The organism is Streptomyces sp. NPDC005438, from assembly GCF_040606315.1.
Taxonomy (GTDB): Bacteria; Actinomycetota; Actinomycetes; order Streptomycetales; family Streptomycetaceae; genus Streptomyces.
Genome location: NZ_JBEXEP010000002.1, coordinates 115,343 through 228,872 on the forward strand (window position 1 = coordinate 115,343; position 113,530 = coordinate 228,872).

Genomic DNA, 113,530 nt, shown 5'->3' on the forward strand with positions numbered 1-113,530 from the left:
CCGGGGCATCCGGCTGCCGCTGATGGCCACCGCGCAGAAGCTCTGGGACCCCGGCACCCCGAAACGGGACTGGGCCGACTTCCGCGCCCTCGCCGACAAGGTGGAGTGAGCCCGTAGGACCCACGGCGGGCCCCGGTCGGTCACGCCGTCACGCCGGTGAACCGGTACGCCGTGGTCCCGGCCTCCTGGTGCGAGGCCGGGACCACGGGCGGGTACGGACGGTGGGGCGGGCGCGCTCAGCAGTCGACGCCGCCCCGGCGCAGGGCGTGGCCGTCGTCGTTGGAGTCGTCGGACCAGTAGACCGGCTTGGAACCGTTCACACAGGCCTCGGCGCCGGAGAGGGCGAAGCCCTCGTTGTTGAGGTTGGGCATCCCGCCGGGGCGCTCGTAGGCGGCCGTGACGGCGAAGGTCCCGCTGTCGTCGACCTCCAGGGTGCGGTGCTGGCCGGCGCAGGTGTCGTCACAGACCGCCCACAGACGCTTCGCCTGCGGCTCCCACTGCACCTCCATCACCCCGGGCAGCCCGCTACCGAAGGAGGTGACCCGGGTGAAGTCGCCGGAGTCCTCCAGGACATAGCCGTAGACCATGCCGGTGCTCTCGGCGGCGACGAGGAACACCCCGCCGCTGTGGGCGCCGTAACGCCCCGGGTCGTAGGCCTCCCCGGTGGACGCGTCCTTCAGGCCGGCGTCGGTCAGGTGGCCGTCGGGGACCCAGGTGATGCCCTCCAGACCCAGGTTGGGGTCGGACTCGGGCAGGTCGGAGGTCAGGTCCCACTCCCGGGTGGCCGTCAACGAGGAACCGTCCGCGCCGGGTTCGTACCGCAGCACCGACGGACGGCTGGTGTCGGGGTCGTCGCCGTCCCGCTCGCTGGCCACGAACACCCCGCCGTCCGCCCCAGCGTCGGTGAGGGTCACGCCCTCGCTGTCGGGGGCGCCGGAACCACCGGGAAACCGCAGGGACTTGCCCGAGGACCAGCCCCCGGAGGAGTCCGGCTTCCAGCCGTCGGAGCCGTCAGGGACCAGACGCCACAGCTTCCCGCTGTTCTGCGCGCCCCACAGCACCTCGCCCTCCTGGTAGAGGCCGCTGAGGTCCTCGCCGAACACGTCCGCCGCGTCCGCCGTCGTCACCTCCTCGCTCCCGGGCCACGGCTTCGGGGCCGTGTCGTCGCAGCTGTTGGCGCCCCCCAGGGTCACGGCCGCCGCCTTCACCAACTCGCCGGTGCCGTCCGGGCAGCGCGACCAGGACGGGTCGGAGTGCTCGCCCCAGGAGACGCCGTCCACCAGGGTCTTCCCGTCCGGTCGGTAGAGGCGGGCCTCGTCCTCGGACCCCAGGCCGAACGCCTCGTGGACGTCGAACGCCTGGTACCCGCCCGGAGCCAGCGTGGTGCCGGAGGGGATCTCGAACGCCGAGTCGTCCCCGTCGTCCCTGAGGATCCAGCCCGACAGGTCGACCGCGTCCGTACCCCGGTTGTACAGCTCGATCGAGTCCTCGACCCCGCCGGTGGTCACCACCTCGTTGACGCTCACCTCCTCGGCGGCGGCCCGGGCCGCCGGCACACCGGTCAGCGCCCCCGAGGCCAGCAGCGGACCGGCGACGAGGAGGCCGGCGAGGACACGGCGCCAACGGCGGGTGAGCGATCTGGTCACAGAAGATCCGTTCCTACGTCGAGAGGGACAGTTCCTGTCATGGACAGGGCGGGCGGCCCGACGGTCGCGCCCCCGATCGAACAGCATCCCCACCCCGGAGGCAACGGCGGGTGAACGACCGGCGAACACCACCCCGAGCCCCCACCACCCCGAGGGGGAAGGGGCGTTGGACGGACCGGTACCCCCGTCCGGCAGCCAGCCCTCGGCCCGCCCGGGCACGGCAGGGCCCCCGCGACCCACCCGGAGCGGATCCCCGTCACGCCACCCCACCGGACGTGGCCAGCAGATCGACACCGCACAGGTCGGCGAGTTCCCGGGCGGCCGAGGTGAGCGGCTCCCGCAACTCGGCCAGATCCGCGCGCATGGCCGGGGCGAGCTTCCAACCCCTCTCGTGCTCCACCGGGCTGACGTCCGACGGCCGGTCGGTCTCATGCTCCTGGAGAGCCGGGTGCCAGGTCGTCAGGAACGGACGCAGATGGATGTTGATCAGCCGCGCGGCGACAGTGGGAAGCGTGAGAGGGGCGGCCGTCTCCGTAGCGACCCGGTGCAGCACCTCACGCGTCGTGGCGAACAACGAGTGCAGCGACGACAACGCCTCCCGCAACGAACCGTGTTCCCCGGGCAGAGGCTGCACGCCCACCCGGGTCACCAACTCGACCTGCAAGTCGAAAGCCGCGGCCCGTTCCAGCGGGTTGCCACGCGGAGACTCCGGCGCTGGCCCGGAAGCGGCCGAACCCGAACCGGTCGTACCGGCACCCGGAGACGGCCCGAGACTCCCCGGAACCAGCGTGTGCAGCAGCAGACGGCGCAGATCCTCCTGGCGCGCCACGTTGGTGTCGTAGCGGTGCACCGCACGGGCGAGAAGCGGATGGACGGTCCAGGACGGGGGACGCCGCGAGTCGTAGCGCAGCGCGCCCGAGCCACGAAGCACCTCCACGGCCTCCGAGATCAGCCCCTCCACCTCCCACGGGTCGTACGGGTCGACGGAGGACAACACGTCCTCCAAAGCCGCCTGGGACAACGGCGCCGGACAGGCGAGCGCCAGCAGACGCAGGACGTCCCCGGCCGCGTCCGTACCGGAAAGCGGCCTGGGCAACAGTGCCGTCGCCAGAGGACGGCGAGCCGGAACACCGTCACCGGACACGGCACGGACGGCCAACACGTCCGGGCTGCGGGCGTGCAGGCGGTTCCTCACCTCCACGAAATCCCCGGTGGCCGAAAGATCGGCGAGCAGGTCCAGCGCCTCTGGATGGCCCCCCAGATCACGGACTAGCGCCAGAGCCGCCGCCCGGTCCAGATCCCCCTGGGGCGCGCGGCGGGAGGTGAGGAGGCGGTAGCCGTCCGCATCCGACAACGGGGCGATGTCCACACACTCGGCGAAGGACGAGTACCGCAGGGACCGGGTGGTGATCAGCGTCGCCGTGAGCATGTGCGGGCCCCGCAGCAGGTCCAGCTGCTCCACGCTCAACCCGTCAGGAACCCCGTCCACCACCCACAGACACGGTGCGTCACGTTCCCCCAGCGTGACCGCGAGATGGCTGAGCAGCCCGGGCAACGACGACCTCGACGAGGAGCCCCGCAACGCCGCCAACACCGTGGAGACCTGCTCCGCGTAGGACTCCATCGCCTCCGAGGGCGCCCCCTCGTACCGGTGGAGATCGAACCAGAACACCCCACCGGGAAAGGCCGAACTGAAATGCAGGGCGTATTCCTGCGCCAGCAACGACTTGCCCAGCCCCGGCATACCCCGCAACTGCGCGCTACGCCCACCACTGGTCTGAGCGATCAACGGAGCACGATGCCGGTGGAGAGCCGTGTGAAGGCGCCACTGCTCGGCCAGGCGCCCGATGAAACGAATCGAACCCGTACGGGCCGGAGCCGGCAACCACGGTACGCACGGCGCGTCCGCCGCGTCGCCCATGAAGCCGGCCACGGTGTCCACGTACGCGGCCACACGCGCGGCGAGACGGTCCAGCTCCGCCGAGGCGGTGGGCCACGGCCAGTGCCGGGCGTCCCGCAACTCCACCGGATGGACGTGCTCGGAAGAGGACTCCGGGTTCAGCACCAGCGTCCGACGACGAGGATCCCCCTCGCGCTGCCCGGTCAGATACGCGTACGTCAACTCCCACTGGCACGCCCGACGTTGCGGATAGTCCGCCGAGTACACGGCGAGCAGCACCCGGGAGTTGGCCAGCGCCTCGGTGATGGTGGCGGTGATGGAAGCGAAATCGTCCACCGCCGTGTCGTCGACGAACACCCGCAGACCACACGACTGGAGCGCGGACGTCAGCGCGTGGACCCTGCCGGCGTCAGACCGGCTGTAACTGATGAAAACATCCCACTCCGGCGCGGAGCCGTACTCCGGTGCGGAGACGCCGGGCGTGATCATCTCCGCCTCCTCGTGGGAACCTCAGCCGACGGACAACAACCCCTCCACGCCGAGGCCGAGAAATCGACGGGGGGGGGGGTGAGCAGATGGCCTGGTCGTTCCGGGGCGGCCCATGACGCCCGCTCGGTGAAGATCGTCACCCCGTCATCATGCGACACCACGCTCACCGCCCGACGAGGTCGGGCGAGGTGTCACACCCGAGGCGTACGGCCCGACCCAGAACCCGACCCAGGGCCCGATCCGGCGTCCGCCCCATCCTGCCGGGGCACTCTGGAGCCGCTCCACACCGAACGGTCCGACGGGCGCAGGTGCCGCTCTGGATCACGGATACCCGCGATCTCCCCCAGCCCCACCACATACGGCCGCAACCGGGCCTGCAACTGACGCAGCTCCTCGCGGAACGCGGCGTTCTCCGGCCACTCCGACTCGTCCCGCTCAGGATGGTGCTCCTCGAACTCCCTCAGCCTCGGATGCCACCTGGACAGAAACGGAGCCAACTCGAAGTTGAGCATGTCCAGGGCCAGTTCGTACACCGAGTCACCCCTGGCGGGAGGCGGAGGAGTCGCGTGCCCCTCCAACGGCTCCCGATAGAGGTCGAACAGGATCTTCAACGACGTCAGGGCCTCCCGCAGGTTCCCGCTCCCGTCGTCCAACGGACGCGTGGCCACCCGGGTGGCGGCCTGGAAGAACATCCGCTGCGCCGCCTGACGCATGTCCGTCTTGGTGGTGAACGACATCTCGTTGCCCAGGAGGACCAGACGAACTTCCGTCAGCTGGGCGGACCTTCGGTACAGCTCCAGACCGAGAGCCACCGCCACACCGATGAGACACCCCACGATGATCGACAACCGCTGCCCACCAGTCTGGCTGATCGCGTACGCGGCGATGCCGATCACACTGCCCGTGACACCGGCTAACACCGCGCGCAGGGCCACCCGCACCACGTCGGTGCCCTCACGCCCACTCCGCCTGGCCACTGGCCCCCCTCGTCACTGACGCGATGTCACTCTTCCCTGCCCGGCGACCCACCGCCTCAACGGCGAGCCACCTCCCGCCCCGGCCGGAGTTTCGACAACCCGCCCCGGTGAACGTGGTCATGCCACCTTAAAGGGGCTGTCGACAGGGCGTGTTCCGGCCCACGGGGACGAACGCGTCCGGTGCGCCCCTCCCGGCCGACCCACAGCTGAGGAGGAGCCCCGGGAAGTCGGGCGGCGACCACGCCCCCTCACGGCACCCGGCCCGAAACGGCCACCGGAAGCCGCCGTGACCGGTGCCCCTTGTCGGTCCCGGCGCCCCGCCGACGGGACCGACAAAGGGGACCGAACCGTCACCACCCCCGTACGGTGCGGCCCTCCACGCCCTACGGCCACCACCCCAGGACGACGCCGACTCGTACCCGGACAGAAGCCCACATCCCTGCCGCTCCCCGACGACCGGCGTTCGCGCCCTACCTCTGACGGCTCCTCTGGCGGCTTCCCTGAGGCGCACCGCGAGAACGTGACCGGAGAGCGGGCCGGGGAGGAAACCGTCACCGAACTCGGCGCCCGCCAAGGACGGACCCCGACATCCCGGGGGACCCGGGGGAGCGGTCGAAGCCCCCGTCGGTGGCACACACCCAGAGCTGCCCGCGACCGGGCTGGCCGCCCGTGACGGTGGCTCCCCTCGGGCCGGGAAGCGCCGCTCGGTGACGGATCCATGACGGCCGACTCCACCCGGCCCACGCCGTGGCCGGGGAGCGGCTCCCTGAAAGCGCTCTCCACAAGGGTGCGCCAGAAAGCGAGACGACCGGGGTCGCCACCCCCCACAGGAGAGACCCCGGCCGTCGTCGAGTACGGACCGCCACGCCAGGACGGACCCGTACTCTCCTCAGCGCCACACCCGCGCAATGTGTTACCCGCCTTTCCCCCTCCAGGTGAAAAAAGTTCTCCGCGCCTCCCTCACACCCCCCTACGGCGACGGAACGTAGCGCCCCGGACACCCCACGGGACCCCATGGCGCCACCCCCGCACCACCCGCGCATACCGGGCCACGCCCGGTATGCGCGGGCCGGACTCCGATATTCGCGACGTTTCACCTGGCATGGACTAAGGCACATACTTGGCCGTAGCGTGCTGCAACGCACCGACACCCCCAAGGGGGTGCCGACCACGACCCAAACCGTGGCCAGCGCCCACCCGCCCGGGGTGCCGGGACGCACCCCCCACGGCGCGGCGTCGGACCCCCGACACACGCCCTACGGGGGCGCCGCCGAACAACGAAGGAACGGTAGGAAAGGGCGCCCAGGCGGGCGTGGCCGGAACTGTCGCGGAATCGCGAAGTGGGGCGAGACACGGGCGTGCAGGGGGACGACGCGCAGCTAACCGCCGCGGTGCGCTCCGCACAGGCGGGGGACGAGCACGCCTTCCGTACCGTCTACCGCGCCGTACACCCCCGCCTCCTCGGCTACGTACGCACCCTCGTCGCCGACGCCGACGCCGAGGACGTCGCCTCCGAGGCGTGGCTCCAGATAGCCCGCGACCTCTCCGGCTTCCAGGGCGACGCCGACCGCTTCCGGGGCTGGACCGCCCGCATCGCCCGCAACCGCGCCCTGGACCACATACGGATGCGCGGACGCCGCCCCGCCGTCGGCGGCGACGAGAGCGAACTCGCCGGAATGCCCGCCCCCGCCGACACCGCCAACGAGGCCCTCGAAGCCCTCGGCACCGGCCACACCATGCGCCTGATCGCCCACCTCCCACGGGACCAGGCCGAAGCCGTCATGCTCCGCGTCGTCGTCGGACTCGACGCCAAGAGCGCCGCCGAGGTCCTCGGCAAACGACCCGGCGCCGTCCGCACCGCCGCCCACCGTGGCCTGCGTAAACTCGCCGAACTCCTGGACGGCGACGCCAACACCGAGACCCTGGAGCACAGTTCGTCCGAAGGAGCCGCCAGCCCCACCTCCAGCTCACGGGGCCGCCATGGCGGTGTGACGCCAAAGCCGTCCCACACGCTGAGGGAAACGTGATGCACGACCGGTACCCATGGCTCGACGAGGAGACCGCGGAGCGTTTGCTGCGCGGCCTGTCGGTCGAGGGGCCCCACGCGCCAAGCGAGGGCCTCAGACCCACCGCAGGCCCCACACACTCCACCGACCACAACCCCACCACCGGCCGACAACACCGCCACGATCCCAACCCGTCATCCCCGTCACCCTCGACGGCGCTGTCCGCGAGGCGCCTGGCCGCCGCACTCGACGACCTGGCCCACGCCCACCCGCCCGCCCCCGAGGACGGACCCGCCCTCCCCGGAGAGGAAGCCGCCCTCGCCGCCTTCCGCGAGAGCCACCCCCCAGTGGCCCGCACCCACGCCCCCCGACTCGCGGGCGCCCGCGACGCCGGCCGGCTCTCCCTCCGCCGCCGCACCCACCACCGGCTGCCCGGACTCCGCCGCCAACCGGTACGCGCCAGCCTCGCCCTGGCCCTCGCCAGTTGCGCCCTCGGCGGCGTGGCCGTCGCCGCCGGTACCGGCCTGCTGCCCACCCCCTTCGGTGGCGGCGGTACCCGGCCGGCCGCCTCGGTGGCCCCCGACCAGGAGGGCCGCGAGCTGGACCGAGGCCAGGAACAGGGCGACCCCGCCAGCCGCACACCCGGCCACGGCGACGGCAACGACAAGGGCGACAGCGGCGACTCCCACGACGGCAGTCACCCCGCCGACCCCCGCGAGGACCTGGCCGACTCCGGCCGGGACAGCCGAGACCGCCCCGGCGGCTCCGACTCCGCCACCCCCACCGAGTCCGGCGAACCGAGCGACGGGCCGGCCCGGCCCACCGCGCCCAACACCCCGCCCAAGGAACTCCCCGAGGAGGAGAAGCGGGCCATCGCCGTCGCCTTCTGCGACGCCTACGAGGGCGAACGGCTCACCCCCCTGGCCCGGCGCCAGTTGGAGCGCGCGGCCGGTGGCGAACGGGCCGTGGAGCAGTTCTGCGACGAGCACGGCGAGGACGGCGGCGACGAGGCGAGCAACGGCGGTACCGGTGACGGTGGCGCCGACACCGGCGGCGGCTCCGACTCGGGCGGGGAGAGCACCGACCCGACGAACGGCGGTGACTCCGGCACCGGCGACAAGCCCAGCAACGGCGGGGCCATCGGCGGCGACCAGGGCGACACCTCGGCCGGCGACACCGGAGGCACCCAGTCCGCCAGCCCCGAGCCCAGCGACTCATCGAACGGGGGTACCGGCTGAGGCCGCGCCACAGCACCCCCGGCTACGCCGTACACCCCGCCGCGCTACTACAGCTGTACGAGGGCAACTCCACACCACCGCACCGCTATTCGGACAGTCGGGGAGCCGTCCCGCCCGGGATCGGTTCCCAACTGTCCGTACCGCTGGGCCAGTTGGGCCCGCGTTGACCTGCGTGTCCCTCGCCCGCTCCGCCCCGAGCCCCGCTGGGATCACCCTTACCGGCGACCTCGAACGCAGGTCTGGGAAGCGACGTCCCACCAGCGGAGAAGGGCTCGATGTGAGAGACCTCTCAGCGCTAATTTTCCGAGCGGAGTGACAGTTTTTCGACGTCTGGCGCAGTATGGAGTGAGCCGACTGGTCATCGGCTGGCGCGGAAGACCCGAGGTTCCCCCCGTACCTCCGGGCTCGCGCATTGGCGCGGGTGGGGCACGTTCCCCCGGCCCCGCCCGCGCCCCTTACCTCCCACTCCTCTCCCGCCCCCTGCCGGCGCGAGATTCCTCCTGCCCGTCGTCCGCCCGCGTGGACGACGCCACGGTGCGCCCGTCGAGCGCGTCTCTTCTTCTCTCCCGCCCGGGCACCGGGTCGTCCAGGGTCACCGTCCGGCGCCGGTATCCGGTATCCGGGGGTGCCCGGTGGGCGTCCGGGTTGGAGGGGCGTGCGGCTGCGGGAGCGCTCGTCCGCCGCGTGGAGCGGTACCCCGTAGGACGCGCTCCGGCAGTGGCTCCTCGGGAGGGCCGGGACTTCGCCGTGTGGCTCGGTGGAGTGGCTCGTGAGGGGGAGCGCGGTACGGGTCCTGGCCACGGTCCGCTACGAGCGTCGCCCCCGAGGGGGATACCTCGGGGGCGACGGGGTGACTGTCGGGGGAGGGGCGGTGGCTCAGTTGTAGACGACGACGCGGTCGCCCGCGCGTACCTCGTTGAACACCTTCGCCAGCCGCTTGCGGTCCCGCACGTTCACACAGCCGTGGGAGGCGCCGCTGTATCCCCGGGCGGCGAAGTCCGCCGAGTAGTGCACCGCCTGGCCCCCGCTGAAGAACATCGCGTAGGGCATCGGGGTGTCGTAGATCGTCGAGTGGTGGTTGCGGCTCTTGAAGTCCACCTTGAACGCGCCCTCACGGGTGGGCGTGTACGCGGACCCGAAGCGCACGTCCATCGCCGACAGCACCTGGCCGTCCTTCATCCACAGCAGGGTGCGGCTCTTCTTGGACACGCACAGCACCCTTCCGGTCCGGCACCGTGAGTCCGGTTTGGCCGGTGGCAGGGTCGTCGTGGGGTACCGCTCCAACTGGGTCGGCTGGCGGGTCCGGGAGTTCAGAGCCGTACGGTCGGCCGCGCTGACCGAACCGGTCCGCGCCGTGCCCCGCTGCTTCTGGAAGGCGCTCACCGCGTCCCGGGTGACCGTGCCGTAGTACCCCGTGGGGTTCCGCTGGAACAGCCCCAACTGCAACAGCCGCGCCTGTACGTCCCGGACGGCCTCCCCCTCGTTCCCCACCGTCAACACCGGTGCGGGGGTGCTGGGTCGGGGCTTGGGAGTGCTGTAGGTCGGGGTGGGCGTGGGAGTGGGGGTGGACTTGGGCTGCTTGGGCTTCTCCGGCTTGGCGATCTCCGCCTTCTGGGGCTTCGCGGTGGAGCCCTTGGGCGCGGGGGAGAAGCTGACGGGCCTACCGCCGGTGGCCTCGGGATCGCATCCGGTGGTGACCGCGAGCACCAACGGTAAGGCGATCACCAGGAGCGCTTTGCCTGTCCTCCGGCCACGGCTGCGGTCGCCTTCGCGACGGGAACTGCGCACCATTCTCACTCCCCCAACTCCGGTCGTGCGGGCACATGTTACGCGCAGGAGCCTGCCCGCGTCTCTGGGTCATGAACCTCTGAGTCGACGCTGCCCACGGAGTGCCGAACGGCTGTGGCTGGTGTGAGTCCCGCGACCAGAGGGGTGTGCGGGAGGGGGGAGCGCGGGGGCGCCGAGAGGAGCGGGGGAAGGGGCAGGGCGCTACCGCTCCGTGCGGGCAGGGGCGAGGTCGGGCGTGAGGGGAGGTGGGTGCGGTGACCAGGGGCGACAGTGGGCCCGGGGAGAGGGGGCGTGGTGGGGGAGTCCTGGGGCGGTGGTCGTGCTGGGTGGGTGAGGGGTGGGGCTGCTGGACGGTGCCGGAGTGGGCCCGGACATGACGTGGGGGATATGAGCCGGGACGGGGACCTCGTGCAGGGGAGTTCGATTCCCGGTCGCTCTGTCCAGATGCCTGATCCAAGATGCGGGTGTTCTGCCCGGGTGTCCTGTGGGGCGGCTGCGCCCACGGTCTGGACGAGGACCTCGGCGTCCAGATGTCCTACCCGGGTGTCCTGTGGGGACTTGTGTGACTAGCCCGGGGCGCTGTGGATAACTTTGCGCACGTTTCCGGCTAGTTGTGCATGATGGGTTCTGCCGCGGTGATCTCCGGTTCAAGCACCGCACGGCCCTGGAACGGCGGCAGCCGAACCAGGGGGAACCGGGGATCGCCATCCAGGAGCAGCGCGCCTCCTGGATGGCCCTGGAGGTGGTGGCGGAGGGTGGGCGTGGGGGGAATGGGGGGCCCGGGGAACCCCCGCTTGGAATGGGAGCCGCCAGTCCCAGCCCCACATCAACCCCGTTGCCCGGGCCGCGCCCCCGGACCCACCCCGTGCCTTTGTCACGCCCCCCACCCGCCCCATGCCTGTCACGCCCACCCGCCCTGGCCCCTCGTCTGGGACCCCCCCACCCCCACGCTCACCTCGCCCCGTACCTCCGCCGGCCACCCACCAGCCCGCCCACCCTCGGGGTGACCAGGAACCCCCGGCCTCAACCTTCCGCCTCCTGCCCCCGCCACCTGCGCAAGGAGTCGCGACGAGTGCCGGCCAGTGCGGTGGAGGTCGGCCACTCGGCGGACGTGACGGTGGCGTCACGGTTGACGCGAGGTGTCATCGACCGCCCTGAGCGTGCGAGTTGAGGCGACGGTGGCGGCCGGGTGTACCGCCGACCGCCCTTTGTCGCAGGCCGTCGCTCTTTGAAACAGCGCGGTCGCAGCGCTGTCCGGGTACGGCACAGGGGCTTTGCTCCTGGGATATCCCGGCCAGGATCTTCCCTGTGCCACCGGACGAGCGGCTCGGGCGGGCGGCACATCGGACCGACCGACCCTCAACTGCCGGATGTCATCGCCCTCTTGGGCGTTGAGGTCAGGCGAGAGCGGAGCCCCGATGGTGGAGAGAACGCTGACCCCTGCCGCCGCCTCCCCGGCGGGCCACCTGGCCGCCGCCGCACGGAGAGGCGAGGGCGCGCACCGCCCACCACACCGAACCCCACTGCCTCAGCGGAGCCCGGCGGACCGGAGCGGGCGCCGCCCTCCACTCGCCCCCCTGACCTGGCGGGGCACGGCAAGCGCCGCGCGGTTCGCACCGAACCATGCCGGCGAGGTCGTCACCTGACACGTCAACCAGTACAGGTCTCCACATCGGTGCGCCCCATTCGGGGGGTGGGACGCCCCGACGGTGACCGTTGACCGAGGTCAGGTGACATGGGTACGGCCGGTACCCGGATGTTGACCACGTCCGGGGCCGGCCGTACCGCTGTTGCCGATCCCCGATCCCCGATCCCCGATCCCCGATCCCCGATCCCCGATCCCCGATCCCCGATCCCCGATCCCCGATCCCCGATCCCCGATCCCCGATCCCCGATCCCGGTGGCTCGGCCAGCTCGCCTGCCGCCCCCTCACGGCCGGCGTCGTCCACCTGCCGGCCCCCTCGGCCTGCCCCTCGCCGGTAAGCGCGCCCCCACTCCCACCACCCCCGGGTCAGGGCCCGACCCCAGGTCGCCCCGGACCCACCCCTGTCCACTTCCCCCCGCCCCCTCTGCTGAGGCCAACAGCCCCTGGGTGGGCCCCTGTTCGCCCTCCGTTCGCCCTCGGGGTCTCCGGTGGGAGGTCGGGTGGGTGGTGGTCCGGGGTGTGGTGGCCCCTCGGGCCTCCGAACGGCGCGTACTCACCGTTGCGCGGGGGACGGGCGAACCCGACAATGAGGGCTGGACTTACTCATCGGTAGCGTGTGCCGGCCGGACCTGTACACATCCGTACACGGCGGACGACGCACCGTAAGGGGGCGCCATGACCACCGAAGTCACGCCGAGCGGGCTTGTCGCGCAGGCCGAGGCGCTCGCGGAGGGGCGGGTGAGTTCCCGGACCCTGGTGGAACAGGCGTTGACGCGGATCGACGCCAGCCAACTGAGCCTGAACGCCTTCAGGATCGTGCGCCACGAGGCGGCCCTTGAGGAGGCGGAGCGGGCGGACCAGCGGTTGGAGGCCGGGGAGCGGGCGCCGCTGCTGGGGGTTCCGGTGGCCATCAAGGACGACACCGATCTGGCGGGCGAGCCCACCGCGTTCGGTCGGGCGGGCCACTTCCCGGCGTGTGACGAGGACGCGGAGGTGGTACGGCGGTTGCGCCGGGCCGGGGCGGTGATCGTGGGCAAGACCAACACCCCCGAGCTGGGCCAGTGGCCGTTCACCGAGGGGCCGGGGTTCGGGGAGACCCGTAACCCCTGGTCGATGGAGCACACTCCGGGGGGCTCCTCGGGGGGTTCGGCGGCGGCCGTGGCGGCGGGGTTGGTGCCGGCGGCCCTGGGGTCGGACGGGGCCGGGTCGATCCGTATCCCGGCGGCGTGGACCCACCTGGTGGGGATCAAGCCGCAGCGCGGCCGGGTGTCGACCTGGCCGTGGCCGGAGGCCTTCAACGGCATCACGGTGAACGGCCCCCTGGCCCGTACGGTGGCGGACGCGGCTCTGCTGCTGTCGGTGGCCAGCGGCAACCACGAGGGGGACCTGCACAAGCCGCCGGCGGTCGACCCGGTCGCGGCGGTGGGGCGGGACCCGGGGCGGCTCCGGGTGGCGGTGTCCACCGGGTGGGCGTTCACCGGTACCGGCAAGTCACTGGACCCGCTGGTGCGGGCGGCCCTGTACGCGTTCGCGGACCGGCTCAGCGCGCTGGGCCACGAGGTGGAGGAGGCGGAGCCGAACTACGGGCTGGTGGGCGGGAGTTTCCTGCCCCGGGCCCTGGCCGGTATCCGTACCTGGGCCGAACAGGTCCCCGATCCACGGCTGTTGGACCCCCGCACCCGGGGTGCGGCGCGGCAGGGCGCGCTTCTGCGGGGGCCGGCGTTGCGGGCGGCCAAGGCGGCCGAGGTGCCGTTGGGGCGTCGGGTGGGTGCGATCTTCGAGCGGTACGACGTGGTGCTGACCCCGACCACCGCGACCCCGCCGCCGAGGGTGGGGACCCTGGCGCGGATGTCGGCGGCGGCCACCGACCGGGCGATCATCGCGCACTGTCCCTACTGCTGGCCGTGGAACGTCCTGGGCTGGCCGGGGATTTCGGTGCCCTGTGGCCGTACGCCGGAGGGTCTGCCGTTGGGGGCGCAGTTGCTGGGCCCGGCCCACAGCGAGCCCCGGTTGATCGCCCTGGCCGCGCAGGTGGAGGAGGAGATGCGGTGGTACGAGCGGTGGCCGGCGGGGCGGGTGGAGTAGCCGGGGGTCAGTGGCGGGTGTCGATGACGCAGAACCGGTTGCCGCAGGGGTCGCTGAGCACGGTGAAGTCGCCGTCCTCGGGGTGGTGCGGCCAGTCGACCCGCTGGGCGCCGAGGTCCAGCAGGCGCCGTACCTCCTGGTCGCTGTCGCTTCCGGGGTCGGGGTAGAGGTCGAGATGGGTGTGGGGGAGGGCGGGTGGCGGGCTGGTGCTGAGGTTGAGGGAGAGGTTGGGTCCGTGACCGTGGGCGGGGGTGAGGACGACCCAGCCGTCCTCGGGGGGTTCGCGGGGTACGTAGTGCAGGGCGCGGGTCCAGAAGTCCATGGCGCGGGGCAGGTTGTCGACGTTGAGCACGACGGATCCGATACGCATGACTCCATTACCGGCATTGCTGGCTGGTGGCGTGCGGTTTCTCCGGGATTTCGCCGGATCGACGCCTCCGTTGTCGGTTCAGGGGGCGAGGAGGTCGAGTTCGGCCATGGCGCCGAGGGTGATCTGTCGGGTGAGTTCCTCGGCGCGGTCGGCGTCCCGGGTGCGTACGGCTTCGGCGACCTGGACGTGGAGGGTGACGGCGGCGGGGTCGGGGTCGGTGAACATCACCTGGTGCGTGGTGCGGCCGGTGAGTACGGCGGCGACCACGTCGCCGAGCCGGGCGAACATCTCGTTGCCGGAGGCGCGGAGCACCAGCCGGTGGAAGGCGATGTCGTGCACCAGGTAGCCGTCGAGTTGCTGGCCGCGTGAGGTGGCGACCATCCCCATGGCGTGTTCGGTGAGTTCGGCGCACTGCCGGGGGGTGGCGGCCTCGGCGGCGAGGCGGGCGGCGACGGGTTCGACGGCCGAGCGCAGCACGGTCAGGGAGCGCAGTTGCCGTGGCCGGTCGCTGCCGGCGAGGCGCCAGGTGATGACCTGGGGGTCGTAGACGTTCCACTCCTCGCCGGGCAGGACAGTGACGCCGACGCGGCGGCGGGAGCGGACCAGGCTCATGGACTCCAGGACCCGCACGGCTTCGCGGACGACGCTGCGGGAGACCTGGTGTTGTGTGACCAGTTCGTCGGTGCGGAGCACGGTGCCGGGCGGCAGTTCGCCGGAGGTGATGGCCGGGCCGAGGGTGTCCAGCAGTCGCGCGTGCAGGCCGTGGGCCCGGGGCCGGTCGGGGGGCGGGGGCTCCTCGCTGGGTCGTTCCGTCATGCGTGTCCCGTTCGTTCCCCGTGTGTCCTGCGGTCGGTGCGGTGGTCGCGCGGTGGCGGTGTGTCCGCCGTGTGGCCGTGGCGCGAAGGCGTCAGCCTACGTGCCGGGTGCCGGGTGGTGGCCAACTCCCTTGTGGGGGGCGGCCGGTGGGCTGGCCGGGGTCTCGCTGGTGGGCGGGTGTCCGGTGCGTGCGGGTGGCTCGGGAATCCCGTACGCCTCCACCAGTTTAAGTATGACTTTTTTGGTCCTCCTCCTTGAACGGGTCTGACCTTTCCGGTTGAGTGTGCCGCGGCCATACCGGCCCCACGGGGTGGGACGACCCCGAGGGCGCGGGTGGCCGCCCGGGCCCGGTGTGCCCGGACACAGGTGAGACCGCTGGGGAGGGCTGCGAGGTGGCCGTGATGACCGAGGGATTCCCCGACCGGGGGGTGGCCCCGACCGGGGAGCCGCCGTTGCTGGTGGTGATGGGTGTCTCCGGTACCGGGAAGTCGACGGTGGGCGCCCTGCTGGCCCGCGAACTGGCGGTGCCCTACGCGGAGGCGGACGACTTCCACCCCCCGGCCAACATCGCCAGGATGGCGGCCGGCACCCCCCTGACCGACGAGGACCGTGAACCGTGGCTGGCGGCGATCGGCGACTGGCTGCGCGGCCGTCGGGGGCGTGGCGGGGTGGTGAGCTGTTCCGCCCTGCGGCGCCGCTACCGGGACGTGCTGCGTACCGCCGCCCCCGGGGTGCGGTTCGTGCATCTGCGGGGTGAACGGGCGCTGATCGACCGGAGGTTGGCCGGCCGGCTGGACCACTTCATGCCGCGCGCCCTGCTGGACTCGCAGTTCGCGACCCTGGAGCCCCTGGAGCCGGACGAGGCGGGAACGGTGCTGGAGGTGTCGGCCGGGCCGGCGACCCTGACCCGTCGGGCGCTCCGGGCGCTGGGCCTGCCCGCTGACCCGGAGTCGCCGGGGCGCCGGCCCCCGGGTGACGCACCGGACCGCTGACCCTTCCCCCGGCGGCCCGTGTGGTCCCGGCCGACCCGGTGGCCGCCGTGGGTGTGGAACTTCCCCCGACCCCAAGGAATGAGCCGTGAGTGCCGTGAGTAGTGTGCCCGCGCGAATACTGGCCGCCGGTCCAGAACCGGCCAAGACCATCACCTCGGCGGGGAGCCCGCAGCTGGCCCTGGCCACCCTGGTGGGGATCGCGGTGATCGTGCTGCTGATCACCCGTTTCCGGTTGCACGCCTTCCTGGCGCTGACCCTGGGTTCGCTGGCCCTGGGCGCGGTCGCTTCCGCCCCTCTGGACAAGGCCATCGAGAGCTTCACCGCCGGGCTGGGGGAGACGGTCGCCGGGGTGGGGGTGCTGATCGCGCTGGGCGCCATCCTGGGGAAGCTGCTGGCCGACTCGGGTGGGGCCGACCAGATCGTGGACACCATCCTGGCGCGTACCAGTCCGGGACGGATGCCCTGGGCGATGGCGTTGATCGCCGGGGTCATCGGGCTTCCGCTGTTCTTCGAGGTGGGCATCGTGCTGCTCATCCCGGTGGTGCTGCTGGTCGCCCGGCGGGGGAACTTCTCACTGATGCGGATCGGCATCCCGGCCCTGGCCGGACTGTCGGTGATGCACGGGCTGGTGCCGCCCCATCCGGGTCCCCTGGCGGCGATCGACGCGGTGGACGCCAACCTGGGGGTCACCCTGGCGCTGGGGGTGCTGGTGGGGGTGCCGACGGTGGTGATCGCCGGTCCCCTGTTCGCCCGGTACGCGGGGCGCTGGGTGAAGGTGGCGCCCCCGGAGGGGCTGATGCCGAACCGGCCGTCGGAGGACCTGGAGCGGCGGCCGGGGTTCGCGGCGACGGTGGGCACGGTGCTGTTGCCGGTGGTGCTGATGCTGGGCAAGGCGCTGACCGACGTGGTGGTGGACGACCCCGAGGACACCGTGCAGCGGGTGATGGACGTGGTGGGTTCGCCCCTGGTGGCCCTGTTGGCGGCCGTCCTGGTGGGGATGTTCACGCTGGGGCGGGCGGCCGGCTTCTCCCGGGGGCGCGTGGCGACCACGGTGGACGGGTCCCTGGCGCCGATCGCGGGGATCCTGCTGATCGTCGGGGCGGGCGGCGGCTTCAAACAGACCCTGATCGATGTCGGGGTGGGGCAGATGATCCTGGACCTCTCCGAGGACTGGAACATCTCCGCGCTGCTGCTGGCCTGGCTGATCGCGGTGGGCATCCGGCTGGCGACGGGTTCGGCGACGGTGGCCACGATCTCGGCGGCCGGTCTGGTGGCTCCGCTGGCGGCGGACATGTCGACCACGCACACGGCGCTGCTGGTGCTGGCGGTCGGTGCCGGTTCGCTGTTCTTCAGTCACGTCAACGACGCGGGCTTCTGGCTGGTGAAGGAGTACTTCGGGATGAGCGTCGGCCAGACGATCCGTACCTGGTCGGTGATGGAGACGATCATCTCGGTGGTGGGCCTGCTGTGGGTGCTGCTGCTGTCGCTGGTGTTGTAGGGGGGCGGGAAGTCTCGCCGCAGCCCGGGGCTCACTCCCCGGGGCGTTGGCGGGGGTGGGGGAGCGCGCGGCGTAGGTACGGCGCGGTGGCCAGGACGAGTACGGCGAAGGCGGCGAGGCGTTGCTCCCCGGCCCCGGAGAGCGGTACGGCGTGCCGGACGTGGTGGGCCGCGTACCAGTGGGCGGCCAGGTCGGTGGTCACGATCGCGCAGGCCAGGTCCACCCCGAGGCGCCGGCGCCGGAGGAGGAGTACGGCGGCCAGGGTGTCGAACACGGTGAGGGAGGCCCAGTAGAGGTTCAGCCAGTGGGGCGCCCAGTCGTACGGGTGCAGGCCGTGCCGTAGCAGGTCGGAGAGGTGGGAGACGGTGCCCACCAGCAGCAGTACGGCGCTGAGGAGGCCGGCCGTCGCCACGGCCCAGGGCGGGGTGTGGCGCGTCTCCTCGGTCACGCGCGGCATCATCGCACCGGGCGCTCGGCCCCTGGTGGCCGGGCGTACCGGCTCGCGGCCCGGTCGCCCGGCCCGGTGGTCACATCAGGCCGAGGCGGGTCACCAGTACCGCCACCAGCACGGTCAGGCTCCAGCCGAGCAGGTGCTGGAACCACTCCTCCCGGTCGTCCTTGGGTCCGCCGGTGCCCAGGGCCGTCAGTCGTGCGGCCAGTGCGTCGCTCATCGCTGGTCCCGTCGCCTCTCGCTGCTGTCTCGGTAACCCCGTGCCCCCGTGGTTCCGGGAGACAGCGTGCGTGCGTCGGGCCCGGTTCATCCAGGCCGTACGGCGGTCTGTGAGGCTTCCCACGCCCCCAGTTCCCGTAGATACCCCTCCATATCGGACGGTTCGCCGCCCAGAACGCCCAGGTATCCGTCGGGGCGTACCAGGGCGAGCCCCTCTCCGTAGCGCTCCCACACGTGGGGGTCGGCGTCGGTCACGGTGACCGCGCGGACCTGGGCCCCGCCGGGGTCGGGGGCGGGAACGCCCAGGCCCAGCAGGGTCCAGTGCGGGCCCCGGTAGACGTCGAAGAGGCGTTGCCGCCCTTCGGGTCCGGTGAGGTGGCCGTCGGGGGCGCGGTCGCCGGCGCGGAGGGTGCCGGTGGGGTTGACGTCCCGCGACAGGGGGCCGCCCCGGTAGTGCAGGTCGAGTTGGCTGGTGTCGCGTCCCCGCTGGAGCCACCTGGGGTCGCGGGACATGGCCTGGCCGAACAGTCGGGAGCTGAGCCGCAGGATGTCGACGGCCACCGGTCGCCGTTCGGCCTGGTAGGTGGCCAGCAGTTCGGGGTCGGCGCCGTGGCGGAGGACCTGGCCGAGCTTCCAGCCGAGGTTGTAGGCGTCCTGTACCGAGGTGTTGAGGCCCTGCCCGCCGGTGGGGGTGTGCACGTGGGCGGCGTCGCCGGCCAGGAACACCCGCCCGTGCTGGAAGGTGTCGGCCAGGGCGGCGCCGGGCCGGTACAGCGAGGACCAGACGACCTCCCGCACGTCCTCCGGGCGCAGCGGGGTGCGGTCGGCGAGCAGTCGGCGCAGTCCGTCGGTGGTGAGGTCGGGTGGGCCGGCGGCCCGCCACTGGCCGGTGACCTGCCACAGGTCGGTGCCGGTGAGGGGGGCGACGGAGAGGCCGCCCTGTTCCCCGAAGGGCCAGGCGTGCCAGTGGGCGCGGTCGAGTCCGGTGAGTCGTACGTCCGCGACCACCACCGGGTGCTCGTCGAGGCTCTCGCCGGTCATGGGGATGCCGAGGGTGCGGCGTACGGTGCTGCGCCCACCGTCGGCGGCGACCAGGTGGCTGGCGGTGACGCGTTCCTCGCGGCCGTCGGGGTGGCGGATGTGGGCGGTGACCCGGTCCTGGTCCTGGGTGAGGTCGGTCAGTTCGGTGCCGAACTCCACCTCGCCGCCGAGCTGGCGCAGCCGCTGGTGGAGCAGGGCCTGTGTGCGGTGCTGGCGCAGCATCCAGGGAGAGGTGTACGGGGCGCCGGGGTCGGGTGGGCTGTCCTGGACCACGGTCTGGTCGCTGACGTGGGTCTCGCCCCGCCAGATCCGCATCGACTGGTAGGGGCCGCCCTCGGCGTGGACGGCCTCGATGACGCCGAGGTCGTCGAGGACCTCCTGGGTGCGGGGTTGCAGGCCGCGTCCCCGGGAGCCGGGGAACAGGGACTCGCCGCGCTCCAGCAGGCGGGCGGGTACGCCTCGGCGGGCGAGGTCGCAGGCGAGGGTGAGGCCGGTGGGCCCGGCTCCGACGATCAGCACGGACTGTTCCTTAACGGTGTTAAGTGCCATGGACGCGAGAGTCTCCTTAACGGTGTTAAGTTGTCAAGCGGCCCCCTTCCCCCGAGCCCACCGACCCGCCAACCCCCCGTGGCACTGCCGCGTCGGCCCTCCGGCCGGCCTTGCGACAATGCGGCCATGGCGACGACACCCCGGCTCGACCGCGACCAGGTGGTCCACACCGCCCTGGAACTCCTCAACGAGGTCGGCCTCGAAGGGCTCACCCTGCGCCGCATCGCCAAGGAGCTGAACGTCCAGGCCCCCGCCCTCTACTGGCACTTCAGGAACAAGCAGGCCCTGCTGGACGAGATGGCCACCACCATCTACCGGCGACTGCTCGACCAGGAGGGCACTCCCGGTCCCGAGGCCGACTGGAAGGAGTGGCTGGTACGGGTGCACCAGGCCCTGCGTCGCAGCCTGTTGAGCTACCGCGACGGCGCCAGGGTCTTCTCCGGCTCCCGCTTCACCGACCTCAGCCACGCGGCCGTGATGGAGGACCAGTTGGGCCGGATGACCCGGGCCGGCTTCACCCCCGCCACGGCCGCCCGCGCCGCCTTCGTGGTGTACGCCTTCACCGAGGGTTTCGTGATCGAGGAGCAGGGCGTCCACCCCATGCCGGGTGAGCGCACCCCCGGCTACGACACCGCCCAACGGGCGGCCCGCCTCGCCGGCTTCCCCCTGGCCGCCGCCACCAGCGAGGACCTGTTCGACGACTACGAGGCACGGTTCGAGGAGGGGCTGCGGGCCGTCATCGCCGGAGTCGAGTGGACCTACCTGGGCAGGTCCCCGCACCCGCACCGGAGTTGAGGCCCCCACTCCGTCCGACCGGAGGGGGCGCCCTCTCAGTGCTTGGGGTGGGGTAGTCGCCGGGCCCAGCGGCGTATTGTCCGGTGGTTGGCGAGGCGTGCCGTGAGGCCGAGGGCGCCTCCGCTGTTCAGGCCGAGGCGTACCCGTGGTCGGGGCAGGTCCCCGCACCCGCACCGGAGTTGAGGCCCCCACCCCGTCCGACCGGAGGGGGTGCCCTCTCAGTGCTTGGGGTGGGGTAGTCGCCGGGCCCAGCGGCGTATTGTCCGGTGGTTGGCGAGGCGTGCCGTGAGGCCGAGGGCGCCTCCGCTGTTCAGGCCGAGGCGTACCAGCCGGCGTGCGGGGACCAGTCGCCGCAGCTCGGCGGCCCGTGGTCCGCGCAGGAACTGTTCGGTGGCCGGCCGTAGTGGGGGCAGCATCACCGGGGCGTGGGGGTGCCGGCAGTAGGCCACCGCGTCCCGCAGGGGCGAGAGCCGGGCGGCCTCGGGCGCCCGCCAGGGGCTGGCCGTGCTCTCCGGGAGGGGTGGCAGACAATCACCCAGCAGGGCGGAGGTCACCGGGTCCGGGGCGCCGCCGGAACGGGCCACCGGGAACCCCCAGGCGGCGGCGGTCAACGTCGCCACCCCGGGCGGGCCCACCACCAGCGCGGGCGCGGCCCACAGCAGCAGCCGTTCCAGGGGCAGCGTCGGTTCGTACGGGACGAGGGCGCACCCCGCCTCGGTGGCCCGCCGCGCGAGCCGTTCCCCGGCCGGTGCCGGGACCAGTACCCGCGTGTGGCCCAGCCGGCCCAGGGCGGTGAGCGCCTCGGGGTCGGCGCCGTCCAGCAGCAGAGCCACGTCGGGCGGGGTGTCGGGCAGCTCGGACCTCCCGGCCAGCCGGCTCCACACCGCGCGGCAGTCGGCCACCGGCAGCGCCCGGGCCGGTACCGCGAACTCCCGCAGCAGCAGCGGCTCCAGCCCTGGCAGCAGGTCCGGCTGGTACAGCCCCCGTACGCGGGCGCCCAGCGCGGGCGGATGCCGTAGTCCGCTGGGGGCGTGACCGCGTAGCCCGTCGGCGCAGACCCACAGCGGGGCGTCGGGGAACACCCGGGCCAGGGCCCGTGACCCGGCCTCCTCCAGGGGGCCGGTCACCAGCTCCACCCGGTCCTCGCCCAGCCCCCACAGCAGCCTCAGGTACCGCTCCCACAGCGGCAGTTCCTCCTCCCTAGGCTCCCACCCGGCCGGGTGCAGGGGGTGCAGCGCCTCGTGCAGGGACAGAGCCCGCCCCCACTCCGCCTCCCACTCCCCGGGGGCGGGCCAGCCCGGTGGCCAGCCGACCTCGGGGGCGGGGGCGGAGGTGCTCAGCAGCAGCCGTCGGCGCGGCGCCTGCGGGAGTGCCCCGGTCTCCACGGCGGCCCGCAGTACCGCGAGGTGGCGTGGGTCGGTGGCGTACAGCAGCTGGACACGTTCCCGGCCGCCGTCCGGCCTGGACAACTGGTGGTAGGGGGCCTGGAGCCGCCCGGTCGGGGCGCTCACCGGGCCACCGCCGCCGACGGCCCGGTGGCGAGGTGCCCTCGACTCCGTCGGTGCCTCCCGCGCAGTCGCCGCAGCCGGTCCGCGCGGTCGGCGTCCATCCCCGACAGCGCCTCCTCCAGTGGCCCGGTCGGCAGCCGGCGCAGCGCCTCGCGGGCCAACTCCCTGTGGCGGCGGGCCAGTCGGCGGCCCAGCCGGTCCTGGTGCCGCAGGTGGTGGTGCAGGACGGCGCAGTAGGTGCGTACCGCCTTGGGCAGCAGCCGGTCCGCGTCCGGGTCCCGGGCGGTCTCGGCCACCACCTGGTCGAAGGCGCGCAGGTAGGCCAGCTGCCGTACGTCCCCGACCTGGGTCAGCGAGTCGGCCACGCCCCGCCGGTAGTGCACCCCCAGCAGGCCCACCACCGCGAACGAGTCCGCCCGCCGGTGCAGTCGCCAGATCCAGGGCCGGTCCTCGGCCGTACGTAGTTCCTCGGAGAAGTGCAGCAGCCCCTGGTCCAGCAGGCGCCGGTGGTAGACGCCGGCCCAGGCGGCCGGGTAGTCCACCGAGGTGCTCCGGTGGGCGGGCAGGATCGCCTCTCGGGGGTCGTCCAGCACCCCACGGCGGCCGTGCGGCACCCGTACCACCGTGCGGCGCGGGCCCTCGCAGCGCACGTGGTCGGTACGCAGGAAGGCGCACCCGATCTCCTCGGCCGAGGCCACCAGATGGGGGTAGTAGTCGGCGGCCAGCCAGTCGTCGCCGTCCAGGAAGGAAATCCACTCGCCGCGGGCCTCGTTCAGCCCGGTGTTTCTCGCCGCGGCCAGTCCCCGGTTTTCTGGATGTCGAATGTGTCGGGCGCCGGGAATTTCCCGCTCCGCCCGCGCCAGCAATTCCCCGGTGCCGTCCGAGGAGGAATCGTCCACCAACAGGAACTCGAAGTCGCCCCGGGCGTTGGCGCGCAGTGAGCGCAGCGCCTCGGCGGCGTAGGGGCGCACGTTGTAGAAGGGCACCACGACGGAGAGTTTCACCACCCCGGGGACCCTAGCGGGCGCCGGCCGGCGTTTTCCGGCCGCCCGGGAAAAGCACGGTGAACCCCACATGGACAGCGGATGAAGAGCAGCGCGGAAAAAGCCGGTTGGCCAAGCGTCGGCATGTTGTTAACCGTCTGTTGCGTTGGCGTTGGGCCGTCAATCGAAATGGATTCCTAACGTCCTTCACGTGTCATCACCTCTCACCTCCCTCTCCCGGGTGGCGGTACTCGCGGACTCCGACACCCGATGGAAATGGGGCGCGCTGACCGCCCGCCGGCTGGCCCCCGAGGCCACCGTCGACGGACTGCTGCTCCGTGGCCGCGCCACCCCCACCCCCCGGCAACTGGCCGAGGTCGGCGTCACCGTCGACGAACTGCGAGAGGTGACCGTGGCCGAGTTCCTCGCCGTGGCCGGCGACCGGAACCGCTACGAGATGGTGGTGCTGGCCTGCGTCGGCGGCGCCGTACAGGCCCTGCTGCACGGGGTCGCCCACCGGCAGCGGCACCTCGCCGGCACCGCCCGGCCGGTGCTGGTCACCGGCTACGTCGGGGTGGTCTACGAGAAGCTGGCCGACGGGCTGCTGCTGCGCCACGGCGCGGACGTGGTGCTGGCCAACTCCCGCCACGACGCCGAACGCTTCCGCGAGGTGTACGCGGGGGTGGGCGTCGACCCCGAACCGGTCACCGAGTGCGCCCTGCCCTTCCTGGACGGCACCCCCGCGGTGGCCGCCGGCCCGCACCGCACCGAACCGGCCCAGCCCGAACCAGCCGGGGAACAGCGACCGTTCACCCTCACCTTCGCCGTACAGCCCTCGGTACCGGCCCACCGCGCCGACCGCGCCTACCTGCTGCGCCGCGCCGCCGACCACGCCCGCGCCCACCCCGAGCGGGAGGTGCTGGTGAAGCTGCGCAGCCGACCGGGCGAGCACACCACCCACATCGAGGAGACCCCCTACCAGCGGCTGGCCGCCCGACTCCCGGGCGGACTGCCCCCCAACTGCCGCCTGGTGTACGGGAACATGGGCGAGGTCCTGGACCGCACCGACCTGCTGGTGACCGTGTCCTCCACGGCGGCCCTGGAGTCCCTGCACCGGGGCGTGCCCACCGCCGTCCTCACCGACCTCGGCATCCGCGAGGCCCTCGGCAACCACCACTTCCTGGGCTCGGGCTGCCTGGCCTCCTGGTCCGAACTCGACCAGGGCCACCTGCCCAAGGCCGACCCCGAGTGGACCGCCCGACAGGGCGTCTGCCCCCGCGCCGAGCAGCCCGACGCCTACGCCCACGCCTTCGACCGTGCCCGTGAACGCGTCGCCCGGCTCGCCGCCCGGCCCCAACTCCCGCCCCCCGCGCCGTACTACACGCCCACCACCGCGCCCGCCTACCTGCCGCCGCTGCTGGCCCGCTACCAACTCGCCCCCGACGGCGCCCCCCTGGCCCCCCGCGCCCCCGACGGCGCCCCCGGACTCAGCCGCGCCCTGCGCGGCGCGGTACGCGGCGCCGCCCGGGGCGCCTACCGGCACGGCGTCCAGCGCGTCGCCCCGGTGATCCGACGGATGGGCGAACTGTGACCGCCCGCCCCAGCACCCCGTACGCCGCACACCACCCCCAGCAAGGAGCCCAGATGTCCAGCCAGCCCCCGACCGTGGTGGCGGTGATCCCCGCCCGGGGCGGGTCCAAGGGCGTACCCGCGAAGAACCTCGCACCGGTCGGCGGGATACCCCTGGTCGCCCGCGCCGTCCGCGCCTGCCGCGCCGCCCGACGGGTCACCGACGTGCTGGTGTCCACCGACGACGAGGGCATCGCCGCCGTCGCCCGGGGAGCCGGCGCCGAGGTGGTGGTCCGCCCCGAGGCGCTGTCCGGCGACACCGCCACCAGCGAGTCCGCCGTACTCCACGCCCTGGACACCCTCGCCGAACGCGGCGGCACCCCGGCCCGGGTGGTGCTGTTCGTCCAGTGCACCAGCCCCTTCGTCACCGGCGAGGACGTCGACCGGGTGGCCGCCGCCCTCCTCGACGACGGCGCCGACACCGCCCTGACCGCCGCCCCCTTCCACGGCTTCCTGTGGCGGGAGGCCCCCGCGACCGGCCACGCGGACGGGGCGGCTGACCCCGACGCCGGAGGGGTGGGCGTCAACCACGACCGCTCCCACCGCCCCCGCCGCCAGGACCGCCCCGAGGACCTGCTGGAGACCGGAGCGGTCTACGGCATGACCGTCGACGGCTTCCGCGCCGCCGGGCACCGCTTCTTCGGCCGCACCCGACTGGTACGCGTCGACCCGGCGCGCACCCTGGAGATCGACGACCCGCACGACCTGGCCCGCGCCCGCGCCCTGGCACCCCTGCTGGACGCCCCGGGCGAACTCCCCGGCCGCGACGACGTCGACGCGGTGGTCCTCGACTTCGACGGCACCCAGACCGACGACCGGGTGTACGTCGACACCGACGGTCGGGAGACCGTCGCCGTACACCGGGGCGACGGACTGGGCGTGGCCGCCCTGCGCCGCGCCGGACTCCGGCTGCTGATCCTCTCCACCGAACAGAACCCGGTCGTCGCCGCACGGGCCCGCAAGCTCGACATCCCCGTGCTGCACGGCGTCGACCGCAAGGACCTCGCGCTCAAGCAGTGGTGCGAGGAACGGGGCGTCGCCCCCGAACGGGTCCTCTACCTCGGCAACGACGTCAACGACCTGCCCTGCTTCGGGCTCGTCGGCTGGCCCGTCGCCGTGGCCAGCGCCCACGACGTCGTACGCGGGGCCGCCCGCGCGATCACCTCCACACCCGGCGGGGCCGGAGCGGTACGCGAGATCGCCGCCTGGCTTCTCGGCCCCCGGCTGGACCCCGCCACCCCAACCGCACGGACAGCAAAGGACGACTGATCCCATGACCCTCGGCTCCGCCAACCCCCGCCTGCGCCAGCTCGGCGACCGCACCGCCGGCCCCGGCCAGCCGGTGTACGTCACCGGTGAGATCGGCATCAACCACAACGGCGACCTGGACAACGCCTTCGCCCTCATCGACGCCGCCGCCGACGCCGGCTGCGACGCGGTGAAGTTCCAGAAGCGCACCCCCGAGATCTGCACCCCCCGCGACCAGTGGGACATCGAACGGGACACCCCCTGGGGCCGGATGACCTACATCGACTACCGGCACCGGGTGGAGTTCGACGAGGACGACTACCGCGCCATCTCCGACCACTGCGCCCAGCGCGGCATCGACTGGTTCGCCTCCCCCTGGGACGTGGAGTCCGTCGCCTTCCTGGAGAAGTTCGACGTACCCGCCCACAAGGTGGCCTCCGCCTCCCTCACCGACGACGACCTGCTCAGGGCCCTGCGCGCCACCGGCCGCACCGTCATCCTGTCCACCGGAATGTCCACCCCCAAGCAGATCCGCCACGCGGTCGAGGTCCTCGGCAGCGAGAACATCCTGCTGTGCCACGCCACCTCCACCTACCCGGCCAAGGCCGAGGAACTGAACCTGCGGATGATCCACACCCTCCAGCGGGAGTTCCCCAACGTGCCCATCGGCTACAGCGGCCACGAGACCGGCCTCCAGACCACCCTCGCCGCCGTCGCCCTCGGCGCCACCTTCGTCGAACGGCACATCACCCTCGACCGCGCCATGTGGGGCTCCGACCAGGCCGCCTCGGTCGAACCCCAGGGCCTGACCCGGCTGGTGCGCGACATCCGCACCATCGAGGAGTCCCTCGGTGACGGGGTGAAGAAGGTGTACGAGTCCGAACTGGCCCCCATGCGGAAGCTGCGCCGGGTCCCCGGAGTGGTCGCCGAGTCCAAGCGGGACCGCGAGCCCGCCCACGCCTGACGGAGCACCTGTTGACACCGGTCGAAGGCACCACCAGCCCCGGGTCGGAGGACCACCTCCGCCCCGGGGGCCCCTCCGCGCGACCCGGCGTCTGGGGGGCGCGCCGCACCCGGGCCCGCCACAGCCCGGACACCCTCGCCTTCGTCGAGAGCCCCGTACAACTGCTCAACACCCTGGAGTGGGCCTACCACCACCAGGTCACCGACCTCACCACGGTGGTCCTCCCGCCCCACGACCCCATGACCCGGGGCCAACTGCGCAGGATGGCCGAACTCGCCCGCGACGAGGGCCACACCCTGCGCTGGGAGGAGGCCCGGGAGGGCGCCGTCGCCCCACTGCGCACCGTCGCCTCCCTCAGCGGGCCACTGCGCCGGGCCCACCGGATCGTGGTCGGCGACCCCTTCTCCCGCTACGTCCAGGCCCTGCTCACCCTGACCCGGGCGGACACCGTGGTGGTCGTCGACGACGGCACCGCCACCATGGAGTTCGTCAGCCAACTCGCCCGGGGGGAACAACTGGTGCGCTGGCACCGGGGCGGCACCCAGCCCGGGCTGGCCACCCGCCTGTTCGCCCCCGTCTCGGCCCGGGCCCGACGGCAGCTGACCGCCACCGCCGACCACCGGGTGGAGGTGTTCAGCTCCATGCCGGTCACCGCCCCCGAGGCGGTCACCGTCACCGCCAACGACTTCTCCTGGACCCGCAGCCGCTTCGGCCCGCCCCGACTGACCCGGGGCACCGACCTGGTCGGCACCTCCCTGGTGGAGACCGGGGTGGTGCGCCCCGACCGCTACCTGGAAGCCGTCGACGCGCTGGCCCGCCGCTACGGCGCCACCCGCTACTTCGCCCACCGCCGGGAGAGCACCGAGAAGCTGCACCGGGTCGCCGAGGTCACCGGACTGGAGGTGGTGCGCCCGGACCTGCCCCTGGAACTGGTCGCCCGCCGTGGCCCCATCGGCCGGACCATCCTCAGCTTCCCCTCCACCGTGGTCCACACCCTGCCGCTGGCCCTGACCGGCACCGAGGTGCGGGTGGCGGTCTGCGACATCGACCCGGCCTGGCTCACCCAGACCGCCTCCCCCCGGGCACAGGGGTTCCTCGCCGGAGTGACCGGAACGGCCCGGGGCGTACGCAAGGCGTGAGTGGCCACCGCCGCCCGGGAGGGCACCCTGCCGGGTCGAGCGGTCTGGCCGTGCCCCAACTCCCGGCGGGCTCAGGGGTGTTCGGGTTTCCTCATCAGTCCAGTACGGCGTAGAGAAGAGGCGCGGGTATACCCAACGTCGAAGAACGGTAATCCGGCTTGCCCGGATTTTCTTCGCCTGCACGACTGAAAGTTCCTTGATCCATTGCCCGTTGTGCCCTCCGGGCCCCTACCCTTCGGATATGAGCCACGTTCTGTCACCGCATACGGAGGCCCCCTCAGCAGCGTCGCCCGGAGTGCCCCAGACGGCACCCGGCGGAGAGCACGCCCGCGCCGAGGAGCTACCCCCCGGAACGGTGACGCCCGGTGCCCCGGGACTGCCCGGCACCCTGCCGCCCACCCTCCGTGACGAACTGGTCGCCTTCCGCCGGGACCTGCACATGCACCCCGAGCTGGGCAACCAGGAGTTCCGCACCACGGCCGCCCTCACCGCCAGACTCGAGCGGGCCGGCCTCAGGCCCCGGGTGCTCCCCGGCGGCACCGGCCTGATCTGCGACGTACACCCCGGCCTGGACGACAGCCGCCACGACGGCCGCCCCATGCTGGCGCTGCGCGCCGACATCGACGCGCTGCCCATCCCGGACACCAAGACCGTGCCCTACCGCTCCACGGTGCCCGACCGCGCCCACGCCTGCGGCCACGACGTGCACACCAGCTGTGTGCTGGGCGCCGGCCTGGTGCTGGCCGACCTGGCCCGGCAGGGCCAACTGCCCCACTCCGTACGGCTGTTGTTCCAGCCGGCCGAGGAGGTGCTGCCCGGCGGGGCGCCGGAGGCGATCGAGGCGGGCGTACTGAAGGGAGTGGGCCGCATCCTGGCGGTCCACTGCGACCCCCGGGTGGAGGTCGGCCGCATCGGGCTGCGCACCGGGCCGATCACCTCCGCCTGCGACCGGCTGGAGGTCGCCCTGGACGGCCCCGGCGGACACACCGCCCGCCCCCACCTGACCACCGACCTGGTCACTGCGGCGGCCAAGGTCGCCGCCGAGGTGCCGGCGCTGCTGGCCCGACGGGTGGACGCCCGCTCCGGGCTGTCCCTGACCTGGGGCCGGCTCCAGACCGGGCACGCCTGCAACGTCATCCCCCAGCGTGCCGAGCTGTCCGGCACGGTGCGCTGCCTGGACCTGCCGGCCTGGCGGGCCGCCCCGGACCTGGTGCACGCCGCCATCGCCGAGCTGTCCACGCTGTACGGGGCCAAGTCCACGGTGGAGTACATCCGGGGCGTGCCCCCGGTGGTCAACGAGGCCCGCACCAGTGAGCTGTTGCAGGACGCCATGACCGCCCGTCGGGGCAGCCACGCGGTGGAGCCCACCGAACAGAGCCTGGGCGGCGAGGACTACTCCTGGTACCTGGAGCACGTCCCCGGGGCCATGGCCCGCCTGGGGGTGCGCCCGCCCGGCGAGCAGCGGTCGCGCGACCTGCACCAGGGCGACTTCGACGTGGACGAGCGGGCGATCCAGGTGGGTGTCGAACTCTTCACCGCCGCCGCGTTGTTGGGCGACGGGGCCTGAGTCGGTCCGTTGGGTGACGCGACGGTACGACGGGGTGCGCGCACCTGGTCCACCGGAGCTGTCGGGGCCGTCGGTCGTTCGGGAAAACCGGACGTCGGCGGCCCTTTTCCGGCTCCGTGGGTCGCTGTCGTACGCATCCTTGGCACCGATCCGATAACGGCCAGCCCAGGTGTCTTTACCTGAAATCTACGCGCGTTAATGTGAGCCGCGAAATACAGCGCCCCGGAAGTGGCGCTTCCGAAAGAGTCGAAGGGGACCTGCTCGTGCGTCGGGTAACCAAGCTTGCCGCCACGGTGACCACAACCGTGGCCCTCGCACTGACCGCCACCGCGTGCGGGGAGTCTTCCAGCGAGTCCAACGAGGGCAAGAACAAGGGTGTGGGGCTCGCCTTCGATGTCGGCGGCCGTGACGACCACTCCTTCAACGAGGCGGCGGCCCGTGGCACGGACCGCGCCAAGAAGGAACTGGACGTCGACGTCAAGGAGATGACGGCGAAGAACGACGAGACCGAGGGCGACCGCGAGCAGCGGCTCACCTCCCTCGCCGAGGCCGGCTACAACCCGGTGATCGGGGTCGGCTTCGACTACGGCAAGTCGATCAACAAGGTGGCCAAGAAGTTCCCGGACACCACCTTCGGCGTCGTGGACTCCCCCTCCCAGAACAAGAACGTGGCGGGCATGGTCTTCGCCGAGGAGGAGGCCTCCTACCTCGCGGGCGTCGCGGCGGCCAAGAAGTCCAAGTCCAAGAAGGTCGGCTTCATCGGAGGCGTCAACAACGCGCTGATCCAGAAGTTCGAGGCCGGGTTCGCGCAGGGCGTCAAGGACACCGACTCCAAGGTCAAGGTGACCTCGCAGTACCTGTACCCGACCAACACCAAGGGCTTCAACGACCCCGCGGCGGCCAAGGACAAGGCCAGCGGCATGTTGGACGCCGGGATCGACGTGATCTACAGCGCCGCCGGCCAGTCCGGCGCCGGCTCCATCGAGCAGGTCAGCAAGAAGAAGGGCGCCTGGGCGATCGGCGTCGACTCCGACCAGTACAAGCAGCCCGGTCTGTCCAAGTACAAGGACGCCATCCTCACCTCCGCCGTGAAGAACGTGGACGTGGCGGTGTTCGAGCTGGTCAAGAGCGTCGAGGACGACAAGCCGCTGACCGGCACCAAGGCGTTCACCCTCAAGGAGAACGGCGTCTCGCTGGCCACCTCCGGCGGCTTCATCGACGACGTCATGGACGAGATCAACAAGGCCAAGAAGAAGATCGTCGACGGCGAGATCAAGGTGAAGAGCAAGCCCTGATCGTCACCGTTCGGCTCGGTGTCAGCGGGCTCGGAGGGGGAGAGGCCACTCTCCTTCCGGGCCCGTATCGCGGAACAGGGGCTACGCGCGTAGTTCCGGGGCTTCCGCGATAGCGTCACCTGGCGGAGGATCACCCCCACAGTTCCCCAAGCCCCACTCCTTATCGCTGAGGAGAGTGCGTCATCAACGCGTCCAGCAGCCCCCCGAAACGGCCGGTGGACACCGCCGAGCCAGCCGTCGAACTCCACGGCATCACCAAGCGGTTCCCCGGCGTCGTCGCCAACCACGACATCGACATCACGGTCCGCAGAGGCACGGTGCACGCGCTCGTGGGCGAGAACGGTGCCGGCAAGTCCACCCTGATGAAGATCCTCTACGGAATGCAGAAGCCGGACGAGGGCACCATCAGCGTCGACGGCGAGAAGGTGAACCTCGGCAGCCCCGCCGACGCCATCGCCCGAGGCATCGGCATGGTCCACCAGCACTTCATGCTCGCCGACAACCTGACCGTGCTGGAGAACACGGTGCTGGGCGCCGAGAAGCTGCACGGCATCGGCTCGCGGGCCCGCGCCCGCATCAAGGAGCTGTCGGACACCTACCACCTGGGCATCCGCCCCGACGTGCTGGTCGAGGACCTCGGGGTCGCCGACCGGCAGCGGGTGGAGATCCTCAAGGTCCTCTACCGGGGCGCCCGTACGCTCATCCTGGACGAGCCCACCGCCGTGCTGGTGCCCCAGGAGGTGGACGCCCTCTTCGACAACCTCCGGGAGCTGAAGGCCGAGGGGCTCACCGTCATCTTCATCTCGCACAAGCTGGGCGAGGTGCTGTCGGTGGCCGACGACATCACGGTGATCCGCCGGGGTACCACCGTCGCCTCCGTGCACCCCTCCGAGACCAACGCGAAGCAGCTGGCCGAACTGATGGTGGGCGCCGAACTGCCGTCCCCCGAGGCCCGGGAGTCCACGGTCACCGACGTGCCCATGCTCCAGGTCGACCAGCTGCACCTGTCGGCCACCGACACCGACGGGGTGGTGCGCACCGTCCTGGACGGGGTGGGCTTCACCATCCACAAGGGCGAGGTCCTGGGCCTGGCCGGGGTGGAGGGCAACGGCCAGGCCGAACTGGTCGAGGCCGTCATGGGGATGCGCGACCCGGACGGGGGCACCGTCCTGCTGGACGGTGAGGACATCTCCCACGCCTCCACCCGGCACCGCCGCGAGAGCGGTCTGGGGTACATCCCCGAGGACCGCCACCGGCACGGGCTGCTGCTGGAGGCCCCGCTGTGGGAGAACCGCATCCTGGGCCACGTGACCGAACGCCCCAACAGCAGGGGGCAGTTGCTGGACCTGTCCGGTGCCCGTGCGGACACCCGACGGATCGTCGAGGAGTACGACGTACGTACCCCCGGCATCGAGGTCACGGCCGCCTCCCTGTCCGGCGGCAACCAGCAGAAGCTGATCGTCGGCCGGGAGATGAGCCACCAGCCCAAGCTGCTGATCGCCGCCCACCCCACCCGTGGGGTGGACGTCGGGGCGCAGGCCCAGATCTGGGACCAGATCCGGCAGGCGCGTCGCGAGGGCATGGCGGTGCTGCTGATCTCCGCCGACCTGGACGAGCTGATCGGCCTGTCCGACACCCTGCGGGTGATGTACCGGGGCCGGCTGGTCGCCGACGCCGACCCGGCCACCATCACGCCCGAGGAGCTGGGTTCGGCGATGACCGGTGCCGCCAGCGGCCACCTGGAGTCCAGCGACGAAAGCCCCGGCCCGAAGGGCCCCCGTTCCCCATCGGAAGACGACCCCATGAGCCACCGCGAACAGCACCAGAACCCCGAAGCGCCGGGGGACGGGGGTGAGCGGTCGTGACCTCCTCCCAGAGCAAGCCGGCCGGCAAGCGGATGAAGAAGCTGGACCGGGAGAAGCTGGTCCTGGCCCTGGCCGCGCCCCTGCTGGCGATCGTGGCGGCGGTGCTGATCACCTCGCTGGTTATCATGGTCACCGGCAAGGACCCGTTCCACGCCTACTCGGTGATGCTGGAGTTCGGCAGCAAGAGCGACAGCCAGGTGTGGATCGTCAACAAGGCGATCCCGTACTACCTGTCGGCCGTCGCGGTGGCCATCGGCTTCCGCATGAACCTGTTCAACATCGGTGTCGACGGCCAGTACCGCATCGCCGCGTTCTTCGCCGCCGTGGTGGGCGGCGCCCTGACGATGCCGGGCTTCGTGCAGATCCCGCTGATCATCCTGGTCGCCATGGTGGTCGGCGCGATCTGGTCGGGCATCGCCGGTCTGCTGAAGACCACCCGGGGAGTCAGCGAGGTGATCACCACCATCATGCTGAACTCCATCGCCGCCTCCACCATCGGCTACTTCCTCCAGGAAGGGCGGCTCGCGGAGAAGGAGGGCAACCTCTTCCACACGCCCGACATCCCCGGTTCCAGCCACTTCTTCACCCTGCCCACCAACCCCGACCCCATCTGGGGCACGATCGTGATCGCCGCCGTGGTCGGCGTGGGCTACTGGTTCGTGCTGGGGCGCACCCGCTTCGGCTTCGACCTGCGCGCGGTGGGCAGCTCCGAGTCCGCAGCCGCCGCGAGCGGGGTGAGCGTCAAGCGCATGGTGGTCACCTCCATGGTGCTGTCCGGCGCGGTCGCCGGACTGGTGGGCATCCCCACCCTGCTCAACTCCTCGTACAACTACGGGTCCGACTTCCCCGCCGGCATCGGCTTCACCGGTATCGCCATCGCCCTGCTGGGCCGTAACCACCCGGTGGGTATGGCGCTGGGCGCGCTGCTGTGGGGCTTCCTCGAACGCACCGGCACCCAGCTGGAGTTCGAGGACTACCCGCAGGAGATCGTCGGCGTGATGCAGGGCGTGATCGTGCTGTGCGTGGTCATCGCCTACGAGGTCGTCCGGCGCTACGGACTGCGCCTCCAGCAGCGGAAGGTCGGCGAGGAGCTGGCCGCGCAGACCCGAACCAGCGACAAGGCGGAGGTCTCCGCGTGAGCAGCAACCTGATGACCGGCCTGACCCGTCTCACCGGCCGGGACGACAAGGGCGGGGGCAGGAGCAGGCCCCGCCTCAGCTTCCCGGTGATCCTGCTGATCATCGCCGGCGCCCTGGTGGTGCTGTCGGTGCTGCGGGTGGTCACCGGGGCGGACGAACTCACCGCCAGCGGCCAGTACCGCAGTGCCCTGGCCGCCGCCGTACCCATCGGCCTGGCCGGTCTGGGTGGGCTGTGGTCCGAGCGGGCCGGCGTGATCAACATCGGCCTTGAGGGCATGATGATGCTCGGCGCCTTCACCGCCGGCTGGGTCGGCTGGCAGCACGGGCCCTGGGCGGCGGCAGCCGCCGGACTGGTCGGCGGCGCCCTCGGCGGACTGCTGCACGCGGTCGCCACCGTCACCTTCGGGGTGGACCACATCGTCTCCGGTGTGGCCATCAACATCCTGGCCCTGGGCGCCGTACGGTTCCTGGCCAAGCTGTGGTTCGGCGCCGAGGGCAGCGAGGCGGCGGCCAAGGGCGGCAACGACAAGCAGTCCCCGCCGATGGAGGACATGCCGACGTTCACGGTGCCGGGCCTGTCCGACTGGCTGTTGACCCTGGAGCGCAAGCACTGGTTCCTGATCTCGGACACCGCCGGTGTGCTGGGCTCGTTCACCACCCGGGTGTCCTGGCTGATGCTGCCGATCATCGCCCTGTTCGTGGTCTCCTTCTTCGTCCTGTGGCGTTCCTCCTTCGGTCTGCGGCTGCGGGCCTGCGGTGAGGGCCCGGTGTCGGCCGAGACCCTGGGCGTCAACGTCTACAAGTACAAGTACGCGGCGGTCACCATCTCCGGCGCCATGGCCGGCCTCGGCGGGGCCTTCCTCGCCATCGGGGTGCACATCTACCAGGACCAGCAGACCGGTGGCCGTGGGTACATCGGTCTGGCCACCATGATCTTCGGCAACTGGCGCCCCGGCGGGGTGGCTATGGGCGCCGGACTGTTCGGCTTCATGGACGCCCTCCAGCTGCGCGCCGGCGGGCCCACCGTGCACGCGCTGCTGCTGCTGATCGCGGCGATCCTGGCCGCGGTGGCGGTGTGGAAGTTCCGCCGGGGTGGCCGACTCCAGGCCGGCATCAGCCTGGTGTCCGCGGTCGTGCTGCTGACCTGGTACCTCTCCTCCGACAGCGTGCCGCTGGAGATCGTGGAGATGAGCCCCTACCTGGCGACCCTGCTGGTGCTGTCGCTGGCCTCCCAACGACTACGGGCACCGAAAACCATCGGCAAGCCCTATCGACGGGGCCAGGGAGCATGACCGACGCCCCCGACCGGCCACCGGTCGACTGGGAGGCACTCCGTGGCGAGGCCCGGGCCGCGATGGCCCGGGCCTACGCCCCGTACTCCGGGTTCCCGGTGGGTGCCGCCGCGCTGGTCGACGACGGCCGTACGGTCAACGGCTGCAACGTGGAGAACGCCGCCTTCGGGGTCGCCCTGTGCGCCGAGTGCGGTCTGGTCTCCGCGCTGTTCGCCAGCGGCGGCGGCCGGCTGACCGCCTTCACCTGCTGTGACCGGGAGGGCGCGGTGCTGATGCCCTGTGGCCGCTGCCGGCAACTGCTGTGGGAGCACGGCGGCCCCGAACTGCTGATGGACACCCGCGCCGGGGTACGGCCGTTGGCGGAGCTGCTGCCCGACGCGTTCGGCCCGGCCGACCTGGAAGGGCGCTGAGCGCCCACCCGAGGAACCGCGCCGAGCCCCGTTGGCGGCTGGGCGCCCGCACCACCCCGAGGAGCCCTGGATGGACGTCATTTCGGTGATCCGCGCCAAGCGGGACCGGCAGCCCCTGACCGACGAGCAGATCGACTGGACGATCGACGCCTACACCCGGGGTGAGATCGCCGACGAGCAGATGTCGGCCCTGGCGATGGCGATCCTGCTGAACGGTATGAGCCGCGCGGAGGTGGCCCGCTGGACGGCGGCGATGATCGCCTCCGGGGAGCGGATGGACTTCTCCTCGCTGTCCCGGCCGACCACCGACAAGCACTCCACCGGGGGCGTCGGCGACAAGATCACCCTGCCCCTGGCGCCGCTGGTCGCGGCCTGCGGGGCGGCCGTACCGCAGCTGTCCGGCCGGGGCCTGGGCCACACCGGCGGCACCCTGGACAAGCTGGAGTCGATCCCCGGCTGGCGGGCGAGCCTGTCCAACCCCGAGATGCTCGGGGTGCTGGACGAGGTGGGCGCGGTGGTCTGCGCGGCGGGCGACGGGCTGGCCCCGGCCGACCGCAAGCTGTACGCGCTGCGGGACGTGACCGGGACCGTGGAGTCGATCCCGCTCATCGCCTCCTCGATCATGTCCAAGAAGATCGCCGAGGGCACCGGCTCGCTGGTGCTGGACGTCAAGGTCGGTTCCGGCGCCTTCATGAAGGACCTGCCCAGCGCCCGAGAACTGGCCTCCACCATGGTGGAGTTGGGCACCGACCACGGGGTGCGCACGGTGGCGCTGCTCACCGACATGTCCGTACCCCTGGGTCTGACCGCCGGCAACGCCCTGGAGGTACGGGAGTCGGTGGAGGTGCTGGCCGGCGGCGGCCCGGCGGACGTGGTGGAGCTGACCCTGGCGCTGGCCCGGGAGATGCTGGCCGGCGCGGGGCTGGAGGACGTCGACCCGGCGGAGGCCCTGGCGGACGGCCGGGCCATGGACCACTGGCGGCGGATGATCCGTGCCCAGGGCGGCGACCCGGACGCCCCGCTGCCCGAGGCCCGCGAGCGCCAGCAGGTCACCGCCCCCGCCGACGGGGTGCTGAGCAGGCTGGACGCGTACGCGGTGGGCGTGGCCGCCTGGCGCCTGGGCGCCGGACGGGCCCGCAAGGAGGACGCGGTACAGGCGGGCGCCGGCGTGGAGTGGCACGCCCGCCCCGGGGAGGCGGTACGCGAGGGACAGCCGCTGCTGACCCTGCACACCGACACCCCCGAACGCTTCGAGTACGCCCTGGGAGCCCTGGACGGCGCGGTCGAGGTCGACCCCTCGGCCGAGGCCCGCGAGGCCTCCACCTCGGTGGTACTGGAGCGGGTGTCGCCGTAGCCCGCCGGACCGGAGGCCCTCCGCTGGGCCGGTAGCTCTGGGCCGGGGTCCTTGAGCGGGGGCGCCCGCCTGGGGGTGCCCGTGGGTGTCCTGGTTTTCGGTCGTGCGGTACGTGGACGGGGGTGGGTGCCCGTCCTGGTGGTCGGCTCCTGGGGTGCCCCGTACGGTCGTGGTGCCGTCGGGGCCGGGGGCTCTGGGCCGGGGTCCTTGAGCGGGGGCGCCCGCCTGGGGGTGCCCGTGGGTGCCCTGGCTTTCGGTCGTGCGGTACGTGGACGGGGGTGGGTGCCCGTCCTGGTGGTCGGCTCCTGGGGCGCCTCGTCCGGTCGTGGTGCCGTCGGGGCCGGGGGCCCCGAGGTGTCGGGCCCCGGGTGGGCGACAGCGCTTCGCCCCGGGAGGGTTCCCGGGGCGAAGGGGCGAAGTGACCCAGCTCGCCGGTCAGTTGGCGGCGACCGCCGCCAGCCGGCGGGACACCACGGCCTTGCGGGTGGCGTAGACCGTCACCCCGGCCGCCAGCACCATCGCGGTCAGGGTCAGCGCCACCGTCGCGGGCCAGCCCCCGCCGGCGTACGCCAGGGCGCCCAGGGCGCCGCCCAGCGAACTGCCCAGGTAGTACGCCATCTGGTACAGCGCCGAGGCCTGCGCCCGACCCTCGGTGGCGGTGCGGCTGACCGCGCTGGAGGCGACCGCGTGCCCCGCGAAGAACCCGGCGGTGATCAGCACCAACCCGGCCACCACGGCCAGCAGTTGGTCGAAGAGGGTGAGCAGCAGCCCGGCCGAGGCGGTGCCGATGCCCAGGTACAGCGCCCCACGCCGGCCCAGCCGGGCCACCAGCCCACCGGCACCGGCCGAGGAGGCCGTACCGACCAGGTAGATCACGAACACCGAACCCACCACGCCCTGGGAGAGGCCGAAGGGTTCGGCGACCAGGCGGTAGCCGACCACGGTGTAGACCGCGCCGAACACGGTCATGAACAGCAGCCCCAGCGAGTACAGCCGCACCAGCAGCCCGTTCGACAGGTGACCGCGCACGGTGGCCAGCACTGGCGCCAACCGCAGCGAACCGGGCTGGAAGTGGCGGGCCCGGGGGACCAGCGCCTGGTACGCCAGCGCGCACACCAGCGAGGCCACGGCGACCGAGGCGAGACCGGCCCGCCAGCCCCAGGCCTCGGTGACCCAACCGGTGAGGATGCGCCCGCTCATCCCGCCGATGCTGTTGCCGGCGACGAACAGGCCGACCGCCCCGACCAGGTCCCGGGGGTTGACCTCGTCCGCGAGGAAGGCCATCGCCGAGGCCGGCACCCCGGCCACCGCGACACCCTGGGCCACCCGCAGCGCCACCAGGGCGGTGAGGTTGGGGGCGAAGGGCACCAGCAGGCCCAGCGCCACGGCGACCGCCAGCGAGCAGCCGATCATCCGGCGCCGTCCGAACCGCTCGGACAGCACGCTCAGCGGCAACACCGCCAGCGCCAGGCCGATGCTCGCCCCGGACACCGTCCAGCTGGCCTGGTCCGGGGTGACCCCCAGGTCGTGGGAGAGCGCGGGAAGTACCGCCTGCGTCGAGTACAGCAGCACGAAGGTGGCCAGCCCGGCCGCGAACAGGGACAGGCACATCCGGCGGTAACCGGGGCCGCCCGGGCGGAGCTTGGAGTGGTGGTCGGACGGGGAGGGACGGTCCACGACGGCGGCGTCCCCGACAGCGGGGGACGCCTTGGTATCGGCAGCAGGCATACCGCGAAAGTACGCCCGGACTTTTCTATGCGTCCAATGCACAGAGGCGTCAGAATTGATGCGCACACACATCAGTGAAGGTGAGGCGCGTTGATGTCACCCAGTCGTCATCAAGAAGACACCACTGTTACCTCGGCCACGCCCCCCGGGGCCGCCGGCCCACCCGCCGAGCTGGACCCCCACTCCTGGGCCGCCCGACTCACGCCCCGGCTCGCCCAGTTCGCCGCCGTCGCCCGCCACGAGCACATGACCCGCGCCGCCACCGAACTCGCCGTGCCCCAGTCCACCCTCAGCCGCGCCATGGCCCGACTGGAGGCCGACCTCGGGGTGGACCTGTTCGCCCGCAACGGCCGCCGCGTCTCCCTGACCACCGCCGGGCGGGGCTTCCTCACCTCCGTCGAACGCGCCCTGACCTCCGTGGAACGGGCCGCCGAGACCCTGCGCACCGACGCCGACCCCGCCTCCGGCAAGGTCGCCTTCGGCTTCCTGCACACCCTCGGTTCCGAGACCGTGCCCGGACTGCTGCGTGCCTTCCGCGCCGACCACCCCCGGATACGTTTCGCCCTGGTGCAGAACTACGGCGAGGCCATGCTGGAGCGGCTCCGCGCCGGCGAACTGGACCTGTGCCTCACCTCCCCGGTGCCCAACGAACCCGACCTGGTCGCCCGTCGACTCGACGAGCAACGGCTGCGCCTGGTCGTACCGGAGGACCACCGGCTGGGCACCCGCCGAAGGATCCGCCTCGCCGAGTGCGCCGAGGAGATGTTCGTGACCCTCGAACCGGGCTACGGGATGCGCCGGATCACCGACGACCTGTGCGCCGAGGCCGGGTTCCGCCCCCGCATCGCCTTCGAGGGGGAGGAGGCCGAGACGCTCCGGGGGCTGGTGGCGGCCGGCCTCGGGGTGGCCCTGCTGCCCCCACCGGCCGTACCGCGCCCGGGCGTACGGGAGTTGACGGTCACCGCACCTCGGGCGGTACGCGAGATCGGGCTCGCCTGGCGGGAGGGGCACCCCGACACCCCTCCGGTCGCCGCCTTCAAACGCTTCCTGCTCAGCCGGCGCGGCCAACTGCTGTCCGGATAGGGTGTGTCGTTTGGATCTGGGGAGATCAGGGAGCGCGTTCTGGTGTGGTGGGCCGTGGGGCACAGCAGGGCGGAGGAGGAGTCGATGCAGCGCATCGGCGGCAGCGGCCCACGGCGACCTACGGCGACAACGCGGCGGGGTGCGGCACGCTCGGTGACACCGCACGCGAGCCTCGCAGTGATCCGAACGACGCACCCTAGGGGCTAGGGGCGCCGTACGGAGCACCGCGCCCCCGGCCGCTGTCCCTGTCCCCGCCGCTGCCGCGAGGGCCGGCCCACCGCGCGTCGCACACGGCGGCCCCCTCCCGCACCGTGCTCCGGCCGCCCCGTTCCCGCACCGGTGCGCGCTCACCGCTCCTCTCCTGATCCCGGGGCAGCCCCGGACCCGCCCGCCCCGGCGGGGAGCCTCGGAGAAAACCGCTGGCACCACCCCCGGCCGCCGTCCTAGGCTCCCGCCCATGGGACTCCAAGCGATCTTCATCCGCCTGCGCAGCGACCAGGGCGTGTCGTTCGACTTCTGAGGGACGGGTGAACGCGTTCCGGCGCCGTACGCCGTAGAACGCTGTAGAACGCCGTGTACCGCCGTGCGATGCCGTGCGCCCACGACGCCGAGCCGGCGCCGGAGCAGGCGTACCCCGCACAGGCGATCCCCCCCAGCGACCCGAACAGCGCGCCCTCGCGGCGGGCTGACCTGACCACGTACCAGGATCTGCCGCCGCCGGTTCCCCAGCCGGTGCGGCGACTCGCGCTGCCCGGCTCCGTCCTCACCTCGCGGAGCTTCCCACCCATGTCCCGACAGCACTGGGGCTCACCCCAGGACCTCGGCCAGAACTTCCTGGTCGACCCCTCCGTCATCGTCCAGTTCGTCGACCTCCTGGCCCACACCAGCGGGCCCCTGGTCGAACTCGGCCCCGGCGACGGGGCGTTGACCCTGCCGCTGGCCCGCACCGGCCGCCCCCTGACCGCCGTGGAACTCGACCCCGGAAGGGTGAACCGGCTACGGCGCCGCGTACCCACCCACGTACGGGTGCTCCACCAGGACCTGCTGCGGTACCGCCACCCCACCCGACCCCATGTGGTGTACGGCAACGTGCCCTTCCACCTCACCACCGCCCTGCTGCGCCGGCTGCTGGACAACGGGCACTGGACCCGGGCGGTACTGCTGGTGCAGTGGGAGGTGGCCCGGCGTCGGGCCGGCGTCGGCGGGGCGAGCCTGCTGACCGCCAGCTGGTGGCCCTGGTACGAGTTCACCCTCCACCGACGGGTACCGGCCCGCGCCTTCCGCCCGGTCCCCTCGGTGGACGGCGGCCTGCTGGGCGTCGACCGCCGCCCCACCCCCCTGGTGGGGGACCGCGAGGGCTACCAGCACTTCGTACGGCGGGTGTTCACCGGCCGGGGCCGGGACCTGCCCCGCGTCCTCGCCGGCACCGGGCGGCTACCCCGGGCCGACCTGGGGCGCTGGCTCGCCGCGCAACGGCTCCCCGCCCGTGCCCTGCCCAAGGACCTCGGCCCCCGGCAGTGGGCCGAACTGTGGGAACTGGCCCAACGCGGATGAACCCACCGGTGGGGCGGCCCCGAACACACGGGGGCGCCCCACCGGCCAGGGTCCGGGGGCCGGCCCCTCAGTCGTCCATGCCCCGGCCGAAGCCCGAGGCCAGCGGCATCCGCAGCCCCAGCGGGGGAGGAGCCGCCAGGGCGTCCGCGATCGGCCGGGCGAAGTGCCGGCCACAGACCGTGCCCAGCACGAAGTCCGCCGCCAGCGCCACCACCTCGGCCCGGTGGTTGGCCAGCCCGTGCCCGTCGGTGTGCACCTCGAACCGGCACACCCGGGGGTTGACCTTCTTCAACCGGTCCGCCAACCGGTAGGTCAGCTCCGGCCGGGTACGCCGGTCGTCGGTGCCCTGCGCCAACAGCACCTGGGTGTCGACCAGTTGACGTATCGGCTCCGGCTCCCCGGCCTCCCCGGTCTCCCCGGACGTGTCGGGCAACCAGGGGGAGAGGGCCACCACCGAGGCCACCGCCGGATGCCCAGCGGCCCGCAACGCCGCCCGGGCCCCCATACCCGTACCCACCAGGGACACCGCCACGTCCCCGTACCGCCGCAGCACCTCCTCGACCGCCCACTCCACGTCCGCCACCGGGTGGGCGGCGGCACCGTTCCAGCCCCGGAACCGGTACCGCACCAGATGGGTCGCCAACGACTCCCGCTCCCCGAGCCGCGCCAGCCTCCTGCTCAGCGGCCAGGCGGCCATCACCGCCCGGGCGGAGGGACGCCGCACACTGACCGGCTCGCCCTCCGGCAGTAACAACGCCACCGCCTGTACCTCCCGCGCCGCCCCCGAAGGCCGGCCCAACCGCGCCGACCTGTGCGGCAATGTGTCCTGCGCCATACCCAGACGATCTCAGAACCCGGACGGCAGGTACATGCCCCGCACCCAACCTTCGCGAGTACCGCACCCACCCCGGGCGGAGCCGCCCCTTCCACCCGATGTCGGCCCGCCCGTCGCAGGTCGCGGCGGCTCTGAGTACCCTGCGGAGATGACGAGCGAGACACACAACAGCCAGCCCAGCCCGGACCAGATCAGACGCGCGCCCAAGGTGCTGCTCCACGACCACCTCGACGGCGGCCTCCGCCCCGGAACCATCGTCGACATCGCTCGTGAGATCGGCTACGACGACCTCCCCGAGACCGACCCCGACCTGCTGGAACGCTGGTTCCGCGAGTCCTGCGAGTCCGGCTCCCTGGAGCAGTACCTGGTCACCTTCCGCCACACCTGCGCGGTCATGCAGCGACGCGACGCCCTGGTACGCGTCGCCGCCGAGTGCGCCGAGGACCTCGCCGCCGACGGCGTCGTCTACGCCGAGATCCGGTACGCCCCCGAACAGCACCTGGAGGGCGGCCTCACCCTGGAGGAGGTCGTCGAGGCCGTCAACGAGGGCTTCCGCGAGGGCGAACGGCGGGCCCGCGCCAACGGCGACCGCATCCGGGTCGGCGCCCTCCTCACCGCGATGCGGCACGCCGCCCGCGCCCTGGAGATCGCCGAACTCGCCAACCGCTACCGCGACTCGGGAGTCGTCGGCTTCGACATCGCCGGCGCCGAGGCCGGCTACCCTCCCACCCGCCACCTGGACGCCTTCGAGTACCTCAAGCGGGAGAACAACCACTTCACCATCCACGCCGGGGAGGCCTTCGGACTGCCGTCCATCTGGCAGGCCCTCCAGTGGTGCGGCGCCGACCGGCTCGGCCACGGCGTCCGCATCATCGACGACATCGAGACCCTCGACGACGGCACCGTGAAGCTGGGCCGGCTGGCCTCCTACGTACGGGACAAGCGCATCCCCCTGGAGATGTGCCCCACCTCCAACCTCCAGACCGGAGCCGCCGGTTCGTACGCCGAGCACCCCATCGGCCTGCTGCGGCGACTGCACTTCCGCACCACCGTCAACACCGACAACCGGTTGATGAGCGCCACCAGCATGAGCCGCGAGTTCGAGGAGCTGGTGAAGGTCTTCGACTACACCCTGGACGACATGCAGTGGTTCACCGTCAACGCCATGAAGTCCGCGTTCATCCCTTTCGATGAACGACTGGCCATGATCAACGACGTGATCAAGCCCGGATACGCCACTCTCAAGTCCGAGTGGCTGTTCTCCAACAGCCCCGAGCGAGCCTGAGAAAACCCCGCTGACCAGCGAACTCGCCACTGATCGGGGAGTGCGCCCGCCGGCGGGCGCTCCCCGGCGGCGGGGTGGTTCCACGCCGACTCCCGGTGGTCTCCACGTGTTTGCGGCCCGGTTCGGCCCCTGGCTACCTTCGCCGGGCCGCTGTGAGACCCCACCGTCTAAGGACTGAGTCGTACATGAAGCAGGGAACCACCAAGACCCTCGGCGCCGTCGCACTGGGCGCCGCCTTCGCCGCCGTGGGCGCCGGCAGTGCCTCGGCCGCCGACCTCGGGGGGATCACCGACAAGGCCCCCGAACTGACCCGGGTGGCGCCGGACCAGGCCCTCTCCCCGGTGCAGGACGCGACCCGCCAACTGCCGGTGAACGCCCCCGACCTGACCGACCAGGGCCAGGAGACCCTGCGCGGCGGGCTGGACACCGCCCAGGGCGTCGTCGAGCAGACCCCGCTGGGCGAGAAGGACGTCACCGGACAGCTGCTGGGCGGACTGCCGGTCGCCAACGGCACCATGCCCCTCCAGGGACAGGCCCAGGGCCTCCCCCTGGGCTGAGCAGCGGGCTGAGCACGCCCGTCGAACGGCCCGGGGCCGACCGTCACCCTGCCGGTGCGGTCGGCCCCGGGCCGTTGTCGGTGCGGGTACGCCGACCCGTGCCGTCACCAGGCCGTGGAGCGGCCCTCCTCCGGCAGCAGGATCCACAGGACCAGGTAGGCGAGCACCTGGGGGCCGGGAAGCAGACAGGAGAGCACCGCGAGGATCCGCATGGTCTTGGTCTCGATGCCGAACCTCCGGGCGAGGCCGGCACACACCCCGCCGATCATGCGGTCCTCTTGGGGGCGGGACAGAGTGGCCATGAGGTGGGCTCCTTCGTGAGAGACGGCGGCGGGCCCCGGAAGGAGGACGCCTACCGCTGACTGACTCCTCCAGACTGCCAGCGTCCGCCCCACAGAACATCCCGCCAGGGAACCACTCGACCCTGGGAAAACCCGGACCGCGACCCCGAGACCACTCCGGGCCGCCAGCCCGTAACCTCCACGCCGGCCCCGTCACGGCTGGCCCACGACGACCAAACCATGTGGGCGCCATGGGCGCCGTCGACGGCATCGGGAACCCCGCACCCTCGACGCCACACCCGCGTCTGGACATGGCCCCCGTCACCCACCGACCCCACCGGAGCGGACCTCAGCGCGGACCTCAGCGCGGACCACGGCGCGGACCTCAGGGCGACAGCCCCACCTCCGGCGCCGCCGGGCCGGTCGAAGGGGAAGCGGCCCCGGGAGCCGGCAGCCCCGCCACCGAACCACCCACCGGCCCCCCGGCCCGTACGGCCCACCCCGCGCGGCGCGCCCCCGGCCGCGACCGGGCCCGGCACCACGCCCCACACAACCCCCGCACCAGGGGGAACAGCAGCAGATGCGCCAACGCCACCCCCACCACGTTCAGCATCAGCGTGTCCACGTTCACCACCCGGTCCGGCACCAGCGCCCGCACCACCTGCACTGCCACCGCCAACAGCACACCCACCCACACCGTGTGCGCCATCAACGGCAGCCGGGGACCGTCCCACCGGCCCAACGCCACCGGCAACAGCGCCCCCACCGGCGCGAGCAACAGCAACCCGCCCCCCAGCGCACGCGCCAACTCCCCGGCACCCAGGGCCAGATCAGCCCGCAGGGTGGCGAAGGGCGTGAGATTGGTGGGCGGAACCCAGGAGACCTCCAGCGGACGCAGGGTCCACCAGCCGATCAGCAACAGGTGTGCGGCAAGCAACACCGCGCTGACGATGCGAAGTCGGGAGGCTGGGGCCGGCGCCCCAAGACGGCCAAGTGGCTGCACACAGAGGGGGACGCCAGCCACCCCCCGACGGTTCCTGGCCAGTACGACAGGTTTGCCACCCCCCACCAGCCCCGCGTCCACCCACCTCGGCACCCGGCCCACCGAACGGGGCGGCACCCCACCACCGTTCAGCCCGAGGGCACCCGCTCACCCATCGACGGCGCGCCCCGGGGATCACGCTTCAGGGTGCCGCACTCGTAACGCCGTACCGGCTCCCGGTCACCGCCCACCGGCCCGCCCAGCACCACACCGTGGTCGCCGTCCGCCGCCGTCCCCTCCAGGGTGCAGGCCAACTGGGCCAGCGAGAAGGGCGGCAGCTCGTCCAACGGACGGTTCAGCCGGAGCGCCTCCTTCGGGTCACCCGGCGCCCGGGAGTTGACCCGCAGGTCGTGCGGTATCGCGGTGGAGAACCCCGCCGCCGACTCGTCCGCCGCCGGAGACCTGCGCAACTGCCGCAACAACGCCCGCGCCACCGGCAACCGCTCCGTCGCCCGCTCCCTCGACACCGACACCGTCCGCTCCACCGACACGATCCGCGCCCCGCACACCAGCGAGATACGGAAGTTGGTACCCGTCGGACGCGTCGGAGGCGGGGTCTGCCCGTTGTCCGGGAGCACACACGCCACCCGCGAGGGCGCCGGCCCCGCGTCCACCGGCACCGACGTCGAACGGATCCCACACCCCGTCAGCAGCGCCACGCCCGCCAACAGCAGCGCTCCACCCCGTGTTCCGTAACCTCCGCTCGCGGGGCCGGACCTCGGCCGCCGGGTCACCGCCGCTCCCTACCCTCGTCGCTCTCCTCGTCCTCCGGCAGCTCCCCGTACAGGGGCAGCCGTACCGTGAAGACGGCCCCGCCCCCGTCAGCGTTCCGCGCCGTCACCTCGCCACCGTGGACCCGCACGTTCTCCAGGGCGATCGACAACCCCAGCCCACTGCCCTCCGAACGCGGCCGGGAGGCGCTGGCCTTGTAGAAACGGTCGAAGACATGCGGCAGCACCTCCTCGGGAATACCCGGCCCCTGGTCACTGACGTCGATCACCAGGGTGTCGTCCTCGGTACGCACCGACACCCGCACCGGCGAACCCCCGTGCTTGAGCGCGTTGCCGATCAGGTTCGCCAGGATCACGTCCAACCGCCGAGGATCCAACCGCGCCGTGATCCCCCGGTCCGCGTCCAACTCCACCGCGTCCAACCAGGCCCGCGCGTCGATACAGGCCGTGATCTGGTCCGCCACGTCCACGTCGTCCAGCACCACCTTGGCCGTACCGGCGTCGAAACGGGTCACCTCCATCAGGTTCTCCACCAGGTCACCCAGCCTCCTCGTCTCCGAGATCACCAGCTGCACGGCCGGCGCGATCATCGGGTCGAGGTTCTCCTGCTCCTCCTCCAACACCTCGGTCACCGCCGAGATCGCCGTCAACGGAGTCCGCAGCTCGTGCGACATGTCCGCCACGAAACGTCGGGAGGACTCCTCCCGACTGCTGAGGTCCGCCACCCGCGTCTGCAACGACTCCGCCGCCTCGTTGAACGTCCGCGACAACTCGGCCAGCTCGTCCGTACCCGTCAACTCCAGACGGGTGTCCAACTTGCCCTCGCCCAACCGCTGCGAGGCCTCGCTCAACCGACGCACCGGACGCACCAGCGCCCGCGCCGCCACCTGCGCCAACAACGCCGCCGCCACCAGAGCCAGAGCCGTCGCGATCCCCAACGACCAGGCCAGCGAGGTCAGATCCTTCTGCTCCGGGTCCAGCGACTTGCGCATGTACCCCGACGGCGTCGGCTTCTCCCCGATCAGCTTCGCCCCACCCACCAGGTACGGGTGCCCACCCGACCCGGTCGTGCGCTGCCAGTACAGGTGGTACGGATGCCGGTTGGAACCCTCCACCTTCCGCTGCTCGTTGACCGCCCGGCGCAACGCCGCCGGCACGTCCGAGGCGGAGAACGCCTTGCGGTTCGAGGCCGCCACACACCGGGTGCCGTCCGACTCCTCACCGAGAAGCACCACCTCGTAGTTCTGGGTGGTGTGTGCCATCTTCTCGGCGGCGTCCTGGAGCTGACCGCACTCCATGCTGCGCGGCAGCTCGCCGGCGTTGTCCTCCATGGACTTGCGGAAGTCGTCCAGCGCCGCGTCCTGGGCCCGGGTCAGCACCGCGTCCCGCGTCAGCCAGTACGCGATCCCCGAGGCGGACACCGCGGCGGTCAGGGCGACCAGGGCGAACACCACCACCAGCCGGATGCGCAGCGTGGGAAGCAGCCCCGCCAGCCACCGCGCGAGCCGGCCCGGGGAGCGTTCACTCACTGGGCGCGTCCAGCCGGTACCCCACGCCCCGCACCGTACGGATCAGCGTCGGGGAGGACGGCACGTCCTCCACCTTGGCCCGCAGCCGCTGGACACAGGCGTCCACCAGACGGGAGTCGCCCAGGTAGTCGTGCTCCCACACCAGCCGCAGCAACTGCTGCCGGGACAGCGCTTGCCCGGGACGCCGACTCAGCTCCAGCAGCAGCCGCAACTCGGTGGGCGTCAGCTGGAGGTCCTCGCCGTTCTTCGTCACGGTCATCGCCGACCGGTCGATCACCAGGGAACCGAAGGTCGCCGAATCGTTCGCGTCCCGCTCCCCCCGGCGCATCACCGCGCGGATCCGGGCGTCCAGCACCCGCCCCTGCACCGGCTTGACCACGTAGTCGTCGGCGCCCGACTCCAGGCCCACCACCACGTCGATGTCGTCACTCCGGGCGGTCAGCAGGATGATCGGCAGCTGGTCGGTGCGACGGATACGACGGCACACCTCGAAGCCGTCGATGCCCGGCAGCATCACGTCCAGAACGATCAGGTCGGGCCGCTGTTCACGCAGCAGTTTCAGACCGTCCTCACCTGATGCGGCGGTCACCACACGGTGACCCTGCCGGGTGAGCCCCATCTCCAGGGCCGTACGGACGGCGTCGTCATCCTCGATCAGCAACAGGAAAGGCACCGCGCCATTGTGTCGTATGCCCCCCTCCGAGTTCGAGCCGCCGTTGGTCAGTACCTGTGACGAGTGGAGGAACAGCGCGGCTCGCGGGACCGTCCGCGCCTGTGACAGCGCTGTGACAGTCGGGGGACCCCGCTATGAAACTGGGTCGGCAATGTATTCCCCACAGCAAGCGACCGGACTGCTCCGAGGGGGCGCGAGATGAACTCACTGCACGGCACCACCACGAACGCAGTACTTCACACGCGCCTGCACCACGTTTCGGTTCCCCAGCTCACCAGGGGAATCCCCTCGGTCCGGTCCGCGGAGAAGTCCGGCGCCCCCAGCGGACGGGGGTGCGCACGGGGCGCCGGCCGTAAGCGTCCACCGCACATCAGCGCGGTGGACACGGGGGAAGCCCCCACGGGGGCACGGGGGAAGGGCCCGTACGGGGAGGACCAGGGGGAGCGGCGGCAACCGCACCAGGGGAACCGCACTTCGGGGGAAGTCGAGTTCACCGAGTACGTGCGTGAGCGCCGCGCCTCCCTGTACGCCACGGCCTACCACCTCACCGGAGACCGCTACGAGGCGGAGGACCTGCTCCAGAGCGCACTGTTCTCCACCTACCGCGCCTGGGACCGCATCAGCGACAAGGCCGCCCTCGGCGGCTACCTGCGGCGCACCATGACCAACCTGCACATCAGCGCCTGGCGCCGCCGCAAGCTCAACGAGTACCCCACCGAGGAACTCCCCGAGACCGTCGGCGACCACGACGCCATGCGCGGCACCGAACTGCGCACCGTGCTGTGGCAGGCACTGGCCCGACTGCCCGAACTCCAGCGCACCATGCTGGTGTTGCGGTACTACGAGGGCCGCACCGACCCCGAGATCGCCGACATCCTGGGCATCAGCGTGGGCACGGTCAAGAGCAGCATCTGGCGCTCGCTCCGCCGTCTCCGCGACGACGAGGCCCTCAGCTTCGGCCGCGACCAGGAGGAGTCCTTCGGCGAACTCGTCGCCTGAGCCCGAGGCTCGGCACCAGAACGGGAGGCACGGGGGTGCCTTCACGGGGGAAACGGGGGAGGACCGGGTCGCGGGCTGGGGAGCCCGAGGGGGGCCCGGAGACACGGGGGAAACCGAGGGAAAGGCCCGAGGGGGGACTTGGGCGACCCGAGGGGGGAGACAGCGGTGGGGCCGGCGCGCTTTGGGGAGCGCACCGGCCCCACCGCTCTGTCATGCCTGTCACGGGGCCCCGGCCCCCGGCGGCCGTGCCGCCACCGGTCGGACACCAGGGACGAGCCGTCAGCCACACAGCCACACAGCCACACAGCCACACAGCCTCGAACCCCGAGGGCGTGGCGTCTTGGATCAGGAAGAGGGGCGAGAGCGTTCTGGTGCCGTGGACCGCGAGGCGGCGGAAGCCCCGCCGCCTCGGCGACCCTGATCCACGGCGGTCTACGGCTACCCACGGCGATCCACGGCGACAATCCGGCGAGGCGCGGCGCGCGAGGTGACACCGCACGCGAGCCTCGCGGTGATCCGAACGGCACACCCGAGGGGCCTGCACACCCGACGCGGTCCACCCGTACGCGGGGCCCCACCCCACGAACCGGCCCGGCCCCCGTAACAGGCACCGCGACGAGCCGGCACCGCGCCGTGAGGGGGTACGCACCTGCCGGGGCGGAGCCGCGTCGGCACAGTGTCGGCTCAGGTACCGACCGCCGACCGCTGACGCAGCGCCGCTATCCGACCCAACGCCTCGTCCCGGGCACAGGGGTGGGCGCCCAGCCGACGGTGCCGCTCCACGATGCCGCCCTCCGCGCGCATCAACCCCCAGCCACGCCGCACCAACACCGGCACCGGCTTACGGGCCTCCCGCACGTCCCGCACCAGACGCCGACGGAACGTGGTCAGCGGCCGGCCCCGCAGACACAGCGCGTCCGCCAGCAGCCCCAACTCCCCGCAGCGCGCCACGATCTCCGCCGCGAAGATCCCCTCCGCCACGAACAACGAGGAACCCTCCAGACACAGCGAGGACTCACCCACCCGGGCACTGAGGGAGATGTCGTACCGAGGAATCCGCGCCGAGCCCAGCTCGCACAGCGTCCGCACCGCCCCCACCGCCGCCTCCTGGTCCCAGGAGGCCGGGGCGTCCCAGTCCACCGCCGAACCGTCCGCCACCCTCGGCAGGGTGGGGTCGTCACCGTTCTTGTAGAAGTCGTCGAGCCGCAACACCGGAAGCCCGGTACGCGCCGCCAGCCGGCTCTTGCCGGAACCCGAGGGGCCGGTCAACAGGATCACCCGCGCCTGAAGACGGGACGTGTTCACACTCACGAGAGGCCATTGTCCCGCATTCCCCGCGCGGGTGGACCGTCCCGGTACCGCAATTCCCCGCCGACCCCGCCCGCGCCACCCCAAATCCCCCCGAAACAGCGGGCGTTGGGCCACCAGGTAACGCCGGCCACATCCGCTCACCACGACCGGCCGACCCGGCGGAACCCCCCCGAGGCGGGGGCACCCACGAAGAAGGCCGCCCCCGCCTCGGGGGGAGAGGGGCGGGGGCGGCCGGCGTTCGCGACGTCCTCAGACGCCGATCGGATGCCAGACGGTCTTGGTCTCCAACCAGGCCAGCAACCGTGACGTACCCGGGTCGGCCGCCCAGTCCTCCACGGCGGGACGGCGCACCCGCTTGAGGTTCTCCGCAGCCTCCCGCTCCAACTCGGCCGCCAACTCCCCGTCCGCGCCCGCCAGATCGAGGGCGTTCACGTCTTGATGGGTGGCCAGGGTCCGCCCGACCTCGGCCGGCGACCCCGACAACAGGTTCACCACCCCACCGGGCAGGTCCGAGGTCGCCAACACCTCACCCAGCGACAACGCCGGCAACGGCGCCGCCTCACTGGGCACCGCCACCACCGTGTTACCGGTCACGATCGCCGGAGCCAGCACCGACACCAGCCCCAGCAGCGACGACTCCGACGGAGCCAACACCCCGACCACACCGGTCGGTTCGGGAGTGGACAGGTTGAAGAACGGGCCCGCCACCGGGTTGGCGCCACCAGCCACCTGCGTCACCTTGTCCGACCACCCCGCGTACCACACCAGGCGGTCCACAGCCGCGTCCACCTGCGCCTCGGCGGCCCGACGCGACAGCCCCTCACCCTGGGACACCTCGGTGACGAACTGCTCCCGGCGTCCCTCCAGCATCTCCGCGATCCGGTACACCACCTGGCCACGGTTGTACGCCGTCGCCCCCGACCAGCCGCCGAACGCCTTGCGGGCCGCGCCCACCGCGTCCCGGGCGTCCTTGCGGGAGGAACGCGGAACGTTCGCCAACCAACGCCCCTCGGAGTCCGTCACCCGATACACCCGTCCACTCTCGGAGCGGGGAAACTTCCCGCCGACGAACAGCTTGTAGGTCTTCAGCACCCCCAGCCGCGCGGGCACGGCCGACACCCCGCCCGACTTCGCCGCTCCCGCCGGCCTCGCCGACTTCGCGGCCCCGGCGGCCTTCTGGGAACCCCGGCTCTTCTGGGCTCCCTTGGTGCCCTTGGTGGAACGCTCAGACATCGAGGTACGCCTCCAGACCGTGACGGCCACCCTCGCGGCCGTAGCCCGACTCCTTGTAGCCGCCGAACGGCGAGGTCGGGTCGAACTTGTTGAACGTGTTGGCCCACACCACCCCGGCGCGCAGCTGGTTGGCCATCGACAGGATCCGGGAACCCTTCTCCGTCCAGATACCGGCCGACAACCCGTACGGGGTGTTGTTCGCCTTGGCCACCGCCTCGTCCGGCGTACGGAAGGTCAGCACCGACAGCACCGGCCCGAAGATCTCCTCCCGGGCGATCCGGTGCGCCTGGCTGACCCCGGTGAACAGGGTGGGCGCGAACCAGTAGCCCTCGGAGGGCAGTTCGCACTCCGGCGACCACCGCTCGGCGCCCTCGTCCTCGCCGGCGCGCGCCAACTCCGTGATGCGGGCCAGCTGTTCGGCCGAGTTGATCGCGCCGATGTCGGTGTTCTTGTCCAGCGGGTCACCGACCCGCAGTGTGGTCAGCCGCCGCTTCAGCGACTCCAGCAGCTCCTCGCGCACGGACTCCTGCACCAGCAGCCGGGAACCGGCGCAGCACACCTGGCCCTGGTTGAAGAAGATGCCGTTGACGATCCCCTCCACCGCCTGGTCGATGGGGGCGTCGTCGAACACGATGTTGGCACCCTTGCCGCCCAGCTCCAGGGTGACCTTCTTACGGGTCCCCGCCACCGTACGGGCGATCTGCCGGCCCACCGCCGTGGAACCGGTGAACGCCACCTTGTTCACGTCCTCGTGGCCCACCAGGGCCGCGCCGGCCGAACCGTCGCCGGTGAGGATGTTGACCACGCCCCGGGGCAGGCCCGCCTGCTGGCAGATCTCCGCGAAGAACAGCGCCGACAGCGGGGTGGTCTCCGCCGGCTTGAGCACCACGGTGTTGCCCGTGGCGAGGGCCGGGGCGATCTTCCACGCCAGCATCAGCAGGGGGAAGTTCCACGGGATGACCTGGCCGGCCACACCCAGCGGCCGGGGGGCGGGGCCGAAACCGGCGTGCTCCAACTTGTCGGCCCAGCCGGCGTAGTAGAAGAAGTGCGCGGCGATCAGCGGCAGGTCGGCGTCCCGGGTCTCACGGATCGGCTTGCCGTTGTCCAACGACTCCAGCACCGCCAGTTCGCGCGACCGCTCCTGGATGATCCGGGCGATACGGAACAGGTACTTGCCGCGCTCCACGCCCGGCAGCGCGGACCAGGGGCCGAAGGCACGGCGGGCGGCGGCCACCGCGTCGTCCACGTCAGCGCCGTCGGCCTGCGCGACCTCGGACAGCACCTCCTCGGAGGAGGGGGACAGCGTCTTGAAGACCCGTCCGTCCCGTGCCTCACGGAACTCTCCGTCCACGAACAGCCCGTAGGAGGAGGCGATGTCGACGTGTGAACGGGACTCCGGCGCGGGTGCGTACTCGAAGGGGGTTGGCATCGTGATCAGTCCACCGTCACATAGTCGGGCCCGGAGTACCGTCCGGTGCTGAGCTTCTGACGCTGCATCAGCAGGTCGTTCAACAGGCTGGAGGCGCCGAAGCGGAACCAGTCCGGGCTCAGCCAGTCCTCGCCCAGGGTCTCGTTCACCATCACCAGGTACTTGATCGCGTCCTTGGAGGTACGGATGCCTCCGGCCGGCTTCACCCCGATCTGGGTGCCGGTGGCGTCGCGGAAGTCGCGCACCGCCTCCAGCATCAACAGGGTGTTCGGCGGAGTGGCGTTGACGCCCACCTTGCCGGTGGAGGTCTTGATGAAGTCCGCGCCGGCCAGCATGGCCAGCCAGGAGGCGCGACGGATGTTGTCGTAGGTCGACAGCTCGCCGTTCTCGAAGATCACCTTGAGGTGGGCGTGCGTACCGTCCGGGCGGGCGCAGGCTTCCTTGACCGCGCGGATCTCCTCGAAGACCTTCATGTAACGGCCGGAGAGGAACGCCCCCCGGTCGATGACCATGTCGATCTCGTCCGCCCCGGCCGTCACGGCGTCCCTGGTGTCCGCCAGCTTCACCGACAGCGCGGCACGGCCGGAGGGGAACGCGGTGGCCACGGCGGCCACCTGGATGTCGGAGCCGGCCAGCGCCTCCTTGGCGACCTTGGCCATGTCGCCGTAGACGCAGATCGCCGCGACCCGGGGGGTGTCACGGTCGCTGGGGTCCGGGTTGAGTCCCTTGGCGCACAGCGACCGCACCTTGCCCGGGGTGTCGGCCCCTTCGAGGGTGGTCAGGTCGATCATGGAGATGGCGAGGTCGATGGCGTACGCCTTCGCCGTGGTCTTGATCGAGCGGGTTCCGAGTGTGGCCGCCCGGGCTTCGAGGCCCACGGCATCCACTCCGGGGAGGCCGTGCAGGAAGCGGCGAAGTGCGGTGTCAGACGCGGTCACATCCGCAAGCGCGGCGGTGCCCGGTCGAGGGGGTGCGGGCTTGTCAGGCATGGTCACCAGGGCAGCATATCTACACGCGTAGCGTCGCGGGAGGGGGCGGTGACTTCTTGGTGGGGGTTGGTTCGGGGGTGGGGGAAGTCGGTCCTGGTGGGTTCGTCGGGAGTTCGTCGGGAGTTCGTTGTGAGTTCGTTCCGGGTCGGGTTCTGGGGGGCTTTGGGGAGGGAGGGGGTCGGTCGAGGGCGGGGGTTCTTTGTGGCTGGCTTTGGATGGGGTGGGGGAGTTGGTTTTGGGTTGGGGTCGACTTTGGGTGGGTCGGTTGTGGGTGGGGTTGGTCTCGGGCTGCGGTGAGTTGTGGGTGGGGTTGGTCTTGAGCGGGTCGGTTCTTGTGGGGGCTCTCTGGGGGTGGGTGGGGGACGGCCTTGGTGGGTGCCCGTGGTGGCGACGTTCAGCTGGGTGGGTTCGTTGGCGGGTGGGCTGTGGAAGCCGGGGTGAGGAGGGTGGTTGGTATGACTACTTCAGTCGCTTGTGGATAACTTTCCGCACGCATCGGGGGAGTTGTGCATGATGAATCCAGCCGCGGCGAACTCCGGTCCGACCGCGTGGTCCATCGCACTGCCTGCGTGAGCAGCCGCCGCGATGGGTGGGCCGGTGTCGGCCGCCAGGGAGAGCGCGCCTCCCCGGCGGCCGTGGAGGTGGTGGCGGAGGGTGGGCACGGGGGGTAGGGGGGCAGGGGCCCCAACCCCATCGTTAACCGACCGAGCTGTCCGTCATCTGAGAGGCTCCGGCAGAATCGGCGACATGAGCAGCAAGGCGAAGGGGTCAGGGCGGTCGGACGTGCGTCGTAGTAACCCAGCACCACCAAGCGAGCCCGAGCAGGACCGCGACCGGCCCCACCAGCAGGAGGAGCCGCCTGGCAGCTCCGCCCCCTCCGCGCCGGCCGAGCCCGCCTCCGCCTCTACGGGCGAACCGTCGGAGGGCGAGGGCACCGCCCCCCACCTCGGTAACCCCTCGTCCGGCCCGGACAGTGCACCCGCGACGGACAGGGAAGGGGCGGACACCGTAGACGTGACAGAGCAGGTGACCCCCTCCAGGACTCCCGAGCCGGCGACGACCCACGAGCCCCCCAAAGCCCCCGAGCCCTCCGGCCCGGACCAGGCCTCTGACTCGGTGCGGGCCCCCGAGCCGACCGCGACCACCAAGCCGACCGCGACCCCCGACAGGCGCGCCTCCGTGGCCCCCCGGGCCGGGGACGGAACCGGGGGTGGGCCCCGGGAGGGAGCTGACGGAGCGGACAGCGGGTCTCGGGAGGCTGACGCCCGGGACAGCGAAGGGGGTCGGGACGGCAGTCCCGAGCGGACCCCGGCCGGCGCCGCCCCCACCCGCGAGTCGGCGACAGCCGATGAGCCGGCGACGAACGGGGCCGACCACCCCACCGGGGACGTGGCCGACGATCCGGCCGGTACCCCGGCGGGGAAGCCCTCTCGAAAGAAGTCCGGGAAACAGAAGAGTGGAACCGGCAGCGGCGTCGACCGGAGCGCTGCCGCCGGGGGTACCTCGGCGGGCGCCGTGCACGGGGCCGACGGCGCGGACTACGCGGACCACGTCTACCGCTCGACCAACGGCATGGTGGGCGGAGTGCTCCTGTTGCTCCTGGTGTGCTGGTTGGGGCTGGACACCCTGTTCCGTACCGGGGGGATGACCGGGCTCACGGCGGCGGCCGGGATGGTCTGCTTCGGTTCCCTGATCATCGCCTTCACCCTGCGTCCGGCGGTCTTCGCTGGCCGGGAGCGGCTGTTGGTGCGTAACCCCTTCCGTACGGTGCGGATTCCGTGGGGGACGGTGGAGGAGGTCCGGGCCGGTTACACCAACGAGGTGTACACCGACGATGGCAAGTACCAACTGTGGTCGGTGCCCGTCTCCCTCCGGGCCAGGCGCAAGGCCGCGCGGCGTAACGAGCGGAGTGTGGCGTCGGACGCGCGACCCAGTAGTGGTATCGGTCGGGGTACCGGACTGTTCGGGCTGGGCCCGCCCGGCAACCCGGACGACCACGGGCCCAGCCGTGCCCCCGGGGACCGGGCGGTAGACCGGATGCGGGAGCTGGCCGACACCTACGGCGAGGAGTCCACGGGGGAGGTCCACGTCCGCTGGGCCTACGAGGTCCTGGCGCCGTTCGTGGTGGGCGGACTTCTCCTGGTCGTACTGATGGCGACCTGATTCCCTGGGCGACACCGCCTCGGGCCCCGGGGTACGTGCTCCCCCGAGGGGACGGCGCGAGCGTACTCACCTTTCACGGCATCGGACCCCCCGCGACCAGCGTGGGGGGTCCGATGCCGTGGCCGTGGTGTGCCTCCTCAGCCGGTGGGGCTGAAGCGGAGCAGACCGGCGCTGCCCTGGGGGAGGCCGGTGGCCTCGGGTACCAGGGCGAGGCTGGCACCGGTGCGGGCGGCCTCCTTCAACAACTGGGCCTCCCGTCGGGCGGAGGCGCCCTCCTCCAGTAGCAGGGTGTCCAGGGCGCCGGTCTCGGCGGCCTGGAGGACCTTGTCGTCGCCCTGCACTCCGTCGCCGTGTTCGACGGCCTGCCGCAGTCGGGACAGGTTCTCCTCCAGCCGGCGTTCGGAGGCCTCGGCGACCAGGCGCAGCACCTCCTCCTCCAGCGCTTCCCTGGCGCCCTGGTCGGTGGCCCCGCCGCGTGCCGTCTCGACGACCTGTTCGCGCAGGTGGGAGGGGAGTTGGTCGAGCAGGGCGGTACGGCCCTGTACCTCGCCGGCGAGGATCACCAAGTCGGGTGGGAAGTCGCGCAGGGTGTCGACGACGGCGGAGGCGAAGTCCTTGGCGTTCTGCCGTACCGCCTCGTCGGCGCGCCGTTGGATGCGGCGGTGGGCGAGGGCGCCCTCCCGGGGGTGGTGGGGGCCTTCGACCGCGCTGCCGCGCAGTTCCTCTCGGGCCTCCTCGCGTGGGGCCTGTGCGGGGGAGACCAGGAGTTCGCTGAGCTGGGTCTCCTGCTGGCCGGCGACGATGAGCAGGACGCGCTCGGTCTGGGCCGCTTCCCGGACGTACGCGCCGAGTTGGGGCAGGGGCTTCCAGTGGGCGCTGTCGCCGCTGCCGAGGGCGGCGTCCCAGAGTTCGTCGAGGAGCGGTTGGCCCTGGTCGGAGACGACCAGCACCCGGCCGAGGGTCTGCTTCTCGCCGGGCCGGTGGTCGGTGAGGGCCTGGTCGACGGCGTCGAGTGTGGTCTGTGGCGCGCCTTCGGAGGCGAGTTGCTCGCGCAGGGTGTTCCAGCGCAGCCGTACCTGGTCGTCGGCGTCCTCCGCGGGGGAGCGGCCCTCCAGGTAGAGGGTGGCGAAGTGGTCTCCTTCCGTGTACAGCGGCTTCAGTGCGGTGAGTTCCACGACGTGCTCCTGTGGACGGGGTCTGTGGCCGGTGGCTCCGGTGTACTGGCTGGTCCGGGGCCGTGTAGCTGCGTGGGTTCCCGTGCGTCGGAGGGGCAAACACGTGGGATGACCCGCCTCGGAGGGTCGACGGCGGGTCGCCGTCCGGTCACCCGCTGTGCCGTGGGTGGTCCAGTTCGCCGGAGCGTTCGGCCCGGTGTACGGAGTGTTGGAGGACGTCGCAGGCGTGCTGGGCCTCGGCCATCAGCCGGGTGGCTTCGGCGAGCAGGATGCCGTACGGGCGGGAGGGGTCGCTGAGGGGGAGGCTGGTGTGGCGGCTGTGGTCGTCCAGGGCTTCGCGTTTCTCCTGGGCGGCTTCGGCGGCCTGGCACAGTTGTTTGGCCTGGGTGGTGAGGTGGTTCTCGTCGAGGGAGGCGAACAGTTCGGTGATCCGGGTCAGGGCCCGGAGCAGTGCGGCGTACTCGCGGAGGAAGGGCCGGAGGTTCGCGGTGTCCTCGTCGGCCTCGTCGGCCTTGTCGGTCTCGGTGTGCTCCTCGCGCGGCCACTGGTGCAGCGCCCGGGTCATGGAGGTGACCTGGTGGGTGACGCGTTCGAGGGCGTTGACGAGTTCCTCGTAGCCGGAGAAGTCCCGGTGGCGGTGGCGGGGGAGGAGCCGGCGGGGGTTGTAGTGGTGGCTCTCCTCGGCGGTGTGCAGCGCTGAGCGTGCCTGGGTGACGATGGGGACGAGTGCGGCGGCCTGTTGGCGCCAGCGTCGGCTGAGTTCCTCGTCGGGCGGGCCCTCGCGCAGGGTGCGTTGGATGTCGTCCAGTCGTGCGCCGAGGGCCTGGGCGAGGGTGTGGATGCTGCGTTCGGCGCCTCGGTAGCGCATGGGCGGGAGGAGGGTGATGTTGACCAGTACGCCGATGCCGCAGCCGATGACGACCAGGCCGATGATCTGGCCCAGTTGTTCCAGCCGGGGGAGGGTGCCGGTGGCGGAGACGTAGGTGGAGAAGGCGAAGAAGGCGGCGGTGGGGACCTGGCCGCCCTGGGTGCCGAGGGGTTGCCAGCGGCCGATGACCATGGCGATGAGGGTGACCAGGGCGAAGGTCAGCAGGTCGGGTCCGGCGAGGAGGCCGAGGGCGCCCTGGATGGCGACGCCGGCGCAGGCGGCGGCGACGTACCGCAGGGACTGGGCCAGCGACTGGTAGACGGTGACCTGCATCATCAGTACGGCGGAGAACGGGGCGAACGCGGGGGAACGGGCGGCGAGCAGGTCGTGGGCGACGAACCAGGAGGCGGTCGCGGCGAGGGTGCTCTTGCCGACGAGTTCCAGGGTGTACCGCTCGTGCCCGGCGGCGGTAACCGCGCGGTTCAGCCACTGTCGGGCTCGTGCGGTGCCGGGTGCGGCCTCGGACTGTCGTACCGCGCTGTCGGGCGGGGTGGGGCTCATCCCGCTGTCTCCCTTCGCCGTGCCGTGGGTCCTGGCGCGGCGGGATGGCCGGGGTGACCCGGGGGCACGGCCCGTCCTCCCCGCCGCGCCTGCCCGGGTGCCCGCCGGCGGGCGCTGGGGAACATCGAGGTCCCGCCGGGGGGCCACCGGACACCCCCCCCGCCGGGGTGGCGCCCGGCGGGGGGGAACTGGTCGGTGCCCTACCGGAGTTGCCCGCCCTACCGGAGGGCGGCGGCGCGCTGGTCGCGCAGGGCCTGGGCGACCCGGTACAGGAAGCGGGGTTTGCTGAGGGTGTTGGGGTGGGCGTGCATGTGGAGCACTTCCATGAAGCGGGCGTTGACCCAGGGGTCGGTGATGCTGGCCTGGGCGATGAGTTCGCCCGTCTTCTTCAACAGGGGGTAGCCGCGCGGGTAGGGGCCGTCGACGGTGGGTTGGGCGAGGTCGGGGACGGCGGAGGACCGCCAGGCGGCGTCGACGACGACGGCGGTGTGGTCGAAGTAGCGGCGGGCGGGGCGGTGTACGTCCCGGCCGCTGCGCAGGAAGCTGTTGAGGCAGGAGGCGTGCAGGGCGGCGCAGGTCATGCCCTGGCCGTAGACGGGGTTGAAGGAGGCCATGGCGTCACCGACCACGACGAGTCCTCCGGGGAAGCGGTCCAGCTTGGTGAAGTGCCGCCGCATGGAGTGGGTCATGGTGTAGGTGTCGACGTCGCTGAGGGGTTCGCAGTGGTCGGCGATCTCGGCGAAGGCCGGTACGGCGGAGTGGTGACAGCGCGCCCGGAACTCCTCCAGGGTGTTGCCGGGGCGGTCGGGGCCGTATGCGGCGAGGACCATCATCCACTGCTGGTCCTCCACGGCGGTGATGGCGCCGATGGCGGGGGTGGGCCGGCCGGGTTCGGGCGGTCCGGGCAGGGCGTGCACGGTCTTCGTGTCGGGGAGTTCGTCGCCCCGGCGGAAGGTGACGGTGGCGTATCCGAGGTCGATGCGCATCCGCTCCACCTCGGGGGCGGGCCAGCCCTGTTCCTCCAGCCAGCGGCCGAGGCGGCTGGAGCGGCCGGTGGCGTCGACGACCAGGTCGGCGGTGAGGGTTTCGCGGCTGTTGTCCTCGGTGCGGTAGCGCACGCCGGTGACGCGTCCGCCGTTCGTCAGCAGGCCGTCGGCCTTGCCGGTGACCATGGTGACGCCCCCCTCGCCCAGGACGCGTTCGCGGACGCGGGTCTCCAGGAGTCTGCGGGTGGTGCCGATGATCTCGAAGCCGGGGACGGTGACCTTGCGCACCGGGCCGGTGTAGGCCTGGGCCTCGTCGCCGGAGGCGATGACGGCTCCGTGCTCCTGGAGTTCCTTGGTGAGTCCGGGGAACCAGCGTTCGGCGAGGGTCTGGCCCATGCCGAGCAGTACGTGGACCTGGCCGGCCTGGGGCACTCCGGGGCGTGCCCCGCCGGTGGGGTGGGCCTCGGGTTCCACCACGGTGACCCGGGCGTGGTCCCGTAGGACACGGGCGGCGAAGAGCCCGGCGATACTGCCTCCGAGGACGATGGCGTGCTGCACGGTCGGCTGCCCCCTGTGGTCGTGAACGGCGTGGTTCGGGCTGAGCCTATGTGTCCAACGCCCGTCTGTCGGCGGGGGGTTGGGAGCTGGCGCAGGTTGGCTGGTATCCGTCCCCCGCCGACCACCCCAGGGGGTGCCGAACGGTGCGCCTACGCCTCGGCGGAGGTCTCCAGTTGTCGGGGGAGGGGGCTCAGGCCCAGCAGGGCGCTGACGCCGCCGGTGGCCAGGGCGTGCCAGTCGCGGGCGTACCGGAGCATGGTGTGGCCGCGTCCGGGGAGCAGCAGGAACCGGGCGTCGACGCCGTGGGCCACCGCCCGGTCGACGAGGGCGCGGGACAGGTCGGGGTCGGTGACCTTGTCGTGGTCGCCGTGCAGCACGATCACCCGTCGTCCGGCCAGTTGCTCCACCGGGTCGGTGGGTGGGCACCAGGGGGCGAGGGCGACGACGCCGGTCACTCTCGGGTGGGCGGCGGCGTGGAGGGCGGCCCGGCCGCCCAGGGAGTGGCCGAGGAGGACGACGGGGACGGGGCCGAGGCGTTCTCCGAGTTCCTCCAGGGCGTGGTGGGCGTCCAGGACGGGGTCGGCGCGGTCGCCGTTCCAGCCTCGGTGGCGGTAGGTGACGTGGCCGGTGGCGATGGGGTGGGGGGCGGTGGCGCGGCGTACCGCGCGGGCGAAGGGGGCCATGCGGATGCCGGGCCAGTTGGGGGTGGGTGGGGGTTCGAGGGCGTCGGCGCGGCCTCCGTGGAGTACCAGGACGGCGCCCTCGAACCGGCCGGCTTCCGGGTCGCCGTGGGGGTGGGTCAGTCGGAGTCGGCTCATCGGCGGTCCCGGGGGGTGGTGAGGAGTCCGGCGACGGACAGGGAGGCCCAGCCGACGGAGACGGCGACGACCTTGGCGCGGCGTCGCCGGTCGGGGAGGGTGCCGCCGAGGAGGGCGGCGTCGCCGAGGTCGGCGGCGATACGGACGGCGGTGGCCAGGCGGAGGGCGGGGCCTTCGGGGGCGAGGGCCATGGCGAGTCCGCTGGCGGCGTCGCGCCAGCCGAGGGGGCGTAGGGAGGCGGCGACGTCGGGGTGGGTGTCGCCGTGGCGGTCGGTGAGCCCGGAGGGGGAGGCGAGGAGGTGGGGGCGGGCGGCGACGGCCAGCCCGTAGAGGGCGGTGGCGGTGCCTACCGCGCGGAGCAGCCCGGTGCGCATCGGGTGACCTTTCTGTGGGTCGTGCCGTGGGGTGTGGTCGGGGTGGTCACGGTGGTCTCCGGCGGGCGGGCCGTTGTGGGGGCAACGGTCGTCGGGGTGGGCCTGTTCCCGGTTCCGGGTCCGTTCCCGGGTTTGGGGGTACGCCGGAGGGTCATCCCGGTTTCCGGGAACAGTTCTCGCACCCTGGCGCCTTGGGTACCTGTGAGAGCTGAGCAGAGAGATGAGGGGAGACCTGATGAGTGAGACGATCACCCTTGGCGGTGACCTGACGGTACGCCGCTCGGGCTTCGGGGCCATGCGTCTGACGGGCCCGGGGGCGTGGGGCGAGCCGGAGGACCGTGCCGGGGCGATCGCGGTGGCGCGGCGGGCGGTGGAGTTGGGCATCGACTTCGTCGACACCGCGGACGCCTACGGTCCGGGGAACAACGAGGAGCTGTTGGCGGAGGCGCTGCGCCCGTACCCGGAGGGTCTGGTGATCGCCACCAAGGTGGGCCAGGCGCGGCCGGGGCCGTGGGAGTGGGTGCCGTTGGCGCGCCCGGAGTACATCCGCCAGCAGGCCGAGTTGAGCCTGCGTCGGCTGGGGCTGGAGCGGATCGACCTGTACCAGCTGCACCGTATCGATCCGCAGGTCCCGTTGGCTGAACAGCTGGGCACCCTGGGGGAGTTGCGGGACGAGGGCAAGGTGCGGCATCTGGGGCTGTCGGAGGTGACGGTCGCGGAGATCGAGGAGGCGCGGCGGCACATCGAGGTGGTGAGCGTGCAGAACCGCTACAACCTGGTGGACCGTGACCACGACCCGGTCGTGGACTACTGCGAACGGGAGGGGATCGCGTTCATCCCGTGGCAGCCGGTGAAGCTGGCCGAGCTGGACTCCGGGGGTGAGGGGCTGGCCTCGGTGGCCGGGGAGTTGGGGGTGACCCTGGCGCAGGTGGCGCTGGCGTGGCTGTACCACCGTTCGCCGGCGATCCTGCCGATTCCGGGCACCTCCTCGGTGCGGCACCTGGAGGAGAACCACGCGGCCAGTGAACTGAGCCTGTCCAAGGAGCAGTTGGCGCGGCTGGGCTGAGCGGTTCGGGCGGCGGGGCGTGGGGCGTGACGGCCCCGCGCCCCGCCGCTGGCGTTGCCGCCCGGCCCCCCGTGTCCCTCTGCCGGTGGGTGGGGGGCCGTGGTGAACGTGGGCTGACCGGCGGGCGCGGGCGTGGAGCCGCCTCGGGGCGTCCCCCACCGTCGGGTGGTCCTGTGCCGGGGCGTGTCACCCGGGGGAGGGTTACGTTCGGGGTACCGAGGGACGAGGGGTGAGCGATGGAGCGGGTCGAGGTGCCGCGCGAGCGGGTGCTGGCGTACCGGGTGGCCGCCCAGGGGCTGGACCGCGCCCCCGCTGACGCCGCCCCCGTTGCTCCGGCCCCCACCAGCCCGAGCCCCGACCCCGCCGACCCGACGGCCACTGACGCCCTCACCGGCCCGACCTCCGGGGTGCTGGGGCTGGGGGTGCAGGACACGCCTCGGGGCTCGGCCCGGTTGGCGCTGGCCGCCCGGGGCGTGGACTCGGAGGGGCTGGTGCCGGTGTGGTCCTACCGTGGGGCGCCGTATCTGCATCCGGCCGCCGAACTGCCGTCGCTGGCCTCGGCGTTGTGGCCGTTGGACGGGCCGGACGCGGTGGCCCGGATGGTGAACCCGCCGTCGCCGGAGGCCGCCGCGATGGGGGTGGAGGCCTACCGTCGTACGGCTGAGGCGTTCCGCGAGGTGGTCACCGGGCCGATGCCCAAGGGCGAGGCCAGCGCGGCGGTGACCGCCCGGGTGCCGTCGTCGCTGGTGGTCTGGTGTGAGCGGTGCGGGGCGCGGCACGTGGCCCAGCCGCTGTTCCTCCAGTCGTCGCTGCCCGGCGGGGTGCGGCTGGACGGGGAGGTGCCGGCCACCCTGGTTCCGGTGGGGGCGCCGTTCCCGGTACCGGAGGCCGCGCGGGGTACGGCGGGGCTGGCCGAGCGGTATCTGCGGTTGCTGGGGCCGGCCCGTCCGGCCGAGGTCGCCGCGTACTGGGGCACCCGGCCCGGCGTCGTACGGGAGGTGTGGCCGGAGGGGCTGGTGGAGGTGACGGTGCGGGGGCGGCGTCGTTGGCTGCCGGGCGACCGGCTGGACGCCCTGCGGGGCGCGGAGCCTCCGGGGCCGGACCGGGTGCGGCTGCTGCCGCCGGGGGATCCGCTGCTCCAGGCCCGGGACCGTGACCTGGTGCTGCCTGACGCGACGGCCCGGAAGGCGCTGTGGCGTCCGGTGGGTGGCCCGGGGGCGTTGTTGTCGGGGGCGGAGGTGGCCGGGGTGTGGCGGGTGCGGGCGGTGGGGCGCGCTGGCGGGGGCGCCGTGGAGGTGACGGTCTCCCCCTTCGCGCGGTTGTCGGCCGCCGCGCGCCGTGGGGTGGAGGCCGAGGCCGAGCGGGTGGCCCGGGTCCGGGGCGCGGGGGAGGCCAGGGTGCGGTGGGAGGATCCGTCGGGGCCCTGAGCGGTCAGTCCGGGGGCGTGGTGGCCCGGTTCACCAGGATCTCCACACAGGCGCGTACCGCGGAACGGGCGGAGCCGGTGGTCGTCCAGGCGGCCTTGATCTCCCGTCGCAGCCGGGGCCGTATCGGCAGGAACCGTACTCCTTCGGGGGCGGGCCGCTGGCCCATCTCCGGCAGCAGCGCCACGGTCAGGTCGCGGGCCACCAGGGACAGCTGGGTGGCGAACTCGGTGACGGTGTACCGGATCTCGGGTTCGCCGCTGGCCGCCCGTACCGCCTGCACCAGCGCCTCGTACGGTTCCGTACCGGGCGGGCAGCTGGCCCACACCTGGTCGCCCAACTCCTCCAGGGCCACCACCTCGCGGTCCGCCAGCCGGTGGTGGACCGACACCGCGAGGTGGACCTCCTCTGTCGCCAGTGTGCGGGTGGCCAGCCCGGCCGGGAGGGCCAGGGGCCGGTTCACCCAGCTCTCCACCAGCAGCAGGTCGAGGTCGCCCCGGGTCAGCATCGGCACGATGTCCACGGCCTCGCCGTCCACCAGGGTGGGGGTGAGCCGGGGGTGTGCCTCGGTGAGCGCGGCCAGGGCGTCCGGCAGCAGGGCGCGCAGCGAGCTGCTCACCCCGCCCAGTCGGAGGGGGCCGAGGACCTCTTCCCCGAGGTCGGCGAGGTCCGCCTCGGCGGCGGTGGCCTCGGCGACGACCCGGGCGGCGTGGTCGGCGAGTACCCGGCCGGCGTGGGTGAGCCGTACGCTCCGCCCGTGCGGTTCCAGCAGCCGGTGCCCCGACTCCCGTTCCAGGCGGGCCAGTTGCTGGGAGACGCCGGAGGGGGTGATGTGCAGTACGGAGGCGGCCCGGGTCACCGAGCCGTGGACGGCGACGGCGTGCAGGGCCCGTAGGCGTTCGAGGTTGAGCACGGGGTCACGGTGGCATGGGGTGGGCCGGCTGTCCATGAAGCTGTGCTTACGGCTATCGCTGACGAATCGTCGCTGTACCTTCCGGGTCGGCCGGTGCACAGTGAGAGCCATGTCCACCACGCCTGACCGGGTCGCCCCGGGCGGTCGGGAGCGCTCCAGCCCATCTCGCCGCACTCCGCCCGGTCCCGCGCTGATGATCGTCGCCGGGGCCGCCAGTACCTCCTCCTCGGGGATGTTCATCAAGCTCGCGGAGGTCAACGCCGGTACCGCCGCGTTCCTCCGCTGCGCCCTGGCCCTGCTGGTCCTCGCCCCGTTGGCGCTGGTGGAGTACCGCCGGCTGGGACCCCGCCCGGCGCGGCTGCTGGGCTACGACCTGGCGGCCGGCGCGCTGCTGGGCATCGACTACGTGTGCTGGGTGCACAGCATCCACGCGTTGGGCGCCTCCATCGCCACCCTGCTGCTCAACGTCCAGCTGGTGGTCTTCCCCCTGCTGGTCCGCGCGATCACCGGCGTCCGGCTGGCCCCCCGCTTCTGGCTGACCGCCGCCGTACTGCTGACCGGGGTGGCCCTGGCCGGCGGCGCCCTGGGCAACCCCGAGCGGGGCAGCGACCCGGCCTCCGGGGTGTTCTACGGCGCCGTGGCCGGGGTGGCCTTCGCCGGGTACCTCCTCTTCGTACGGCTGGGCGGTGACAGTGGTACGGGTCCCGCCCGCCGGCCCCACACCGTGCTGCCGCTGTGTGTCGCGACCTTCGCCGCCGCCGTGTCCACCGCCGTACTGGGGGGCGCCTGGACCGGGATCGACCTCAACCCCGGCTGGCCGGCCTGGGGTTGGCTGATACCGATGGCCCTGCTGGGGCAGGTGCTGGCCTGGCTGCTGATCAACCCCGCGCTGGCCCGGCTGCCCGCCGACAAGGGCGCCGCCCTGCTGCTCCTGCAACCGATCCTCGCCCTCTTCTTCGGCGTCGGGTTCCTCGGCGAGCGGCCCAGCCTCACCCAGTACGCGGGGTGTGTGCTGGTCGTCCTCGCGGTCTGGCGCACCAGCCGGGGCACCACGGTCACCCCGACGCGAACGGTCACCACCTCCCGCTCCTGGTTCCGCCGCTCCTTCCAGGACGGTTCCCCCCGGTAGCTCGGGGGCCAGCGGCCGAACCGGCCCGGGCCGGGGGCTGGTTGTCAGTGGCGGCTTCTAGGGTCGCCGCATGACCGATCGCGAGACGTTCCAGCCGCTGGTGTTCTTCGAGTACGACCACAAGCCGGGCCACTACTGCCTGATGCTCACCGAGGACGCCATGTTCGCGGTCGCGGACGTCTTCGAGGAGCGGGGGTACGAGTGCAACGGCTACGCCTGGGCGGGCGTGGCCAGGTCGGCGGTCCGGGCGCGCGCCCCCGAGCTGGAGGACCGCTTCGGCTGCGACCCGGAGGCCGGCATGTTCGTGGCGTACGGGGAGGACGCCGAGGCCCTGCGCGCCCTGGGCACCCTGTTGCGGGAGGCCTTCGAGGACCGGGCCGTCCTCCGGGGGTTCGTGGAGGCGGGTGACCCGGACTGGTTCGACTAGCGGGTCCCCGCGCCCGGGGCCCGGTCTCGCCCTCGCCGCCGGTCGCCCGTCGTCCGCGCGGTCGGGTACGTGGTCAGGGGTGCCGCCCGGGGCCCGGTCTCGCCCGTGGTGGGGGTGCCCCGGGGGTGGTCCCGCCGGGTTGTCAGGGGGTCGGGTGGGGCACCGGCCGGCCGGCGGGGCGGGTGAGGATCGCCGCGAGGCGGTCGGTCATCTCCGGCCGCAGCCGGTAGTAGACCCAGGTGCCGCGTCGTTCGGCGTCGATCAGGCCGGCCTGCCGGAGCAGCTTGAGGTGGTGGGAGACCGTCGGCTGGGCGAGGTCGAAGGCCGGGGTCAGGTCGCAGACGCACACCTCGCCGCCGGCGCGCGAGGCGATCATGGACAGCAGTCGCAGCCGTACGGGGTCCCCCAGGGCTTTGAACACCTTGGCGAGCACCTCGGCCTGGTCCTCGTCCAGGGGCGCGGTCAGCAGTGCGGGGCAGCAGTCCGGCCCGTCGACCCCGACCAGCTCAGGCTTCTGTTTCGACATGCTTCTATGTTGACGTTTCTCGATCCAGGGCGCAAGGTTGTATCGACGGTTATCGATACAGCGCCGGGAGGCCAGTCATGCCCCGTGTCCAACTCGCCCTACGGGTCGCCGATCTCGAACAGTCGGTGACCTTCTACTCCAGGCTGTTCGGCGCCGAACCGGCCAAGCGCCGCCCCGGCTACGCCAACTTCGCCCTCACCGAACCCCCGCTCAAGCTCGTCCTCATCGAGGGCGAACCCGATCGGGAAACCCGCCTGGACCACCTCGGCGTGGAGGTCGAGAGCGCCGAACAGGTCGCGGCGGCCACCGACCGCCTGAAGCGGGAGGGGCTGGCCACCTTCGAGGAGAACGACACCTCCTGCTGCTACGCCCTCCAGGACAAGGTCTGGGTGCACGGCCCGGGCCGCGAACCCTGGGAGGTCTACGTCGTTAAGGGTGACGCCGACGCCATGGCGAAGACCTCCACCACGGGTGCCGCCGCCTGCTGCGCCGGCACCGAGGGGTGAGGGGGAGTCGGTTCCACGCGCCGAACTCCGTGCCGCCGGGCCGGAGTTCGGCACCCGCCCGCCGTCCCCTCTGAGGGTGGGTGACCCGGGTGGGCGACCGGCGCGAGAGTACACCGTCTCCTGAATTCAGAAATCGGTGTACTCTCGCGCCATGCTGACTCTCGCCTCCGACATCGAGGTACTGGCCCGTTTCGGCAGAGCGCTCGCCGATCCGATCCGCTGCCGAATCCTGCTCGCCCTGCGCGAGGGACCGGCCTACCCGGCCGACCTCGCCGACGCCCTCGACGTCTCCCGCACCAGGCTCTCCAACCACCTCGCCTGCCTGCGCGACTGCGGCCTCGTCCTGGGCTCGCCGGACGGACGCCGTACGCGGTACGAACTGGCCGACCAGCGCCTGAGCCACGCCCTCGGCGACCTCCTGTCGGCGGTACTCGCGGTCGAGACCGACCGGACCTGCCCGGACGCCGACACCCAGGGGTGTTGCTGACCATGCCGTCGGTCCCCCTGGAGCTGTCGTCCTCACGCAGGGACGTACTCACCCGAAGGGTGCGCCTGTTCGTCGCCGCCACCATCACCTACAACGTGATCGAGGCGGTCGTCGCCCTCACCGCCGGCGCCATGGCCTCCTCCACCGCCCTGATCGGCTTCGGCCTGGACTCGATCATCGAGGTCTCCTCGGCCGCTGCCGTCGCCTGGCAGTTCTCCGCCCGAGACCACGCCGTACGGGACTCCAGGGAACGTGTCGCGCTACGCGTCATCGCCTTCTCGTTCTTCGCGCTGGCCGCCTACGTGACCGTGGATGCCGGGCGCGCGCTCCTCGGCACCGGGGGGGCGGACCGTTCGACACCCGGCATCGTGCTGGCCGCGCTGTCCCTGGCCGTCATGCCCTTCCTCTCCGCGGCCCAACGCCGCGCGGGACGGGAACTCGGCTCCGCCTCCGCGGTGGCGGACTCCCGGCAGACCCTGCTGTGCACCTACCTGTCGGCGGTACTGCTGGCCGGCCTGGTCCTCAACGCCACTCTCGGCTGGTCCTGGGCCGACCCGATCGCCGCCCTGGTCATCGCCGCCGTGGCCGTCAAGGAGGGCCGCGACGCCTGGAAGGGCGACGGCTGCTGCGCCGTCCCGACCTCGACGGGAACCACCGCGCCCGGCAGCGCGGAACCGTCCGGCTGCCACTCCGGCTGCCCCTGCTGTACGTGAGCGGTGGCCCCCACCCTCGCCGCCGGGCCCGGCTGGCCGTTGGCGGGTGTCGCGGGAAGGCAGGGGTTGAGGCCGCGACCACTCGGGGAAGGGGATCCGGTACGACGACCGACTCAAAGAGTGGGGGAGTACGGGGCCATGGCGAGGAAGCGGCGGCTGACCCGGGCCCAACGTCGGGAGCGCCGTGCCGCCCGGCCCGTCGCCGGCCTCTACGGGGTCATGGCCAGGGACGCCGGGGCGGGCGGCTGGGTCGGGCTGTACCTCTGTTACGCCCACTCCCCCGAGGAGGCACGGAACCGCGAGGTCGCGGCGGGCTTCCACAAGCGGGGCGTCGAGGCACGGTGGACGCCCGGCCACCCACCACCCCACCAGCCGCCGGATGTCGGGCCGGACGACGACCACTGGTACCGCAGCCGTCTGGAGGACGCCGGCTGGACCCCGTGGGAGCGGCTGCCCTCCGACTACCGGCACCCACCCCAGGGGCTGGCGACCATCGACCCCTCGGCCCGCTGACAGTGGTGAGCCGGCTTGCCCTTCGGCGGGGCTCCAGAGAGGCCCTCGCCCCCTCCGTGTCACGACCCTGCACTACGTCACCAGGGGTACGGACCGCCATGACAGGCTGGAGTCGACGTTGTCCGGTCGCCCCGGCCGTTGAGGTCGGGCCACTGAAGGGGTGCGTGTGCGGGTCTTCCTGGGAGAACGCCAGGTCCACTGCCAGTTCTGTCAGCACGACAGCTTCGACCAGCGCGAGGTGAAGCTCAACACCACGGGGATGAGCCTGCTCAACCTCGACTGGGCCAACAAGTCCGCGGTTGGCCTGCTCTGCAAGGAGTGTGGCTACGTCCACATGTTCATGAACGACCGCCTACGGTTCATCCGCGAGTAGCGGACAGCGTCACCCCGACCCCAAACTCCCCGCCCCGTACGACAGTTGGCCTCCCGTAGGGGCTGGCGGCCCGCGTCCCGCTCCGTAGACTCCGCCGAGGGGACGCCGGGCCCCACCCGTACGCCCGGCCACGGGGAGGCGACGTGAGCGGGCGTAACCCGGAGGCGGCGGCCCGGAGCCGGGCCGGACGCCGGCAGATGCTGCTGGCCTGGAGCTTCCTGGCCCTACTCGTGGTGGGCGCCTTGCCCTACGCCTGGGCCCTCGGCGCACCGACCCTGGTCCTGGTCCTGATCGCGGTGTGGGTGCTCCCCGCCGGATGGATGGCCGTCGACCTGTTCGCCGTGGCCTGGCGCGGAACCCCCGACCCCCTCCCCGAGAAACAGCTGGTGACGGTCGTCGGGCACACCCGCTCCGCCCTGGAGCACCAGGCCGAACTGGTCCGGGTGGAGTGGGAGGTGGGCGGCGAACGTCTCACCTCCACCCTCGCCGACCTCGTCCACGAGGACCACCTCCCCCGGTTCCGGGTCGGTACCCAGTGGTGGGTGCACCCCTTCCCCGACAGCCAGGCCCGCGTCGTCCTGGCCGCCGACCACGACGACGTGCTCCGCGACGGGTACGACCTCTCCGGTGTACGCGCCGGAGCCGAAGGCGGCGGCACCCCCGGCTACGGCTCCGAACTCCGCCCACCCCACCCCGACTGAACCCCCAGTCCGCTCGGTACTTCCCCGTCTCCTCGCGGAGGAGCGAGCGTTCACCCGATCTGTAGCATCTGCTGTCGCCGTACGTGTCCGGGCGCTTGCGAGGGGTGGAACAGGTGAGTTGGGCGGGACCGTCGTGCCCTGGCAGTCCCGGCTCAACTGACCGCGTTCTGCCGGTGGTCGGGACGGTTCAGGGCAGCTCGTAGGGGATTTCAGCAGCCGATGGAGCGGTCGGAAACTTCTGGGTGGCTTTGTCGGCTGGCGTGGTGCTTCGACAGGAAGCGCTCGCTCCTCGCGAGGGCAGCGAAGTGAGTACCAAGGGGGGATCGTGACCAGATTTCAGACGGCCGTTGTCATGTCAGTGGCGTTTTCCATGCTGGGGATGGCGGGGTGCGGTCAGGGCGAGGCGAAAAGCTCTGGAAGGCGTACATGTGAACAGGCTCTCGGGGAGGAGGCCGTCGAGTGGGCCGAAAAGGAAAGAGGTATCGACACGTACGAGGCGCGTTCGGATTATTGGAACGTGAAGGATGCCGTAACGGGTCTGAAGAAAACACTGGCGAGCCGAGAGTTGGATCCGACCAAGAACATGCCCTTCCGTGCCAACGTGTGCAGAATGTGGCCCGAGGGTTATTCCTGGAGGGATACGCAGCTCCATTGGGAGGAAGTGCAGCACGATTTCGGGGACGCTGTAAAATCGGAAAAGAGGGAAATGGAGGACTACCGTGTCTCCTCGGATGGTAGAGCGTACCCGTATCGGTACAGGCGTCTGAACCCCGATGTCCTGGCGATATTCAGGCCGGTTGCCGGAGGGGGATTTCTGTACGCGGTGCAGGTGAGGTGTGAGGTGTCCGGTGCCCGCTCCCGTCAGAAGGAAGGCGCGTTCCGTGTGACCTCTACCGATTTGCGTTCCGTGAAACCCGACGGGTCCAATAATTTCCGCCTCGTCCTGAGTTCCACGCGTAAGCTGGTGAAGTCGGTCAACTGCCTGAACGGGCCCGATATTCCCGAGAAGGTTCCGGCTGCCATGCGCCATCCGAATCCCGCGCGCTGACTTCCCGGCCTTGTCGAAGGTGTCTTGGCCGGGCATCCGCGCACGTCGAAAGGCAGCCCGAAGGAAGCGGGTGAGGCCCAGATGGGCGCGTATGCCTTGCTCACTGTTTCTGATGGTTCTTGGCGAAGGTGATGGTGTTTTATGAGACGTGTGAGTGCGGCGGTCGTGTTGATGTCGTTGCTGATGGGGGCAACTTCGGGATGTGGAAAAGAGAAGGCCGAGGTTGACCCGGCGGAGGAGCGTTGCAGGGGAGCGCTGGGGGGCGACGCCGTTTCCTGGATGGATTCGATTGGCGCGAAGGATTATCGCGCTTCAAGATACGACGATCTGGATATCGTCGGGAACACGCTGAAAGGAATGCTCAGAACATGGACGGGGCGGGAGAACAGTGGTGATCTGAATTACTGGCGTGACGTGTGCGATATGAGTTCGGATACTACTGGGAAAGACGTCAGATTCACCTGGGGTGAGTCGAGATACGCCTTCAGCGAGACGGTCAAAAAGGAGAAAGAGGTCCTCTCCAGGCTCACCCGTCGCGATACCGACCCGAAATCGAAGCCTGATTACCGTAGTTCACGAGTGAACTCTGACGTACTGCTGACCTTTTTGCAGCAGGATTCCCGTGAGGTACCTTTCTATCGTGTCTACCTCCGGTGTGCGGTGCCTGGGGCACGGGACAGCCAAATCGACGGAGACCCCGTTGCTGTGGGAGCGATCGGTGAAACGGGTTCCCGCCTGGACGGTAAGAACGTATTTCGCCATCTGTTGCGGTCCGCCCGATTGTTGGCGAAGAGGCTCGACTGCCAGAACAAGCCGCAGATCCCCACGAAGGTACCGGCGTCCATGCGGTGAAGGAGCTGTGACCGGTGAGGGCCGCTCACGTGCCCGTGCGGAGGTCGACTTCAACGGACCCACCCCGCCGTTGCCGGGTCGGGGTGTGTGGGCTTCGGGGGAGCGAGGAGCCCGCAAGTGGGCGCTGCCAGCGTGGAGGTGACGGGGTGTCATACCCCAGGTGTGGGCGTAACGGATCATGAACGCCTCGGTAGGCACCTCATCAGGTGGCGTGTGCCCTGAGCTGTGGAGAGGGGCCGGGGTTCGGTGATCTTCTGGTCACGTTCCGTTTTTCCAACCACAGGAGATCGTGTGTCCAGGACGACAAAGCTGACCTGCCGGGCGTTGGCTGTCGCCGCCGTCACGGCCGCCGCACTGGCTCCCGCCGTCGCGGTGGCGGACGAGATCGGGCGGGTGCCCACCGGTACGGAGGTGTTCGTCGACCACGTGCAGACCGGGGAGCATCTGACGCCCAACGGCTTCGCCTCGACACCGACCGGCATCGTCGACCTCTGGGAGGACCACAACGGCGTGGTCCTGGACACCGAGAAGTGGGTGTACGAGTCGGTGGGCGGCAGCACCTCCACGTTCCGCATCAGGAACGCCGGCGGCGACGTGTGCCTGGAACCGGACCGGGTGGAGAACCGCAAGTACGTCGGCACCAAGACCTGTTCGGCCACCAACAAGCAGCAGTGGTGGGAGCTGCACGGTACGGACACCGGGGTGCGGAACGGCTTCACCATCCGCCCGTACAACGACACCTCTCTCGCGATCACGCCCAACAGCGTGCCCACCGGCAACGACCACCCCACGGTGCTGTCGCCGGTCGGTGACTACCACAACCAGGTCTTCCGCAACCGTCCCGCGTAACGCGGTGGACGATCCGACGTACCGACACCGGCCGCCGCGCGTCCGGGACCGGCGACGGTCAGCACTGGTCCCCTGAACCCGTGCTGACGGCCCGCCCCGCCCGGACACGAGCCCCGAACTCCTCCCGCACACAGAGGAGTTCGGGGCTCCGTGGTGTGCGGTGTCAGGCACCGGCGAGTCGGAATCGGCGGGTGAACGTCCGGTGAATCGGGATCAGCTGTGCTCGGGCCTGTCATGTCCTAGCTGACATGAGGCGGTCCACGGATAGTGCTCCCCATTTCCCCAAGTGCGTGAGGAAGCCGAGACTTCACAGGGGAATAGTTGAGGAGTAGGCGGGTGAGCTCTGCATCAGACCGTCTCTACGCTCGCACCACGAGATGAGTGATGGCGCGATGAAGAGGGGATGCGTCTGATGTTGAGTCGTAGGAGAAGGGCTCGTGTTGGTTTGGTCGCGGGGGCGGTGGCAATTTCATCTTTCGGTGCCGTTCCGACTGCTAGTGCAGTTGAGGGGGAGAGGAGCACTCCTTCGTTCACGGGAACGTACTGGACGAGCAAGATGTATGACGTTCTAACAGGGTTCGAGTCCCGAAGGTGGCGTGACGGTGGCTACTCCGAGGTTCGCTTCAAGGGCTGCTCTGTGTCGGGCGGACCGGACAAGTCCACAGTTGTTGATCTTCAGCGGGTCCGTACCGCATGGCCCGACACGCACAGCAGAAAGACATACAAGGCGTGTTTCAAGTCCAGTACTTCCAGCTCCAAGGGAGAGTGGCACAACCTCAAGAAAGGTTCCTACTACTTCCGCATCGACAAGATCAATGGTAGATCCGGTGGGTTGGCACTCACCGTGAGGAAGGTGGTCGTGGACAGCACCAAGGCAGACTGAGGCCCGCCTCGGTGGGAGGTGGTGGGAAGCCGGTGGCCGGCTTCCCACCACCACTGAGTCCAAGTACGGAACGGGGAGCGTCATGAACCCAGGTACACGGTTACGTACCAGCAGCGCGTTGTGGGCCGCGCCGATCGTCCTCGGGCTGTCGGTCTTCTACGCGGTGCACGTCTTCGGCCTCGACTACCCCTACTCCCGGTCGGCCCTGCCGTACGCGCCCGAGGTCGTCTCCTTCGCCCTGGAACCCTTCTACGGCCTGGGGTTCGCGGTGGTGGCCGCGCTGTCGGCCTGGGAGGCGGGACGCCTCGGGAAGGACGGGGTGTGGGAGTTGGCGCCGGTCCGCAGCCGGTACCGGGTGGCCTTCCAAGCCCTGTGGCCGGTACTGGTGCTGGGGTGGCTGATGCTGCTTGTCGCGGTCGGGGCGGCGCTCGTACGGGAGGGGGTCGCGCCCACCCTGGACGCGCTCCAGTTCCCGTGCCTGGCGGCGCTGTTGGACGTCGCCTACTGCGTGATCGGTTTCGCGGTGGGCCTGTGGGTCACGCGGTTGATCGCCGCCCCGCTCCTCGCGGTCGGGGTCTTCTACCTGGTCGCGTTCGCGGGCGCGGGGCAGTTCAGCGAGGGCGGCGCCGACTGGACCCGTCATCTGTCCGGTTCGCCCTCCGGTTTCCTGTCCTACGGGGAACTGGCCACCTGGTCCTCGCTCGCCGCGCACCTGCTTCCGGCCGCCGGTGTCGCGGCGGGCCTGGCCCTGGCCTGGGGGCCGGGCCGGACCGGGCTGGTCCGCGCCACGGCAGTGGTGGCCGCCTGCGCGGTGGCCGTCGGGGCCTTCGCCACCGCCTACCGGCTCGCCGCCGACTGGGGCGCCACCGCGCCCGTCGCCCGTGCCAGGGTGCTGGTCGACTGCGCGGGCGAGGCGCCCCGGGTGTGCGTGCCCCGGGAGTCCGACCTCGCCCCGGCCGAAGCCCGACGGGTCGTCACCGAGGTGGTCACCGCCCTCCGGGAGGCGGGGGCCGGACCACGGACCCCACGGCGGGTGACGGACTCCCTGGTGGACGACAGTCACCGGATCACGGACGGGGAGTGGCACCTGCCTCTGACCGAGGCGGACCGTGACGGCGCCCTGCGCTACCGGGTGTACCGCACGGCGGGCAGGTTGCCGTGCGCCAAGCCCCGGCCGGCGGACGCCTCCGCCCTGCGGCTGTGGCAGGCGCACCAGGTCGGCGAGGAGCGGCGCTACCTCAGGGCGCTGAGGGGCGAGGTGATCGACCCCGGCGGTGACCGTGAGCTGGCCGCGCTACAGAAGGCCGAGGACGCGAGGGTGGGCGGGGTGAAGGCGCGGGTGGCGAAGGTGCTGGAGTGGTCGGACACCCGTCAGCGTTCCTGGTACCGCGCGACCCTCGACCGGGTCTGCGGAGGGGGTGCCCGGTGAGGTGGTGGATCAAGGCCCGCCGTGCCCACACCGTACTGCCGGGCCTGTTCGTACCGTTTGCGCTGCTGGCACTGCTGTGGCAGGACACCGAACTGGACCTGCCCTCGTTCCTGTCGGGCACCCTGCCGGCGCCGATCAGTGCCCTGACCCCGCTGCTGCTGTGTTCGGCGTTGGCGCTGTGCCTGGACTCCCGGCTGCCGGCCGCCGAGGAGACGGCCACCCGGCCGGTGGTGTGGATGGATGTGGCGCTGGTTCTCGCCACGGTGCTGGGTGCCCTGTTGACCGGGTTCCTGGCCCGGGCCTTGGGCAGTGTCTACACCGGTCCCGGGCTCGGCCGGGACACCGCCTTCCTGGTGGGGCTGATGCTGCTGGTCCGGTCGGTGGCCGGTTCCCGGGCCGTACTCGCCCCGGTGGCCTGGGGGTTCGTGGTGCTCTTCCTGGGGCGCGGGCCGGGGGGCCACGTCCACTTCTGGACGGTTCTGTTCCGCCCCCTCGCTGACCCGGTCGCCGCCACCGCCGCGTTCCTGGCCCTGGCCTCGGGGCTCGCCGCCCTGCTGGCCAGGCCCGGCACACCCACCGAGAAGTGAGTACGACCGACATGTCCATGGCCGCCAGAGCAGGGGAGTCCGACTCCATGACGTTGACACTGTCCCGGTGCACCTACGGATACGGCTTCCGGGCCCGCCCCGTCCTCGAACGGTTCGACTACGAGCTTCCCGAGGGGCTCACCGTCCTCCTCGGCCCCAACGGCGCCGGCAAGACCACGCTGCTGCGGCTGGCGGCGGGGGTCACCCGGCCGAGGGAGGGGAGCGTCACCTTCGACGGCGTGGCCTCCCGGCACCGGGAGTACCGGGCGGCCGTGGCGTATCTGCCGCAGCGGGTCACGGCCATGACCGGACTGACCGCCCGGGAACAGGTCGCCTACACCGGGTGGTTGAAGGGCATGAGCCGGCGGGACGCCTGGGAGGCGGCGGCCCGTGCCCTGGGCCGGGTGGACCTCACCGACCAGGCCGACACCCGGGCCGCACGGCTGTCGGGCGGGCAGCTGCGCCGGGTCGGTGTCGCGTCCGCCCTGGTGCACGGCGCCCGGGTGCTGTTGCTGGACGAGCCCACCGCCGGCATGGACCCGCACCAGCGGCGGGTGTTCCGGGACGCGCTCGGTGCCCTCACCGGCGACGTACGGGTGTTGCTGTCCACCCACGACGTCGCCGACCTGGCGGAGGAGGCGCGGCAGGTCGCCGTCCTGCGGTCGGGTCAGCTCGTCTACCAGGGCTCCACGGAGGGTTTCCTCGCCCACGCGCCGCGGGGCACCGCTCCCGGTCGCCGGGCGGAGGCCGCGTACACCGCCCTGGGGGTCGGCCCCGGCGCGGTGACGGCCGGCTGAGGGCCCGCCCGTCTCGGACAGGAGCCCCGAACTCCGCCCGTACGAGGGGGAGTTCGTGGGGTCCGGGTCACCCCTGTCGTGTCCGGGTCAGATGTGCCGGAAGAGCATCCACACGACGACGGCGAGGAAGACCACTCCCGTCGCGCGCTGCATCGCGTAAGCCTTGCGGGTGGGCTCGGTCGCGTCGGGATCCTTCACCCACCCGCGCTGAAGTCGACGGTTCAACCGCCACAGCAGTTGCGGCCGTATCACCTGAATCAGGCCTACGACGAGGAACACGCACAGCAGGGCGAGGAGGACAGGGCTGGGGGCGCCCGACGCGGACGCGACCCGCTCTGTCACACCATGATTCATGGACCCTCGCGTGCCCGGAGAAGTGGTCAGGAAACCCGTCGACGCGGACGGCCGGGGAACCCGCCCCCGATCCGCGACAAGTGGCGGGCGCCGGCCACGAGTTGTGGCGACCGGAGGGGAAGGCCGTCTTGTGGCGACCGGAGGGGAAGGCCGTCTTGTGGCGACCGGAGGGGAAGGCCGACGGCCCGAGGACTGCTCGTGGGAGGAGGCCAGGTCGCTGCGGCGCGCGGGGGAGGGGACGCGGCCACATCCAGACGCGGGTGCGGCGTCGATGGCGCAAGGTTCCGACGACGTCGACGACGCTCGGTCGCATAGGGCGCCCCCCCCGTGTCGGCAGCTGCCCGCCGGGGGCAGCCACAACAGGCGCGTGGGGCGACCGCGACAAGTTCGCGGCTGGGGACGCCTCCCCGGGCGCCGTTTCCGGTCGCCGGGCGGGGGCCGCCTCCACCGCCCTGGGGGTCGGGGGATGGCCCGACGCCGCGCGGAGCCGCGTCGGTCAGCCCACACTCGCTCCGACCTTCCCGCCGACTCAGCCAGCCACGGGCGAGCCAAGCCACCCCCACCCGAAGGGGGCCGCGTGGGCGGGACGACACCGGGACTGGCCCGGCGCGGTGGCGGCCGGCTGAGGGCCCGCCCCGTCTCGGACAGGAGCCCCGAACTCCTCCCGTACGAGGGGGAGTTCGGGGCTTGGTGGGGTCCGGGTCAGATGCCGGCGGCCTGGGCGATCTCGGTACGCAGCCGCTCCAGGGACTCGGTGGCCACCTCGCGCGCCCGGGGGAGGCCGTCGGGGGAGGACACCGGGACCACCACCTCCAGGTAGCACTTGAGCTTGGGCTCGGTGCCGCTGGGCCTCACGATCACCCGGGCCTCGCCCACCTCACCGGTGCCGGCCAGCCGGTACCGCAGTCCGTCGGTGGGCGGCAGGGGCGCCGACCCCTTGCTGAGGTCCTCGGTGGAGGTGACGGTGAGCCCGGCGAGCCGGGTCGGGGGGCTGGTGCGCAGCCGGGTCATGGCGTCGGCGATCAGGGACAGGTCCCGTACCCGTACCGACAGCTGGTCGGTGGCGTGCAGTCCGTGCTCCACCGCGAGCCGGTCCAGCTCGTCGGTCAGCGAACGCCCCGACTGCCGTAGTCCGGCGGCGAGTTCGGCGATCAGCAGGGCGGCGCTGATGCCGTCCTTGTCCCGTACCGAGGCGGGGTCCACGCAGTAGCCGAGGGCTTCCTCGTAGCCGTAGCGGAGGTTTTTCACCCGAGAGAGCCACTTGAATCCGGTCAGCGTCTCCTCGTACTCCAGTCCCGCCCGCTCGGCGATGCGGGACAGCAGGGAGGAGGAGACGATGGTGGTCGCCAGGGTGCCCTGGGCGCCGTGGGACACCAGGTGGCTGGCCAGCAGGGCGCCCACCTCGTCGCCGCGCAGCATCCGCCAGCCGGCCTCGCTGTCCGGTTCCGGTACGGCCACCGCGCAGCGGTCCGCGTCCGGGTCGTTGGCCAGGACCAGGTCCGGGTGGGCCGCCCGGGCCGCCGCGAAGGCCAGGTCCATCGCGCCGTCCTCCTCCGGGTTGGGGAAGGCGACGGTGGGGAAGTCCGGGTCGGGGTCGGCCTGTTCGGCGACCGCCAGCGGGGTCGGGAAGCCGGCCCGTTCGAAGGCGGCCACCAGGGTCTGGCCGCCCACCCCGTGCAGGGAGGTGTGCACCACCCTCAGGTCACGTGAACTGTCGGGGGACAGCACCGCGCCGGCCGCCTCCAGGTAGGCGTCCACCACGTCCTCGCCGAGGGTCTGCCAGCCCTCCTCGGCACGCGGTACCGACTCCAACGCCCCGACGGCCTCGATCTGTTCGGCGATCCGGGCGTCGGCGGGCGGCACGATCTGGGAGCCGTCGCCGAGGTAGACCTTGTAGCCGTTGTCCCGGGGCGGGTTGTGGCTGGCGGTCACCGTGACCCCGGCGACCGCGCCCAGGTGGCGGATGGCGAAGGCCAGTACGGGGGTGGGCAGTGGACGCGGCAGCAGGGCGGCCCGCAGCCCGGCGCCCACCACCACGGCGGCCGTGTCCAGGGCGAAGTCCCAGCTCTTGTGGCGGGCGTCGTAGCCGACCACCACCAGTCCCGGCTCCCGGTCCTCGGCGGCGCCGTGGCCCTGGAGCAGCAGGTAGCGGGCCAGTCCGGCGGCGGCCCGGATCACCACCACCCGGTTCATCCGGGTGGGCCCGGCTCCCAGTTCCCCGCGCAGTCCGGCGGTGCCGAAGCGCAGGGTGCCGGCGAACCGTCGGGTCAGCTCCTCCCGGTCGTCGGCCTGGAGGAGGCCGTCCAACTCCGCCCGGGTGTCGGGGTCCGGGTCCTCGGCGAGCCACGCCTGGGCCTGTGCGGTGAGGTCATCGAGCACGGTGATCCGCCTCTCGCGTCGACGGGGGTGGATGGGAGGTCGTGGGGGGGTACGGAGGGCCGCTCGCGGCCCGGGGCGGGCCCGTACCGCGTCCGCCGACCGTAACGCCGGCCGGGTCCGGTACGGGGCAGGCCCCGCCGGGGCTCACACCCGGCGCAGCACCTTGGCCAGCAGGGCGCCCATCCGGCTCGCCGAGTCACGGCCGGCCTGGAGGACCTCCTCGTGGTTGAGGGGTTCGCCGGTCATGCCGGCGGCCAGGTTGGTGACCAGGGAGATGCCCAGCACCTCGGCCCCGGCCTCGCGGGCGGCGATGGCCTCCAGCACGGTGGACATCCCCACCAGGTCGCCGCCCAGCCGCCGCACCATCTCGATCTCGGCGGGCGTCTCGTAGTGCGGGCCGGGGACCTGGACGTAGACCCCCTCCTCCAGGCTGGAGTCGATCTCCTGGCACAGGGTGCGCAGCCGGGAGCTGTAGAGGTCGGTCAGGTCGACGAAGTTGGCGCCGAGGATGGGGGAGGTGGCGGTGAGGTTGATGTGGTCGCTGATCAACACCGGCTGGCCGGGGCTCATGCCGGCGCGCAGACCTCCGCAGCCGTTGGTCAGCACCACGGTCTTGCAGCCGGAGGCCACGGCCGTGCGGACGCCGTGGGCGACGGCCGTGACGCCGTGGCCCTCGTAGTAGTGGGTGCGGCCGAGGAAGACCAGGGCGCGCTTGTCGCCCAGCCGGTAGGAGCGGATCTTTCCGGCGTGGCCGGCCACCGCGGGTGGGGGGAACCCGGGGAGTTCGGTGACGGCGAACTCGCGCTCGGGTTCACCCAGGGCATCGGCGGCCGGAACCCAGCCGGAGCCCATCACCAGGGCGACGTCGTGGCTGTCGGCGCCGGTCAGCTCGCGGAGCCGGTCGGCGGCGGTGGCGGCGTTGTTCTGGGGTGTGGGGGGGCTTTGGTTCCCGGAGACTGATGCGTTCACAGGGCGAGGCTACTACGCGCGTAGAGCTGCGCGTAGGGGGCGTGCGTGACGAGGCGATTACATCCCCGGGCCCCTCAGCACGGGCGCTTGCGCAGCTCCATCACGTAGTCGTGCGGGGCCCCCGCCGACTCGGCGGCGTCCGCGACCTCGCCCAGGTACCGGGCCGAGGGGAGCCCTCCCTCGTACCCGTTGAGGACGTAGCACCAGGCCGGTTCCTCGCCGTCGAGGGTGTGCACCCGGATCCGCATCCGACGGTAGATGTCCAGGCCCACCCCCTCCCAGCGGTCCATGGCGTCCTCGTCCATCGGCGCGATGTCGTACAGCGCGACGAACACCTCGGAACGCGGCGCCTCCACGATGGTGGCCAGGGCGCCCTCCCACCCCATGTGCTCGCCACCGAAGGTCAACCGCCAGCCGGTGACCCAACCGGTGCCGCGCAGGGGCGAGTGCGGGGCGCGGCGGGACATGAGCCGCGCGTCGAGATTGCCGGCGTACGCGGCGTAGAGCGACATGCCCTTGAGGGTACGGGAGAGGACCGGCCCGTCACCGTGATCCGTGGCATCCACGGGGGTCGCCGCGAGAGTCGGGCGGGCGGTAAGGGACACTTGTTCCGTGACTCGGATCGTGATCATCGGTGGTGGACCAGGCGGCTACGAGGCGGCGCTGGTGGGGGCTCAGCTCGGCGCGGAGGTCACGGTGGTGGACCGTGACGGCCTCGGCGGGGCCTCGGTCCTCACCGACTGCGTGCCCTCCAAGACCCTGATCGCCACGGCCGAGGTGATGACCAGCTTCGACGCCTCCTACGAGGAGTTGGGCATCATCGTCGAGGACGACACCCCCCACATCGCGACCCCGGCCCGGGTGGTCGGCGTGGACCTGGGCAAGGTCAACCGTCGGGTGATGGGGCTGGCCCAGGCGCAGTCGCGGGACATCAGCACCTCGGTACGCCGGGCCGGCGCCCGGGTGGTGCGGGGGCGGGGCAGGGTCGAGCCGCACCAGGGGCCGGACGGTTCCCGTGCCGTGGTGGTGGACCTCGCCGACGGCGGGGAGGAGCGGCTGACGGCGGACGCGGTGCTGATCGCCACCGGGGGGCACCCCCGGGAGATCCCGGACGCCAAGCCGGACGGTGAGCGCATCCTCAACTGGACGCAGCTGTACGACCTGAGCGAGCTGCCCGAGGAACTGATCGTCATCGGTTCCGGCGTCACCGGGGCCGAGTTCGCCGGCGCCTACCAGGCGTTGGGGTCCCAGGTGACCCTGGTCTCCTCCCGGGACCGGGTGCTGCCGGGGGAGGACCCGGATGCCGCCGCCGTGCTGGAGGACGTGTTCCGCCGCCGGGGCATGAACGTGATGGCCCGCTCCCGGGCCGCCTCCGCCCGCCGGGTGACCCGGAAGGTCAACGGCGAACTCCGCGAGGGCGTGGAGGTGGAGTTGCAGGACGGTCGTACGGTCACCGGAAGCCACGCGCTGGTGGCGGTCGGCGCCATCCCCAACACCTCCGGTATCGGCCTGGAGGAGGCCGGGGTCGCGCTGAGGGACTCCGGGCACATCCGTACCGACCGGGTGTCCCGCACCTCGGCCCCCGGGATCTACGCGGCCGGTGACTGCACCGGCGTCTTCGCCCTCGCCTCGGTGGCCGCCATGCAGGGGCGGATCGCCATGTACCACTTCCTGGGCGACGCGGTGGGGCCCCTCAACCTTCGTACGGTGTCGGCGAACGTGTTCACCGACCCGGAGATCGCCACCGTCGGCTACTCCCAGGCGGACGTGGACAAGGGCAAGATCGACGCCCGGGTGGTGAAGCTGTCGCTGATGCGCAACCCCCGGGCCAAGATGCAGGGCATCCGGGACGGCTTCGTGAAGCTGTTCTGCCGTCCGGGCACCGGGATCGTGGTGGGCGGCGTGGTCGTCGCCCCCCGGGCCAGCGAGCTGATCCACCCCATCGCCCTGGCGGTGGACCTCAACCTGACGGTGGACCAGTTGGCCAAGTCCTTCACCGTCTACCCCTCGTTGTCCGGTTCGATCGCCGAGGCCGCGCGGCAGTTGCAGTCCTTCAAGGTGTCCGAGGAGGCCTGAGCCTCCCGGCCGGCTCCCGGACCGGTCAGCGCTGAACCGACGGTGTCCCGCGGGGTGTTGACCCCTTCGTGGCCTCCCGTCCGAGGGTCCGTGACCGCGCTCCCGACCGGTCGGACGCCCCCGGCACGCATCGGGTAACTCGCCCATAGCACATCGCCCAGGACGGATCGCCCAACTTCCGAAAACTGGCGCAAAGAGCGGAAGCGGGGCACGGACTGGCGTTACTGTCGGTTCCGTGTTCGCTGCAGAACGTCGTCAATTGATCCTTGAAATGGTGCGCGCCAACGGAGCGGTGTCGCTCCGTGAGCTCGCCCGTGTCGTCCAGACCTCCGAAGTGACCGTACGGCGTGATGTGCGGGCCCTGGAGGCAGAAGGACTTCTCGACCGTCGACACGGCGGTGCCGTACTCCCGGGCGGCCTCAGCCGGGAGTCTGGTTTCCCCCAGAAGTCCCATCTCGCGACCGCCGAGAAAACGGCGATCGCGGATCTCGCGGCCGGCCTCGTGGAGGAGGGCGAGGCCGTGGTGGTGGGTGCCGGCACCACCACCCAGGAACTGGCTCGCCGGCTCGCCCGGGTTCCCGGGCTGACCGTGGTCACCAACTCCCTGTTGGTGGCGCAGGCCCTGGCTCACGCCAACCGGGTCGAGGTCGTCATGACCGGCGGCACCCTCAGGGGTTCCAACTACGCCCTGGTCGGCAGTGGAGCGGAGCAGTCGCTCCAGGGCCTCCGGGTCAGCCGGGCCTTCCTGTCCGGGAGCGGACTGACCGCCGAACGCGGCCTGTCCACCTCCAACATGCTGTCGGCCAGCGTGGACCGGGCACTGGTGCAGGCCGCCTCCGAGGTGGTCGTGCTCGCCGATCACGGCAAGCTGGGCACGGACACCATGTTCCAGACCGTGCCCACCGACGTGATCACCCGGCTGGTCACCGACGAGCCGCCCCCGGGTGACGACCGTGCCGCCGCCGAACTCCAGGCCCTGGCCGACCAGGGTGTACGGATCGCGGTGGCCGGTTCCACCAAGGGGCCGGACACCGGGGGCCGTCCACGGGACGGGGCCGGCCGGCCCAAGGAGGGCCACCGGCCACGGCAGTTGGCCGAGGGCGAGGGCCGGCGCGACCTGCCCCTGCCCGGACCGAGGCGTACCCGTCTGCCGGGCGGTGCCCCCGCTCCGTACGGCAGGCCCACGGGCTCGCACGGTACGGACGAGGGGCAGCCGGGCCAACCCCCCGGCCGGATCGCGGACCTGGCGCCCCGGCGCCGGTAACCGTCGGGCCTGCCGCGCCCGGTCGGGATCGGTCGGAGCCGGTGGACCGGTCACGGCGACGGCCCTGGGCGTTCCCCCCCTTCTGGTGGGGAACGCCCAGGGCCGTATGCCGCTGTCCGCCAGGCGCCGGGGCCGCCGGCCCCGAGGTCCGGCGTACTCGCCGGACCGGTCGTGGAGTTGGCGGGTTGCCGGGTCGGTCGCTCAGCTGGTGGACCGCCCGGCTGGTCCCTGAGCTGGTGGGTCGCCGGGTCGGTTCTTGAGCCGGCGGGTTGCCGGGTCGGTTCTTGAGCCGGCGGGTTGCCGGGTCGGTTCTTGAGCTGGCGGGTCGCCTGATCAGTCCTTGATCTGGCAGATCACAGTGCCCGCCGAGAGTGAGGCGCCGACCTCGGCCGACAGGTCCTTGATGGTGCCGGCGCGGTGGGCGTTCAGCGGCTGCTCCATCTTCATCGCCTCCAGGACGACGATGAGTTCGCCCTCCTCGACCACCTGGCCCTCCTCCACGGCCACCTTGACGATGGTGCCCTGCATCGGGGAGGCGAGGTCGTCACCGGAGATCGCCGAGCCGGCCTTCTTGCTGCCGCGCCGACGGCTGGGCTTGGCACCGCCGGCGACCGCCGCACGGGCCAGGGGCAGCCCCAGCGAGGAGGGGAGGGAGACCTCCAGCCGCTTCCCGCCGACCTCGACCACCACGGTCTCCCGGCCGAGTTCCGCGCTCTCCTCCTCGTCCGCGCCGGGCGCGGTGTGCGGGGGGATCTCGTTGGCGAACTCGGTCTCGATCCAACGGGTGTGGACCTTGAAGGGCTTGCCCAGCTCGCCGTTCACCTCGGGGGCGAAGGCCGGGTCGGTGACCACCACACGGTGGAAGGGCAGCGCGGTGGCCATGCCCTCGACCTCGAACTCGTCGAGCGCCCGTGAGGCCCGCTGGAGGGCCTGCTGCCGGCTGGCACCGGTCACGATCAGCTTGGCCAGCAGGGAGTCCCAGGCCGGGCCGATGACGCTGCCGGACTCGACGCCGGCGTCCAGCCGGACGCCCGGGCCGGATGGCGGGGCGAAGCGGGTGACCGTACCGGGGGCGGGCAGGAAGTTGCGGCCCGGGTCCTCGCCGTTGATGCGGAACTCGAAGGAGTGGCCGCGCACCGGCGGGTCGTCGTACCCCAGCTCCTCGCCGTCGGCCACCCGGAACATCTCCCGCACCAGGTCGATGCCGGTGACCTCCTCGGTGACCGGATGCTCCACCTGGAGACGGGTGTTGACCTCCAGGAAGGAGATGGTGCCGTCCTGGCCGACCAGGAACTCGCAGGTGCCGGCGCCCACGTAGCCGGCCTCCCTGAGGATGGCCTTGGAGGCGCGGTACAGCTCGGTGTTCTGCTCCTCGCTGAGGAACGGCGCGGGCGCCTCCTCGACCAGCTTCTGGTGCCGGCGCTGGAGTGAGCAGTCACGGGTGGAGACGACCACCACGTTGCCGTGCTGGTCGGCCAGGCACTGGGTCTCCACGTGGCGGGGGCGGTCGAGGTACCGCTCCACGAAGCACTCGCCCCGGCCGAAGGCGGCGACCGCCTCCCGTACCGCGGACTCGTACAGCTCCGGGACCTCCTCCAGGGTGCGGGCCACCTTCAGGCCGCGCCCACCGCCGCCGAAGGCGGCCTTGATGGCGATCGGCAACCCGTGCTCCTCGGCGAAGGCCACCACCTCGTCCGCCCCGGACACCGGGTCCTTGGTGCCGGCCACCAGCGGGGCGCCCGCGCGCTGGGCGATGTGACGGGCCGCCACCTTGTCGCCGAGGTCGCGGATCGCCTGCGGGGGCGGGCCGATCCAGATCAGGCCCGCGTCCAGTACGGCCTGGGCGAACTCGGCGTTCTCGGAGAGGAAGCCGTATCCGGGGTGCACGGCGTCGGCGCCGGAGTCGGCGGCGGCCTTGAGCACCTTGGCGACGTCCAGGTAGCTGGCGGCCGGGGTGTCCCCGCCGAGGGCGAAGGCCTCGTCGGCCACCCGTACGTGCACGGCGTCACGGTCGGGCTCCGCGTAGACAGCCACGCTCGCGATGCCGACGTCCCGGCAGGCCCGAGCAACACGAACAGCGATCTCGCCACGGTTGGCGATGAGCACCTTGCGCACGATGACTCCCTACTTGGCGCTACTTGGCGCTGTGCCGAGACAGATGGATGGACAAAGTTTAGGTACGGGCGACACTCGGCGCCGACCCACACTGGCCGGTGAGCTTGCCCACACGCAGTGTCACCCCCGGAGTAAAAACCCGGGAAAACCCCACGTCATGGCCGGCCGTACGGCCCACCGCACTCTAGTCGTACCGCTGATGGGTCTCGGGTTTCCACCAGCATCCCCGTTCCCCGCTCCACGCTGTTTGTGGAACCCCTATGAACGGAAGGGGGAATCTTTGCCTGGCGCGGTGATCTGGAACGCAGCCTACCGAGGCCGGCCCGGGCCGTCATGGACTTGTCCCTTGTGCGTCCGCTTACCCGCCCGTAGCGTGCTCGGGGCCGAATTCTCAACCGGCTCCGGTGGGATCGCCGGGGCGTAGACGAAGTGGGTGGGCGGGTTGGCGAGACGTCCGATAGCCGTCGTGGCCGCCGTGGTGCTGGTGATCGAGGCCGTCGGTCTGGGTCTGCTGCACATCATCCTCAGCACGGTGGTGGACGCCCAGAAGATGTCCCTGGCCGGACTCGAACCGCGCGCCATGACCGTCTCCACCCTGGTCGCCGGGGGACTGATCGGCCTGTACCTGGTGCTGTGCGCGGCCACCCTGCTGTGGATGGCGGTCCGCGACCGCCCGGCCCTCGGGGTGCCCCGTATCGCGCTGATCGCCTGCGCGGTGCTGCACGGGGTGCTCGGCGCCTTCTCGGTGGGGATGGTCGGCTGGACGGCCTTCCTGCTGATGATGCTGGTCCTCGGACTGCTGGTGTTCACCCTCATCTCCTACGCGCCCCCCGAGCCGGAGGAGCCCGCGAAGCCCCGGGAACCCGAGGGGCCCGCACCGGAGGCCAACGGCGGCCCCGAGCCGGCCACTTCCTGAACCCCCGGAGCGCCGGGCGTCGGGGGACGACGCCCCGACTCCGGTGGCCCGCCCGCCGGTTGGCCCCTCGGGGCGGGCGAACGGGCGCCGGACCGGGGTCAGTGCGCCCCGACCGTCCAGAACTCCGTCACGCCGATCCCCAACTCCCCCAGCAGCGACCGCAACAGGGGCAGCGACAGTCCGATCACGTTGCCGTGGTCCCCGTCGATGCCGTCCACGAAGGGCGCCGAGCGGCCGTCCAGGGTGAACGCCCCCGCCACGTGCAGCGGTTCACCGCTGGCCACGTAGGCGGCGACCTCCTCGTCGGAGGGTTCGCCGAACCGCACCGTGGTGGAGGCGGTGGCCGCGCTCTCCCGGCCGGTGGCGGTGTCGATCACACAGTGCCCGGTACGCAGCACGCCGGCCCGGCCCCGCATGGACTTCCACCGCGCGGTGGCCTCCTCGGCGTCCGCCGGTTTGCCCAGGGCCTCTCCGTCCAGTTCCAGCACCGAGTCGCAGCCGACCACCACCGCGCCGGCCGCCTCCGGGCGCGCGGCCACCGCACGGGCCTTGGCCCGGGCCAGCACCAGGGCCAACTCGCCGGGGCTGGAGGCGGACAGGGCGTCCTCGTCCACCCCGCTGACGATCACCTCCGGGGCCATACCGGCCGACCTCAGCAGGCCGAGGCGGGCGGGGGACTGGGAGGCGAGCACCAGACGACGGGCGGGGGTACCGGATTCCATGGGCCTCATCGTAGGCATCCCTGACACGGCCCCCGTACCCGCCCGCAGCGGTCCCCCGAGGCCCGTGGCCCGGGCGCTCAGCGCACCCACACCGCCACGGCCACCGAGAACAGCACGGCGACCGCGAGCAGCCAGCCGGCCCGCTCGTGCATCAGCCGCAGGCGCCGCCGTTCCTGGCTGGCCTCGCTCCGCCGGGGGTCAAGATCGGTCCACAACATGCCCCCATGGTGCGCCTCCGGGCGCCTCGGTGCCTGAGTACCCGTACTCAGCACCACGAGAGCCCGCTCACGTTCCCCCGGGAGTCAGGCCGGCCAGTAGGTGGTGCGCCAGGCCTTGGGGCCCGGGTGGGGGACCCGGCGAGGCACGGTACGGGCCGGGTCGGACCACTCCTGCACCTGGCGGCGGGGTGCCTCGGCACCTGCCGCCGCGGCGGCGGCCCGGGCCCGTACCACCGCCAGGGCGGCGGCCAGTTCCTCCGGGGTGGGGTTGCCCCTGGTCACCTTGATCACGGCGTTCGCTCCTGCTGCTCGACTGCGGTCCGAGGGTCCAACCCGCCGTTCACAGCGGGATGTTGCCGTGCTTCTTGGGCGGCAGCTGCTCCCGCTTGTTGCGCAGGGTGCGCAGCCCCCGGGTGATGTGGCGGCGGGTCTCCGAGGGCAGGATCACCGCGTCCACGTAGCCCCGCTCGGCGGCCACGTACGGGTTGAGCAGGGCGTCCTCGTACTCCTGGGTCAGCTTGGCCCGCAGGTCCTCGCGGGCCTCGGGGTCGTCGGTGGCCGCCAGGGTGCGGCGGTGCAGGATGTTGACCGCGCCCTGGGCGCCCATCACCGCGATCTGGGCGGTGGGCCAGGCGAAGTTGAGGTCGGCGCCCAGGTGCTTGGAGCCCATCACGTCGTACGCCCCGCCGAAGGCCTTGCGGGTGATCACGGTGATCAGGGGGACGGTGGCCTCGGCGTAGGCGTAGATCAGCTTGGCGCCCCGCCGGATGATGCCGTTGTACTCCTGGTCGGTGCCGGGCAGGAACCCGGGTACGTCGACGAAGGTGAGCACCGGGATGTTGTAGGCGTCGCAGGTGCGCACGAACCGGGCGGCCTTCTCGCTCGCCCCGATGTCCAGACAGCCGGCGAACTGCATCGGCTGGTTGGCCACCACCCCGACCGACTGCCCTTCCACGCGGCCGAAGCCGGTGACGATGTTGGGGGCGAACAGCGGCTGGGTCTCCAGGAACTCCCCGTCGTCCAGGACGTGTTCGATGGCGCCGCGCATGTCGTAGGGCTGGTTGGCCGAGTCCGGGATCAGGGTGTCCAGTTCCCGGTCCTCCTCCGAGGTCTCCAGGTCGGCCTCCTCGGGGAAGACCGGCGGTTCGGAGAGGTTGTTGCTCGGCAGGTAGGACAGCAGCGCCTTCACGTACTCGACGGCGTCCTTCTCGTCCCCCGCCATGTGGTGCGCCACCCCGGAGGTGGAGTTGTGGGTACGGGCGCCGCCCAGCTCCTCGAAGCCCACGTCCTCCCCGGTGACCGTCTTGATCACGTCCGGGCCGGTGATGAACATGTGCGAGGTCTGGTCCACCATCACCGTGAAGTCGGTGATCGCCGGGGAGTACACCGCGCCGCCCGCGCAGGGGCCCATGATCAGCGAGATCTGCGGCACCACACCCGAGGCGTGGACGTTGCGGCGGAAGATCTCCGCGAACAGCCCGAGAGCGGCCACCCCCTCCTGGATACGGGCGCCGCCACCGTCGTTGATGCCGACCACCGGGCAGCCGGTCTTCAGGGCGAAGTCCATCACCTTGACGATCTTCTCCCCGTACACCTCACCCAGGGAGCCGCCGAAGATGGTGAAGTCCTGGGAGTAGACGCACACCGGACGGCCGTCGACCGTGCCGTAGCCGGTGACCACCCCGTCCCCGTACGGCCGGTTCTTCTCGATGCCGAAGTTGGTCGAACGGTGCCGGGCGAACTCGTCCAGCTCGGTGAACGACCCCTCGTCCAGGAGCAGTTCGATCCGCTCCCGGGCCGTCAGCTTCCCCTTGGCGTGCTGCTTCTCCACCGCGCGCTGGGAACCCGCGTGGGTCGCCTCCTCCGCACGCCGTCGGAAGTCGGCGATCTTGCCCGCGGTCGTATGGATGTCGGGGCTAGCCTGATCGGACATCGGGCTGCGGCTCCTACTCGTGGTCGGACGGCTACCGACTCGTAGGTTATCGGCCGTACGGGCCGGTCGGGGGTGCGGTGTTGGCCACACCCCGGTGAGGTTGTGGAAACCCCGCCGTCATGGGATCGCCACCTTCCCACGGCCGGCGACGGACCCCCACACGTCCTACTGTGGCTCACATGAGTGCCGACAGCCCCTGGTCCGACCTGGAACGTCCCCCCCTGAACGCCGGCAACCTCCGCCGTGCCCTGCTGCGCCCCGAGAGCCTGTGGTCCGAGGTCGAACTGGTCGACGAGACCGGATCCACCCATGTCGACCTGGTCGAACGCGCCCGCGCCGGACGGGCACCGCACGGACTGGTCCGCATCGCCGAACTCCAGACCGCCGGCAGGGGGCGGCTGGACCGGGGATGGTCCGCGCCGGCCCGCTCCGGGCTGTTCTTCTCGGTCCACCTCACCCCCACGGCGCCGCCCGAGCGCTGGACCTGGCTGCCCCTGCTCACCGGGGTCGCCACCGCCAGCGCCCTGGCCCGTGCGGCCGGGGTGGACACCGCGCTGAAGTGGCCCAACGACCTGCTGGTCGAGGTCGCCGGTCAGGAGCGCAAGGCCGGGGGCATCCTGGCCGAACGCGTCGGTGACGGGTCGGTGGTGATCGGGGTGGGCCTGAACGTCTCCCTCACCGAGGCGGAACTGCCCGTCCCCACGGCCGGCTCCCTGGCCCTGGCCGGTGCCGGCGGCACCGACCGGGACCCGCTGCTGCGGGCCGTACTGCGTTCCCTGGAGGACTGGTACACCCGCTGGGACGGGGCCGGCGGCGACCCCGCCGCCTCCCGCCTCCAGGAGGCGTACGCGGCCGGCTGCGCCACCCTCGGCCGGACGGTCCGCGCCCAGCTTCCGGGTGACCGTGAGGTCACCGGAGAGGCCGTCGCCGTCGACGGGGACGGGCGGCTGGTGCTGGCCACCGACAGCGGGGTGCAGCGGCCTCTGGACGTGGCCGAGATCGTGCATCTCCGTACGCCCACCGAAGGGTGAGCCATGGCACACCTGCCGTATGGTGGGCGTCCGGTGGATGCCATGCGGACAGGAACGGAAGGGCAGTGCGCAGGGACGATCTGACCTGGCGAGGAACGGGCCACAGCCGTGGATGAGACGCGCGACCCCGCCCCCCGCTCCAGCCCCACGGCCCCCGCGGAGCCCGCGGGGAGCGGAGGGCACGCCCCGGACGGGTCACCCGTCGGGGAGGACACCCGGGCCGAGTCGGACGACCCGGCCCGACCAGTCGACGAGCGGTGGCCCGAGCCGTCGCCCCCGGAGGGGGAGGACGGCGGCGACGACGTCGAGGAGCCCGAGCCCAACGCGCTCCGCATCGAGCAGTTGATCCTCGGCGCGGAACGGCAGTACACCCCCTTCCAGGCGGCCCGCGCCGCCGGGGTCTCCATGGACCTGGCCGCCCGGTTCTGGCGGGCCATGGGCTTCGCCGACATAGGGCAGGCGAAGGCGCTCACCGAGTCCGACGTCCTGGCCCTGCGCCGGCTGGCCGGTCTGGTGGAGGCCGGCCTGCTGAACGAGGCCATGGCGGTGCAGGTGGCCCGTTCCACCGGGCAGACCACCTCCCGGCTCGCCGAGTGGCAGATCGACTCCTTCCTGTCCGGCCTCACCGTCTCGCCGGAGCCGGGCATGAGCCGGATGGAGGTCACCTATCCACTGGTGCAGCTGCTGCTCCCGGAACTGGAGGAGTTCCTCATCTACGTCTGGCGGCGCCAACTGGCCGCCGCCACCGGCCGGGTGGTCCAGGCCCAGGACGACGAGGAGATGGTGGACCGGCGCCAGTGCGTCGGCTTCGCCGACCTGGTGGGCTTCACCCGGCTGACCCGACGGCTGGAGGACGAGGAACTGGGCGAGCTGGTCGAGGCGTTCGAGACCACCGCCGCCGACCTGGTCGCGGCCAACGGCGGACGGCTGATCAAGGCCCTGGGCGACGAGATCCTCTACGTGGCCGACGACCCGGCCATCGCCGCCGAGATCGGGCTGCGGCTGATCGAGACCCTCCAGGCCGACTCGACCATGCCCGAACTGCGCGTCGGCATCGCCTTCGGCACCGTCACCTCCCGGATGGGCGACGTCTTCGGCAACACCGTCAACCTCGCCAGCCGGCTGACCTCCATCGCCCCCAAGGACACGGTGCTGATCGACGACGCGCTGCGTGCCGAACTGACCGGTCACGGGCTGGCCCCCAAGTCGGAGAAGGAGTCCGAGAACCACCCGGAGGAGGGGTACCGCTTCGCCCTCCAGCCTCTCTACCAGCGCCCGGTACGGGGCCTCGGGGTCGTCGAACCCTGGTTGCTGAGCCGCCGACGCTGACCCCTCGGCCGGACCCTGCGGGTCCGCCACCTCCGTGCCGTCCACCCGCTGACCCGGGGCCCGAAGCCGGACCCCTGCAGGTCACCCGTCTCCGTACGGCCGCCCCGTACGGCGAGGCTCCCAACTCCCGGGGCACCGACGCCTGTTGACCCCTTCCGCCGGACACCGGCCCCGTGCCGGGGTGCCCCACGGGTGCGGTGACCGTTCGAGGGGCGACTGTCAGTGGTGCCGTCTACGGTGCGGAGCATGACTGAGGAACCCCTCTCGCCGCGGTCCCCACGGGAGCCACTGCGGGCGCCACCGTGGACGTCGGCACGGATCCCGTCGTGCCCCTCGTCCACGCCCGGGCCGCACGGCCCGCCCTCACCCCCCGTGCCCACGCGCGGCCTCGTACGGGGGTGACCAGGTGCTCCCACGTCGGCCCGGTGCGGTCCGCGTGGGTCCCCGCCGCCCCGTGCGGCGGGGGGAACCCGGGGTCGCCGTGACCTCCCACGGGGGTGGAGGTCACGGCGACCGTTCCGCGCGCGGGTGGGATGATGCCGGGGACCGTGGTGAATGAACGTTAACTCCTGGAGGGTTGGATGGGTGAGCGGCGTTTCGGTGAGTGGGTCGAGGTACGGGTGGACCCGGTCGCCTGTGTGGCCGAACTGGTGCTGGACCGGCCCAAGGCGATGAACGCCATCTCCACGGAGATGGCCCGTCGGATCTCCGACGCCTGCGCGGCCCTGGTCGAGGAGCCCCACGCCCGGGTGGTGGTGCTGACCTCGACCCACGAGCGGGCGTTCTGCGTGGGCGCCGACCTCAAGGAGCGCAACTCCCTGAGCGACGCGGACCTCGGGCGGCAGCGTCCGTACAACCGCGCCGCCTACACCGGGGTGCTGGAGCTGCCGATGCCGACCGTCGCCGCCGTGCACGGCTTCGCCCTCGGCGGGGGGTACGAGCTGGCCCTCTCCTGCGACGTGATCGTCGCCGACACCACCGCCGTGGTGGGGCTCCCCGAGGTGTCGGTGGGCGTCATCCCCGGTGGCGGTGGCACCCAGTTGCTGCCCCGACGGGTGGGCGCGGCCAGGGCGGCCGAACTGGTCTTCTCCGCCCGCCGCGTGGAGGCCGAGGAGGCCCGGGAGCTGGGGATGGTCGACCAGCTGGTGGAGTCGGGTCAGGACCGGGCGGAGGCGCTGGCGCTGGCCCGCCGTATCGCGGGCAACTCCCCGGTCGGGCTGCGGGCCGCCAAGCGGGCGCTGCGCACCGGCTGGGGTATGGACCTGCGCGCCGGCCTGGAGGTGGAGGACGCCGCCTGGCGTTCGGTGGCCTTCTCCGGTGACCGGGCGGAGGGGGTCGCCGCCTTCAACGAGAAGCGCAAGCCCAACTGGCCGGGGGAGTAGCGCCGGCTCGCCGCCGCCCGCCCGGGAGCCGCGACGGGTCCTCCCGGCTGGGCGGCGGCCGTTCGGTGGAGCGGGCGGGCCAGGTCAGGGGCTTGGTTGGCCAAGATCGGGCGGCGCGGGGCGGGCGCTCCTAGGCTTGCCCCATGGGAGACGTAGCGCGGCTGGGAGCCGTGGCCGACTTCGCGCGGGACCTGGCCACCGCGCGTACCGGGCTGGAGGCGGCCACCGCCGCCGCCCGGGCCGGGCTGCGGGCCCTGGACGGCTGCCATGCCTCGGTCTCCGTGTGGGAGCACCGGTGGTTGCGGGTGTGGGTGGGGCTGCGGGTGGGCGAGGAGGCGCGGTTTCCCGAGGACGAGCGGTATCCGGCCGGGCGCTCCGGTCCCGTGGTGCGCTTCCTGGGCCGCCCCTGGAGCGGCCCGGAGCGGCCGGGCGCCTGGCTGGAGACCCCCGCCACGGGTCACCGGCCCGGTGTCCGTTCCGAGGGGTACCGCAGGGGCGCCGTCGCCGGGCCGCCCACCGTGGACGCCACCAGCTGGGTGGTCGCCCCGGTGGTGGTGCGCGGCCGGGTGTGGGGGGAGCTGTGCGTGGCCCGGACCGGCGACCGGCCGGTCTTCGAGCGGCGGGCGGTGGAGGTGGCGGCCGTGCTGGCGGCCGTGCTGGCCACCGGCATCGACCAGCAGGAACGGTTCGACGAGGTGCGGCGGCTGGCCTTCACCGACCCGCTGACCGGGTTGGCCAACCGGCGGTCGGTCGACCTGCGGATGGCCGAGGCGCTGGCGGCGTACCGGGCCGAGGGCGCTGTGGTCAGCCTGGTCGTCTGCGACGTCAACGGGCTGAAGCGGGTGAACGACGCCCACGGCCACGAGGCCGGCGACTGGCTGCTGGAACAGTTCGCCGAGGAGCTGTCGCGCTGTGCCGCCATGCTCCCGGACGCCCTGGTGGCCCGGCTGGGGGGTGACGAGTTCTGCCTGCTGGCCGTCGGCCCCTCGGCGGACGAGGTGGTACGGGTGGCCGACGAACTGTGCCGTCGGGGCGCCGAGTTGGAGTTGGGCGAGGGCATCGCCTGCGGGCTGGCCTCGACCGGCGATCCCATCGGGGGCGTGCACTCGGCGCGCCGGCTGTTCCGGCTGGCCGACGCCGCCCAGTACCAGGCGAAGGCCTCCGGCTCCGGCAAGCCCGTGGTGGCCGGCAGGGATGGGGCGGTGGTGTCGATGGCCGATCGCGCGGAGCGGGTGCCGCCGGGGTCGCCTCCGCTCACCTCCGGGCGCCGCCCGTCGTCGTCCGAGCCGGGGGAGCGCCGGCACTTCCGTCGGGGCTGAACCGGGTGCCCTCGGGGCGGGGTGGGCCGTGGTGGCGGTCAACTCCGGGGCGGGCCAGGGGAGTTGGGGCGGGCCGGTACGGAACGGGGCGGTAGCGGGGAACGGGTGGGAAAGCCGGGTCCGTACGGTGGGATGACAAGGGTTGATTCACGCTCTACTGTTCCTGAATATGAATATGCGGACTGTGGTGGTGGAGCCCTCCGGTACGACGGCCGAGGACGTCATCGCCGTCGCCCGGGGCGAGGCGCGGATCGAACTCGCCGAGGAGACCCTCGCGGCGGTGGGCCGGGCCCGCCGGCACATCGACGAGCTGGCCGCCAAGCCCGACCCGGTCTACGGCGTCTCCACCGGCTTCGGCGCCCTCGCGGTACGCCACATCAGCCCCGAACTCCGCGCTCGGTTGCAACGCAACATCGTCCGCTCCCACGCCGCCGGGATGGGCCCCCGGGTGGAGCGCGAGGTGGTCCGCGCCCTGATGTTCCTCCGGCTGAAGACCGTGGCCTCCGGCCACACCGGAGTGCGCCCCGAGGTGCTCGCCACCATGGCCGCCGTGCTCAACGCCCAGATCACCCCGGTGGTGCACGAACACGGTTCCCTCGGCTGCTCCGGCGACCTGGCCCCGCTGTCCCACTGCGCCCTGACCCTGATGGGCGAGGGCGACGCCGAGGGCCCGGACGGTACGGTGCGCCCCGCCGGCGAACTGCTCGCCGAGGCCGGCATCACCCCCGTCCAGCTGCGGGAGAAGGAGGGGCTCGCCCTCCTCAACGGCACCGACGGGATGCTGGGCATGTTGCTGATGGCCTGCGCCGACCTGGCCCGGCTGTTGACCTCCGCCGACATCACCGCCGCCCTCAGCCTGGAGGCGCTGCTGGGCACCGACCGGGTGCTCGCCCCCGAACTGCACGCCATCCGACCGCACCCCGGACAGGGGGCCAGCGCCGCCAACATGCTGCGGGTGCTGGAGGGTTCGACCCTCACCGGCCACCACCAGGACGACGCCCCCCGGGTGCAGGACGCCTACTCGGTGCGCTGCGCCCCCCAGGTGGCCGGGGCCGGCCGGGACACCCTGGCCCACGCCCGTACGGTGGCCGAACGCGAACTGGCCGCCACCGTGGACAACCCGGTGGTGCTGGCCGACGGACGGGTGGAGTCCAACGGCAACTTCCACGGCGCCCCGGTGGCGTACGTACTGGACTTCCTGGCCATCGCCGCCGCCGACCTCGCCTCCATCGCCGAACGCCGCACCGACCGGTTGCTGGACAAGAACCGCTCCCACGGCCTGCCGCCCTTCCTGGCCGAGGACGCCGGGGTGGACTCGGGGTTGATGATCGCCCAGTACACCCAGGCCGCCCTGGTCAGCGAGCTGAAGCGACTGGCGGCGCCGGCCTCGGTGGACTCCATCCCCTCCTCGGCGATGCAGGAGGACCACGTCTCCATGGGCTGGTCGGCCGCCCGCAAGCTGCGCAGCGCCCTGGACGGGCTGAACCGGGTGATCGCCGTCGAGTTGTACGCCGCCGCGCGGGCCCTGGACATCCGGGCCCAGGCTCCGGGAGTGCTGCATGGTGCCCCCGCCGGCCGCGCGGTGGTCGACGCCCTGCGTGCCGCCGGAGTGCCGGGCGCGGGCGGGGACCGTTTCCTCGCCCCCGAGTTGGCGCTCACCGAGGAGTTCGTACGCGGTGGGGACCTGGTGGCGGCGGCGGAGTCGGTCACCGGGCCGCTGGCCTGACAACCCCCGCCCTCTGGGCGGGAGTTGACAAGGTGGCGTGCTAGCGCTGCGGTACCGGAACGGTCGTACGCCGCAGGGAGTGGGCGACCAGCCCGCCGCCGAGGGCGAGGAAGCCGAGGCCGCCGACCACGTAGGGGGTGGTGTCGACGCTGCCGGTGTTCGCCAACTCCGCCTGGGGTTCGGCTGGTTGGCTCGACCGCGACCCGGGCTGGGAGGGGGCGGAGTGGTCGTCCGAGGTGGCCTTGGCCGAGGGGACGAACCACAGCGCGCAGAGCAGCCCACCGGCCGCGACCGTGGTCGCCAACACCCGGCGGTGGACGGAACGGCTGCCTGGCTGGCTCACGGGTTTCCCCTTCACGCTGTCGCTGCTGCACGGTCGTGCCGGCCGCGTTCGCTACGCGGCGTCAACCATTGTGCCGGACTGTGTCGCTGGGGATGGTAGAGAACCCCGTTCGTACGGGAAAGTGCCCCCCGCTCCGTGAGGTGCGGTTGCGCTGGTCGGCGCCTACGCTCGGATCATGGGCGCTGACGGCACCTCACGGTCGGTACGGCTCCGGGTGGAGCTGGTGATCGAGGTCGCGGACGTGGACGCCCTGACCGGTGCCGCGCTGGAACGGGTCGAACAGGACGACAGCCTCCCCGCCGAGGAACGGGAACGGGCCGGCGCGGTGGTGGCCGAGGACCCGGCGGAGGCCCTGGCCTCGCTGGTCGACCCCTTCCGACTGGTGATGGAACTGCCCGGGGTGGAGTTGGCGCGGGCCAACTGGGAGGGCGAGGAACTCGGGGACGGCGACCCGGAAGTGGGCGACCCGGAGGCTGCCCGGGCGCACGGCGACTCCACCACCGGTGTGTGAACTCGCGCGTGAACTCGCCGGGTGGGCACACGGATGCCGACGGTGACCGGACGCGGTCGGCAAGGGGAGGAGTCGACGGGTGAGATCCCTCTCGTCGCGGCGGGGGAGCTTGTGACCCGGACCTCCCCTGAAAACGGGCTTAGTTGGGCAAAGCGGGCGTGATGTGCCAGGCCCGGGTAAAGCCTGGCAATTAACGGACTCAAAAGTGTCCCGATAGAAATGATCACGAATTAGGCGATGGCCTGTCGCCCACTTAGGATTCGACGAGTACGGGTGGCATGGCCATCCCATTCCCCAGAGACAGGAACCAGCCCCCCTCCCGCTCGCGTTTCGGTGAGTGAGGCGGGTGGTTCCCCGGGATCGGGGCGGACGCTCGCCCGTGGGGGAAACCGGCACAGACGTAGATGGAGCGTGGGATGACGGTCGGCAGGTTCCGCAGGGGAGCGGCGGTGACCGCCGTGCTGCTCAGCGGCGTACTGACGCTCACCGCGTGCGGTGGGGGCGACGACGACAAGGGCGAGGGTTCGAAGAAGGAGAAGTCGCAGGGGGAGGTCGACCGCGCCGCCGCCAAGGACGGCTCCGACGCGCGAATAAAGATCACCCCCAAGAGCGGCAAGGACAACGTCGGGATCAACAAGGACGTCAAGGTCGCCGTGCAGGACGGCAAGCTGATCAAGGTGACGATGACCGCCACCGAGACCGGCAAGACCATCCCGGGCGAGGTCTCCTCCGACGGCAAGTCCTGGAAGCCCAGCACCGCGCTGGAGCGGGCCACCAAGTACGAGATCAACGCCAACGCCAAGGACGGGGACGGCCGCCAGGCCCACGAGACGTCCGCGTTCACCACCGTCTCCCCGGCCAACAGCTTCATCGGCTACTTCACCCCCGAGGACGGCTCCACCGTCGGCGTGGGGATGCCGGTGTCGATCAAGTTCGACAAGGCGATAAGCAACCGCCAGGCCGTCGAGTCCGCGATCAAGGTCACCTCCAGCAGCGGCCAGCAGGTCGTGGGCCACTGGTTCGACGGCAACCGCCTCGACCTGCGGCCCGAGGAGTACTGGAAGGCCGGTTCCAAGGTCACCGTCAACCTCAAGCTGGACGGGGTCAAGGGCGGTCAGGGCCTCACCGGGGTCCAGGACAAGACCATCAGCTTCCAGGTCGGCCGCTCCCAGGTGTCCACCGTCGACACCAAGGCCCACACCATGACCGTGGTCCGGGACGGCAAGAAGCTGCGCACCGTGCCCATCTCCGCCGGCAGCGCCGACAACCCCACGTACAACGGCCAGATGGTGATCTCCGAGAAGTTCAAGGAGACCCGGATGAACGGCGCCACCGTGGGCTTCACCGACGACGACGGCAAGGGTGAGTACGACATCAAGGACGTGCCGCACGCCATGCGGCTGTCCAACTCCGGCACCTTCATCCACGGCAACTACTGGGGCGCGCCCTTCGGCCAGGGCAACACCAGCCACGGCTGCGTCGGCCTCAAGGACGTCAAGGGCGCCGGCGACTCCAAGCAGGACGGTGCCTGGTTCTTCGAGCAGTCCATGATCGGTGACGTCGTGGTGGTCAAGAACTCGCCCGACAAGCAGATCGCCCCGGAGAACGGCCTCAACGGCTGGAACCTCTCCTGGGACAAGTGGGTGGCCGGCTCCGCCGTCCAGAACTGAGCGAGGTCGGTACGGCGCCCCCGTACCGACGACGCGGAACCACACCACGGTGGGGGTGGCTGTCCACGGACAGCCACCCCCACCGTCGTACGCCCGGGAGCGCGCGCGGACCGGTCACACCCCCAGGGGGCGCGACCCGCTCCCGCTCACACCCGCGCGCTGCGGAACACCGACACCATCGCCTCGTTGAACGCCGGCAGGTCGTCGGGCTTGCGGCTGGTCACCAGGGTGCTCGCCCCGCCCTCGCAGACCTTCACCGTCTCGTCCACCCAGTTCCCGCCCGCGTTGCGGATGTCGGTCTCCAGACTGGGCCAGGAGGTCAGGGTCCGGCCCCTCACCACGTCGGCCTCCACCAGCAGCCAGGGGGCGTGACAGATGGCCGCCACCGGCTTGCCGGCCTCGAAGAAGGAACGGGCGAACCGCACCGCGCCCTCGTCCATCCGCAGGGCGTCCGGGTTCGCCACTCCACCGGGCAGCACCAGGCCGTCGTACTTCTCCACCGAACTGTCCGCCACCGTGGCGTCCACCGGGAAGGTGTCCGCCTTGTCCAGGTGGTGGAACGCCTGCACCCGACCCGAGGCCGTGGACACCAGCACGGGGGTACCGCCGGCCTCCCGGACGGCCTGCCAGGGTTCGGTCAGCTCGACCTGCTCGATGCCCTCGGGTGCCACCAAAAACGCGATCCGCATGGACGCCACGTCCTCTCGTCAGGTCGGTACTGCAACGCACGTCCCGAGTGCCCCGACCCGCGCTCTCCATGCACCTCACCCGACACCGACCACCGATACCGCGTGGGCCACCCGCGCCGGACACCGATGAGAAACCGCGCCCCTCGTCGTCCACCCCTCACCGGCCCCGGCGTACGGAACCCCGGAGGCCCCGGCCCGAAAGGCGGACGACCATGGCACGGCTCATCTCCCAGACCTTCCTCACCCTCGACGGGGTGTCCCAGGGCCCCGGCGGGCCCGACGAGGACACCAGCGGCGGCTTCGACCTGGGCGGCTGGGTGTGGCCGTACTTCGACGAGGCGGCGGGGGACCAGGTGGCGACCTGGTTCAAGGAGGCCGACGCCTTCCTCCTCGGCCGGCGCACCTACGACATCTTCGCGGCCTACTGGCCCCACCACGTGGAACCCGGCGACCCCGTCAGCGAGGGCTTGGAACGGCTGCCGAAATACGTCGCCTCCCACACCCTCACCCACCCCGAGTGGGCCGGCACCACCGTGCTGGACGGGGACGTGCCCCACCGGGTCGCCGAGCTGAAGGAGCGGTACCCCCACGAGGTGCAGATCCACGGCAGCCTCCAGCTGACCGGCTTCCTGCTGCGCCACCGGCTGGTGGACGAGATGCGGCTGCTGTACTTCCCGGTGGTCCTCGGCCGGGGACGGCGGCTGTTCGAGGGGGCGACCGCCCCCACCGCGTACCAGCTCGCCGACCACCAGGTCACCCCCTCCGGGATCAACCTGGTGACCTACCGGCTGGAGGGCGAGCCCCGGTTCGGCACCGTGGGGGAGTGAGGTCACCCGCCTCGCCCGGGTGACCGGCGGTGGCGCCGGGCGGAAAAGCCTTTGAGGCCGGGCGGGAGCTTGCCCCAGGATGCCCGCATGGGACATCTCGCCGCCGCGCACCTGGACTACTTCCTCCCCGACGGCACCCCGCTGCTCACCGACGCCACCTTCAAGGTCGCCGACGGCGAGGTCTCCGCCCTCATCGGCCCCAACGGCGCCGGGAAGACCACCCTGTTGAGGCTGCTGGCCGGGGAACTCCAGCCCCACGGCGGCACCGTGTCCTCCAGCGGAGGACTGGGGGTGATGCCCCAGTTCGTGGGTTCGGTACGGGACGAGCGCACCGTACGCGACCTGCTGGTCTCCATCTCCCCGCCCGCCCTCCGCGAGGCCGCCGAAGCGGTGGAGCGAGCTGAGGCCACTCTGATGGAACGGGACGACGAACCGGCCCAACTCGCCTACGCCCAGGCCCTCAGCGACTGGGCCGAGGCCCAGGGATACGAGGCCGAGACCACCTGGGACATCTGCACCACCGACGCCCTGGGACTGCCCTTCGACCTCGCCCGCTGGCGGGAGGTGCGCACCCTCTCCGGGGGCGAGCAGAAGCGGCTGGTCCTGGAGGCGCTGCTGCGTGGGCCGGACCAGGTGCTGCTGCTGGACGAGCCGGACAACTACCTGGACGTACCCGGCAAGCGCTGGCTGGAGGGCCGGCTGCGGGAGACCCGCAAGACCGTGCTGCTGATCTCCCACGACCGTGAACTGCTGGCCCGCGCGGCGGGCCGGATCGTCAGTCTGGAGCCGACCCCCTCCGGCTCCGACCTGTGGGTGCACGGCGCCGGTTTCGCCACCTTCCACCAGGCCCGCCGGGAACGGTTCGCCCGTTTCGAGGAACTGCGCCGGCGGTGGGAGGACAAGCGCGCCCAACTCCGGCGGCTGGTCGAGGACATGCGCCGGTACGCCACCCGCAGCGACGAGATGGCCTCCCGCTACCGGGCGGCCGTGACCCGGCTGCGGAAGTTCGAGGAGGCCGGCCCACCACCCGAGCCGCCCCGGGAGCGGCGCATCCAGATGCGGCTGGGCGGCGGCCGTACCGGGCAGCGCGCGGTGACCTGCCAGCGGCTCGAACTCACCGGCCTGACCAAGCCGTTCGACCTGGAGGTGTTCTACGGGGAACGGGTCGCCGTCCTCGGCGGCAACGGCTCCGGCAAGTCCCACTTCCTGCGACTGTTGGCCGGCGGGCCGGCCGGGGAGGAGGTCGCGCACACCGGCCACTGGCGGCTGGGCGCCCGGGTGGTGCCCGGCCACTTCGCGCAGACCCACGCCCACCCCGGTTGGCAGGACCGGGTCCTGGTCGACCTGCTGTGGACCGAGTACGCCCACGACCGGGGCGCGGCCATGAGCGCCCTGCGCCGCTACGAGTTGGACCGGCAGGGCGACCAGACCTTCGGCCGACTGTCCGGGGGCCAGCAGGCGCGGTTCCAGATCCTGCTGCTGGAACTGGCCGGCAGCACCGCCCTGTTGCTGGACGAGCCCACGGACAACCTCGACCTGGAGAGCGCCGAGGCCCTGCAACGGGGGCTGGAGAGCTACCAGGGCACCGTCCTGGCGGTCACCCACGACCGCTGGTTCGCCCGCTCCTTCGACCGCTTCCTGGTGTTCGGCACCGACGGCACCGTGCGGGAGACGCCGGAGGCGGTGTGGGACCTGGGACGTCCCGGCTCCCGGACCCGTACCAGCGGCGCCCGGTAACCCCGGCGTCCGCTGTCCTCTGTCCGTGCTCCTGCCCGTGTTCCTGCCGTGAGGGCGGGGGCACGGGTGCTGGTGCCGGAGTGCGGGAGGGCACCTGTCCTTCGTCCTCTTACGGGGGCGCCTCCGGCTGTTCCGGTAGGTGCCCGGCCGTGAGGGCAGGGCCGCTGAGCCGGGAGCCTCCACCCGATGCCGATGCCGATGCCGATGCCGGAGCCAGGCCCGGGGGCAGGGGGCGCCGATCGCGTACGAGGGTGCCCCCGCCGCCCCGGTGGGTGCCCGGACAGGGGGGCGGCCCCCTTCCGGTGCCACAGGGGCACGCCCCGGCGACGTACCGGTCCCGGCCGGAGGACCTGGTGCCCCACACGGTGCCTCTGACCGGCCTCCGCCGGCATCCGACCAGCCACGGTGCGCCCGACCGGCCGCCCCGCCGGGGGCGCCGTACTCCGGGCCGGCCCCGGGTGCGGGGTCAGCCCTCGGGGAGACGGTTGCGCCACTCCAGGGTCGGCAGGTGTATCGCGTTCTCCGGGTCACCGTCCCAGGTCACGGTCAGGCCCTTCGCGCGCAGTTCCTCCACCACCCGCCGGCCGATCTCGGCGTCCGCCTCCTTCGAGCGGTTCAGGGCGCCGAAGTAGAGGTACAGCCCTCGGCCCTCGATGGCCCCCTCGGTGCCCTGGACGTGGGAGAAGACGTATCCCTCCAGTTCCTCGTCCTCCGCCACCCCGGCCATCTCGCCGGAGCCGCACCGGGCGCAGCAACTGGCGTGGGTCTCGGCGGCCACCCCCCGGTCGGGCAGTGCCTCGAACGCCTCCTCCAGCCGGTCGACCTCGGTGACCTCGGGCCATTCGGCCTGCTCCGCGAGACGCTTGATCCACAACTCGTCCACCAGGGGCAGTACGTGGGAGATCGTGCACGCCTCCTCGTCGTCCATCTCCTCCTGGAGCAGCTCCACCAACTCCTCGGCCACCTCGTAGGACTCGGAGAAACCGGTGAGCACCATGAGCGGCAGCTGCTCGGCCAGTTGCTCGGCTGCCTCCTCGTCCAGCGGCTCCAACTCCTCCGCCGGGGGCTCCTGGAGCGGCGTCCAGGCGCACCGTTGCCGCCAGGCACCGTCGTCGCCGCTGTGGGCGATCCAGTCACTCACCAACTCGCAGGTGGCGGCCAGGTCGGGCAGCTCCCCCCGGGCCTTGCCGTGCTCGGGCCCGTCCCGGCGCACCACCTCGAAGGAGTCGTCCCCGGTGGGGCGCACCGTGAGGTACACCTCGGGAACGTGGGGTATCCGCTCCACCTTCAGCTCCTCGTCGTCCTCCAACTCCTCAAGCGACTCGGCCAGTTCGTCCAGGGAACTCCAGGACTGCACCAGCTCCTCCGGTGAGTGGAGCCGCATGGGCAGCGGGGCGTCGGAGGAGAGGGCGGAGGCGTCAGCGGTGATCGTCATGAGGGGCAGCCTGTCAGAGCCCACTGACATCCGTACCCGGCCTTCGCGGTTCCCGTTCGAGGGGGCCTGACGCGGCGTTGGCGGGCCGCGCCCTGCTGATAACCTCCGCGAGGCCACTGCCCTGGTGGGCGAGCCGACAGTGGGCCGGCCCGGGGCGGTCACCTCCGTGTTCGGGCTCCGTCCGGGGACGTGTCGTGGCGGCCAGGAGGGGCGACGGGCACGGCTCAGGGCGGCGGCCGTCGACGAGGGCGGATCCGAGGAGTCGTATGAGCGCACCCGCACGGGCGGGGTCCTGGTACGGCGATCCCGTACAGCGGTTGCTGGTCGTCGGCAGCCTGCTGAACGCCCTGGCCTTCTTCGCCACGGTGCCGTTCCTGACCCTGTACCTCTCGGCGATCTCGGACCTGTCCGACGCGGTGGTGGGCGGGATCGCCGGTTCCATCGCGCTGGTGTCCGCCTTCGGCGGGCTGTGGGGTGGTGGCCTGGCCGACCGGCTCGGCGGTACCCGGATGATCCGGGTGGGTCTCGCCCTCAACGTCGCGGTGTACGCCACCCTCACCCTGGTCCGCCAGGTCGCCCTGGTCGTTCCCCTGGTGGCGCTGCTGGGGGTGGCCCGGCTCTTGGTCGAGCCCGCGATGAAGAAGCTGATGTCCCTGACGGCCGCCGGGAGTTCGGGCGAGACGGTCTTCCGCGTCCGCTACGTCACCCTCTGTCTGGGCGCCACCCTCGGCCCGTTGGGCGGGGCGCTGCTGTTCCGGCTGGCGCACTGGATGATCTTCCTGACTCCGGCCGTGCTGTACGGCTGCTACCTGCTGCTGCTCCAGTTCCGGGCCTCCTCGCTGGGGGACCTGGACCGGGTGGGCGACGCGGAGTCCCGGGCGGGGAGTTGGCGTCGGGCGTTGCGGGACCGGGGGCTGGTGAGGGTGGTGGGGGCCGGGCTGGTGCTGTTTCTGGTGTTCTCCCAGTTCGAGATGATCCTGCCGCTGTACCTGCGGGACCACTACGGGCAGGGCGGGGTCAGCCACTTCTCGCTGATGCTGGCGCTCACCTCGGTGCTGGCCATCCTCTTCCAGTGGCCGGCCGAACGGTTGTCCCGCCGGCTGTCCCGGCCCCGGCTGGCGCTGGTGGGGTGTGTGGGCTTCGCCCTGGCCTGCCCCCTGTTCCGGGGGTTGGAGTCCCACCTGCTGTTCCTGTACCTGGGCGCCGTGGTGTGGACGTTCGGGGAGGCGGTGCTGTTCCCGCTGCCGGACGCGGTCATCCACGACCTGACCCCCGACTCCCAGAAGGGCGCCTACTACGGTCTGGCCGAACTGCGGTACCTGGGCTTCTTCTTCGGCCCGGTACTCGGCGGTGCCCTGCTGCCGGTCTCGGCCACCCTCTACTTCGGCCTGATGGCGGTCACCGTCTTCGGCACCTGGCTCCTCCTCCGCGACCCCCGTCTCCACCGCCCCCACCCCGCGCCCGGTTCCCCCTCGTAGGGCCGGACCGGGGCACGGTCGGCGGACGGTGCGGGGTGGCGCGGGGGTTGCCCCGCACATTGACGCGTCCCTGACATCCCGTTAGCTTCGGCGCCGTCCTCTCATCCGGTGCCCACCGGGCGGCGTCCACTCACCGGCGCCCACCCGACCCGTCCCACGCGAAGGGAACCCCCCATGACGCACCGCACGACCGGACGCGGCCTCAGGCGAGGCGTGTACGGGCTGGCCGGCGCCCTGCTGGTCCTCGGCGCCCTCTCCACCTCCGCCCATGCCGGGGACCCGACTCTCCGGCCGGGTACGGGCCACGGTTCCCCGACCGGGGCCGGCGCGCAGCCGAGGTGCGAGGTACCGCCCCAGCACGATCCGGCCGTCATCAGGACCGTCCACAGCGTGGCCGTCGACCAGGAGGTCAACGACAAGGTCCTGTTGGCGACCTTCGAGGCGGGCTGGGTCTCGTCCCATATGAACAACCTCGACTGCGGCGACACACTCGGTGTGTTCCAGCAGAGCCCCGGAGAGGTCTGGGGGACGCCGGAACAGTGCCTGGACCCGGTGCACGCCACCACCAGGTTCCTGGAACACGCCGTGGCCGTCGACCAGGCCCAACCCGATCTCACCGCAGGGGAGTTGGCGCAGAGCGTGCAGCGCTCCGCCTACCCGGACCGGTACGACCAGGCCGAGGGCAAGGCACGCGAACTGATCACGGAGGCCGAGGCGGGCTGACCGCCGAAGCGGGGCAGCCGAGGCGGTCCGCACGCCGCGCACCCGTACCGAACGGGCGGCCCCGTCGGCCGCCGCGCGCCGCCCGAGAGCAACGGTCCGAGGGGGGGCCGCCGTGTATCAGGGCGGGCCGCCCCGTCTCGTACGCCGTCAGCACGACTCGGGGGCGCCCCCTCGGGGGGTGACCGTTCGAAGACCACCGCCAGGCGGTCGCTCTGGAGTCGGCAGTCATCAACGCCGGAGGGAGACCAGCACCAAAGTGACGCCCCGTCAGCGGACAACGGCTGACGGGGCGTCGGCCCACCGACTCCTTTCCACCCCTCCGGCCGGAGGAGGCCAAACGGAGAGGAGAAGGAGCAGTGGGAGAGGCGAGCGTCAGTGGGAGACGCGAAGGGCAGTGAGGGTGTCGCTGATCTCGCGGGACACCAGGCTGAGTCGGGACAGTACGGCCGGTGTGGCGCCGAACCGGAACAGGGAGGTGCTGACCGTCTGGAGGATGAGCCGGTGCCCCGCGTACCGACACAGCACCGACCAGAACTCCTGGCCCCGCTCGCACACCGGCTCCCGAGTCCAGGGCACCTCCACCGCCCGTACCGTCGGGGCGGCGGCCGGGGACACCTTGTCCGTTTCCCGGAGGGCCACAGTGTCCGCCCAGACGCGATCGTCGAGGTGGAGGAGCAGGGACTCCAGCGGTTCCCCGTCTGCCACCCGCGCCATTTCACGCCAGGTCTGGGCCGCCACCGCGACGCGTGCGTAGAGGTACATGTGGGTCACCAGAATCCATTCGCGCTCCTGGAACGGCCCCTGATGCTCGGCTGAGGTCAGCACCATCTGCCTCAGCCGATCGGTGCCGCGCGACAGTTCTTCGGTGATCCACGCGACGCTTCGGGGCGTCTCATCGTCCTCGATGGCGGAGGTGACCACGTCTTGGGTGATCTGGGCGCGGGTGAACGAGCGCAGCAACTCGTCCACCGGTGGTACTCCTGGTCGGCTGCCGCGCTCAACGGGCACGGGCGGCTGGTGGGTTGACGCTTCTGTCGCAACTGTCATGCTGGTTGTTCCTCTCTATGGAGTGGAAGCCGCCCCTGGTGAGGGTTTCCTGGCCGGGACCTCTCCCACCAGGGGCGGCGGTTCACAGGCGGCTGGTGGCCGCAGCAAGGACGATGAGCCCACTGATCCCGAAGACGACGGTCAGGGCGATCAGTCCGGCGAACCGGCCGATGACGTAGACGGCTCGCGTTCCGCCTCCGTCCGGTACACGTTCACCGGGGAGCGGGGAGGGAGGGTGAGGTTCATCCCACGGTCACAGCGGAGTTGCGTCTTCCGAGTCCCCGCGCCGTCCCGCACCACACGTCGCCCCACGACTCTGAAGGCAGTCCCGGCCACCACCAGGACATCCCCCGTGCGGACTTCGGCAGCCCACATGCCCTTCAGTACTCCTCGGGGACGTGGACGGCGAGATGTTCGCACTGAACCTCCCATTCCCGACCTCTTCCCACGGGGCGGAGCCATGCGTGTACCGGCCCACGCTCCATCAACTGCCCGGTACGGCCCGTGCGTTCGTCGGTCGCGCGTTCGCGGGGAGGTGTGCCGTTGGTCGCGTGCGTAACCGCAGGCATGGTCACTTCGTCCCATCGATAAGGTCCACCACGTCAGCACTCCTTGGTAGTTGGCCCGCCTCCCCGCAACGGAGGCAGCTGCTGCGGGGGTTCTGCGTGCTCGTTCTGACACGTACAGTTAACTGTGGTTTTCCATGATCAGTTGACACACGACTGACACAAACTCAGCTCAGGAGAGGGGCGTAACGGCGATGGCTCCCACTCGTCCCCTGGACCTGGCACAGTGAGTTCATGGAACGCACCCACCCCGCAGCCGGTGAGAACATCGCTCTGCTGCGCCGTGCCCGAGGCATCGGGCAGGAGCCGCTAGCCGCCAGGGCTGGCGTCTCGGCCTCTCTCCTCCGCAAGATTGAGCGAGGGGACAGGGCTGCCACCCCGCCTGTCGTAGCGGCGATTGCACGTGCGCTGGGCGTGAGCACGCAGCGCCTCAACGGGAGCCCGTACACGGACCCGGAGGAGTTGGAGACCCAGCTCGATTCGCTGCGTCGGGCTGTGCGCCGACACACCTTGCCCCGTGAGGACGTGCCGCCTCCAGAGGGGCTGGCAAGGAGCCTCTCCCGGGCCTCCGCTCTCCGCGCGGACACGCGCTACGGGGAACTCCTGGAGACTCTCCCGACTCTCCTCGGAGAGGTCACGGCCTCCGCGCTGGCTGCGGGCGGTGATGCCACCGCCTGGACACAGGTGGCGGACGTGTACGGCTGCGCGTACGCGGTGGCTCACAGGATGGGGCAAGCGGACTTGGCCGAGACCATCGTGTCCAGACAGGCATGGGCGGCCCTTCAGACCTTCAGCCCCGTTGCGTCGGCGGCAACTGCTTGGAACGAGGCGGGCGTTCATCAATCGGCCGGCGACTACGGAGACGGCCTGGCGATAGTCGACCGGGCCATTTCCACCTTCGAACGAGGACTCACGTCCAACGATCCCGAGTCCGTAGTGACTCTGGGGTCTCTCCACCTCCGCGGAGTGGTCCTGGCTTCCCGGCACAAGGACAAGGGGGCCACGGACGCCCACCTGGCCAAGGCCAAGCAGTTGGCGGCACGGCTGGAGGAAGACCAACTGCTTCACAACCTGACCTTTGGTCCGGGCAACACCGCGCTCTATGAGCTCGCTGCTCGTGTGGAACTGGGCCAGCCGGACCTGGCGTGGGAGATGGCGGAGCCGTTCTCCCGTCGGCCGCCGAAGGGCCTCCGCCCGAGTCGGGTCGGCCGGCTGCACATCGACGCGGCACGAGCCCGACTGGCTCTTCGCGACCACGCGGGTGCCGAAGAGTCCCTGTCGGCGGCCTTCCGCGTAGCACCAGAGATGGCCCGTCTCCACCCCATGGCTCGGGAAGTCCTTCGTGTCCTCGTGGTCGCCCACCAGCGAGCCAGGCCCGGTCTGTCGGACATGGCCAAGCGCGCCGGGCTTCGATAGGCAGCACCTAGGGCATCACCCCGCCCGAGAGCAACGGTCCGAGAGGGGGCCGTGTATCGGGGCGTGCCGCCCCGTCTCGTACGCCGTCAGCACGACTCGGGGGCGCCCCTCTTGCCGAGGGGGCGCCCCCGAGTGGGGTTCTGGTGTGTCCTGGGTCCTATGTCAGGCCCACCGGGCAGGCCACGCCCGTGCCGCCGATGCCGCAGTAGCCGCCCGGGTTCTTGTCCAGGTACTGCTGGTGGTACGGCTCCGCCGCGTAGAAGGGGCGCCCTTCGGCGGGAAGGATCTCGGTGGTGATCTCGCCGTGTCCGGCGGCGGTCAGCACCTTCTGGTACGCCTCCCGCGACGCCTCGGCCTCGCGGAGCTGCTCCTCGGAGTGGGTGTAGACCGCCGAACGGTACTGGGTGCCCCGGTCGTTGCCCTGGCGGAAGCCCTGGGTGGGGTCGTGGGACTCCCAGAACAGGGCCAACAGCCGCTCGTAGCTGACCTGTTGGGGGTCGAACACCACCCGCACCGCCTCGGTGTGACCGGTCATCCCCGAGCACACCTCCTCGTAGGCGGGGTGCGGGGTGTGGCCGCCCTGGTAGCCGACCAGGGTGGTCCACACTCCCGGTTGCTGCCAGAAGATCCGTTCCGCGCCCCAGAAGCAGCCCAGGCCGAAGTCGGCGACGCGCAGCCCCTCGGGGTAGGGGCCCAGCAGGGAGTTGCCCAGCACGGTGTGCCGTTCGGGCACGGGGAACTCCCGCTCGGGCCGGCCCGGCAGGGCCTCCTCGGGGCTGGGCAGTCGAAGGGTCTGACGGCCGAACAGCATGGTGTGCTCCCGGGGTCGCGGTGGTGGGGGCCTGGGGCCGGCCCCCGGATGTCCTGTGTCAGGTGGTGTCGTCGTCGCGGGAACCGGTGACGCCCGTGGACGTGCCGGCCTCCGCCTCCTCCCGGCGCGCGGTCCCGCCGTCGCTCCGGCGGGTGCCGGCGGCGGGGTCCTCCTCGTCGAAGTCGACCCGCTGCATGTGCCGGTTCATGGACTTCATCAGCATCCACACGGCGGCGCCGAGTGCGGCGAACACCAGGAAGCCCAGCACGCCGGGGGTGACCTTGTTCTTGTCCAGTTCCTCGGCCAGCCGGACCAGCTCGCTGCCCCGCGTGGCCAGGGCGATGGGGGTGCTCATGGCGTCAATTCTCCCGGATACCCGCGAAGAGGTCGTCCTCGGGGATGGAGGTGTCCACCAGGGACCTGGCCAACTCGTACTCCTCGGTGGGCCACACCTCGCGCTGCACGTCCATCGGCACCCGGAACCACCCCCCGTCGGGGTCGATCTGGGTGGCGTGGGCGATCAGGGCCTTGTCACGGATCTCGAAGAACTCGTCACAGGGCACGTAGGTGGTCAGGGTGCGCTCTTCGCGCTGTATCGACTTCCAGCGCTCCAGCCACTCCCCGTACGGCGACTCCAGGCCGCGTTCCAGCAGGCCCTCGTGCAGGGCGACGGTGCGGGGGCGGTTGAAGCCCTGGTTGTAGTACAGCTTCTGGGGCTGCCAGGCGGGGCCGGAGTCCGGGTACCGCTCGGGGTCACCGGCGGCGTCGAAGGCGACCATGCTGATCTTGTGGGTCATGATGTGGTCCGGGTGCGGGTAGCCGCCGTTCTCGTCGTAGGTGGTGATCACCTGCGGCCTGAACTCGCGGATCAGCCGCACCAGCGGCTCGGCCGCCTCCGCCACGTCCTGCACCGCGAAGCAGCCCTCCGGCAGCGGGGGCAGTGGGTCGCCCTCCGGCAGCCCCGAGTCCACGAACCCCAGCCAGGCCTGGCGCACACCGAGGATCTGCCGCGCCTCCTCCATCTCCCTGGCCCGCACCTCGTGGATGTGCTCCTCGATGTACGGGTCGCCCTGGAGCTTGGGGTTGAGGATGGAGCCGCGTTCCCCGCCCGTGCAGGTCGCCACCAGTACGTCCACCCCCTCGGAGACGTACTTCGCCATCGTCGCCGCGCCCTTGCTCGACTCGTCGTCGGGGTGCGCGTGCACGGCCATCAGTCGCAGCTGCTGCTTCAAGGCTTGGTCCTCGTGGTCTCGTGAGTGGAGGCGACTTCTATAGTGACCGAAGCGGCAGCCCCCTTATTCCAGTGAGGAACCCCATCATGGCGAAGGGCACTGACACCCCACCCGGCCGGTACGGGAGTTCGGCACGGGGCTTCGCCGCCGGTGAACGCGGCCAGGACGCGCGACGGGACCGCGCACTGCGGGTGGGCGGCGCCGTACTGGGCGTGCTGTTCCTCGTGGGGGTGGTCTGGATCGGGTTCTCCTATGTGACGGGGCAGTCCGTCAGCGGGGAGCTGATCAAGTTCCGGGTGGCCTCGGACCGTTCGGTCCAGATGCACCTGGAGGTCCGCAAGGACGCCGACGTGCGCGGGGTGTGCACGGTGCGCGCACAGGCCACCGACGGCGCCGAAGTGGGGCGCCGGGACGTCACCTTCGCCCCCGGTCAGGACCGGGTGGACACGGTGGTGACGCTGCGCACCACGAGCCGGGCGACCAGTGCGGAACTGGTCGGCTGTACACGGCAGGGGAGTTGATCCGGCAGGGCGAGATCCACTGAGCGCGACTCCAGGGGAACCCTCCGTGTCCGAAGCTGCGCGGAGGGCATAATTTCCTTTGCTTTCTCATGGACGTTGTTAAGCTCGTGGTTTCGTCCTCCCGTTGGAGCACAGGCTTATCGGGAGGGCGTTGCTTGTTGTTACGAGCACCTTTCACCAACGACCCCGAGTACCCGACGAGGAGCACCTGTGACCCAGACCAGCGACAACGTCACCTGGCTGACCCAGGAGGCGTATGACCAGCTCAAGGCGGAGCTGGAGTACCTGTCGGGTCCTGCACGCACCGAGATCGCGAAGAAGATCGAGGCGGCCCGCGAGGAAGGTGACCTCCGTGAGAACGGCGGCTACCACGCGGCCAAGGAAGAGCAGGGCAAGCAGGAGTTGCGCGTACGGCAGCTGACCCAGCTGCTGGAGACCGCCAAGGTCGGTGAGGCGCCGGCGGACGACGGAGTCGTCGAGCCCGGCATGGTCGTCACCGTCGCCTTCGACGGTGACGAGAACGACACGTTGCGCTTCCTGCTCGCGTCCCGGGAGTACGCCAGCTCGGACATCGAGACCTACTCGCCGCAGTCCCCGCTGGGCAGTGGCGTGAACGGCAAGAAGGCCGGCGACGACGCGGAGTACGAACTGCCGAACGGCAAGATCGCGTCCGTACGCATCCTGGAGGCCAAGCCCTACCAGGGCTGACCCTCTCGCAGCACCGTGGGCTGGGCCCCGCCGTGGAACGCACGGCAGGGGCCCAGCCCACGTGTGGGCGCGGGTGCCGTCAGCCGGCGGCCCGGCGGTACTTCCGCACCGCCAGGGTGCGGAACACCGCGATGATCAGCACCGACCAGATCAGCGAGGCCCATGCCGGGTGCTGCATCGGCCAGGCGTCGGAGTGGGTCACCCCGGGGTTGCCGAACAGCTCACGGGCCGCCTGCACGGTGGCGCTGAACGGGTTCCAGTCGGCCACCGTCTGGAGCCAGTTGGACATCCGGCCCGGGTCCACGAAGGCGTTGGACACGAAGGTCACCGGGAACAGCCAGACCAGCCCGCCCGAGGTGGCCGCCTCCGGGGTCCGCACCGACAGGCCGATCAGCGCGCCGATCCAGGTGAAGGCGTATCCCAGCAGCAGCAACAGGCCGAAGCCGGCCAGCACCTCCAGGATGCTGGTGTGCGCCCGCCAGCCCACCAACAGCGCCACCACCGCCAGCACCATCAGCGTCAGCAGGGTCTGCGCCAGGTCCGCCAGGGTGCGCCCGGTGAGCACCGCGCCCCGGGCGATGGGCAGCGAACGGAACCGGTCGATCAGCCCCTTGTGCATGTCCTCGGCGATGCCCGCGCCCGCCCCCGCGGTGGCGAAGGTGACGGTCTGGGCGAAGATCCCCGCCATCAGGAACTCGCGGTAGATGCCGGGGTCGGTGCTGCCGCCGATGTTCATCGAGCCGCCGAACACGTAGCTGAACAGCACCACGAACATGATCGGCTGGAACAGTCCGAAGATCACCATCTCGGGGATGCGCCGCATCCTGATCAGGTTGCGCTTGCTCACGATGAGGGAGTCCCGCACCGACTGGGCGAGCGCCGAACGGGACGGTGCGGCCACCGCCCTCGGGGCCTCCTTGACGGTGCCGCTCATCGACTGGCCTCCCTGCCCGTGTGGTCGCTGTCGCTGTCGTTACCGCTGTCACCGGCCTCGGCCGTGCCGCCGGCCGGGCGCTCGCCCTCCTCCTCGGGACGCCGCTCGGCGGCGTGCCCGGTGAGGGAGATGAACACGTCGTCCAGGGTGGGCCGACGCAGGCCGATGTCGTCGATCTCCACGCCCCTGGAGTCGAGTTCGCGGATCACCTCGGCCAGCAGCTTGGCGCCGCCGGAGACCGGAACGGTGATCCTCCGGGTGTGGGT

At 71.8% G+C, this 113,530-nt stretch carries 105 protein-coding genes (2 of these 105 cut by a window edge); 58 read left to right on the forward strand and 47 right to left on the reverse strand.

What is annotated here, in order from left to right; genetic code table 11:
• Positions 1-109, forward strand: partial view of a glycoside hydrolase family 20 protein gene (locus ABZT14_RS05285; RefSeq protein ID WP_356297343.1) — the 3' portion only. Its footprint begins 1,502 nt before the window's first position; 109 of the gene's 1,611 nt are visible here — the last part of the coding sequence; its start codon lies off the left edge, out of view; the stop codon is at positions 107-109.
• 127 nt (positions 110-236) lie between these two features.
• Here ABZT14_RS05285 and ABZT14_RS05290 read toward each other — a convergent pair whose 3' ends face one another.
• From ABZT14_RS05290 to ABZT14_RS05300, 3 genes are all read right to left on the reverse strand, one after another.
• On the reverse strand, positions 237-1,646 hold the full coding sequence (locus ABZT14_RS05290) for a lamin tail domain-containing protein (protein WP_356297346.1): 1,410 nt from the start codon (positions 1,644-1,646) through the stop codon (positions 237-239).
• A 256-nt stretch (positions 1,647-1,902) separates the two neighbouring features.
• Entirely contained in the window at positions 1,903-4,035 is a 2,133-nt protein-coding gene (locus tag ABZT14_RS05295) for a toll/interleukin-1 receptor domain-containing protein (protein WP_356297349.1), read from the reverse strand.
• Between the two features lie 191 nt (positions 4,036-4,226).
• Positions 4,227-5,012: a hypothetical protein gene (locus tag ABZT14_RS05300; RefSeq protein ID WP_356297351.1), complete on the reverse strand. Its 786-nt coding sequence runs from the start codon at positions 5,010-5,012 to the stop codon at positions 4,227-4,229.
• 1,358 nt (positions 5,013-6,370) lie between these two features.
• Here ABZT14_RS05300 and ABZT14_RS05305 point away from each other — a divergent pair.
• The gene (locus tag ABZT14_RS05305) at positions 6,371-7,039 is read left to right on the forward strand and encodes an RNA polymerase sigma factor (protein ID WP_356298517.1); all 669 of its coding nucleotides are present in this window, start codon (positions 6,371-6,373) and stop codon (positions 7,037-7,039) included.
• Positions 7,039-8,256 (forward strand): hypothetical protein, encoded by a 1,218-nt coding sequence (locus ABZT14_RS05310; protein WP_356297353.1) that lies wholly within the window; start codon positions 7,039-7,041, stop codon positions 8,254-8,256. Before ABZT14_RS05305 ends, ABZT14_RS05310 begins: the two co-directional genes overlap by 1 nt.
• Positions 8,257-9,132: 876 nt before the next feature.
• Here the strand turns inward: ABZT14_RS05310 and ABZT14_RS05315 are convergent.
• On the reverse strand, positions 9,133-9,981 hold the full coding sequence (locus tag ABZT14_RS05315) for a L,D-transpeptidase family protein (protein ID WP_356297356.1): 849 nt from the start codon (positions 9,979-9,981) through the stop codon (positions 9,133-9,135).
• A gap of 2,383 nt (positions 9,982-12,364) precedes the next feature.
• On the opposite strand from ABZT14_RS05315, the gene ABZT14_RS05320 reads away from it, so the two are divergent.
• Positions 12,365-13,774 (forward strand): amidase, encoded by a 1,410-nt coding sequence (locus tag ABZT14_RS05320; RefSeq protein WP_356297359.1) that lies wholly within the window; start codon positions 12,365-12,367, stop codon positions 13,772-13,774.
• Positions 13,775-13,781: 7 nt separating this feature from the next.
• On the opposite strand, the gene ABZT14_RS05325 is transcribed toward ABZT14_RS05320, so the two are convergent.
• Positions 13,782-14,144: a VOC family protein gene (locus ABZT14_RS05325; protein ID WP_356297362.1), complete on the reverse strand. Its 363-nt coding sequence runs from the start codon at positions 14,142-14,144 to the stop codon at positions 13,782-13,784.
• Positions 14,145-14,222: 78 nt separating this feature from the next.
• Entirely contained in the window at positions 14,223-14,960 is a 738-nt protein-coding gene (locus ABZT14_RS05330; protein ID WP_356297365.1) for an FCD domain-containing protein, read from the reverse strand.
• A 401-nt stretch (positions 14,961-15,361) separates the two neighbouring features.
• Between ABZT14_RS05330 and ABZT14_RS05335 the strand changes: the two genes are divergently transcribed.
• Positions 15,362-15,952, forward strand: coding sequence for a gluconokinase (locus tag ABZT14_RS05335; protein WP_356297368.1), 591 nt, complete (start codon positions 15,362-15,364; stop codon positions 15,950-15,952).
• A 94-nt stretch (positions 15,953-16,046) separates the two neighbouring features.
• Complete coding sequence (locus tag ABZT14_RS05340) at positions 16,047-17,450, forward strand: gluconate:H+ symporter (RefSeq protein ID WP_356298519.1); 1,404 nt, start codon at positions 16,047-16,049, stop codon at positions 17,448-17,450.
• Between the two features lie 31 nt (positions 17,451-17,481).
• On the opposite strand, the gene ABZT14_RS05345 is transcribed toward ABZT14_RS05340, so the two are convergent.
• The 3 genes from ABZT14_RS05345 to ABZT14_RS05355 form a co-directional block, all read right to left on the reverse strand.
• Positions 17,482-17,898, reverse strand: a complete 417-nt coding sequence (locus ABZT14_RS05345; protein WP_356297370.1) for a hypothetical protein — start codon at positions 17,896-17,898, stop codon at positions 17,482-17,484.
• A gap of 79 nt (positions 17,899-17,977) precedes the next feature.
• On the reverse strand, positions 17,978-18,121 hold the full coding sequence (locus ABZT14_RS05350; protein ID WP_356297374.1) for an SCO1431 family membrane protein: 144 nt from the start codon (positions 18,119-18,121) through the stop codon (positions 17,978-17,980).
• 86 nt (positions 18,122-18,207) lie between these two features.
• The gene (locus tag ABZT14_RS05355; RefSeq protein ID WP_356297377.1) at positions 18,208-19,710 is read right to left on the reverse strand and encodes an FAD-dependent monooxygenase; all 1,503 of its coding nucleotides are present in this window, start codon (positions 19,708-19,710) and stop codon (positions 18,208-18,210) included.
• A 126-nt stretch (positions 19,711-19,836) separates the two neighbouring features.
• Between ABZT14_RS05355 and ABZT14_RS05360 the strand changes: the two genes are divergently transcribed.
• Positions 19,837-20,505, forward strand: a complete 669-nt coding sequence (locus ABZT14_RS05360; RefSeq protein ID WP_356297380.1) for a TetR/AcrR family transcriptional regulator C-terminal domain-containing protein — start codon at positions 19,837-19,839, stop codon at positions 20,503-20,505.
• 218 nt (positions 20,506-20,723) lie between these two features.
• Here the strand turns inward: ABZT14_RS05360 and ABZT14_RS05365 are convergent, their stop codons facing one another.
• A complete protein-coding gene (locus tag ABZT14_RS05365) occupies positions 20,724-22,016 on the reverse strand; it encodes a hypothetical protein (RefSeq protein WP_356297383.1) in 1,293 nt (430 codons plus the stop codon).
• A complete protein-coding gene (locus ABZT14_RS05370; protein ID WP_356297386.1) occupies positions 22,013-23,020 on the reverse strand; it encodes a glycosyltransferase family 2 protein in 1,008 nt (335 codons plus the stop codon). The genes ABZT14_RS05365 and ABZT14_RS05370 overlap by 4 nt, the downstream gene beginning before the upstream one ends.
• 187 nt (positions 23,021-23,207) lie before the next feature.
• On the opposite strand from ABZT14_RS05370, the gene ABZT14_RS05375 reads away from it, so the two are divergent.
• The 11 genes from ABZT14_RS05375 (at position 23,208) to ABZT14_RS05425 (ending at position 36,898) form a co-directional block, all read left to right on the forward strand.
• Positions 23,208-24,587: a DUF6716 putative glycosyltransferase gene (locus ABZT14_RS05375; RefSeq protein WP_356297389.1), complete on the forward strand. Its 1,380-nt coding sequence runs from the start codon at positions 23,208-23,210 to the stop codon at positions 24,585-24,587.
• 53 nt (positions 24,588-24,640) lie between these two features.
• Positions 24,641-25,894 (forward strand): acylneuraminate cytidylyltransferase, encoded by a 1,254-nt coding sequence (locus tag ABZT14_RS05380; RefSeq protein ID WP_356297392.1) that lies wholly within the window; start codon positions 24,641-24,643, stop codon positions 25,892-25,894.
• Between the two features lie 4 nt (positions 25,895-25,898).
• Positions 25,899-26,837 (forward strand): N-acetylneuraminate synthase family protein, encoded by a 939-nt coding sequence (locus tag ABZT14_RS05385; protein ID WP_356297394.1) that lies wholly within the window; start codon positions 25,899-25,901, stop codon positions 26,835-26,837.
• Between the two features lie 161 nt (positions 26,838-26,998).
• Positions 26,999-27,976, forward strand: coding sequence for a hypothetical protein (locus ABZT14_RS05390; protein ID WP_356298521.1), 978 nt, complete (start codon positions 26,999-27,001; stop codon positions 27,974-27,976).
• Between the two features lie 241 nt (positions 27,977-28,217).
• On the forward strand, positions 28,218-29,543 hold the full coding sequence (locus ABZT14_RS05395; RefSeq protein ID WP_356297395.1) for an amidohydrolase: 1,326 nt from the start codon (positions 28,218-28,220) through the stop codon (positions 29,541-29,543).
• 263 nt (positions 29,544-29,806) lie between these two features.
• Complete coding sequence (locus tag ABZT14_RS05400) at positions 29,807-30,838, forward strand: BMP family ABC transporter substrate-binding protein (RefSeq protein WP_356297398.1); 1,032 nt, start codon at positions 29,807-29,809, stop codon at positions 30,836-30,838.
• A gap of 215 nt (positions 30,839-31,053) precedes the next feature.
• Complete coding sequence (locus ABZT14_RS05405) at positions 31,054-32,703, forward strand: ABC transporter ATP-binding protein (protein WP_356297401.1); 1,650 nt, start codon at positions 31,054-31,056, stop codon at positions 32,701-32,703.
• Between the two features lie 32 nt (positions 32,704-32,735).
• Positions 32,736-33,842 carry an ABC transporter permease gene (locus ABZT14_RS05410; protein WP_356298523.1) on the forward strand — a complete coding sequence of 369 codons (1,107 nt, stop codon included), beginning with the start codon at positions 32,736-32,738 and terminating at the stop codon, positions 33,840-33,842.
• Between the two features lie 11 nt (positions 33,843-33,853).
• Entirely contained in the window at positions 33,854-35,134 is a 1,281-nt protein-coding gene (locus ABZT14_RS05415) for an ABC transporter permease (protein WP_356298525.1), read from the forward strand.
• Positions 35,131-35,544, forward strand: a complete 414-nt coding sequence (locus ABZT14_RS05420; protein ID WP_356297403.1) for a cytidine deaminase — start codon at positions 35,131-35,133, stop codon at positions 35,542-35,544. Before ABZT14_RS05415 ends, ABZT14_RS05420 begins: the two co-directional genes overlap by 4 nt.
• Positions 35,545-35,614: 70 nt before the next feature.
• Complete coding sequence (locus tag ABZT14_RS05425) at positions 35,615-36,898, forward strand: thymidine phosphorylase (RefSeq protein ID WP_356297405.1); 1,284 nt, start codon at positions 35,615-35,617, stop codon at positions 36,896-36,898.
• A 435-nt stretch (positions 36,899-37,333) separates the two neighbouring features.
• Here ABZT14_RS05425 and ABZT14_RS05430 read toward each other — a convergent pair whose 3' ends face one another.
• Positions 37,334-38,626 carry an MFS transporter gene (locus tag ABZT14_RS05430; RefSeq protein ID WP_356297408.1) on the reverse strand — a complete coding sequence of 431 codons (1,293 nt, stop codon included), beginning with the start codon at positions 38,624-38,626 and terminating at the stop codon, positions 37,334-37,336.
• Between the two features lie 93 nt (positions 38,627-38,719).
• On the opposite strand from ABZT14_RS05430, the gene ABZT14_RS05435 reads away from it, so the two are divergent.
• Positions 38,720-39,709 (forward strand): LysR family transcriptional regulator, encoded by a 990-nt coding sequence (locus ABZT14_RS05435; RefSeq protein ID WP_356297410.1) that lies wholly within the window; start codon positions 38,720-38,722, stop codon positions 39,707-39,709.
• A gap of 588 nt (positions 39,710-40,297) precedes the next feature.
• Positions 40,298-41,263: a 23S ribosomal RNA methyltransferase Erm gene (gene erm / locus ABZT14_RS05440; RefSeq protein WP_356297413.1), complete on the forward strand. Its 966-nt coding sequence runs from the start codon at positions 40,298-40,300 to the stop codon at positions 41,261-41,263.
• Positions 41,264-41,330: 67 nt separating this feature from the next.
• Here erm and ABZT14_RS05445 read toward each other — a convergent pair whose 3' ends face one another.
• Entirely contained in the window at positions 41,331-42,098 is a 768-nt protein-coding gene (locus ABZT14_RS05445; RefSeq protein WP_356297416.1) for an alpha/beta hydrolase, read from the reverse strand.
• A 148-nt stretch (positions 42,099-42,246) separates the two neighbouring features.
• Here ABZT14_RS05445 and ABZT14_RS05450 point away from each other — a divergent pair, with 148 nt between their 5' ends.
• Together ABZT14_RS05450 and ABZT14_RS05455 are read left to right on the forward strand one after the other, a co-directional pair.
• Positions 42,247-43,383 carry an adenosine deaminase gene (locus tag ABZT14_RS05450; RefSeq protein WP_356297419.1) on the forward strand — a complete coding sequence of 379 codons (1,137 nt, stop codon included), beginning with the start codon at positions 42,247-42,249 and terminating at the stop codon, positions 43,381-43,383.
• 185 nt (positions 43,384-43,568) lie between these two features.
• Positions 43,569-43,940: an ATP-binding protein gene (locus tag ABZT14_RS05455; RefSeq protein ID WP_356297422.1), complete on the forward strand. Its 372-nt coding sequence runs from the start codon at positions 43,569-43,571 to the stop codon at positions 43,938-43,940.
• Between the two features lie 104 nt (positions 43,941-44,044).
• On the opposite strand, the gene ABZT14_RS05460 is transcribed toward ABZT14_RS05455, so the two are convergent.
• The 5 genes from ABZT14_RS05460 to afsQ1 all read right to left on the reverse strand — a co-directional run bounded on the left by ABZT14_RS05460 (position 44,045) and on the right by afsQ1 (position 48,196).
• Positions 44,045-44,242: a PspC domain-containing protein gene (locus ABZT14_RS05460; RefSeq protein ID WP_356297425.1), complete on the reverse strand. Its 198-nt coding sequence runs from the start codon at positions 44,240-44,242 to the stop codon at positions 44,045-44,047.
• 364 nt (positions 44,243-44,606) lie between these two features.
• Positions 44,607-45,161, reverse strand: coding sequence for a VanZ family protein (locus tag ABZT14_RS05465; RefSeq protein ID WP_356297428.1), 555 nt, complete (start codon positions 45,159-45,161; stop codon positions 44,607-44,609).
• Between the two features lie 191 nt (positions 45,162-45,352).
• Positions 45,353-45,841, reverse strand: a complete 489-nt coding sequence (locus ABZT14_RS05470; protein ID WP_356297430.1) for a hypothetical protein — start codon at positions 45,839-45,841, stop codon at positions 45,353-45,355.
• 152 nt (positions 45,842-45,993) lie between these two features.
• A complete protein-coding gene (locus tag ABZT14_RS05475; protein ID WP_356297432.1) occupies positions 45,994-47,523 on the reverse strand; it encodes a HAMP domain-containing sensor histidine kinase in 1,530 nt (509 codons plus the stop codon).
• Positions 47,516-48,196 carry a two-component system response regulator AfsQ1 gene (gene afsQ1, locus ABZT14_RS05480; protein WP_356297435.1) on the reverse strand — a complete coding sequence of 227 codons (681 nt, stop codon included), beginning with the start codon at positions 48,194-48,196 and terminating at the stop codon, positions 47,516-47,518. The genes ABZT14_RS05475 and afsQ1 overlap by 8 nt, the downstream gene beginning before the upstream one ends.
• Positions 48,197-48,394: 198 nt before the next feature.
• Between afsQ1 and ABZT14_RS05485 the strand changes: the two genes are divergently transcribed.
• Entirely contained in the window at positions 48,395-49,195 is an 801-nt protein-coding gene (locus tag ABZT14_RS05485; protein ID WP_356297438.1) for a SigE family RNA polymerase sigma factor, read from the forward strand.
• A 684-nt stretch (positions 49,196-49,879) separates the two neighbouring features.
• On the opposite strand, the gene ABZT14_RS05490 is transcribed toward ABZT14_RS05485, so the two are convergent.
• From ABZT14_RS05490 to deoC, 4 genes are all read right to left on the reverse strand, one after another.
• Positions 49,880-50,506, reverse strand: a complete 627-nt coding sequence (locus ABZT14_RS05490) for an ATP-binding protein (RefSeq protein WP_356297441.1) — start codon at positions 50,504-50,506, stop codon at positions 49,880-49,882.
• A 249-nt stretch (positions 50,507-50,755) separates the two neighbouring features.
• Positions 50,756-51,616: an aldehyde dehydrogenase family protein gene (locus tag ABZT14_RS05495; protein ID WP_356298527.1), complete on the reverse strand. Its 861-nt coding sequence runs from the start codon at positions 51,614-51,616 to the stop codon at positions 50,756-50,758.
• A 115-nt stretch (positions 51,617-51,731) separates the two neighbouring features.
• Positions 51,732-53,168 carry an aldehyde dehydrogenase family protein gene (locus ABZT14_RS05500; protein WP_356297444.1) on the reverse strand — a complete coding sequence of 479 codons (1,437 nt, stop codon included), beginning with the start codon at positions 53,166-53,168 and terminating at the stop codon, positions 51,732-51,734.
• A 5-nt stretch (positions 53,169-53,173) separates the two neighbouring features.
• Positions 53,174-54,157 carry a deoxyribose-phosphate aldolase gene (gene deoC, locus ABZT14_RS05505; protein WP_356298529.1) on the reverse strand — a complete coding sequence of 328 codons (984 nt, stop codon included), beginning with the start codon at positions 54,155-54,157 and terminating at the stop codon, positions 53,174-53,176.
• A 1,515-nt stretch (positions 54,158-55,672) separates the two neighbouring features.
• Here deoC and ABZT14_RS05510 point away from each other — a divergent pair.
• The gene (locus ABZT14_RS05510) at positions 55,673-56,320 is read left to right on the forward strand and encodes a PH domain-containing protein (protein ID WP_356297447.1); all 648 of its coding nucleotides are present in this window, start codon (positions 55,673-55,675) and stop codon (positions 56,318-56,320) included.
• 137 nt (positions 56,321-56,457) lie between these two features.
• Here the strand turns inward: ABZT14_RS05510 and ABZT14_RS05515 are convergent, their stop codons facing one another.
• From ABZT14_RS05515 to ABZT14_RS05535, 5 genes are all read right to left on the reverse strand, one after another.
• Positions 56,458-57,495: a hypothetical protein gene (locus ABZT14_RS05515; protein WP_356297450.1), complete on the reverse strand. Its 1,038-nt coding sequence runs from the start codon at positions 57,493-57,495 to the stop codon at positions 56,458-56,460.
• Positions 57,496-57,643: 148 nt separating this feature from the next.
• Positions 57,644-58,924, reverse strand: coding sequence for an aromatic acid exporter family protein (locus ABZT14_RS05520; protein ID WP_356297453.1), 1,281 nt, complete (start codon positions 58,922-58,924; stop codon positions 57,644-57,646).
• 218 nt (positions 58,925-59,142) lie between these two features.
• Positions 59,143-60,468, reverse strand: coding sequence for an FAD-dependent monooxygenase (locus ABZT14_RS05525; RefSeq protein ID WP_356297455.1), 1,326 nt, complete (start codon positions 60,466-60,468; stop codon positions 59,143-59,145).
• 149 nt (positions 60,469-60,617) lie between these two features.
• Entirely contained in the window at positions 60,618-61,286 is a 669-nt protein-coding gene (locus ABZT14_RS05530) for an alpha/beta fold hydrolase (protein WP_356297458.1), read from the reverse strand.
• Entirely contained in the window at positions 61,283-61,660 is a 378-nt protein-coding gene (locus ABZT14_RS05535) for a hypothetical protein (protein WP_356297461.1), read from the reverse strand. Before ABZT14_RS05535 ends, ABZT14_RS05530 begins: the two co-directional genes overlap by 4 nt.
• A 235-nt stretch (positions 61,661-61,895) precedes the next feature.
• Between ABZT14_RS05535 and ABZT14_RS05540 the strand changes: the two genes are divergently transcribed.
• Together ABZT14_RS05540 and ABZT14_RS05545 are read left to right on the forward strand one after the other, a co-directional pair.
• Positions 61,896-62,726 carry an aldo/keto reductase gene (locus ABZT14_RS05540; RefSeq protein ID WP_356297464.1) on the forward strand — a complete coding sequence of 277 codons (831 nt, stop codon included), beginning with the start codon at positions 61,896-61,898 and terminating at the stop codon, positions 62,724-62,726.
• A 236-nt stretch (positions 62,727-62,962) separates the two neighbouring features.
• Complete coding sequence (locus ABZT14_RS05545; protein WP_356297467.1) at positions 62,963-64,153, forward strand: crosslink repair DNA glycosylase YcaQ family protein; 1,191 nt, start codon at positions 62,963-62,965, stop codon at positions 64,151-64,153.
• Positions 64,154-64,157: 4 nt separating this feature from the next.
• Here ABZT14_RS05545 and ABZT14_RS05550 read toward each other — a convergent pair whose 3' ends face one another.
• Positions 64,158-65,063, reverse strand: a complete 906-nt coding sequence (locus tag ABZT14_RS05550; RefSeq protein WP_356297470.1) for a LysR family transcriptional regulator — start codon at positions 65,061-65,063, stop codon at positions 64,158-64,160.
• Between the two features lie 109 nt (positions 65,064-65,172).
• Here ABZT14_RS05550 and ABZT14_RS05555 point away from each other — a divergent pair, with 109 nt between their 5' ends.
• Together ABZT14_RS05555 and ABZT14_RS05560 are read left to right on the forward strand one after the other, a co-directional pair.
• Positions 65,173-66,192, forward strand: coding sequence for a DMT family transporter (locus ABZT14_RS05555; RefSeq protein ID WP_356297473.1), 1,020 nt, complete (start codon positions 65,173-65,175; stop codon positions 66,190-66,192).
• 70 nt (positions 66,193-66,262) lie between these two features.
• Positions 66,263-66,619: an immunity 51 family protein gene (locus ABZT14_RS05560; protein ID WP_356297476.1), complete on the forward strand. Its 357-nt coding sequence runs from the start codon at positions 66,263-66,265 to the stop codon at positions 66,617-66,619.
• A 142-nt stretch (positions 66,620-66,761) separates the two neighbouring features.
• Here ABZT14_RS05560 and ABZT14_RS05565 read toward each other — a convergent pair whose 3' ends face one another.
• Positions 66,762-67,145 carry a metalloregulator ArsR/SmtB family transcription factor gene (locus tag ABZT14_RS05565; protein WP_356297479.1) on the reverse strand — a complete coding sequence of 128 codons (384 nt, stop codon included), beginning with the start codon at positions 67,143-67,145 and terminating at the stop codon, positions 66,762-66,764.
• A 77-nt stretch (positions 67,146-67,222) separates the two neighbouring features.
• Here ABZT14_RS05565 and ABZT14_RS05570 point away from each other — a divergent pair, with 77 nt between their 5' ends.
• The 13 genes from ABZT14_RS05570 to ABZT14_RS05630 all read left to right on the forward strand — a co-directional run bounded on the left by ABZT14_RS05570 (position 67,223) and on the right by ABZT14_RS05630 (position 76,883).
• Positions 67,223-67,651: an ArsI/CadI family heavy metal resistance metalloenzyme gene (locus ABZT14_RS05570; RefSeq protein WP_356297481.1), complete on the forward strand. Its 429-nt coding sequence runs from the start codon at positions 67,223-67,225 to the stop codon at positions 67,649-67,651.
• Positions 67,652-67,802: 151 nt separating this feature from the next.
• Positions 67,803-68,138 (forward strand): metalloregulator ArsR/SmtB family transcription factor, encoded by a 336-nt coding sequence (locus ABZT14_RS05575; RefSeq protein WP_356297484.1) that lies wholly within the window; start codon positions 67,803-67,805, stop codon positions 68,136-68,138.
• Between the two features lie 2 nt (positions 68,139-68,140).
• Positions 68,141-68,851, forward strand: a complete 711-nt coding sequence (locus tag ABZT14_RS05580) for a cation transporter (protein WP_356297487.1) — start codon at positions 68,141-68,143, stop codon at positions 68,849-68,851.
• Between the two features lie 138 nt (positions 68,852-68,989).
• Entirely contained in the window at positions 68,990-69,364 is a 375-nt protein-coding gene (locus ABZT14_RS05585) for a hypothetical protein (RefSeq protein ID WP_356297490.1), read from the forward strand.
• Positions 69,365-69,530: 166 nt separating this feature from the next.
• A complete protein-coding gene (locus ABZT14_RS05590; protein ID WP_356297493.1) occupies positions 69,531-69,737 on the forward strand; it encodes a zinc ribbon domain-containing protein in 207 nt (68 codons plus the stop codon).
• A gap of 143 nt (positions 69,738-69,880) precedes the next feature.
• Entirely contained in the window at positions 69,881-70,438 is a 558-nt protein-coding gene (locus tag ABZT14_RS05595) for a hypothetical protein (RefSeq protein ID WP_356297496.1), read from the forward strand.
• A 325-nt stretch (positions 70,439-70,763) separates the two neighbouring features.
• A complete protein-coding gene (locus tag ABZT14_RS05600; RefSeq protein ID WP_356297499.1) occupies positions 70,764-71,486 on the forward strand; it encodes a hypothetical protein in 723 nt (240 codons plus the stop codon).
• A gap of 141 nt (positions 71,487-71,627) precedes the next feature.
• Positions 71,628-72,338, forward strand: coding sequence for a hypothetical protein (locus ABZT14_RS05605; RefSeq protein ID WP_356297502.1), 711 nt, complete (start codon positions 71,628-71,630; stop codon positions 72,336-72,338).
• A gap of 291 nt (positions 72,339-72,629) precedes the next feature.
• A complete protein-coding gene (locus tag ABZT14_RS05610; protein ID WP_356297505.1) occupies positions 72,630-73,187 on the forward strand; it encodes a hypothetical protein in 558 nt (185 codons plus the stop codon).
• Between the two features lie 403 nt (positions 73,188-73,590).
• A complete protein-coding gene (locus tag ABZT14_RS05615) occupies positions 73,591-74,070 on the forward strand; it encodes a hypothetical protein (protein ID WP_356297507.1) in 480 nt (159 codons plus the stop codon).
• An 82-nt stretch (positions 74,071-74,152) separates the two neighbouring features.
• Positions 74,153-75,499 (forward strand): hypothetical protein, encoded by a 1,347-nt coding sequence (locus tag ABZT14_RS05620; RefSeq protein ID WP_356297509.1) that lies wholly within the window; start codon positions 74,153-74,155, stop codon positions 75,497-75,499.
• On the forward strand, positions 75,496-76,086 hold the full coding sequence (locus tag ABZT14_RS05625) for a hypothetical protein (protein ID WP_356297511.1): 591 nt from the start codon (positions 75,496-75,498) through the stop codon (positions 76,084-76,086). Before ABZT14_RS05620 ends, ABZT14_RS05625 begins: the two co-directional genes overlap by 4 nt.
• Before the next feature lie 47 nt (positions 76,087-76,133).
• Positions 76,134-76,883, forward strand: coding sequence for an ATP-binding cassette domain-containing protein (locus tag ABZT14_RS05630; RefSeq protein WP_356297514.1), 750 nt, complete (start codon positions 76,134-76,136; stop codon positions 76,881-76,883).
• A gap of 87 nt (positions 76,884-76,970) precedes the next feature.
• Here ABZT14_RS05630 and ABZT14_RS05635 read toward each other — a convergent pair whose 3' ends face one another.
• From ABZT14_RS05635 to ABZT14_RS05650, 4 genes are all read right to left on the reverse strand, one after another.
• The gene (locus ABZT14_RS05635; RefSeq protein ID WP_356297517.1) at positions 76,971-77,225 is read right to left on the reverse strand and encodes a DUF6199 family natural product biosynthesis protein; all 255 of its coding nucleotides are present in this window, start codon (positions 77,223-77,225) and stop codon (positions 76,971-76,973) included.
• A gap of 714 nt (positions 77,226-77,939) precedes the next feature.
• A complete protein-coding gene (locus ABZT14_RS05640) occupies positions 77,940-79,616 on the reverse strand; it encodes a phospho-sugar mutase (RefSeq protein ID WP_356297519.1) in 1,677 nt (558 codons plus the stop codon).
• Positions 79,617-79,760: 144 nt separating this feature from the next.
• Complete coding sequence (locus tag ABZT14_RS05645) at positions 79,761-80,585, reverse strand: purine-nucleoside phosphorylase (protein WP_356297522.1); 825 nt, start codon at positions 80,583-80,585, stop codon at positions 79,761-79,763.
• A gap of 74 nt (positions 80,586-80,659) precedes the next feature.
• Positions 80,660-81,097: a gamma-glutamylcyclotransferase gene (locus tag ABZT14_RS05650; RefSeq protein WP_356297524.1), complete on the reverse strand. Its 438-nt coding sequence runs from the start codon at positions 81,095-81,097 to the stop codon at positions 80,660-80,662.
• Between the two features lie 100 nt (positions 81,098-81,197).
• Here ABZT14_RS05650 and ABZT14_RS05655 point away from each other — a divergent pair, with 100 nt between their 5' ends.
• Complete coding sequence (locus ABZT14_RS05655) at positions 81,198-82,661, forward strand: NAD(P)H-quinone dehydrogenase (protein WP_356297527.1); 1,464 nt, start codon at positions 81,198-81,200, stop codon at positions 82,659-82,661.
• Between the two features lie 235 nt (positions 82,662-82,896).
• A complete protein-coding gene (locus ABZT14_RS05660; protein ID WP_356297529.1) occupies positions 82,897-83,925 on the forward strand; it encodes a DeoR/GlpR family DNA-binding transcription regulator in 1,029 nt (342 codons plus the stop codon).
• A gap of 333 nt (positions 83,926-84,258) precedes the next feature.
• Here the strand turns inward: ABZT14_RS05660 and ABZT14_RS05665 are convergent, their stop codons facing one another.
• Positions 84,259-86,040, reverse strand: coding sequence for a biotin carboxylase N-terminal domain-containing protein (locus ABZT14_RS05665; protein WP_356297532.1), 1,782 nt, complete (start codon positions 86,038-86,040; stop codon positions 84,259-84,261).
• 433 nt (positions 86,041-86,473) lie between these two features.
• Between ABZT14_RS05665 and ABZT14_RS05670 the strand changes: the two genes are divergently transcribed.
• Positions 86,474-86,956, forward strand: coding sequence for a hypothetical protein (locus ABZT14_RS05670; RefSeq protein WP_356297535.1), 483 nt, complete (start codon positions 86,474-86,476; stop codon positions 86,954-86,956).
• A gap of 98 nt (positions 86,957-87,054) precedes the next feature.
• Here ABZT14_RS05670 and ABZT14_RS05675 read toward each other — a convergent pair whose 3' ends face one another.
• From ABZT14_RS05675 to ABZT14_RS05690, 4 genes are all read right to left on the reverse strand, one after another.
• Positions 87,055-87,678: a nucleoside triphosphate pyrophosphatase gene (locus ABZT14_RS05675; protein WP_356297537.1), complete on the reverse strand. Its 624-nt coding sequence runs from the start codon at positions 87,676-87,678 to the stop codon at positions 87,055-87,057.
• A 77-nt stretch (positions 87,679-87,755) separates the two neighbouring features.
• The gene (locus ABZT14_RS05680; RefSeq protein WP_356297539.1) at positions 87,756-87,896 is read right to left on the reverse strand and encodes a hypothetical protein; all 141 of its coding nucleotides are present in this window, start codon (positions 87,894-87,896) and stop codon (positions 87,756-87,758) included.
• Positions 87,897-87,980: 84 nt separating this feature from the next.
• On the reverse strand, positions 87,981-88,187 hold the full coding sequence (locus tag ABZT14_RS05685) for an acyl-CoA carboxylase epsilon subunit (protein ID WP_356297542.1): 207 nt from the start codon (positions 88,185-88,187) through the stop codon (positions 87,981-87,983).
• 49 nt (positions 88,188-88,236) lie between these two features.
• Entirely contained in the window at positions 88,237-89,829 is a 1,593-nt protein-coding gene (locus ABZT14_RS05690; protein ID WP_356297545.1) for an acyl-CoA carboxylase subunit beta, read from the reverse strand.
• Positions 89,830-90,008: 179 nt separating this feature from the next.
• Here ABZT14_RS05690 and ABZT14_RS05695 point away from each other — a divergent pair, with 179 nt between their 5' ends.
• The 5 genes from ABZT14_RS05695 to hutH all read left to right on the forward strand — a co-directional run bounded on the left by ABZT14_RS05695 (position 90,009) and on the right by hutH (position 96,616).
• Entirely contained in the window at positions 90,009-90,860 is an 852-nt protein-coding gene (locus ABZT14_RS05695; RefSeq protein WP_356297548.1) for a biotin--[acetyl-CoA-carboxylase] ligase, read from the forward strand.
• A 108-nt stretch (positions 90,861-90,968) separates the two neighbouring features.
• On the forward strand, positions 90,969-92,189 hold the full coding sequence (locus ABZT14_RS05700) for an adenylate/guanylate cyclase domain-containing protein (RefSeq protein ID WP_356297551.1): 1,221 nt from the start codon (positions 90,969-90,971) through the stop codon (positions 92,187-92,189).
• A 581-nt stretch (positions 92,190-92,770) separates the two neighbouring features.
• On the forward strand, positions 92,771-93,571 hold the full coding sequence (locus ABZT14_RS05705; protein ID WP_356297554.1) for an enoyl-CoA hydratase-related protein: 801 nt from the start codon (positions 92,771-92,773) through the stop codon (positions 93,569-93,571).
• Positions 93,572-93,714: 143 nt separating this feature from the next.
• Positions 93,715-94,890 (forward strand): GGDEF domain-containing protein, encoded by a 1,176-nt coding sequence (locus ABZT14_RS05710; protein ID WP_356297557.1) that lies wholly within the window; start codon positions 93,715-93,717, stop codon positions 94,888-94,890.
• A 175-nt stretch (positions 94,891-95,065) separates the two neighbouring features.
• Complete coding sequence (hutH, locus tag ABZT14_RS05715; protein WP_356298531.1) at positions 95,066-96,616, forward strand: histidine ammonia-lyase; 1,551 nt, start codon at positions 95,066-95,068, stop codon at positions 96,614-96,616.
• Positions 96,617-96,656: 40 nt separating this feature from the next.
• Here hutH and ABZT14_RS05720 read toward each other — a convergent pair whose 3' ends face one another.
• Positions 96,657-96,959, reverse strand: a complete 303-nt coding sequence (locus tag ABZT14_RS05720; RefSeq protein ID WP_356297560.1) for an LPXTG cell wall anchor domain-containing protein — start codon at positions 96,957-96,959, stop codon at positions 96,657-96,659.
• Positions 96,960-97,134: 175 nt separating this feature from the next.
• Between ABZT14_RS05720 and ABZT14_RS05725 the strand changes: the two genes are divergently transcribed.
• Both ABZT14_RS05725 and ABZT14_RS05730 read left to right on the forward strand, forming a co-directional pair.
• A complete protein-coding gene (locus ABZT14_RS05725) occupies positions 97,135-97,470 on the forward strand; it encodes a hypothetical protein (RefSeq protein ID WP_356297563.1) in 336 nt (111 codons plus the stop codon).
• A gap of 416 nt (positions 97,471-97,886) precedes the next feature.
• A complete protein-coding gene (locus ABZT14_RS05730; protein ID WP_356297566.1) occupies positions 97,887-99,140 on the forward strand; it encodes an Ig-like domain-containing protein in 1,254 nt (417 codons plus the stop codon).
• A gap of 146 nt (positions 99,141-99,286) precedes the next feature.
• On the opposite strand, the gene ABZT14_RS05735 is transcribed toward ABZT14_RS05730, so the two are convergent.
• A complete protein-coding gene (locus ABZT14_RS05735; protein ID WP_356297570.1) occupies positions 99,287-99,829 on the reverse strand; it encodes a type 1 glutamine amidotransferase domain-containing protein in 543 nt (180 codons plus the stop codon).
• Positions 99,830-100,041: 212 nt separating this feature from the next.
• Between ABZT14_RS05735 and ABZT14_RS05740 the strand changes: the two genes are divergently transcribed.
• A complete protein-coding gene (locus tag ABZT14_RS05740) occupies positions 100,042-100,656 on the forward strand; it encodes a dihydrofolate reductase family protein (protein ID WP_356297573.1) in 615 nt (204 codons plus the stop codon).
• 87 nt (positions 100,657-100,743) lie between these two features.
• Positions 100,744-102,393 carry an ATP-binding cassette domain-containing protein gene (locus tag ABZT14_RS05745; RefSeq protein ID WP_356297576.1) on the forward strand — a complete coding sequence of 550 codons (1,650 nt, stop codon included), beginning with the start codon at positions 100,744-100,746 and terminating at the stop codon, positions 102,391-102,393.
• 466 nt (positions 102,394-102,859) lie between these two features.
• On the opposite strand, the gene ABZT14_RS05750 is transcribed toward ABZT14_RS05745, so the two are convergent.
• Positions 102,860-103,828, reverse strand: coding sequence for a hypothetical protein (locus ABZT14_RS05750; RefSeq protein ID WP_356297579.1), 969 nt, complete (start codon positions 103,826-103,828; stop codon positions 102,860-102,862).
• Positions 103,829-104,094: 266 nt separating this feature from the next.
• Here ABZT14_RS05750 and ABZT14_RS05755 point away from each other — a divergent pair, with 266 nt between their 5' ends.
• Positions 104,095-105,306 (forward strand): MFS transporter, encoded by a 1,212-nt coding sequence (locus ABZT14_RS05755; RefSeq protein WP_356297582.1) that lies wholly within the window; start codon positions 104,095-104,097, stop codon positions 105,304-105,306.
• A 174-nt stretch (positions 105,307-105,480) separates the two neighbouring features.
• Positions 105,481-106,029: a hypothetical protein gene (locus ABZT14_RS05760; protein WP_356297585.1), complete on the forward strand. Its 549-nt coding sequence runs from the start codon at positions 105,481-105,483 to the stop codon at positions 106,027-106,029.
• Positions 106,030-106,401: 372 nt separating this feature from the next.
• On the opposite strand, the gene ABZT14_RS05765 is transcribed toward ABZT14_RS05760, so the two are convergent.
• A complete protein-coding gene (locus ABZT14_RS05765) occupies positions 106,402-106,998 on the reverse strand; it encodes a hypothetical protein (RefSeq protein WP_356297588.1) in 597 nt (198 codons plus the stop codon).
• Positions 106,999-107,876: 878 nt separating this feature from the next.
• On the opposite strand from ABZT14_RS05765, the gene ABZT14_RS05770 reads away from it, so the two are divergent.
• Positions 107,877-109,058, forward strand: coding sequence for a helix-turn-helix transcriptional regulator (locus ABZT14_RS05770; protein WP_356297591.1), 1,182 nt, complete (start codon positions 107,877-107,879; stop codon positions 109,056-109,058).
• 157 nt (positions 109,059-109,215) lie between these two features.
• Here the strand turns inward: ABZT14_RS05770 and msrA are convergent, their stop codons facing one another.
• From msrA to mca, 3 genes are read right to left on the reverse strand one after another with little or no spacing between them, the layout of a single operon-like run.
• Positions 109,216-109,869: a peptide-methionine (S)-S-oxide reductase MsrA gene (gene msrA, locus ABZT14_RS05775; protein ID WP_356297594.1), complete on the reverse strand. Its 654-nt coding sequence runs from the start codon at positions 109,867-109,869 to the stop codon at positions 109,216-109,218.
• Between the two features lie 58 nt (positions 109,870-109,927).
• Positions 109,928-110,224, reverse strand: coding sequence for a hypothetical protein (locus tag ABZT14_RS05780; protein ID WP_356297596.1), 297 nt, complete (start codon positions 110,222-110,224; stop codon positions 109,928-109,930).
• A gap of 4 nt (positions 110,225-110,228) precedes the next feature.
• Positions 110,229-111,101 (reverse strand): mycothiol conjugate amidase Mca, encoded by an 873-nt coding sequence (mca, locus tag ABZT14_RS05785; protein ID WP_356297599.1) that lies wholly within the window; start codon positions 111,099-111,101, stop codon positions 110,229-110,231.
• An 86-nt stretch (positions 111,102-111,187) separates the two neighbouring features.
• On the opposite strand from mca, the gene ABZT14_RS05790 reads away from it, so the two are divergent.
• Positions 111,188-111,622 carry a DUF4307 domain-containing protein gene (locus ABZT14_RS05790; protein ID WP_356297602.1) on the forward strand — a complete coding sequence of 145 codons (435 nt, stop codon included), beginning with the start codon at positions 111,188-111,190 and terminating at the stop codon, positions 111,620-111,622.
• A 210-nt stretch (positions 111,623-111,832) separates the two neighbouring features.
• Entirely contained in the window at positions 111,833-112,330 is a 498-nt protein-coding gene (greA, locus tag ABZT14_RS05795; RefSeq protein ID WP_356297605.1) for a transcription elongation factor GreA, read from the forward strand.
• Between the two features lie 79 nt (positions 112,331-112,409).
• Here the strand turns inward: greA and ABZT14_RS05800 are convergent, their stop codons facing one another.
• Positions 112,410-113,264, reverse strand: coding sequence for an ABC transporter permease (locus ABZT14_RS05800; protein ID WP_356297609.1), 855 nt, complete (start codon positions 113,262-113,264; stop codon positions 112,410-112,412).
• Positions 113,261-113,530, reverse strand: the 3' portion of a protein-coding gene (locus ABZT14_RS05805) for an ATP-binding cassette domain-containing protein (RefSeq protein ID WP_356297612.1). The gene runs 777 nt beyond the window's last position; 270 of the gene's 1,047 nt are visible here — the last part of the coding sequence; its start codon lies beyond the right edge, outside the window — the gene reads right to left on this strand; the stop codon is at positions 113,261-113,263. Before ABZT14_RS05805 ends, ABZT14_RS05800 begins: the two co-directional genes overlap by 4 nt.

What these genes read in the sequence shown, in the direction of transcription:
- ABZT14_RS05485 (WP_356297438.1), top strand. Translation starts at nt 48,395, where the DNA reads ATGAACTCACTGCACGGCACCACCACGAACGCAGTACTTCACACGCGC.
- ABZT14_RS05450 (WP_356297419.1), top strand. Translation starts at nt 42,247, where the DNA reads ATGACGAGCGAGACACACAACAGCCAGCCCAGCCCGGACCAGATCAGA.
- ABZT14_RS05455 (WP_356297422.1), top strand. Translation starts at nt 43,569, where the DNA reads ATGAAGCAGGGAACCACCAAGACCCTCGGCGCCGTCGCACTGGGCGCC.
- ABZT14_RS05690 (WP_356297545.1), bottom strand. Translation starts at nt 89,829, where the DNA reads ATGTCCGATCAGGCTAGCCCCGACATCCATACGACCGCGGGCAAGATC.
- ABZT14_RS05355 (WP_356297377.1), bottom strand. Translation starts at nt 19,710, where the DNA reads ATGGCACTTAACACCGTTAAGGAACAGTCCGTGCTGATCGTCGGAGCC.
- ABZT14_RS05750 (WP_356297579.1), bottom strand. Translation starts at nt 103,828, where the DNA reads ATGACGATCACCGCTGACGCCTCCGCCCTCTCCTCCGACGCCCCGCTG.
- hutH (WP_356298531.1), top strand. Translation starts at nt 95,066, where the DNA reads ATGCGGACTGTGGTGGTGGAGCCCTCCGGTACGACGGCCGAGGACGTC.
- ABZT14_RS05680 (WP_356297539.1), bottom strand. Translation starts at nt 87,896, where the DNA reads ATGTTGTGGACCGATCTTGACCCCCGGCGGAGCGAGGCCAGCCAGGAA.
- ABZT14_RS05410 (WP_356298523.1), top strand. Translation starts at nt 32,736, where the DNA reads ATGAAGAAGCTGGACCGGGAGAAGCTGGTCCTGGCCCTGGCCGCGCCC.
- ABZT14_RS05430 (WP_356297408.1), bottom strand. Translation starts at nt 38,626, where the DNA reads ATGCCTGCTGCCGATACCAAGGCGTCCCCCGCTGTCGGGGACGCCGCC.
- ABZT14_RS05540 (WP_356297464.1), top strand. Translation starts at nt 61,896, where the DNA reads ATGAGTGAGACGATCACCCTTGGCGGTGACCTGACGGTACGCCGCTCG.
- ABZT14_RS05395 (WP_356297395.1), top strand. Translation starts at nt 28,218, where the DNA reads ATGAGCCACGTTCTGTCACCGCATACGGAGGCCCCCTCAGCAGCGTCG.
- ABZT14_RS05320 (WP_356297359.1), top strand. Translation starts at nt 12,365, where the DNA reads ATGACCACCGAAGTCACGCCGAGCGGGCTTGTCGCGCAGGCCGAGGCG.
- ABZT14_RS05790 (WP_356297602.1), top strand. Translation starts at nt 111,188, where the DNA reads ATGGCGAAGGGCACTGACACCCCACCCGGCCGGTACGGGAGTTCGGCA.
- ABZT14_RS05335 (WP_356297368.1), top strand. Translation starts at nt 15,362, where the DNA reads ATGACCGAGGGATTCCCCGACCGGGGGGTGGCCCCGACCGGGGAGCCG.
- ABZT14_RS05360 (WP_356297380.1), top strand. Translation starts at nt 19,837, where the DNA reads ATGGCGACGACACCCCGGCTCGACCGCGACCAGGTGGTCCACACCGCC.
- ABZT14_RS05380 (WP_356297392.1), top strand. Translation starts at nt 24,641, where the DNA reads ATGTCCAGCCAGCCCCCGACCGTGGTGGCGGTGATCCCCGCCCGGGGC.
- ABZT14_RS05620 (WP_356297509.1), top strand. Translation starts at nt 74,153, where the DNA reads ATGAACCCAGGTACACGGTTACGTACCAGCAGCGCGTTGTGGGCCGCG.
- ABZT14_RS05570 (WP_356297481.1), top strand. Translation starts at nt 67,223, where the DNA reads ATGCCCCGTGTCCAACTCGCCCTACGGGTCGCCGATCTCGAACAGTCG.
- ABZT14_RS05500 (WP_356297444.1), bottom strand. Translation starts at nt 53,168, where the DNA reads ATGCCAACCCCCTTCGAGTACGCACCCGCGCCGGAGTCCCGTTCACAC.
- ABZT14_RS05425 (WP_356297405.1), top strand. Translation starts at nt 35,615, where the DNA reads ATGGACGTCATTTCGGTGATCCGCGCCAAGCGGGACCGGCAGCCCCTG.
- ABZT14_RS05310 (WP_356297353.1), top strand. Translation starts at nt 7,039, where the DNA reads ATGCACGACCGGTACCCATGGCTCGACGAGGAGACCGCGGAGCGTTTG.
- ABZT14_RS05585 (WP_356297490.1), top strand. Translation starts at nt 68,990, where the DNA reads ATGGCGAGGAAGCGGCGGCTGACCCGGGCCCAACGTCGGGAGCGCCGT.
- ABZT14_RS05710 (WP_356297557.1), top strand. Translation starts at nt 93,715, where the DNA reads ATGGGAGACGTAGCGCGGCTGGGAGCCGTGGCCGACTTCGCGCGGGAC.
- ABZT14_RS05755 (WP_356297582.1), top strand. Translation starts at nt 104,095, where the DNA reads ATGAGCGCACCCGCACGGGCGGGGTCCTGGTACGGCGATCCCGTACAG.
- ABZT14_RS05565 (WP_356297479.1), bottom strand. Translation starts at nt 67,145, where the DNA reads ATGTCGAAACAGAAGCCTGAGCTGGTCGGGGTCGACGGGCCGGACTGC.
- ABZT14_RS05530 (WP_356297458.1), bottom strand. Translation starts at nt 61,286, where the DNA reads ATGAGCCGACTCCGACTGACCCACCCCCACGGCGACCCGGAAGCCGGC.
- ABZT14_RS05615 (WP_356297507.1), top strand. Translation starts at nt 73,591, where the DNA reads ATGCGTCTGATGTTGAGTCGTAGGAGAAGGGCTCGTGTTGGTTTGGTC.
- ABZT14_RS05780 (WP_356297596.1), bottom strand. Translation starts at nt 110,224, where the DNA reads ATGAGCACCCCCATCGCCCTGGCCACGCGGGGCAGCGAGCTGGTCCGG.
- ABZT14_RS05415 (WP_356298525.1), top strand. Translation starts at nt 33,854, where the DNA reads ATGACCGGCCTGACCCGTCTCACCGGCCGGGACGACAAGGGCGGGGGC.
- ABZT14_RS05580 (WP_356297487.1), top strand. Translation starts at nt 68,141, where the DNA reads ATGCCGTCGGTCCCCCTGGAGCTGTCGTCCTCACGCAGGGACGTACTC.
- ABZT14_RS05725 (WP_356297563.1), top strand. Translation starts at nt 97,135, where the DNA reads ATGGGCGCTGACGGCACCTCACGGTCGGTACGGCTCCGGGTGGAGCTG.
- ABZT14_RS05435 (WP_356297410.1), top strand. Translation starts at nt 38,720, where the DNA reads ATGTCACCCAGTCGTCATCAAGAAGACACCACTGTTACCTCGGCCACG.
- ABZT14_RS05730 (WP_356297566.1), top strand. Translation starts at nt 97,887, where the DNA reads ATGACGGTCGGCAGGTTCCGCAGGGGAGCGGCGGTGACCGCCGTGCTG.
- ABZT14_RS05535 (WP_356297461.1), bottom strand. Translation starts at nt 61,660, where the DNA reads ATGCGCACCGGGCTGCTCCGCGCGGTAGGCACCGCCACCGCCCTCTAC.
- ABZT14_RS05325 (WP_356297362.1), bottom strand. Translation starts at nt 14,144, where the DNA reads ATGCGTATCGGATCCGTCGTGCTCAACGTCGACAACCTGCCCCGCGCC.
- ABZT14_RS05330 (WP_356297365.1), bottom strand. Translation starts at nt 14,960, where the DNA reads ATGACGGAACGACCCAGCGAGGAGCCCCCGCCCCCCGACCGGCCCCGG.
- ABZT14_RS05630 (WP_356297514.1), top strand. Translation starts at nt 76,134, where the DNA reads ATGACGTTGACACTGTCCCGGTGCACCTACGGATACGGCTTCCGGGCC.
- ABZT14_RS05420 (WP_356297403.1), top strand. Translation starts at nt 35,131, where the DNA reads ATGACCGACGCCCCCGACCGGCCACCGGTCGACTGGGAGGCACTCCGT.
- ABZT14_RS05545 (WP_356297467.1), top strand. Translation starts at nt 62,963, where the DNA reads ATGGAGCGGGTCGAGGTGCCGCGCGAGCGGGTGCTGGCGTACCGGGTG.
- ABZT14_RS05350 (WP_356297374.1), bottom strand. Translation starts at nt 18,121, where the DNA reads ATGAGCGACGCACTGGCCGCACGACTGACGGCCCTGGGCACCGGCGGA.
- ABZT14_RS05295 (WP_356297349.1), bottom strand. Translation starts at nt 4,035, where the DNA reads ATGATCACGCCCGGCGTCTCCGCACCGGAGTACGGCTCCGCGCCGGAG.
- ABZT14_RS05460 (WP_356297425.1), bottom strand. Translation starts at nt 44,242, where the DNA reads ATGGCCACTCTGTCCCGCCCCCAAGAGGACCGCATGATCGGCGGGGTG.
- ABZT14_RS05605 (WP_356297502.1), top strand. Translation starts at nt 71,628, where the DNA reads ATGAGACGTGTGAGTGCGGCGGTCGTGTTGATGTCGTTGCTGATGGGG.
- ABZT14_RS05735 (WP_356297570.1), bottom strand. Translation starts at nt 99,829, where the DNA reads ATGCGGATCGCGTTTTTGGTGGCACCCGAGGGCATCGAGCAGGTCGAG.
- ABZT14_RS05760 (WP_356297585.1), top strand. Translation starts at nt 105,481, where the DNA reads ATGACGCACCGCACGACCGGACGCGGCCTCAGGCGAGGCGTGTACGGG.
- ABZT14_RS05555 (WP_356297473.1), top strand. Translation starts at nt 65,173, where the DNA reads ATGTCCACCACGCCTGACCGGGTCGCCCCGGGCGGTCGGGAGCGCTCC.
- ABZT14_RS05770 (WP_356297591.1), top strand. Translation starts at nt 107,877, where the DNA reads ATGGAACGCACCCACCCCGCAGCCGGTGAGAACATCGCTCTGCTGCGC.
- ABZT14_RS05675 (WP_356297537.1), bottom strand. Translation starts at nt 87,678, where the DNA reads ATGGAATCCGGTACCCCCGCCCGTCGTCTGGTGCTCGCCTCCCAGTCC.
- deoC (WP_356298529.1), bottom strand. Translation starts at nt 54,157, where the DNA reads ATGCCTGACAAGCCCGCACCCCCTCGACCGGGCACCGCCGCGCTTGCG.
- ABZT14_RS05695 (WP_356297548.1), top strand. Translation starts at nt 90,009, where the DNA reads ATGAGTGCCGACAGCCCCTGGTCCGACCTGGAACGTCCCCCCCTGAAC.
- ABZT14_RS05800 (WP_356297609.1), bottom strand. Translation starts at nt 113,264, where the DNA reads ATGAGCGGCACCGTCAAGGAGGCCCCGAGGGCGGTGGCCGCACCGTCC.
- ABZT14_RS05385 (WP_356297394.1), top strand. Translation starts at nt 25,899, where the DNA reads ATGACCCTCGGCTCCGCCAACCCCCGCCTGCGCCAGCTCGGCGACCGC.
- ABZT14_RS05575 (WP_356297484.1), top strand. Translation starts at nt 67,803, where the DNA reads ATGCTGACTCTCGCCTCCGACATCGAGGTACTGGCCCGTTTCGGCAGA.
- ABZT14_RS05705 (WP_356297554.1), top strand. Translation starts at nt 92,771, where the DNA reads ATGGGTGAGCGGCGTTTCGGTGAGTGGGTCGAGGTACGGGTGGACCCG.
- erm (WP_356297413.1), top strand. Translation starts at nt 40,298, where the DNA reads ATGCCGTGCGCCCACGACGCCGAGCCGGCGCCGGAGCAGGCGTACCCC.
- ABZT14_RS05560 (WP_356297476.1), top strand. Translation starts at nt 66,263, where the DNA reads ATGACCGATCGCGAGACGTTCCAGCCGCTGGTGTTCTTCGAGTACGAC.
- ABZT14_RS05650 (WP_356297524.1), bottom strand. Translation starts at nt 81,097, where the DNA reads ATGTCGCTCTACGCCGCGTACGCCGGCAATCTCGACGCGCGGCTCATG.
- msrA (WP_356297594.1), bottom strand. Translation starts at nt 109,869, where the DNA reads ATGCTGTTCGGCCGTCAGACCCTTCGACTGCCCAGCCCCGAGGAGGCC.
- ABZT14_RS05445 (WP_356297416.1), bottom strand. Translation starts at nt 42,098, where the DNA reads ATGGCGCAGGACACATTGCCGCACAGGTCGGCGCGGTTGGGCCGGCCT.
- ABZT14_RS05745 (WP_356297576.1), top strand. Translation starts at nt 100,744, where the DNA reads ATGGGACATCTCGCCGCCGCGCACCTGGACTACTTCCTCCCCGACGGC.
- ABZT14_RS05520 (WP_356297453.1), bottom strand. Translation starts at nt 58,924, where the DNA reads ATGAGCCCCACCCCGCCCGACAGCGCGGTACGACAGTCCGAGGCCGCA.
- ABZT14_RS05740 (WP_356297573.1), top strand. Translation starts at nt 100,042, where the DNA reads ATGGCACGGCTCATCTCCCAGACCTTCCTCACCCTCGACGGGGTGTCC.